The organism is Paenibacillus sp. MDMC362, assembly GCF_003269305.1.
Classification (GTDB): domain Bacteria; phylum Bacillota; class Bacilli; order Paenibacillales; family Paenibacillaceae; genus Paenibacillus_AQ.
This window is the reverse complement of the sequence record NZ_QLYT01000014.1, coordinates 57,672-173,014: the sequence shown is the minus strand read 5'-3', so window position 1 is coordinate 173,014 and position 115,343 is coordinate 57,672. Positions and strand designations below refer to the sequence as shown.

At 50.9% G+C, this 115,343-nt stretch carries 109 protein-coding genes and 2 pseudogenes (2 of these 111 cut by a window edge); 73 read left to right on the top strand and 38 right to left on the bottom strand.

The window, feature by feature from the left end; all coding sequences use genetic code 11:
• The 5 genes from DP091_RS06540 to DP091_RS06520 all read right to left on the bottom strand — a co-directional run.
• On the bottom strand, window positions 1-637 hold the 5' portion of the coding sequence (locus tag DP091_RS06540) for a GerAB/ArcD/ProY family transporter (protein ID WP_113057576.1). 485 nt of this gene lie to the left of the window's left edge; 637 of the gene's 1,122 nt are visible here — the first part of the coding sequence; the start codon lies at window positions 635-637; its stop codon lies off the left edge, out of view.
• A gap of 67 nt (window positions 638-704) precedes the next feature.
• Window positions 705-908 (bottom strand): hypothetical protein, encoded by a 204-nt coding sequence (locus tag DP091_RS06535; RefSeq protein ID WP_113057575.1) that lies wholly within the window; start codon window positions 906-908, stop codon window positions 705-707.
• Window positions 909-920: 12 nt separating this feature from the next.
• Complete coding sequence (locus tag DP091_RS06530) at window positions 921-2,096, bottom strand: Ger(x)C family spore germination protein (RefSeq protein WP_113057574.1); 1,176 nt, start codon at window positions 2,094-2,096, stop codon at window positions 921-923.
• Window positions 2,096-3,556 (bottom strand): spore germination protein, encoded by a 1,461-nt coding sequence (locus DP091_RS06525; protein WP_113057573.1) that lies wholly within the window; start codon window positions 3,554-3,556, stop codon window positions 2,096-2,098. Before DP091_RS06525 ends, DP091_RS06530 begins: the two co-directional genes overlap by 1 nt.
• A 205-nt stretch (window positions 3,557-3,761) precedes the next feature.
• On the bottom strand, window positions 3,762-4,289 hold the full coding sequence (locus tag DP091_RS06520) for a DUF2062 domain-containing protein (protein ID WP_113057572.1): 528 nt from the start codon (window positions 4,287-4,289) through the stop codon (window positions 3,762-3,764).
• A 227-nt stretch (window positions 4,290-4,516) separates the two neighbouring features.
• Between DP091_RS06520 and DP091_RS06515 the strand changes: the two genes are divergently transcribed.
• The 19 genes and pseudogenes from DP091_RS06515 to DP091_RS06425 all read left to right on the top strand — a co-directional run bounded on the left by DP091_RS06515 (window position 4,517) and on the right by DP091_RS06425 (window position 23,000).
• Window positions 4,517-4,885: a PadR family transcriptional regulator gene (locus tag DP091_RS06515; protein ID WP_113057571.1), complete on the top strand. Its 369-nt coding sequence runs from the start codon at window positions 4,517-4,519 to the stop codon at window positions 4,883-4,885.
• Window positions 4,869-5,549 (top strand): permease prefix domain 1-containing protein, encoded by a 681-nt coding sequence (locus DP091_RS06510; protein ID WP_113057570.1) that lies wholly within the window; start codon window positions 4,869-4,871, stop codon window positions 5,547-5,549. Before DP091_RS06515 ends, DP091_RS06510 begins: the two co-directional genes overlap by 17 nt.
• Window positions 5,546-6,118 carry a DUF4825 domain-containing protein gene (locus DP091_RS06505; protein WP_113057569.1) on the top strand — a complete coding sequence of 191 codons (573 nt, stop codon included), beginning with the start codon at window positions 5,546-5,548 and terminating at the stop codon, window positions 6,116-6,118. Before DP091_RS06510 ends, DP091_RS06505 begins: the two co-directional genes overlap by 4 nt.
• A gap of 43 nt (window positions 6,119-6,161) precedes the next feature.
• Window positions 6,162-7,478 carry an LLM class flavin-dependent oxidoreductase gene (locus tag DP091_RS06500; protein WP_113057568.1) on the top strand — a complete coding sequence of 439 codons (1,317 nt, stop codon included), beginning with the start codon at window positions 6,162-6,164 and terminating at the stop codon, window positions 7,476-7,478.
• 100 nt (window positions 7,479-7,578) lie between these two features.
• Window positions 7,579-7,761 (top strand): hypothetical protein, encoded by a 183-nt coding sequence (locus DP091_RS06495; RefSeq protein WP_113057567.1) that lies wholly within the window; start codon window positions 7,579-7,581, stop codon window positions 7,759-7,761.
• Complete coding sequence (locus DP091_RS06490; protein ID WP_113057566.1) at window positions 7,751-8,731, top strand: aldo/keto reductase; 981 nt, start codon at window positions 7,751-7,753, stop codon at window positions 8,729-8,731. Before DP091_RS06495 ends, DP091_RS06490 begins: the two co-directional genes overlap by 11 nt.
• Before the next feature lie 64 nt (window positions 8,732-8,795).
• Window positions 8,796-10,136 (top strand): LLM class flavin-dependent oxidoreductase, encoded by a 1,341-nt coding sequence (locus tag DP091_RS06485; RefSeq protein WP_113057565.1) that lies wholly within the window; start codon window positions 8,796-8,798, stop codon window positions 10,134-10,136.
• Window positions 10,137-10,141: 5 nt separating this feature from the next.
• Window positions 10,142-10,918 carry an ABC transporter permease gene (locus DP091_RS06480; protein ID WP_113057564.1) on the top strand — a complete coding sequence of 259 codons (777 nt, stop codon included), beginning with the start codon at window positions 10,142-10,144 and terminating at the stop codon, window positions 10,916-10,918.
• A 41-nt stretch (window positions 10,919-10,959) separates the two neighbouring features.
• Window positions 10,960-11,976 carry an ABC transporter substrate-binding protein gene (locus DP091_RS06475; protein WP_113057563.1) on the top strand — a complete coding sequence of 339 codons (1,017 nt, stop codon included), beginning with the start codon at window positions 10,960-10,962 and terminating at the stop codon, window positions 11,974-11,976.
• A 21-nt stretch (window positions 11,977-11,997) separates the two neighbouring features.
• Entirely contained in the window at window positions 11,998-12,771 is a 774-nt protein-coding gene (locus tag DP091_RS06470; protein ID WP_113057562.1) for an ABC transporter ATP-binding protein, read from the top strand.
• A 35-nt stretch (window positions 12,772-12,806) separates the two neighbouring features.
• A pseudogene (locus DP091_RS06465) lies at window positions 12,807-13,647 on the top strand (sulfurtransferase).
• Window positions 13,648-13,854: 207 nt separating this feature from the next.
• Window positions 13,855-14,703: an AraC family transcriptional regulator gene (locus DP091_RS06460; RefSeq protein ID WP_258394422.1), complete on the top strand. Its 849-nt coding sequence runs from the start codon at window positions 13,855-13,857 to the stop codon at window positions 14,701-14,703.
• 285 nt (window positions 14,704-14,988) lie between these two features.
• Window positions 14,989-15,759 (top strand): beta-glucanase, encoded by a 771-nt coding sequence (bglS, locus tag DP091_RS06455; RefSeq protein WP_113057645.1) that lies wholly within the window; start codon window positions 14,989-14,991, stop codon window positions 15,757-15,759.
• A 223-nt stretch (window positions 15,760-15,982) separates the two neighbouring features.
• Complete coding sequence (locus DP091_RS06450) at window positions 15,983-16,861, top strand: AraC family transcriptional regulator (RefSeq protein WP_113057560.1); 879 nt, start codon at window positions 15,983-15,985, stop codon at window positions 16,859-16,861.
• 128 nt (window positions 16,862-16,989) lie between these two features.
• Window positions 16,990-17,945: pseudogene (locus DP091_RS06445) on the top strand (ABC transporter permease).
• 22 nt (window positions 17,946-17,967) lie between these two features.
• Complete coding sequence (locus DP091_RS06440; RefSeq protein ID WP_113057559.1) at window positions 17,968-18,861, top strand: carbohydrate ABC transporter permease; 894 nt, start codon at window positions 17,968-17,970, stop codon at window positions 18,859-18,861.
• Window positions 18,862-18,934: 73 nt separating this feature from the next.
• Window positions 18,935-20,602 carry an extracellular solute-binding protein gene (locus DP091_RS06435; protein ID WP_113057558.1) on the top strand — a complete coding sequence of 556 codons (1,668 nt, stop codon included), beginning with the start codon at window positions 18,935-18,937 and terminating at the stop codon, window positions 20,600-20,602.
• Between the two features lie 104 nt (window positions 20,603-20,706).
• Entirely contained in the window at window positions 20,707-21,699 is a 993-nt protein-coding gene (locus DP091_RS06430; protein WP_113057557.1) for an N-acetylglucosamine kinase, read from the top strand.
• Window positions 21,684-23,000 carry a 6-phospho-beta-glucosidase gene (locus tag DP091_RS06425; protein ID WP_113057556.1) on the top strand — a complete coding sequence of 439 codons (1,317 nt, stop codon included), beginning with the start codon at window positions 21,684-21,686 and terminating at the stop codon, window positions 22,998-23,000. The genes DP091_RS06430 and DP091_RS06425 overlap by 16 nt, the downstream gene beginning before the upstream one ends.
• Before the next feature lie 134 nt (window positions 23,001-23,134).
• Here DP091_RS06425 and DP091_RS06420 read toward each other — a convergent pair whose 3' ends face one another.
• Window positions 23,135-24,163, bottom strand: coding sequence for a LacI family DNA-binding transcriptional regulator (locus DP091_RS06420; protein ID WP_113057555.1), 1,029 nt, complete (start codon window positions 24,161-24,163; stop codon window positions 23,135-23,137).
• A gap of 327 nt (window positions 24,164-24,490) precedes the next feature.
• Between DP091_RS06420 and DP091_RS06415 the strand changes: the two genes are divergently transcribed.
• Window positions 24,491-25,540: a 2,3-butanediol dehydrogenase gene (locus tag DP091_RS06415; protein ID WP_113057554.1), complete on the top strand. Its 1,050-nt coding sequence runs from the start codon at window positions 24,491-24,493 to the stop codon at window positions 25,538-25,540.
• A gap of 103 nt (window positions 25,541-25,643) precedes the next feature.
• On the opposite strand, the gene DP091_RS06410 is transcribed toward DP091_RS06415, so the two are convergent.
• On the bottom strand, window positions 25,644-26,648 hold the full coding sequence (locus DP091_RS06410; protein WP_113057553.1) for a FecCD family ABC transporter permease: 1,005 nt from the start codon (window positions 26,646-26,648) through the stop codon (window positions 25,644-25,646).
• A 2-nt stretch (window positions 26,649-26,650) separates the two neighbouring features.
• On the bottom strand, window positions 26,651-27,691 hold the full coding sequence (locus DP091_RS06405; protein ID WP_113057552.1) for a FecCD family ABC transporter permease: 1,041 nt from the start codon (window positions 27,689-27,691) through the stop codon (window positions 26,651-26,653).
• Window positions 27,692-27,842: 151 nt separating this feature from the next.
• Here DP091_RS06405 and DP091_RS06400 point away from each other — a divergent pair, with 151 nt between their 5' ends.
• The 3 genes from DP091_RS06400 to DP091_RS06395 all read left to right on the top strand — a co-directional run bounded on the left by DP091_RS06400 (window position 27,843) and on the right by DP091_RS06395 (window position 29,526).
• On the top strand, window positions 27,843-28,856 hold the full coding sequence (locus DP091_RS06400) for an iron-hydroxamate ABC transporter substrate-binding protein (RefSeq protein ID WP_113057551.1): 1,014 nt from the start codon (window positions 27,843-27,845) through the stop codon (window positions 28,854-28,856).
• A gap of 56 nt (window positions 28,857-28,912) precedes the next feature.
• A complete protein-coding gene (locus DP091_RS31265; protein ID WP_181469740.1) occupies window positions 28,913-29,056 on the top strand; it encodes a hypothetical protein in 144 nt (47 codons plus the stop codon).
• Between the two features lie 95 nt (window positions 29,057-29,151).
• Window positions 29,152-29,526 (top strand): VOC family protein, encoded by a 375-nt coding sequence (locus DP091_RS06395; RefSeq protein WP_113057550.1) that lies wholly within the window; start codon window positions 29,152-29,154, stop codon window positions 29,524-29,526.
• Between the two features lie 150 nt (window positions 29,527-29,676).
• Here the strand turns inward: DP091_RS06395 and DP091_RS31260 are convergent, their stop codons facing one another.
• Window positions 29,677-29,820: a hypothetical protein gene (locus DP091_RS31260; protein ID WP_009595787.1), complete on the bottom strand. Its 144-nt coding sequence runs from the start codon at window positions 29,818-29,820 to the stop codon at window positions 29,677-29,679.
• Window positions 29,821-30,073: 253 nt separating this feature from the next.
• On the opposite strand from DP091_RS31260, the gene DP091_RS06390 reads away from it, so the two are divergent.
• Complete coding sequence (locus tag DP091_RS06390) at window positions 30,074-30,838, top strand: exodeoxyribonuclease III (protein WP_113057549.1); 765 nt, start codon at window positions 30,074-30,076, stop codon at window positions 30,836-30,838.
• A 93-nt stretch (window positions 30,839-30,931) separates the two neighbouring features.
• On the opposite strand, the gene DP091_RS06385 is transcribed toward DP091_RS06390, so the two are convergent.
• The gene (locus DP091_RS06385; RefSeq protein ID WP_113057548.1) at window positions 30,932-31,831 is read right to left on the bottom strand and encodes a LysR family transcriptional regulator; all 900 of its coding nucleotides are present in this window, start codon (window positions 31,829-31,831) and stop codon (window positions 30,932-30,934) included.
• 144 nt (window positions 31,832-31,975) lie between these two features.
• Between DP091_RS06385 and DP091_RS06380 the strand changes: the two genes are divergently transcribed.
• Together DP091_RS06380 and fabV are read left to right on the top strand one after the other, a co-directional pair.
• Complete coding sequence (locus tag DP091_RS06380) at window positions 31,976-32,725, top strand: SDR family NAD(P)-dependent oxidoreductase (RefSeq protein WP_113057547.1); 750 nt, start codon at window positions 31,976-31,978, stop codon at window positions 32,723-32,725.
• Window positions 32,726-32,952: 227 nt separating this feature from the next.
• The gene (gene fabV, locus DP091_RS06375) at window positions 32,953-34,143 is read left to right on the top strand and encodes an enoyl-ACP reductase FabV (protein ID WP_113057546.1); all 1,191 of its coding nucleotides are present in this window, start codon (window positions 32,953-32,955) and stop codon (window positions 34,141-34,143) included.
• Between the two features lie 57 nt (window positions 34,144-34,200).
• Here the strand turns inward: fabV and DP091_RS06370 are convergent, their stop codons facing one another.
• Window positions 34,201-34,584, bottom strand: coding sequence for a hypothetical protein (locus DP091_RS06370; RefSeq protein ID WP_113057545.1), 384 nt, complete (start codon window positions 34,582-34,584; stop codon window positions 34,201-34,203).
• A 133-nt stretch (window positions 34,585-34,717) separates the two neighbouring features.
• On the opposite strand from DP091_RS06370, the gene DP091_RS06365 reads away from it, so the two are divergent.
• Window positions 34,718-35,209 (top strand): GyrI-like domain-containing protein, encoded by a 492-nt coding sequence (locus DP091_RS06365; protein WP_113057544.1) that lies wholly within the window; start codon window positions 34,718-34,720, stop codon window positions 35,207-35,209.
• Between the two features lie 139 nt (window positions 35,210-35,348).
• On the opposite strand, the gene DP091_RS06360 is transcribed toward DP091_RS06365, so the two are convergent.
• Both DP091_RS06360 and DP091_RS06355 read right to left on the bottom strand, forming a co-directional pair.
• Window positions 35,349-36,203, bottom strand: a complete 855-nt coding sequence (locus DP091_RS06360; protein WP_113057543.1) for an AraC family transcriptional regulator — start codon at window positions 36,201-36,203, stop codon at window positions 35,349-35,351.
• Between the two features lie 152 nt (window positions 36,204-36,355).
• Window positions 36,356-37,453 (bottom strand): DUF3626 domain-containing protein, encoded by a 1,098-nt coding sequence (locus DP091_RS06355; RefSeq protein ID WP_113057542.1) that lies wholly within the window; start codon window positions 37,451-37,453, stop codon window positions 36,356-36,358.
• 225 nt (window positions 37,454-37,678) lie between these two features.
• Here DP091_RS06355 and DP091_RS06350 point away from each other — a divergent pair, with 225 nt between their 5' ends.
• The gene (locus tag DP091_RS06350) at window positions 37,679-38,440 is read left to right on the top strand and encodes an SDR family NAD(P)-dependent oxidoreductase (RefSeq protein ID WP_113057541.1); all 762 of its coding nucleotides are present in this window, start codon (window positions 37,679-37,681) and stop codon (window positions 38,438-38,440) included.
• Window positions 38,441-38,671: 231 nt separating this feature from the next.
• On the opposite strand, the gene DP091_RS06345 is transcribed toward DP091_RS06350, so the two are convergent.
• On the bottom strand, window positions 38,672-39,403 hold the full coding sequence (locus DP091_RS06345) for an MORN repeat-containing protein (RefSeq protein WP_113057540.1): 732 nt from the start codon (window positions 39,401-39,403) through the stop codon (window positions 38,672-38,674).
• Between the two features lie 173 nt (window positions 39,404-39,576).
• Between DP091_RS06345 and DP091_RS06340 the strand changes: the two genes are divergently transcribed.
• Window positions 39,577-40,638, top strand: coding sequence for a suppressor of fused domain protein (locus DP091_RS06340; protein WP_113057644.1), 1,062 nt, complete (start codon window positions 39,577-39,579; stop codon window positions 40,636-40,638).
• A 150-nt stretch (window positions 40,639-40,788) separates the two neighbouring features.
• Window positions 40,789-41,772 carry a diaminopimelate dehydrogenase gene (locus tag DP091_RS06335; RefSeq protein ID WP_113057539.1) on the top strand — a complete coding sequence of 328 codons (984 nt, stop codon included), beginning with the start codon at window positions 40,789-40,791 and terminating at the stop codon, window positions 41,770-41,772.
• 50 nt (window positions 41,773-41,822) lie between these two features.
• Here the strand turns inward: DP091_RS06335 and gdhA are convergent, their stop codons facing one another.
• Together gdhA and DP091_RS06325 are read right to left on the bottom strand one after the other, a co-directional pair.
• A complete protein-coding gene (gdhA, locus tag DP091_RS06330) occupies window positions 41,823-43,202 on the bottom strand; it encodes an NADP-specific glutamate dehydrogenase (RefSeq protein WP_113057538.1) in 1,380 nt (459 codons plus the stop codon).
• Between the two features lie 513 nt (window positions 43,203-43,715).
• Complete coding sequence (locus DP091_RS06325; protein ID WP_113057537.1) at window positions 43,716-44,552, bottom strand: YitT family protein; 837 nt, start codon at window positions 44,550-44,552, stop codon at window positions 43,716-43,718.
• A 318-nt stretch (window positions 44,553-44,870) separates the two neighbouring features.
• Between DP091_RS06325 and DP091_RS06320 the strand changes: the two genes are divergently transcribed.
• The 3 genes from DP091_RS06320 (at window position 44,871) to DP091_RS06305 (ending at window position 49,919) form a co-directional block, all read left to right on the top strand.
• Entirely contained in the window at window positions 44,871-45,635 is a 765-nt protein-coding gene (locus DP091_RS06320) for an SDR family oxidoreductase (RefSeq protein ID WP_113057536.1), read from the top strand.
• 767 nt (window positions 45,636-46,402) lie between these two features.
• On the top strand, window positions 46,403-47,584 hold the full coding sequence (locus DP091_RS06310; RefSeq protein ID WP_113057535.1) for a multidrug effflux MFS transporter: 1,182 nt from the start codon (window positions 46,403-46,405) through the stop codon (window positions 47,582-47,584).
• A gap of 343 nt (window positions 47,585-47,927) precedes the next feature.
• Window positions 47,928-49,919, top strand: a complete 1,992-nt coding sequence (locus DP091_RS06305) for a serine hydrolase domain-containing protein (RefSeq protein ID WP_113057534.1) — start codon at window positions 47,928-47,930, stop codon at window positions 49,917-49,919.
• A 95-nt stretch (window positions 49,920-50,014) separates the two neighbouring features.
• Here DP091_RS06305 and DP091_RS06300 read toward each other — a convergent pair whose 3' ends face one another.
• The 5 genes from DP091_RS06300 to DP091_RS06285 form a co-directional block, all read right to left on the bottom strand.
• On the bottom strand, window positions 50,015-50,860 hold the full coding sequence (locus DP091_RS06300; protein WP_113057533.1) for a sulfurtransferase: 846 nt from the start codon (window positions 50,858-50,860) through the stop codon (window positions 50,015-50,017).
• Between the two features lie 169 nt (window positions 50,861-51,029).
• A complete protein-coding gene (locus tag DP091_RS06295) occupies window positions 51,030-53,243 on the bottom strand; it encodes an acyltransferase family protein (RefSeq protein WP_113057532.1) in 2,214 nt (737 codons plus the stop codon).
• A complete protein-coding gene (locus tag DP091_RS31255; protein ID WP_181469739.1) occupies window positions 53,227-53,364 on the bottom strand; it encodes a hypothetical protein in 138 nt (45 codons plus the stop codon). Before DP091_RS31255 ends, DP091_RS06295 begins: the two co-directional genes overlap by 17 nt.
• 336 nt (window positions 53,365-53,700) lie before the next feature.
• Window positions 53,701-54,861: a sporulation protein YhbH gene (gene yhbH, locus DP091_RS06290; protein ID WP_113057531.1), complete on the bottom strand. Its 1,161-nt coding sequence runs from the start codon at window positions 54,859-54,861 to the stop codon at window positions 53,701-53,703.
• Between the two features lie 166 nt (window positions 54,862-55,027).
• The gene (locus tag DP091_RS06285; protein ID WP_258394416.1) at window positions 55,028-55,450 is read right to left on the bottom strand and encodes a hypothetical protein; all 423 of its coding nucleotides are present in this window, start codon (window positions 55,448-55,450) and stop codon (window positions 55,028-55,030) included.
• 211 nt (window positions 55,451-55,661) lie between these two features.
• Between DP091_RS06285 and DP091_RS06280 the strand changes: the two genes are divergently transcribed.
• Complete coding sequence (locus DP091_RS06280) at window positions 55,662-56,042, top strand: DUF423 domain-containing protein (protein ID WP_113057529.1); 381 nt, start codon at window positions 55,662-55,664, stop codon at window positions 56,040-56,042.
• A 79-nt stretch (window positions 56,043-56,121) separates the two neighbouring features.
• On the opposite strand, the gene DP091_RS06275 is transcribed toward DP091_RS06280, so the two are convergent.
• Entirely contained in the window at window positions 56,122-56,661 is a 540-nt protein-coding gene (locus DP091_RS06275) for a hypothetical protein (RefSeq protein ID WP_258394415.1), read from the bottom strand.
• Window positions 56,662-56,894: 233 nt separating this feature from the next.
• Between DP091_RS06275 and DP091_RS06270 the strand changes: the two genes are divergently transcribed.
• Window positions 56,895-57,197: a YunC family protein gene (locus DP091_RS06270; RefSeq protein WP_113057527.1), complete on the top strand. Its 303-nt coding sequence runs from the start codon at window positions 56,895-56,897 to the stop codon at window positions 57,195-57,197.
• A gap of 162 nt (window positions 57,198-57,359) precedes the next feature.
• Here DP091_RS06270 and mtnA read toward each other — a convergent pair whose 3' ends face one another.
• Window positions 57,360-58,439, bottom strand: coding sequence for an S-methyl-5-thioribose-1-phosphate isomerase (gene mtnA, locus DP091_RS06265; protein ID WP_113057526.1), 1,080 nt, complete (start codon window positions 58,437-58,439; stop codon window positions 57,360-57,362).
• Window positions 58,436-59,659: an S-methyl-5-thioribose kinase gene (gene mtnK, locus DP091_RS06260; RefSeq protein WP_113057525.1), complete on the bottom strand. Its 1,224-nt coding sequence runs from the start codon at window positions 59,657-59,659 to the stop codon at window positions 58,436-58,438. The genes mtnA and mtnK overlap by 4 nt, the downstream gene beginning before the upstream one ends.
• A 308-nt stretch (window positions 59,660-59,967) precedes the next feature.
• On the opposite strand from mtnK, the gene DP091_RS06255 reads away from it, so the two are divergent.
• The 6 genes from DP091_RS06255 (at window position 59,968) to sufB (ending at window position 66,057) form a co-directional block, all read left to right on the top strand.
• Window positions 59,968-60,444, top strand: coding sequence for a Dps family protein (locus tag DP091_RS06255; RefSeq protein WP_071218026.1), 477 nt, complete (start codon window positions 59,968-59,970; stop codon window positions 60,442-60,444).
• Window positions 60,445-60,890: 446 nt separating this feature from the next.
• Window positions 60,891-61,673, top strand: a complete 783-nt coding sequence (sufC, locus tag DP091_RS06250) for a Fe-S cluster assembly ATPase SufC (RefSeq protein WP_071218027.1) — start codon at window positions 60,891-60,893, stop codon at window positions 61,671-61,673.
• Window positions 61,674-61,695: 22 nt separating this feature from the next.
• Window positions 61,696-63,000: a Fe-S cluster assembly protein SufD gene (sufD, locus tag DP091_RS06245; RefSeq protein ID WP_113057524.1), complete on the top strand. Its 1,305-nt coding sequence runs from the start codon at window positions 61,696-61,698 to the stop codon at window positions 62,998-63,000.
• Window positions 62,997-64,217 carry a cysteine desulfurase gene (locus DP091_RS06240; RefSeq protein ID WP_113057523.1) on the top strand — a complete coding sequence of 407 codons (1,221 nt, stop codon included), beginning with the start codon at window positions 62,997-62,999 and terminating at the stop codon, window positions 64,215-64,217. Before sufD ends, DP091_RS06240 begins: the two co-directional genes overlap by 4 nt.
• The gene (sufU, locus tag DP091_RS06235; protein ID WP_071218030.1) at window positions 64,207-64,626 is read left to right on the top strand and encodes a Fe-S cluster assembly sulfur transfer protein SufU; all 420 of its coding nucleotides are present in this window, start codon (window positions 64,207-64,209) and stop codon (window positions 64,624-64,626) included. The genes DP091_RS06240 and sufU overlap by 11 nt, the downstream gene beginning before the upstream one ends.
• Before the next feature lie 33 nt (window positions 64,627-64,659).
• On the top strand, window positions 64,660-66,057 hold the full coding sequence (gene sufB, locus DP091_RS06230; RefSeq protein ID WP_071218031.1) for a Fe-S cluster assembly protein SufB: 1,398 nt from the start codon (window positions 64,660-64,662) through the stop codon (window positions 66,055-66,057).
• A 256-nt stretch (window positions 66,058-66,313) separates the two neighbouring features.
• Here sufB and DP091_RS06225 read toward each other — a convergent pair whose 3' ends face one another.
• On the bottom strand, window positions 66,314-67,360 hold the full coding sequence (locus DP091_RS06225; RefSeq protein ID WP_113057522.1) for an HD-GYP domain-containing protein: 1,047 nt from the start codon (window positions 67,358-67,360) through the stop codon (window positions 66,314-66,316).
• 87 nt (window positions 67,361-67,447) lie between these two features.
• Window positions 67,448-68,185: a molybdopterin converting factor subunit 1 gene (moaD, locus tag DP091_RS06220; protein ID WP_113057521.1), complete on the bottom strand. Its 738-nt coding sequence runs from the start codon at window positions 68,183-68,185 to the stop codon at window positions 67,448-67,450.
• A 113-nt stretch (window positions 68,186-68,298) separates the two neighbouring features.
• Between moaD and DP091_RS06215 the strand changes: the two genes are divergently transcribed.
• From DP091_RS06215 to DP091_RS06170, 10 genes are all read left to right on the top strand, one after another.
• The gene (locus DP091_RS06215) at window positions 68,299-69,732 is read left to right on the top strand and encodes a bifunctional metallophosphatase/5'-nucleotidase (protein ID WP_113057520.1); all 1,434 of its coding nucleotides are present in this window, start codon (window positions 68,299-68,301) and stop codon (window positions 69,730-69,732) included.
• Between the two features lie 69 nt (window positions 69,733-69,801).
• A complete protein-coding gene (locus DP091_RS06210; protein ID WP_113057519.1) occupies window positions 69,802-70,626 on the top strand; it encodes an undecaprenyl-diphosphate phosphatase in 825 nt (274 codons plus the stop codon).
• 108 nt (window positions 70,627-70,734) lie between these two features.
• The gene (locus tag DP091_RS06205; protein WP_181469738.1) at window positions 70,735-71,820 is read left to right on the top strand and encodes an HD-GYP domain-containing protein; all 1,086 of its coding nucleotides are present in this window, start codon (window positions 70,735-70,737) and stop codon (window positions 71,818-71,820) included.
• 29 nt (window positions 71,821-71,849) lie between these two features.
• On the top strand, window positions 71,850-74,111 hold the full coding sequence (locus DP091_RS06200; RefSeq protein ID WP_113057517.1) for an MMPL family transporter: 2,262 nt from the start codon (window positions 71,850-71,852) through the stop codon (window positions 74,109-74,111).
• A 139-nt stretch (window positions 74,112-74,250) separates the two neighbouring features.
• The gene (gene yfkAB, locus DP091_RS06195; RefSeq protein WP_113057516.1) at window positions 74,251-75,390 is read left to right on the top strand and encodes a radical SAM/CxCxxxxC motif protein YfkAB; all 1,140 of its coding nucleotides are present in this window, start codon (window positions 74,251-74,253) and stop codon (window positions 75,388-75,390) included.
• A gap of 25 nt (window positions 75,391-75,415) precedes the next feature.
• A complete protein-coding gene (locus DP091_RS06190; protein ID WP_113057515.1) occupies window positions 75,416-76,741 on the top strand; it encodes a hemolysin family protein in 1,326 nt (441 codons plus the stop codon).
• A 34-nt stretch (window positions 76,742-76,775) separates the two neighbouring features.
• Entirely contained in the window at window positions 76,776-77,807 is a 1,032-nt protein-coding gene (gene ytvI, locus DP091_RS06185; RefSeq protein WP_113057514.1) for a sporulation integral membrane protein YtvI, read from the top strand.
• Between the two features lie 150 nt (window positions 77,808-77,957).
• Window positions 77,958-78,179, top strand: a complete 222-nt coding sequence (locus DP091_RS06180; protein ID WP_100538824.1) for a spore coat associated protein CotJA — start codon at window positions 77,958-77,960, stop codon at window positions 78,177-78,179.
• A gap of 6 nt (window positions 78,180-78,185) precedes the next feature.
• Entirely contained in the window at window positions 78,186-78,461 is a 276-nt protein-coding gene (locus tag DP091_RS06175; RefSeq protein WP_113057513.1) for a spore coat protein CotJB, read from the top strand.
• 96 nt (window positions 78,462-78,557) lie between these two features.
• Entirely contained in the window at window positions 78,558-79,127 is a 570-nt protein-coding gene (locus DP091_RS06170; protein WP_113057512.1) for a manganese catalase family protein, read from the top strand.
• Between the two features lie 100 nt (window positions 79,128-79,227).
• Here DP091_RS06170 and DP091_RS06165 read toward each other — a convergent pair whose 3' ends face one another.
• On the bottom strand, window positions 79,228-80,430 hold the full coding sequence (locus DP091_RS06165) for a sensor histidine kinase (protein ID WP_258394414.1): 1,203 nt from the start codon (window positions 80,428-80,430) through the stop codon (window positions 79,228-79,230).
• A 236-nt stretch (window positions 80,431-80,666) separates the two neighbouring features.
• On the opposite strand from DP091_RS06165, the gene DP091_RS06160 reads away from it, so the two are divergent.
• Together DP091_RS06160 and DP091_RS06155 are read left to right on the top strand one after the other, a co-directional pair.
• Window positions 80,667-81,059 carry a DUF6220 domain-containing protein gene (locus DP091_RS06160; protein ID WP_113057510.1) on the top strand — a complete coding sequence of 131 codons (393 nt, stop codon included), beginning with the start codon at window positions 80,667-80,669 and terminating at the stop codon, window positions 81,057-81,059.
• Between the two features lie 187 nt (window positions 81,060-81,246).
• Window positions 81,247-81,933: an HAD family hydrolase gene (locus tag DP091_RS06155; RefSeq protein ID WP_071218047.1), complete on the top strand. Its 687-nt coding sequence runs from the start codon at window positions 81,247-81,249 to the stop codon at window positions 81,931-81,933.
• Window positions 81,934-82,040: 107 nt separating this feature from the next.
• Here the strand turns inward: DP091_RS06155 and DP091_RS06150 are convergent, their stop codons facing one another.
• The 6 genes from DP091_RS06150 to DP091_RS06125 are packed head-to-tail and all read right to left on the bottom strand — an operon-like array spanning window position 82,041 to window position 88,748.
• Complete coding sequence (locus DP091_RS06150; protein ID WP_113057509.1) at window positions 82,041-83,156, bottom strand: YheC/YheD family endospore coat-associated protein; 1,116 nt, start codon at window positions 83,154-83,156, stop codon at window positions 82,041-82,043.
• Window positions 83,138-83,677 (bottom strand): GNAT family N-acetyltransferase, encoded by a 540-nt coding sequence (locus DP091_RS06145; RefSeq protein ID WP_113057508.1) that lies wholly within the window; start codon window positions 83,675-83,677, stop codon window positions 83,138-83,140. Before DP091_RS06145 ends, DP091_RS06150 begins: the two co-directional genes overlap by 19 nt.
• Before the next feature lie 53 nt (window positions 83,678-83,730).
• A complete protein-coding gene (locus tag DP091_RS06140; protein ID WP_113057507.1) occupies window positions 83,731-84,837 on the bottom strand; it encodes a YheC/YheD family endospore coat-associated protein in 1,107 nt (368 codons plus the stop codon).
• A complete protein-coding gene (locus tag DP091_RS06135; protein WP_113057506.1) occupies window positions 84,834-86,207 on the bottom strand; it encodes a YheC/YheD family endospore coat-associated protein in 1,374 nt (457 codons plus the stop codon). The genes DP091_RS06140 and DP091_RS06135 overlap by 4 nt, the downstream gene beginning before the upstream one ends.
• Window positions 86,204-87,340 (bottom strand): YheC/YheD family endospore coat-associated protein, encoded by a 1,137-nt coding sequence (locus DP091_RS06130; protein ID WP_113057505.1) that lies wholly within the window; start codon window positions 87,338-87,340, stop codon window positions 86,204-86,206. The genes DP091_RS06135 and DP091_RS06130 overlap by 4 nt, the downstream gene beginning before the upstream one ends.
• Window positions 87,341-87,353: 13 nt before the next feature.
• A complete protein-coding gene (locus DP091_RS06125; RefSeq protein ID WP_113057504.1) occupies window positions 87,354-88,748 on the bottom strand; it encodes a YheC/YheD family endospore coat-associated protein in 1,395 nt (464 codons plus the stop codon).
• Between the two features lie 137 nt (window positions 88,749-88,885).
• Between DP091_RS06125 and DP091_RS06120 the strand changes: the two genes are divergently transcribed.
• The 4 genes from DP091_RS06120 (at window position 88,886) to DP091_RS06105 (ending at window position 92,423) form a co-directional block, all read left to right on the top strand.
• Window positions 88,886-90,052: a DUF445 domain-containing protein gene (locus DP091_RS06120; RefSeq protein WP_113057503.1), complete on the top strand. Its 1,167-nt coding sequence runs from the start codon at window positions 88,886-88,888 to the stop codon at window positions 90,050-90,052.
• A gap of 82 nt (window positions 90,053-90,134) precedes the next feature.
• Window positions 90,135-90,482 carry a YlbF/YmcA family competence regulator gene (locus DP091_RS06115; protein WP_071218055.1) on the top strand — a complete coding sequence of 116 codons (348 nt, stop codon included), beginning with the start codon at window positions 90,135-90,137 and terminating at the stop codon, window positions 90,480-90,482.
• A gap of 139 nt (window positions 90,483-90,621) precedes the next feature.
• Window positions 90,622-90,909: a hypothetical protein gene (locus DP091_RS06110; protein ID WP_076324342.1), complete on the top strand. Its 288-nt coding sequence runs from the start codon at window positions 90,622-90,624 to the stop codon at window positions 90,907-90,909.
• Between the two features lie 179 nt (window positions 90,910-91,088).
• Complete coding sequence (locus DP091_RS06105) at window positions 91,089-92,423, top strand: DRTGG domain-containing protein (RefSeq protein WP_071218057.1); 1,335 nt, start codon at window positions 91,089-91,091, stop codon at window positions 92,421-92,423.
• A gap of 82 nt (window positions 92,424-92,505) precedes the next feature.
• Here the strand turns inward: DP091_RS06105 and DP091_RS06100 are convergent, their stop codons facing one another.
• The 3 genes from DP091_RS06100 to DP091_RS06090 form a co-directional block, all read right to left on the bottom strand.
• Entirely contained in the window at window positions 92,506-92,817 is a 312-nt protein-coding gene (locus tag DP091_RS06100) for a YtpI family protein (protein WP_113057502.1), read from the bottom strand.
• Window positions 92,818-92,964: 147 nt separating this feature from the next.
• Window positions 92,965-93,468, bottom strand: coding sequence for a sporulation membrane protein YtrI (locus DP091_RS06095; RefSeq protein WP_113057501.1), 504 nt, complete (start codon window positions 93,466-93,468; stop codon window positions 92,965-92,967).
• A 3-nt stretch (window positions 93,469-93,471) separates the two neighbouring features.
• Complete coding sequence (locus tag DP091_RS06090) at window positions 93,472-93,798, bottom strand: YtrH family sporulation protein (RefSeq protein WP_071218060.1); 327 nt, start codon at window positions 93,796-93,798, stop codon at window positions 93,472-93,474.
• 178 nt (window positions 93,799-93,976) lie between these two features.
• Here DP091_RS06090 and DP091_RS06085 point away from each other — a divergent pair, with 178 nt between their 5' ends.
• From DP091_RS06085 to DP091_RS06050, 8 genes are all read left to right on the top strand, one after another.
• Entirely contained in the window at window positions 93,977-97,705 is a 3,729-nt protein-coding gene (locus DP091_RS06085; protein WP_113057500.1) for a DNA polymerase III subunit alpha, read from the top strand.
• A gap of 146 nt (window positions 97,706-97,851) precedes the next feature.
• Window positions 97,852-98,346: a phosphatidylglycerophosphatase A family protein gene (locus DP091_RS06080; protein ID WP_113057499.1), complete on the top strand. Its 495-nt coding sequence runs from the start codon at window positions 97,852-97,854 to the stop codon at window positions 98,344-98,346.
• A gap of 156 nt (window positions 98,347-98,502) precedes the next feature.
• Window positions 98,503-98,691 (top strand): hypothetical protein, encoded by a 189-nt coding sequence (locus DP091_RS06075; RefSeq protein WP_006212044.1) that lies wholly within the window; start codon window positions 98,503-98,505, stop codon window positions 98,689-98,691.
• A gap of 92 nt (window positions 98,692-98,783) precedes the next feature.
• Entirely contained in the window at window positions 98,784-99,677 is an 894-nt protein-coding gene (accD, locus tag DP091_RS06070; protein ID WP_113057498.1) for an acetyl-CoA carboxylase, carboxyltransferase subunit beta, read from the top strand.
• Window positions 99,677-100,660: an acetyl-CoA carboxylase carboxyltransferase subunit alpha gene (locus tag DP091_RS06065; RefSeq protein ID WP_113057497.1), complete on the top strand. Its 984-nt coding sequence runs from the start codon at window positions 99,677-99,679 to the stop codon at window positions 100,658-100,660. Before accD ends, DP091_RS06065 begins: the two co-directional genes overlap by 1 nt.
• Before the next feature lie 120 nt (window positions 100,661-100,780).
• A complete protein-coding gene (gene pyk, locus DP091_RS06060) occupies window positions 100,781-102,208 on the top strand; it encodes a pyruvate kinase (RefSeq protein ID WP_113057496.1) in 1,428 nt (475 codons plus the stop codon).
• 103 nt (window positions 102,209-102,311) lie between these two features.
• On the top strand, window positions 102,312-102,821 hold the full coding sequence (locus DP091_RS06055) for an acyl-CoA thioesterase (RefSeq protein ID WP_113057495.1): 510 nt from the start codon (window positions 102,312-102,314) through the stop codon (window positions 102,819-102,821).
• Between the two features lie 4 nt (window positions 102,822-102,825).
• A complete protein-coding gene (locus tag DP091_RS06050; RefSeq protein WP_071218067.1) occupies window positions 102,826-103,218 on the top strand; it encodes an FxsA family protein in 393 nt (130 codons plus the stop codon).
• Between the two features lie 159 nt (window positions 103,219-103,377).
• Here the strand turns inward: DP091_RS06050 and ytvI (DP091_RS06045) are convergent, their stop codons facing one another.
• The gene (ytvI, locus tag DP091_RS06045) at window positions 103,378-104,496 is read right to left on the bottom strand and encodes a sporulation integral membrane protein YtvI (protein ID WP_113057494.1); all 1,119 of its coding nucleotides are present in this window, start codon (window positions 104,494-104,496) and stop codon (window positions 103,378-103,380) included.
• Window positions 104,497-104,873: 377 nt separating this feature from the next.
• Between ytvI (DP091_RS06045) and citZ the strand changes: the two genes are divergently transcribed.
• The 5 genes from citZ (at window position 104,874) to DP091_RS06020 (ending at window position 110,110) form a co-directional block, all read left to right on the top strand.
• On the top strand, window positions 104,874-105,986 hold the full coding sequence (gene citZ, locus DP091_RS06040) for a citrate synthase (protein ID WP_113057493.1): 1,113 nt from the start codon (window positions 104,874-104,876) through the stop codon (window positions 105,984-105,986).
• 143 nt (window positions 105,987-106,129) lie between these two features.
• Complete coding sequence (icd, locus tag DP091_RS06035) at window positions 106,130-107,422, top strand: NADP-dependent isocitrate dehydrogenase (RefSeq protein ID WP_100538798.1); 1,293 nt, start codon at window positions 106,130-106,132, stop codon at window positions 107,420-107,422.
• Between the two features lie 14 nt (window positions 107,423-107,436).
• Window positions 107,437-108,378 (top strand): malate dehydrogenase, encoded by a 942-nt coding sequence (gene mdh / locus DP091_RS06030; RefSeq protein ID WP_113057492.1) that lies wholly within the window; start codon window positions 107,437-107,439, stop codon window positions 108,376-108,378.
• Window positions 108,379-108,530: 152 nt separating this feature from the next.
• Complete coding sequence (locus tag DP091_RS06025; protein WP_009595065.1) at window positions 108,531-108,956, top strand: hypothetical protein; 426 nt, start codon at window positions 108,531-108,533, stop codon at window positions 108,954-108,956.
• A gap of 287 nt (window positions 108,957-109,243) precedes the next feature.
• Window positions 109,244-110,110, top strand: coding sequence for an SDR family oxidoreductase (locus DP091_RS06020; protein ID WP_113057491.1), 867 nt, complete (start codon window positions 109,244-109,246; stop codon window positions 110,108-110,110).
• Window positions 110,111-110,245: 135 nt separating this feature from the next.
• Here the strand turns inward: DP091_RS06020 and DP091_RS06015 are convergent, their stop codons facing one another.
• Window positions 110,246-110,617: a hypothetical protein gene (locus tag DP091_RS06015; RefSeq protein WP_373456894.1), complete on the bottom strand. Its 372-nt coding sequence runs from the start codon at window positions 110,615-110,617 to the stop codon at window positions 110,246-110,248.
• A 219-nt stretch (window positions 110,618-110,836) separates the two neighbouring features.
• On the opposite strand from DP091_RS06015, the gene DP091_RS06010 reads away from it, so the two are divergent.
• The 3 genes from DP091_RS06010 to pnpS form a co-directional block, all read left to right on the top strand.
• Window positions 110,837-112,390 carry a fumarate hydratase gene (locus tag DP091_RS06010; protein WP_113057490.1) on the top strand — a complete coding sequence of 518 codons (1,554 nt, stop codon included), beginning with the start codon at window positions 110,837-110,839 and terminating at the stop codon, window positions 112,388-112,390.
• A gap of 163 nt (window positions 112,391-112,553) precedes the next feature.
• Entirely contained in the window at window positions 112,554-113,525 is a 972-nt protein-coding gene (locus DP091_RS06005; protein WP_113057489.1) for a bile acid:sodium symporter family protein, read from the top strand.
• Between the two features lie 25 nt (window positions 113,526-113,550).
• Window positions 113,551-115,343: the 5' portion of a two-component system histidine kinase PnpS gene (gene pnpS / locus DP091_RS06000; protein WP_113057488.1), read on the top strand. Its footprint extends 22 nt past the window's final position; only the first 1,793 of its 1,815 coding nucleotides appear in the window; it begins with the start codon at window positions 113,551-113,553; its stop codon lies beyond the right edge, outside the window.

The window sequence follows — 115,343 nt, the reverse complement described above, 5'->3', positions numbered from 1 at the left end:
TTCGAAACGATTTCTTATTAAATTGGATATAGGGAGCGAGAAAGAGAAAAACGATCCATTCCGCAAAGAATGATAAACAGAACAAGGCATCCTTGATTGCCGACTCATAATTATGATGCCTGACCATCGCAATCATCATATCAAAATGGGCTTCCTTGAAGAAAAACATGTTCATGGACACGATGGCAAGGACAATGACGAGAAACAGCCCGTCCGAAATATAAATCATCGTCTCCATACCCCATCTGGCAGTGATCATAACAACCAGACCCACGATTAGGAGCACGAACCATTGAGGAGACTCACGCATGTAATTGGTGTCGAAGAATAAAGTGAAGCTTTCGATATCCATTCCTATGTAATTGATCGACCAGAAGAAAACCAAAGCGACGACAGGGATATGAATCCATTTGCTGACAAGCATACTGCCGAAGTCGATCCAGGGTTTCTGAGTATCCCACAGCGCGAGCTTTACCGTAAACCACAGGAAGATTAAACTCATCGCATAGCCTCCCAGAATCGCAGCCCATCCTAAATAAGCAGAGCTCCACAATAGGGGACTGATCAGAAATCCGGTAGGTATGGCGTTAAGGTAGACAAATCCGAAACGGAACAGCTGCCAGGGAGTATTGCGCATCTTGGGTTCGTACATCCTTTCCGTTATTGATTATGACCTCTGTAAAAGCACCCCGATAGATTTTTCATTATATGTTTTCAAGCCAGCCGAATATCAGCATAATCAGATGGTTGGGGGTCAGTCGCTCGTGAGAGTATAAGGTGAATAAATTCCAGACGGTGAACACAAGAATCAGTATGAGAACCGTCCATTTTTCACGAGGTGCTTTTGCCTTTTTCTTCGCGATATACCATTCCACCAAGGAGTACACGAGGAACAGAAGAGCGAGCATGGGCATGCCTCCTTATTTGGGATTCATTCTAAGCACGGAACCGAAGTTTCGAACTTTGATGTCGGTAACCACCTGAATCTCAACTTCGTTTTTGTAATAATCGGGCCAGTTGGCACTAACCTTCTGCCAATGATCCGGATAGTTCCAATCGACCAGCATGCCAAGCTGCAGGATATCTGATCCAACCCGTTGCGACGTACGAAGAGCCTTTCTTAAATGACCGGCGATCTGATCATTGAGCTCACGCTCGATGAGCTCTTTCACCTGAAGGGTATCCAGCTGCTTCTGCTTTGGTTTATATATGACATCACCCGTTCCGCTTAGCTTTACCGTGAACACCGGATGACCCGAAACCATGCGCACCGACTTCTTGGAGCTTGATGTGATAAGAAATACGCTTGCCTTTTTATCTTCACTCCATTGAACGGTATACAGAGGACCCTTTACCTCGTTCACTGCCCAACTGACGGCCAGCGACTCCTTCATCGGGAGTGTGGCCACAAGTTTATGATGACGGAAAAGCGCCGTGCCCTGAATCCCTGCCCAGGGCTCCAGTTTCTCTTGGTCGGCCACCATAGGCTTCAAGCCTGCTGACAGATAGTTCAAGGCATAGCCTTGATTGGCCGATTCGGCATACAGGCAATCCTTCAGGTTCGTCACAATCATGTTGTGCTGGTCTGCAAAGCGGGTGAGTACCTCCGAGGGCATCTGTTCAAAGACCGGCGTCAGCTCCGCGACTTTTTTGGCGTCTCCGGGTGCAACCATTAAATAAATATTCAGGTTGGTTGTCGGTTCTCGCTGGAGCCAGTCCGTAAGCTCTTCTAATCCCGCCTCCGCGAAGCTTTTGCCAACGATTACGACCTTGGTGTGACTGAAGTCAAAACGCCTGGAAAGATCCCGTTGAATCAGATGCAGGGCATCCTGCACGGTACTGGACGTCTTGGTTACCATGGCATACGGGTCACCGCCACCTTGGCCGCCTGCTTGGCTTCCAGACGTAAGCCGATTTGGCAGGGGGGCACTGATCGTAACTTCTACGGTGTCTTCTTGCTGACCTTTATTCACATACATGGCAAATACAAAGGTTTGCTCATTGATTTCAACCTTGGTCATCGTGAAACCGCAACCCGTCAACAGAGTCAGGGGAAGCACCAATTTCAACAAGTTAAGCAATTTGAGTATCGGCATTATGACTTTCTTCTCCTTAAATTGTTGGAAGACGCATAGGTTTTAGGCCGGTTCTTCATGAGCATGGATGGTGCCCGCAAAAAGGTATCCTTCCATTCGGATATCACAAGTGGCGCAACGGGCTGCAGATAAGGCGTATTAAATGACTTCAGGGAAGCCATGTGGCCATACACAAGGAAGGCAGCGGCAAATACGCCGATTAGGCCGAGTGTCCCTCCGAGAATGAGTATGGGGAAACGCAGCAAGCGGAACGCAAGCCCAAGCTCGAAGTGCGGAATGATGTAAGAAGCGATTCCGGTGATCGAGACCACGATGACCATCGGGTTGGATACGACCCCCGCTTCCACTGCGGCCTGTCCAATGACGATGGCGCCGATAATGGATATCGTCTGTCCGACGGGCTTTGGGATCCGGGTTCCGGCTTCCCGCAGCGCTTCAAAGGTCAGTTCCATGATCAGTGCCTCCGTTAAAGCGGAGAACGGGATATTTTCACGTGATGCCGCAATGGTGATCAGCAGATCGGTGGGTATAATGGATGGCTGAAATGTCGTAATCGCCACATATAGCGAAGGCATCAGTAATGAGATAATGGCGAACACGAACCGGACAATCCGGATCCAACTTGAGGAGAAGAAGCTGTGATAATAATCCTCGGACGACTGCAGCAGGGAAAATAGAGTGACAGGCACAATCAGTGCCGACGGCGTTCCATCCTGCATGATGCCGACCCTGCCTTCAAGCAGAGAAGCGGCTACGGAATCGGGTCGTTCCGTGTATTGAAACTGCGGAAACGGAGATTTCACGCCTTCCTTCATTTGCTCGGACAAGGTGCTGATCCCGAAGGTGCCGTCAATGGATATGCTATTCAGCTGCCGGTCCACTTGAGCGACAACTTCGGGTTTACATAAGCCGTCGACGTACACCATATATACCGCGGTCTTGGAATAGTCACCAATCTGATAACGCACGGTTTTGAGGTCCGTATGCTTGATTTTGTGCCGGAGCAGCGATAAATTCGTGCCAATGTCTTCGATAAAGGCTTCCTGCGGCCCGTTCACCACGAGCTCATTCTGAGATTCCGAAACCGCCCGTTTCTGATACAATGCGATGTCAAATAAATAAGCCTCTGCCAACTGCTCCACGACCACTACCGCTGTGCCCTCGACAATCATATTGGCAATATACTCCGCCGAGGAAGAGCGATGAAATGGAACCGACAGTATATCTCCACGATCCATACGGTCAATGAAGTCGTTGAAATTATGCTGAATCAACGAGGCTTCCTTAATCAGCGGTTTGACGATATGTTCGTGCAGGGTGCTGATATCCACAATGGATTCAATGTAGATGACGGTGCACGTTGATCCATGGACACGTAAGGATTGATAGATGACGTCCTCGCAATTCAGAAGCCGTTCTTTAACAGGGTCAAGCAGTACGTACTGCACCTTGGATTTCATTCAGTTTTCCCCTCCTTTGCCGATATGTAGTAAAGGCTCATCCTCTTTAGAATGCCGTGTTTTTAGCAACTTATACCGAATTTTCCAGAGAAACCGGCCAGGACTGAAGAGGAGTTGAGATCCGGAAAGGGACAAACATCTTAATTCTAAAAAATAAAAAGCGCCTAAGGAGAGGGTTCCAGGCGCTTTTCAATGTGAGTTTTAATTAAGACTTCGATTTACCTCTTCGAACGGACTCTTTGATTTTGTGAAGCAGGGGTCTGCGGTAAACGGAAAGCAAGATGCGCAGTAAAATATAGAGGATCAATGTAGAGAGGATGCTATTGATGAGGGCACCGACAAGAAAGTTGACGCCCATATCCCCTAATCTGCCAAAATGGTTCGTCTCAATCCTATAATCCGTCTCAGGGACAGGTACCGAGAGAGCATCTTCGATTTCAAAGGTTTTGGGAAATGTGGTGAACAGATGCACAAATACCCCGATTCTATAGTTTAAATAGAACAGGATCGGCCACAAGACGGAGCCTGCCGAAGCTGCAAGGAAGGCGGAAGGGATGTTCGCCCGAACCATACGAGCGAGCAGCGGAGCCAGCAGCAGATCAATGCCGAAGGTTGGATACCAGCAAGGAAAGAAGCCTACGGCAAAACCGAGCGCGATTCGATGATCGCTATTTTGCATGCGGAGAGTCCGGAGAATATAGTATTTCAGTCGTCGAATGTATTTATGAAGCAAAACCGTCTCCTCCTGCACGTACTAAATACAATAATGAAGGGATTGGAACCGCATCTTGTATCGTAGGGATTCCATTTATAATAGGAAGAACTTTCAAGAATTATATAGTAGTGCTTGTAAACCGTCAATCGAGGTAAGAAGAAATATATGTATGTAATATTACTTTGACATGCATAGTAATATGCGTTATATTATTCCTATTCGTTTCGTTAAGGAGGTCAGGGTATTTGATAGATTCCATACATAACAGCGATTTGATACGTGGAAATATTGATACCTTTATTTTGCGCGTGTTATTGGACGGAGATAATTATGGTTATCAGATCATTAAAGAAATCTCGCTGCGAAGCGGGAATCGATTTGAGCTGAAGGAGCCTACATTGTATTCCAGTCTGAGAAGGTTGGAGAAGCAGGGATTCATCCGTTCCTATTGGGGTGAAGAAACCCAGGGCGGAAGGCGCAAATATTACAACCTGAGCCAGGAGGGACAGAGACGCTTGCGGCAGAATCAGGACGAATGGAAGGCTGCGCGCGAGATTATTGATATTCTGATCGGAAACGGAAAGGAGCTGACAGACGATGGCCAACAGTCATGACTTAGAAATCTTTGTGGATCGTCTATTTGCGAATCAACGCAAAACCAAGGAAGTGGTAGAGCTGAAACATGAGGTTCTCAGCAATTTGGAGGCTCGGGTTACGGATTATATGGAGAATGGCATGGAATATCAATCGGCCATCAGTCTGGCCATTGATAACATCGAAGATATCGAAACCCTCATTGACGATAATCAAAAAGTTTACAGCTACCGTTTCCGCTATGAATTGGTTCAGAGCGCGCTTATTTATTCCTTGCTGGCGTGGATCGTCACGATCCCGGCCCGATTTTTGCCAAGCGGTATAGGGGTGAACACCCTTCTGCTATGTCTCGTTGTCTTAACCGGAGCGGTGTATCTTTCCATGTCGCGGCATCTGAAACGATATGAGAAGCGGACAGCTGTGGTCAACGCAGGCAAATTGGCCAAATGGAGCAAAGGGGCATGGTGGCTGTGGTCGATATTTATCGTAGTTGTATCCATGTACACCTTCCTGATTCAATACGGCAGCGATCTATGGTTTGGGCGAGAATTGCGGATCGATGGGCCCTATTCGTTCTACGTGACCGTCATGCGATATGCCATCCCGATGACGTCGGTCATCATTCCGCTGCTTGTCCAAAAAGCTAGTAAATTAACTCTTCAACTTGAGGTGAATGAACCATGAGCAAAAAAAATGGGCTGATCGTTATACTGCTGCTTATCGGTATAGCGGGTATGGCTGCACTGGAAGGATTCATCAAGCCCAAAGCAGATGAACAGGCCGTTCAATATGAAGCGGAGCAGAATGATCCGTTGACGCATGATATCCGGAATTCGTTAAGCTTTGCGAGCCCGTATATGGGGAATGCCGGGAACCTGATCAATTTGAATGCATCGCTTCCCATGCGTGACATCGAACGCACGTTTCAGTTGTATCCGGAGGAATTGACGGCCGAGATCCGATTCCAGGCCAGGGCCGACGAACTGCAAGAGGAGAAGCTGAAACAGCTGCTGGTTTATAATTCCACTGCTAATTTTGCCATGATTGATAAATTGGAGAAACTGATTCTCGCCTTTGAAGACCAAACCTTCACCATCCGGCGGGATGAGGTGGAGTCGTGGTTCGGCAATCAGGTCACACTTGCTTCATTACAGGATGCCCGGATATGGGAGAAGGAGGTTCAATCCCGTCTTGATGATATGAAGTTTGTCGGTGATTACGTAGAGAACCTGGTTGAGCGTAAGTTTCTGTAGAGGAACAGCTTATCGCAGAGATCAAGCGAAGGGGAGTATAGAGATGGGGGCGGAGCGAAGCCAATTAAGTCTGGGTGCTTTTCTAATGAATTATGGCCATCATATTGCCGCTTGGCGGCATCCCGGTTCGGCGGGGGTCGGAGCCGTGGATTACGATTTCTATAAGCGCTGCGCTCAAGCAGCCGAACGCGGAAAATTCGATATGGTATTCCTTGCGGACAACAACTCGATTCCGTTGATCGAGGATTTGCGGACGAATGTCAGCTTTCTTCAGCCTGAAGCGCTGACCATGCTCAGCAGTCTGGCAGGCGTCACGGCGTATGTTGGATTAGCCGGCACGGCATCTACCACATTCAACGAGCCCTACGCATTGGCTAGACGCCTGTCCACGCTGGATCATATCAGTGGCGGCAGAGCCGCATGGAATGTGGTGACTTCCACGAAGGATGCCGAGGCGCGCAATTTCGGCTCGGCTGAATTAATGGAGCACGGGAAGCGGTACGAACGGGCGGAGGAATTTCTGCGGGCTGTGATGGCATGTTGGGACAGCTGGGAGGACGATGCCCTTGTGTTGGATCGGCAGAGAGCTGTTTTTGCGGATACGGCCCGGATTCATCGGGTTCACCATGAAGGAGAATTTTTCAGGGTGGAAGGGCCGTTGAACATGCCCAGATCCCCGCAAGGCAGGCCCGTTATCATTGAAGCGGGAACCTCGGCAGCGGGAAGAAGGCTGGCCGCCCAAACAGCCGATGTTGTGTTTACGGCCTGTGAGAGTAAAGAAGATGCGATAAGGTATTACCGCGAGTTTAAGGAGATGCTTAAGGAGTATGGACGGGAAGGGGAGGAGGTGAAGGTTCTCCCGGGATTGCTGATCTTCCTCGGAGAGAGCGAAGCCGAAGCTTTGGCGTATCACCGGGCATTCAGCGAGCTCATCTTGCCGGAAGCAGGGGTGAAGTATTTATCTCAATTGCTGAATGCGGATTTGAGCGAATATTCGGTAGACGGTCCGCTGCCTGATCTGCGGAGGGAAGGCAACAGCAGCCGGGCGATCATGATTATGGATATGGCCGCGAAATCGGGCATGAGCATTCTGGAGCTGGGCAGACATTACGCTGTCGCCAGAGGTCATATGACGATGATCGGAACCCCGCAGCAGATTGCCGATCGGATCGAGGATTGGTTTCGAAGCGGGGCTTGCGACGGATTCAACATTATGGCCCCTTTGCTTCCGAGTGGACTTGAACAGTTTGTGGAGGGCGTAGTGCCGCTGCTCCAGCAGCGCGGACTGTTTCGCGAGGACTATACAGGCAGAACGTTACGGGACCATCTTGGTCTCAACCGGCCGGAAACCCAACATTAAAAATAATTGACGACAAAATTAGACGATGCTATAATCCTACTTAACATATCGGAAATAATAGAATTTATGCGCAATCTACCGGACAGCCGGAGATGCATCCTTGGATCAACTAGTGATCCGAGGTGTGTCTTCGGCTGTTTTTTTAGATATCAGACCCTTCGAGCAGGTCCTTCCTGATATCGAAGAAAACTTACCTTTGAATCGCTCGCTCATCCTTGAAAAAGCCTCGATAGAGGTTTTCTTATCTGAATCTTATGAGGAGGCTGCAATGTATGAAGTATAGACCACTGGGCAGAACGGGAATTCAAGTGTCGGAGGTGAGCCTCGGGACCATGGCTTTCGGGCGTTGGATCGATGAGAGGGCTTCGGCCGCCGTATTGGATCTGGCGCTTGCTTCCGGAATCAATCTGATCGACACGGCGGACGTATACGGCACGGGTATGGATAACGGGAACGTAAATCAGCTTGGGGAGTCGGAAGAAATTTTGGGCAGGCTGCTGAAGGAGCGAAGACAGGACATTCTTCTGGCTACGAAGCTGCATAACCGGATCGGACCCGGCATCAATGACCAAGGCCAAAGCCGCTATCATATTTATCGCGCGCTGGAGAACAGCCTTCTCCGGCTCCAAACGGATTATATCGATCTTTATCAAGTGCACCGGTTTGATGAGTTTACCCCGCTGGAAGAGACGCTGGAGGCGCTCACGGATGTTGTGCGACAGGGAAAAGTGCGCTATATCGGCTGCTCGAACTACGCGGCCTGGCAGCTGGCCAAAGCTCATGGCATCAGTGCGCTCCATGGTCTTCGCAGGTTCGAAAGCGTACAGCCGGAATACAGTCTCATTACAAGAGATATCGAACGTGAATTAATTCCCTTTGCCCAGTCCGAACACGTTGGGGTTATCGTGTACAGCCCCCTCGGCCGGGGCATATTGTCCGGGAAGTACCGGGCGGGAGAAGCTCCCCCATCGGCCTCGCGCTTGGCTGCAGGCGAACAGAGACTGCAATTGCTGCTGAACCAGAGGCATGCGCTCTCCATTGTAGAAGCGATCCGGCCGCTGGCTGAGTACCGGGGATGGACGCTTCCGCAGTTCGCCCTGAACTGGGTGCTTAGTCGCCCGGGCATCACGTCAGCCATTGTCGGAGCATCCAGGCCGGAGCACATTGCAGATACCTTGAAATATTCGGATGAGCGGCTGACAGAAGAAGAACTGAAGGAAATTGATCGTTTATCGGAGGAAATCCGCGGATAAAGCGGTTCTGTAGAAATTCAACGCTTGATGATCAAATATTACAGATCAGGAAGGTGACACAACCATGAGTTCAAAACGTCGTCAATTGCATCTTGGATTGTTTTTATTCGGGACAGGCTATCATCCCGCGGGCTGGAGACTGCCCGAAGGCAAAACGGACGGGGCTTACGATCCCCAGTTCCTGAAGGAGGTCGCCCAAAAGCTTGAGAAGGCCAAGTTCGATTTCTTCTTCCTGGGAGACCGATTGGCCACGAGCGCGGACATGCAGCATTTATTCCCTTCCCAAATGACGCGGCTGGAGCCGTTTACGATGCTGTCCTATCTGGCGGCGGCAACCGATAGAATCGGTTTGATCGGCACGGTGAACACCACCTATGCCGAGCCTTACAACATCGCACGCTTCACGGCATCGCTGGATCATCTTAGCCGGGGCAGGGCCTCATGGAATGTCGTGACGGGCTCTGATCCGCGGGCTGCGCTGAATTTCAGCCGGGAGAAGCATTGGGATAACGCCAAGCGGTACGACTACGCCGAGGAATTCATTGAAATCGTCAGCGGGCTGTGGGACACCTGGGAGGACGACTCCCTTCCGCGGGATAAAGCAAGCGGCGTGTTCGCCGACGGAAGCAAGGTGCACGCTCTGGACCATGTCGGCGAGTACTTCTCCGTTGCGGGTCCGCTGAACATTCTGCGCCCGATACAGGGGCAGCTTCCGTTGATCACGGCAGGAACCTCCCTGCGCAGCCAAATGCTGGCGGCCAAATATTCCGACATGGTCTTCACCGGAACGAATGTAAAGGAAGTTGCCGTCAAATTTTACAAGGATGTGAAAGGCCGACTGCCGGAGTATGGAAGGGCAGCTTCGGATTTGAAAGTTCTGCCGGGGCTGGTCCCGATCGTGGGCCGGACCGAGGAAGAAGCACGAGCCAAATATGCGCAGCTGAATGAACTGGTTGTGACCGATTACGATCTGGGTCCGTTGTCGGATAAAATCGGAATCGATCTAAGAGGATACTCCCTGGAGGATCCTCTGCCGGATGTATCGGCTTCGGAAACGGCCTTACACTGGGCCGACTTGGCGAGAGCGGCCAACGGGCGCGCGGATATTACGATCAGGGATCTGTTCTATTTCTTTACCGTCACGGTCCGCGGGCATCTGCTTGTTGTCGGCAGTGCGCAGCAGGTGGCGGATATCATCGAAGAATGGTTCCGGGATGAAGCGGCCGATGGATTCAATGTGTGCCCGCCTTATATGCCGGGTGGACTGGATCTGTTCCTGGAGCTGGTGGTACCCGAGCTTCAGCGTCGGGGCTTATTCCGCAAAGAATATGAAGGCAGCACCTTCCAGGAGCACTTGGGACTAAGCCGCCCGGGGAACCGATATGATCTGATTGCGAAGGGGTGAGCCTGATGGGAACGAGGCATGCCAAGAAATACCGCGGTATCTGGACGGGGCAGGCGGCTTTACTGCTGATCATATTGGGAATTTGCGAGCTCCTGGTTCGCGCGGAGATCGTCAGCAGCCTGTATCTGCCTGCGCCATCGCAGGTATTCCGTGAGCTGTTCAAACTGTTCGGTGACGGAGAGATTTGGAAGCACCTGTCCGTCACGCTGGCCGAATTCGTAGCGGGCTACGGCATTGCCGCCCTTGGCGGTTTGGCCGTCGGCATGGCTCTGGTGCTGATCCCTTGGGCGGAGCAGTTTTTTCGGCCGTATCTTTCGGCGCTGATGGCGATTCCGAAGGTTACGATCGTGCCGCTGCTTGCGCTCTGGCTCGGGATCGGGGTTACGCATAAAATATCGATTGTGTTCCTGTTCTGTTTCTTTACGATCACGGTCAATACGATGACCGGGATCAAGCAGACGGCGGAGAATCACCTGAAGGTTGCTCAAGTGTTCGAGGCTACGCGGAACCAGACCATCATGAAGGTGATTTTGCCATCGGCTGCGCCGACCATATTCGCAGGTCTGCGTTTATCGGCTGCAACCGGACTGGTGGGGGCTCTGTTCGGGGAGATGCTGGCATCGAAGGATGGCCTTGGCAATATACTCGTGAAGGCGACATCGCTGTATAATACCGCGCAGGCCTTTGCCATTGTAGCGCTGGTTACCGTCGTATCCGTACTCATTATTTCATTAATCGATTTGTTGGAGCGCAATGTGTTTTTGAAATGGAAGTCGTCATAAATCCATCAAAAAGAGCGTCACTTACAAGGGGAGAGATCCATATGAACAGAAGAAAAATACGTCCGTACATCATAGCGCTTGCGGCGTTATGGTTAATCGCCATCACGGCCGGCTGCGCAAGCGGCACGGATAGCGGCAAGGGAGCAGCCCCGTCCGCAGAGGCCGGAGAGAGCGCTGCGGGAACCCAGCTTGAGAAGATCCGTTACGCGCCGCTTAGCGGCGTCAGCGGATTGGCGGTGTCCTTCGGGGCGGAGAAGGGATTCTTCGAGGAAGAAGGACTTGACGTCGAGTTCATTACCACCAAGGACCCGATTGCCGGTCTGACCAGCAAGGACATTGACGTGGTCGACGTAGCCACGACGACGGCGATTGTGGCCGCGGGTAAGGGTGCTCCCGTCAAAATCGTCTCCTCCATGTTCCGAACCAAAGGCCCGTTCTACCTGATTGCCTCGCCGGAGATCAAGACGGTGGAAGACCTGAAGGGCAAGAAGGTGGGCATCGCCGTGTTTGGCAGCGGGCTGGAGGTGTATACACGAGTCATTCTGAAGGAGCATGGCTTGAAGCCGGAGGATGTAATTTTCATTGCTAACAGCACGCATCAGGCGGCTTATGCGAGCTTGGAAACCGGACAGGTTGACGCCACCATCATCCATGAGCCGTTCGCTTCTCTCGCGGAGAAGCAGGAAAAAGGCCATATCATTGCTACAGGCTGGGATTACCTGCCGACCTTCCACACCGGGGTGCTGGCGGCGCGTGACGGCATATTGAACGAGAAACCGGAATTGGTCGAGAAGCTGCTGCGGGCCTATTTCAAATCGCAAGAATATGCGAAGAGCCATCCGGACGAGTATAAGGCGTACTATCTGAACAATATCGAGATTGATCCTAAGGTGCTGGATCTGGCGCTGGAACGTGAAGAGGTGCTGTGGGAGAACAATCCGGACGTGGACATCAACGCGTTGAACGATACTCAGCAGATTCAGAAGGAGTTAGGTTTCCAGGATGAGATTTACAAGGTGGAGGACATTCTGGACCTGAGGTTTATTCCGAAAAAATAAAGTGTGGCAGGAGGCGTTCCTATGTCGGGATTTACGGTGGAAAATGTCTCGAAGGTCTATGACGGCGATCTTCCTACGATCTCGCTTCAACATATAAACTTGCAGGTCCGGGATGGCGAATTTCTGTGCATCCTCGGGCCGAGCGGCTGCGGAAAAAGCACGCTGCTCGAGCTGCTGGCGGGGTTGCAGCTTCCGACGGAAGGCGAAATTTTGCAGGATGGCGCGAAGGTTCAAGGACCCACGCGGAGCTCAGGGGTCGTATTCCAGGATGCATCCCTGTATCCGTGGCGCACCATCTCGCAGAATGTCGGCCTTGGGCTGGAGCTCGCCGGCATGAAAAAAGCGGAGCGGCAAACGCTCGTAGACAAATATTTGAACCTGGTCGGTCTGCAGGGATTCGGTTCCAAGTATCCCCATCATCTGTCGGGAGGCATGCGGCAGCGGGCAGGGATCGCTAGGGCGCTTGTAAGCAGCCCTAACATCCTCCTGATGGACGAGCCGTTCGGCGCGGTGGACCATTTGACCCGGCTCCAGCTCCAGCAGGATCTGCTCCGCATATGGCAGGAGGAGAAGAAGACGGTGGTGTTTGTGACCCACGACGTATCCGAAGCCGTCTTTCTGGCGGACAGGGTCGTCCTGCTATCCCCGCGTCCCGGGCGCATTCACCACATTTTCGACGTTCCCCATGAGCGTCCGCGCAAGCGGGAGGATGTCGGTTTGCTGAAGATTCAGAATGACATCTACTCTGCGATCTATGACGTGAAGACAGAAGAGGATTTGGAATTCACGATTTGAACAGCTGCTTGAAATCAAGAAGGGACGTGGAGCCATTGTCAAATCTCGTAAGCAAGGAATGGGTGCTGGAGCAGCTGAAGTCGAACCCGGATCAGCTGGTTATCGCGGATGTCCGATTCAGCCCGGGCAATGCGGATTACGGCTATGAGGCTTATCAGCATGAGCATGTGCCCGGTGCCGTATTCGTTGATTTGAAAAAGGAGCTGATGAATCAACCAGGTGGGCGGCGGCCGGAGCCCGCTGCCGCAACCGGATGAGCTGGCCAGGCGACTCGGCAATCTCGGAATCGATGCAAGTACGCCTGTCGTTGTCTATGACGATGACCTCCGCCCGGAAGGAGCGCGGTTATGGTGGATATTGAAATACCTGGGTCACGGTTCGGCATATATATTGAATGGAGGATTGGCAGGCTGGAAGTCAGCCGGATATCCGCTTATCTCGGGGAAAATCGAAGTGACGTCGCGTTCTTTCCAGGCAAGCGTGCAGAAGGATTGGCTGGCTGATGTGAACGAGGTGAGGGCGAAGCTTGGCGCAGCCGGCGTGACCCTGCTCGATTCAAGGGACTGGAAACAGTATGCGGGAGAAACGGCTCCACTGGACCCGGTGGCCGGGCATATTCCGGGGGCGGTGCATGCCTATTGGAAGGATGGGATTGATGAAGACGGGACGCTGAAGGGGGCTGAGCGGCAGCGTGAACGTTTTGCGGGAATAGATCCGGATCATGAAGTGATTGTGTATTGCGGCTCCGGGCTGTCCGCGTGCCCGAACGTGCTGGCTTTGCGAGAAGCGGGATACCGCAAGGTGAAGCTGTATGCAGGCAGCTGGAGCGACTGGATCAGCTATAAGAACAATCCGGCAGCCATTGGAAACGTGTAAAGCGGGAGAGCCTGCGTCTGACGCGGGGGCATATCCAAATAGATAACATATGGAGGAAGGTTTGTCGACCAGTTCACTGGAGGCACAGCCATGGGGCTGTGTCTTTTTGTTGTTTTTACTTGATGAAGGCAGGCGGAACATTACCAGGGCTCTACGGTAGCCGGAAACATTCTTTTTTTGTGACTGGAGGGATAATGCGTGAAGGAAATGGTCTTCGAAAATGCCGATATGAAGTACTCCATACCTTCGGATATGGAAAAAGGGGGAGGAATCTGGATTCTCCGTACGGGCCGGAGCCGGGGCAAGCCCCACTATTTTGTAGGCCCCAAAGTCTCCGAAAACTATGCGCTGCATTTTGTTCTGAGCGGAATGGTCTCACTGGCTTACGGGGATGAGGAGGTTACGTTGTCGGAGGGAGACGTCTTTTGCCTGTTTCCTCGTACGAGGTACAGCTACTGGGATTCGAACGGCCATCTCGAACCGGCGCTGCACATGCAGTGGGTCGTTTTGGATGGAGGATTGACTGACATGGCTTTGAGCCGGATCGGGCTGCATCCAAGCAAGCCTTATGTGCAGAACGTGATGAAGGGTGAGCTTCAGGCGGTGCTGGATCAAATAAACAGGTGCGTTGACAACGATACCGTCGGAAACGAGTTTGCACGACAGAAATGGTTATACCGGCTGTTTGAGCTGCTGGCGGGTGCCACGGTCCAAAAAGGGAGTAAATCGAACTGGCTTGAGCAAAGCGTTCATTATATGGATTCCCATTACATGGAGGGGATCACCGTTATGGATGTGGTCGAGCATGCCGGCGTACACCGGACGCATCTGTATTGTGAGTTTATTCGGGCGTATGGCATCAGTCCGAGCCATTATCTCATGAAGCTGCGGATGGAGCGGGCAGCGGTGCTGTTGACCGAAACTAATGTGTCCGTGACGGAGGCTGCTTTTTCGCTGGGATATTCTAATCTCCACACGTTCTCGCGAGCATTCGCTAAATATTACCGCACGTCGCCTACCTCGTATCGTCAGCAGCACGAGTCGGTGCCAATATAGTGAATCAGACGGGTAAGGATAAACAGACTGTAACAGGGAGAAGCGTAAAACCTGCTGCAGTCTTTTCGCTTGGAAGGGCAGCAAGTGCCGTTAAATAGTGTCGTTTTATCCTTGAAATGGCTGAGATTTCCAAAATATTTGTGTGTACGATAGAATTGATCCACCATTCCCGGTGGTCATTACAGACATTTGATGGAGGGAGGTCTTAAAGAGATCAGAGATTACGGAGGCAAGGATTTTCTTGCTTGCATTCACTCATTACATTTCAAGAAAGAGGTGTTGTTCATGAAAAAGCTAAGTGTGTTCAGAAAGAAAATGACGACTGTACTTATGGCTGGCGGCTTGTTATGCGGATTGTTGGTACCGATTCAAACGTCGGCTGCCGACATTGCATTTAATGAGCCGCTGAACGGCACGAACCCTAATCTGTTCTATACTTCCGATGGATGGGGGAACGGCCCTGATTTCGGGGTGGGCTGGAAGGCGGCAAACCAGGAGTTCTCAAACGGAATTATGGCTTTGCGACTGGACAATGCGGGATGTCCTGCGAGCTGCTCGGGCAAATCCTATGCTTCCGGTGAATATGCGACACATCAAAAGTACGGCTACGGCCGTGTTGAAGCGCGGATCAAAGCGGCTAAGGGAACGGGCTTGGTTACGAGCCTTTTTACGTATTCCGGTCAAGCCACAGGCACGTCCAATGACGAGATTGATATTGAAATCCTGGGGAAAGACACCACGAAGATGGAAACAAATTATTTCACCAATGGCGTAGGCCAGCACAGCACCATCATCAATTTAGGGTTTGATGCGTCGCTCGATTTCCATAACTATGCGTTCGAATGGTCGCCATCATCCATCAAGTGGTATGTAGACGGCCAACTGGTCCATACGGAGAATGGCTCACGAGGTGCGCTTCCGACAAGTCCGGGCCATATCATGGTTAACCTATGGTCGGGATCAGGGCCGGCTGAGATATGGACCGGGAAGTTCAATTACCCGGGTTACCCGGTTCGTGCGTACTATGACTGGATCAAATTCACGCCGGCCAACTAGTTTTTATCGAGTATTCAGGATTTCATCAGGTATGTTGAAGTTTCCTTGATCAGCCTCCGCTTATTGTTCTGGCATTATCGCACCAACAAGCTGCCCCAGGTCATGATATGACATTTGGGGCAGTTTTTTATTTACAACTATGGAATATAGATGATAGAGTCTTTCACAAGAAATGTATGGATGCAACGCTTACAAGAAAATATCGGTTATGGAGGGAGATATCATGCCATCAATCATGAGGGAAGAAGCGATACCGAAGGAAAAAGTAATATTAGCCAAGAATTATCCGGTTTTTGTCGCCGATACGATTGGCGTGACCAGCCCCTATCAAAAGCTTCATTGGCACAACGTGCTGGAGATAAATTACATCAAATCCGGTACGGGTTACTACATCATCAACGGGCAAAAATTTGAATTCCAGCAAGGGGATGTACTGCTCATCAACTCCAATGATCTTCATTGCGCTTACGAGACGAAGGATCTTGTCATGACCGTCATTTCATTCGATTCAACTTGGTTTATCCATAACCTCCGGTTCGATCCGGAGCTGTTCAGCCCGTTCCGCGAGATGGGCAAGCATTACATGAACCTGATCCCCCGCGACCACCCGGCGATGGATAGGCTGCGTTCGCTGCTGTTTGAGCTGCAGAAGGAGCATGTGGGGGAACAGCGGTCTTACGCTACGGTCGTATACTCGCTTCTGCTTCAGTTCCTGGCCACCGTTAACCGGGAGTGCCGGATCGAAGGGGAGGGCGGAAGCGAACCCAGCATCAGCGAACGGCAGCTGGAGAAAATGCGTCAAGTCATCATGGTGATGGAGCAAAATTTCGCCCACCCCTGGACGCTGGAAGAATTGGCTTCCTTGGTCTATCTCAGTCCTTCCAGGTTCAGTGAAATATTCAAGCGTGCGGTCGGCATGCCGCCGCTCTTGTACCTGATCCACATTCGGCTGGAGCAGGCGGTCACGATGCTGGAAGGAGGCCATATGAAAGTGATGGACGTCGCCCTGGAATGCGGCTTCCGTACGCTGACCAACTTTAATCGGCTGTTCAAAAAGCACATCGGCATGACGCCGAAGGCTTCACAAAAGCAACATTCCTAAAAACCAGTGAAATAGTGCTGGTTTTTGCTTGTTTTAGCAGAGAAATGAGCCTGGTCAGGCGATACAATAAAGTGGCAAGCATCTCAAGGATATGTCAATAAACCTGACACGAAATAGAAAAGGGGGAGATGCCAGTGTCGCAAACCGGGATTGACGGCAGGGCGGGGACGCATGTGAAGAAAGGCCGCTTGCGCCGCTTTCTGAAGCAATGGGATATACAGCTGATGGTGCTTCCGGCCATGATGTTCATTCTCGTTTTCAGCTACATTCCCATGTACGGAGTGCTCATGGCATTCCAGGACTACAGTTTGTTCAAGGGGTTTCTGAACAGCCCGTGGGTCTCAAGCATTTTGAAATGTTCTTTGGGGCCCCGGAGTTCTGGACCATTATGCGGAACACTCTGGTCATCAGCCTGCTGAAGCTGTGCATCGGTTTTCCTGCACCGATCCTGCTTGCGTTAATGCTGAATGAAGTAGGGAGGCATTCCTTCAAAAGAATCGTCCAGACCATCAGCTACCTGCCTCACTTCTTGTCGTGGGTCATCGTCTCGGGCTTCGCGATTTCCATTCTGTCTACGGACAACGGCAGTCTGAACATTCTGCTGCAGAAGCTGAGCCTGATCGATGAACCGATCAATTTTCTATCGGAGCCGAAGTACTTCTGGAGCATCCTGACGGTAACGAATGTGTGGAAGGAGATCGGCTTTTCCTCCATTGTGTATTTGGCGGCCATTGCGGGCATTAATCCCCAGCTGTATGAAGCGGCTTCCATTGACGGTGCGAGCCGTCTGAAGCAGATCATCTCCATCACTATTCCGTCCATCATGCCGATTATCGTCGTGTTCTCGATTTTAGCGATCGGCAATTTCCTGAATGCCGGTTTTGAGGACATTTTGCTGCTGGCCGGCAATCCGGTATTGCGGGATGTCAGCGACGTGCTGGACACGTACGTCTACCGGATTGGCATTCAGAACAGCCGATTCTCCTACGCTACGGCAGCAGGTCTATTCAAGGCAATCATCAGCGTATTGTTATTGGCCGGAGCCAATTATTGGGCCCGACGATCGGGGAACAGCCTATGGTAGGGAAGAAAGGGGAGAGATGCATATGAGGCTGGCAAACGGAGACCGGGTATTCGTTGGGTTCATCTATGGTTCTTTGACATTGCTGGCATTTATCGCGTTGTACCCATTCTGGAACGCGGCCATCATCTCGTTTAACTCGGGGACAGACACGATGAGGGGCGGCATTACGTTCTGGCCGCGCGAGATTACGCTGGAGAATTACCGCGTCGTGTTCAAGGACGAGCGCCTCATTGACGGGTTCGTCATCTCGGTGCTTCGCACGGTCATCGGTACGCTTCTATCCATTGTAGCAACCGCCATATTCGCCTACGGCATATCCAAGCGCGAGTTGATGGGCCGGAATTTTTATATGGTCACTTGCATCGTAACGATGTACTTCAGCGGCGGACTCATTCCGAATTATTTGCTCATTCGGGAACTGGGCCTGATGAATTCGTTCTGGGTTATGGTCATTCCAGGTATCATCAGCGTGTGGAATATGATCATATTCCGGACGTTCTTTAAGGGTATCCCGCCCGGCCTTGAGGAGTCGGCCCATATCGACGGTTCCTCGAACTGGGGCGTATTCTTCCGAATCGTGCTTCCGCTGTCGGGACCGGTCATCGCGACGCTGTCGTTGTTCACGGCCGTATATCATTGGAATGATTGGTTTGCGCCAAGCATTTACATATCCAACGCGGATCTGCTGCCGATACAGACGAAGCTTCAGCAGATTCTCAATGCCAATATCATGATGGAACAAATGCAGAACATGGATGCGGCGGCGCAGGGCCGGATGAGCGCGATGAAGGCCGTAACGACCAAGTCCTTGTCCATGGCGACCATGATGGTGGCAACCGTTCCGATCCTGTGCGTATATCCGTTCGTTCAGAAGTATTTTGTGAAGGGTGTATTAATCGGTTCTTTGAAGGAGTAATTCACCAGCAACCTTGCCAAGGGTTTGAAGCGGCAGCTTTGACCATAGATGAATCATGAAGGGAGCACTTGGAATGAAAAAAAGGGGAAAAAGGCTTCTATCTGCATGGTCAGTCACGCTTGTCATCGTTATGGCTTTAACGGGATGTTCGGGCTCAGGAGGTAACTCGGCAAGTCCGGAGAAGGAGAGCTCAAGCTCGCAAAACAAGGAGAAGCCAGCCGGAGAGGATACCTTTGTGCTGGGAGAAAACCCGCTGGAATTCTCGTTCTACGGCCACTATGACTGGTATACGATGCCGGAGTGGGGTGCGGATCTGGCAACCAAGTGGATCCAGGAGAATAAGAAGGTCAACGTGGTTCCGGTCAGCTCCGGCGGCGTTGCCAAGAACAAGCTCAGTACGATGATCGTGTCCGGGGAGCTGCCGGATGTCATATGGATGGATCCGGGTGCGGAGGTTGAGAAGCTTCGTGCCGAGGGCATGCTGGTGCCGTTCGACGATTATCTGGATAAATACCCGAATTTGAAAAAATGGGCCGGGGAGTCCACGCTCGATTTACTTCGCTCGCCCGACGGCAAGCTGTATCAATTCCCGAACTGGTATACAACGCAGCCGAACGGGAATGCCGGCTATCTCGTCAATAAAAAGATTTACGAGGAGCTCGGATCGCCAAAACTGGATACGCCGGATGATCTGTACGCCTATTTGAAGCAAGTGAAGGCGAAGTATCCGAATGTCGTTCCACTGGAGGTAGGCCAATCGGCAGCGGGCGTGGACATCATGGTGTCGGCTTTTGCCGAAAATCGCCCGTATACGTTCAACAGTATGATTGCCGTACCTCAAGGGGAGCAACTCGTGTCGCTGTTCACGGACCCCGTTTATCGCGAGCTGCTTCAATATATGAGCCGATTGTACCGCGAGAAACTTATTACGCAGGATGCCTTCACGCAGAAGCTGGAGCAAGTTGAACAGAAGATTCTGAGCGGCAATGTGGCAGTTTATGTGGCATCCAGCCCCACCGAGTTTGGTTCCAAGGGCAACAATCTACTGAAGGCACAAGACCCCGATGCTGGTTACATCATGATATGGCCGGTCCACAAGGAAGGATTGGATCGCGACAAAATTTTCCCGGGCGACTATAAACAGCTTGGCTGGAACGTCAGTGTCATTACGCAAGCGGCGAAAGATCCGGAAGCTATTTTCGCGTTCCTGGATTGGTTTACCGGTCCCGAGGGCCAGCGGACGATCATGTGGGGACCTGAAGGTTTGTACTGGGACGGGACGGACGAAGAGGACATGCCGCTGTTCACCGATAAATTCACCAGCGATGCGAAGGGACGCGACGAGCTGATGAACGCCACGGTCAACTTTCAGTGGACCGGCAACACGGTGTACGTCGACAATTCCAAGATGAAATTCGAATCCACGCTCCCGCCGGAGAAGCGGAACTTCGAAACGTATTGGCAATCGGAGATTACCTGGAAGACGCAGATGAACACGACGGAGTATGTTAATCTCGACCCGGCAGGCGATTCGGAGGAAGGCATTATTGCACAGCGTGTGTTCGAAATTTATGAGCAGGTTAGAGCCAAGGCGATCAGCTCGGCCTCTTCAGATCAGGAAGTGCTCTCGCTTCTGGATAAGGCAGAGGCGGATGCTCAAAAAGCCGGTTACGACAAGCTATTGAAGTACAAAACGGCAAAATGGCAGGAGAATAAGCAGAAGCTGGAAGCATCGAAATAAACGTCGCGGCGGAGCCGTCGTTCTTTCAGGAGCTTGCGGAATATTCGTTGGCATTCCTTGGGCAGGGCGGCTTCATAAGCCGGGCATCATAGGAGAGATCATACTTGAATTACTACTTGGGAGTCGATGGCGGAGGAAGCAAAACGCTGGCCGTCGTGGCGGACGAGACGGGACGAATCATAGGAAAGGGAATGGGCGGCTGCGGCAACCATCAGCTGGGGGCAGCACTTGCGGAAGCAAGCATCAGACAGGCCGTGGAAGAAGCGCTTGGGCAGGCGGGACTACATCGAGAAAATATCGCCTGTGCGTCTTTCGGGCTCGCAGGAGCCGACCGCGAGGCGGATTTCCGCATCTTGCGGCCCATGATCGGCGCCATGGGCTTCAAGAAACACCATATCGCATGCGATACCGTCATTGCCATGAGAGCCGGCACAAGACAGAGGGACGGCGTCGTCCTAATATGCGGCAGCGGAACGAACGGTTACGGCGTCAACGCGGGAGGCGAGGAGGTTCAGATCGGAGGATTCGGTTATGTGTTCGGCGACTTCGGTGGAGGCGCTGACCTTGCCGTCGAGGTGTTTCGGACGGTTGTTCGTTCCTGGGAAGGCCGCGAGAAGCCGACTTCTTTGACGCCGCTCACGCTGGATGCGCTTAGATTCGGCAGCGTGGAGGAGATGTTTCACCGATTTTTGGACGAGGGCAGAAGAGCGCCGCATACATTGGCGAAGCTGCTGTTTCAAGCTGCACCCGTGGATGAGGCTGCAAGAAAGATATTGGAGAGACAAGGCATGGAGCTGGGGAAGGTCGCCAGCGCGGTTATTCATAAGCTTAACATGGGCAATGACGCCTTCGACGTCGTGCTGGCTGGCAGCGTCCTGACCAGGGGAAAAAGGGAATATGTCGTTCCGTATATCGAGTCTCAGGTTCTTGCGGCAGCCCCGAATAGCCGGCTGCGCATTCTGGCCCTTGAGCCGGCAGCAGGTGCCGTCCTGCTCGCAATGGATGATAGCGGCGTCGTTCCGGGCACTGCCGTATATGAACAATTGCAGCAAGAGCTTGCCGTGAAGGAGAGGAATGTGGAATGGGCACTGGATTAAAGGTTGCTGTTATCGGAGGTGGCTCCTCGTATACCCCAGAGCTGATTGAAGGTTTCATCCGCCATTATGCATCGTTTCCGGTGACGGATATCGTCCTCGTGGATATCCCGGAAGGCCGCCGTAAGCTCGAAATTGTAGGCGGTCTAGCCCGGCGAATGATAGAGCGAAGCGGATTGCCGATTCGGATTACGCTAACCTTGGACCGCAAGGAAGGTCTGAAGAATGCCCATTATGTATCGACTCAGATGCGAGTCGGGCTGCTGGAGGCCAGAGGCTGGGACGAAACGATCCCCTTGAAATACGGACTGCTCGGGCAGGAGACGACCGGAGCCGGCGGCATGATGAAGGCTCTGCGTACGATACCGGTGCTTCTGGATATATGCAAGGACATGGAAGCATTATGTCCGGACGCCTGGCTGTTGAATTTCACCAATCCTGCCGGGGTGGTGACGGAAGCCATCATGAAGCATTCCGGCATCCGCTCCATCGGTTTATGCAACTCCCCTATCGCCGCTTACAAATGGTTGTCAGGGCTTTACGAGGTGCCGATGCACCGCATCTACTGCGAGTTTGCCGGATTGAATCATCTGCACTGGATCAGCCGGATTGAGGTTGACGGAGAGTCGAAGCTGGAGGAGCTTCTGGCTGCAGGCGGGAGCTATTCTGCCGGCAACGTGCCCCAGCTGGCCTGGAATGATACGCTGATTCGGGCGATGGGTGCGATTCCGTCTTATTATTTAAAATATTATTACCTCCACCGCGAGATGCTGGAAGAGCAGCAGGCTGCCGCGGTCAAGGGGGAGACAAGAGCCGAGACAGTCCAGCGTCTTGAGGATGAGCTGTTCAAGATTTACGAGCAGCCGGGGCTCGCGGAAAAGCCGAAGCAGCTTGAGCAGCGCGGCGGTGCTTATTACTCCGAGGCGGCCGTCAATCTGATGAAAGCCATTCATACGGATAGCGGTGAGATTCAGACGCTGAATGTCATGAACGGCGACACGCTGGACTTCCTGCCGGCGGATGCCAGTATCGAGGTGAACTGCGTCGTGACGAAGAACGGTGCGGTTCCGGTGCCGGTCGAGCGAGTACCGGCTGCGGCGGTGGGCCTGATCCAAGCCGTGAAAACCTACGAAAGTTTGGCTATCGAGGCGGCAGTAACGGGAAGCAGAGAGAAAGCGCTGCTCGCGCTTAGCGTTCATCCCCTCATCGATTCCGTTGGTGCCGCGGAAGCGATGCTGGATGAGATGCTGGAGCGGAACCGTTCGTACCTGCCGCGATTTTTTCAGGAGCAAGAAGTTCGGTAAGCGGTGACTGACGTTTAATACAAGCTATTACTTGTATACCCTAAGTCATTAAGCGTCTAATATTTTTCAAGAGCGGCAAGAAGAGCCTGGAACTCCGCGTTCCAGGCTCTTCTTTATGGGCTGGGTTGCTGACCCTAGTCGGTTGTTGCGTTTCGTATAACGGATACGCTGGATTCCCTGACGATGAGCCTCGGTTCGAATTGCACGCGTTCGTATTGGCCGGACTTTTGCTCGCGAAGGCGCTTGAGCAGCAATTCCGTAGCCAGCCGGGCTACTTCATCGCCCATGATGGACACCGAGCTGATCTGAGGCGTCGTGACGGTGGTCCATACATTGTTATCGATGCCGACGACGGCCACATCATCGGGAACCCGGATCTTCAGCTCTTTAAAACGGTTGACGATACCGATCGCAACCATATCGTTTACCGCATAGATGGCGTCCGGCATATGCCTCAGGCCATAGAAATAGTCCGCCGCACGAACCCCCGTTTCAAACGAGAAATCCTCCCCGAAATAGACAAGCGACGGATCGACTTGCGTCAGCGACTGCTCATAGGCCCAATACCGCTCTTCGATTTTATCTTTGGGCGCACCCGCGTAGGCAATGCGGGTCCGACCGATTTTCAGCAGATGCTCCATGACAAGCCTGCCCTCCTGGCGTGCCAGGCCGACGATATCGGCTTTATACTCATCCCCCAGCTGTTTCCCATAATTAATGATCGAGACGGGGAGGCTGGATTTGTTGATCAGGTCGCCCAGCGTTTTCGGATAAGCCAGCGGCATAATAATCAAGCCGTCTACGTGCAGCTTCTTGATATCTCTCACGATTTCAAGCTCGTTACGGGCATTCCCGGCCGTATTGATCTGAACGACCCGATATCCGTGCTGCTTGGCGGTCTGTTCCACCGACCAGGCGATTTCCGGGATGATTGCATTACGGATGTCAGGCACGGCCAAGGCGATTTGATTCGTCTGCCGAACCTTCAGGCTTTGAGCCGATGTATCCGGACTAAATCCGATTTCTTCGATCACCTGCATGATCCGTGCTTTCGTTTTCGGACTGATCCCCTTGCTGTCGTTGATGGCTCGGGACACGGTGGCAATGCCAACGCCCGCTTGTTTGGCGACATCTTCAATCGTCACTTTTTTGGGATTCACCATATTCAAAAAGTCCTCTCTCTATTTCGGAAACGTTTCCTGTTATAAATCTGATTCTAAATCCTGATGGAGTAATATCTATATTATAACATTAAGAATACCTTCAATTCATGGAACACCTCGCTAAGAAAAGAGGTGCGGCGGAAGAGGACGCATAAATAGCTGCAACTCTTTAAAAAAGTAGATGTACCCTGATCACCGGTTGTCCATGACTTTTCATACATTATAGTCCATCATGTTTGACAGATTGTCAAAACTGTGACATATTTGTTTTCGGAAACGTTTCCTGTTTTGTTTTTATTTTTTCGAACCCATAAGGAGATGAAGACAATGCAAGCATTGCGCTGGCATGGAGTAAAGGATCTGCGTTTGGAGACCATTGCGGAGCCGCAAGTTACGAGTGGAAAAGTGAAAATCAAGGTTGAATGGTGCGGGATTTGTGGCAGCGACCTCCACGAATACGTAGCCGGACCTATATTTATACCTGAGAATACGCCTCACACCCTTACCGGAGAACAGGCTCCGGTGGTTATGGGCCATGAATTTTCCGGCCAGGTGGTAGAGGTTGGCGAAGGCGTTACGAAATTCAAGGCCGGTGACCGCGTGGTTGTTGAGCCTGTATTTGCATGCGGAAAATGCGCAGCCTGCAGACAAGGAAAATACAATCTGTGCGATGAAATGGGCTTTCTCGGCCTTGCCGGCGGTGGCGGCGGGTTCTCCGAATATGTCGCCGCGGATGAGCATATGGTTCATAAAATTCCCGACAGCGTCTCCTATGAGCAAGGAGCTTTGGTAGAGCCTTCGGCAGTCGCTTTGTATGCCGTACGCCAAAGCCAGCTGAAGGCGGGAGATCGGGCGGTCGTATTCGGTGCGGGACCGATAGGTCTGCTTGTCATCGAGGCATTGAAGGCAGCAGGGGCGTCCGAGATTTACGCCGTGGAGCTGTCTGCTGAGCGTAAACAAAAGGCTGAAGAATTGGGTGCCATCGTCATTGATCCGAAGGCTTACGATGTGGTTGAGGAACTTCATCGCCGGACGGGAAGCGGAGTAGATGTCGCATTTGAAGTGACGGGTGTTCCGCCTGTACTAACTCAAGCGATCAACTCTACAAAGATCGGCGGACAGATTATGATTGTGAGCATCTTTGAAACCTCCGCTCCCATCGTGCCGAATGACATCGTGATGAAGGAGCGTAATATTACCGGAATCATTGGCTATCGCGACGTATTTCCGGCTGTCATTAGCCTGATGGAAAAAGGATTCTTCCCTGCGGATAAGCTGGTCACCCAGCGGATCAAACTGGATGAGGTTATCGACCGGGGCTTTGAGGCCCTGCTCAAAGAGAAGAACCAGGTGAAGATCCTGGTGAGCGCTCACTAAACGCAGTACGGCAATTGCACAAGCTCTAGCACATTATACAAACCAACGGCGATTACCTCCGAATGGTCGGGAGGTGATCGCCGACTTTTTTAAACTCATTCAATTAATCCTTGATCAACAAATAAATAAAGTAGGGTGCTCCGAGACATGAAACGACTAATCCAACCGGAATCTCGGAAGGGGCCATCAAGTTCTTGCCGATCATATCGGCCACAAGCAGCACCAGCGAGCCGAGCAGCGCGGAGACCGGCAGCATTCCCTGATGACGGGGACCCACAAGCTTACGCGCCAGATGCGGAGCAACCAGTCCAAGAAACGCGATGCCGCCGCCGACGGCCACGCAGGCGCCAGCCAGGGCAACGGAGATGAACAGCAGCGTTCTTCGCTCGCGTTCTACCGTGACCCCAAGTCCCGCTGCCGTGTGGTCCCCCAGGTTGAGCACATTCAAATGTTGCGATTTATACACCGCCCAGGGAATCAGCAGAAGGATCCACGGGAGGATCGCAGCGACATATTCCCAGCTTGCGCCCCAAATGCTTCCGGACAGCCAGATGGTAGCCTGCATGAAATTGTTAGGGTCCATCATGAGCTGGAACACGATAATAAGCGCGCCGAAAGCCGCATTGATGCCAATCCCTACAAGCACCAGCCGGATGGGCGTTACGCCTTGTTTCCAGGCCAGCGAATAGATGAGGAAGGCGGCAAGAAAAGCACCGAATAGGGCGCCAAAAGGCATAATATAGACGGACCATATACCGGAGCTGAACGAGCTGCCTTGGAAATAAAAGATATACAGCACGACGGCCAGTCCTGCTCCAGAATTAATGCCGAGGATGCCCGGGTCTGCCAGCGCGTTCCGCGAAACACTCTGCAGAATAGCACCGGAGACGGCGATACCCGCACCGATCAGGATGGCAATGACCATGCGGGGTAAACGAAAGTGCATCAGAACGGTATAATTTTGCTCAGATCCTGTCCCGTTGAATGCTTTGATGACCTCAGCGAGCGGGATTTTCATCGTTCCCATATTCAGGCTGACCAGAAACACGGCTAATATGGCCATCAGCAGGATCATCGCCACGGACATGATTTTTCGCGTTGTGTTCATCGTTACAGCCCCCTCCCTTCCCTGCGTGCAAGATAGAGGAAGAAAGGAACGCCGATCATGGCCGTAATTGCGCCGACAGGCGTCTCGAACGGAGGGTTGATCATCCGCGCCCCCACATCGGCAAACACCAGCAGAAGTGCTCCCATGACAGCGGAGCAAGGGATGATCAGCCGATAGTCGGGACCTACGATGAAGCGAACAATATGCGGGATGACAAGCCCCACGAATCCGATCGTTCCGCCCACAGCTACCGCTGCGCCCGTGAGGAGCAGCACAACGAGCGTGCCCAGGAACTTCACGGTTCCTGTTTTTTGGCCAAGCCCGGTAGCGACCTCTTCGCCCAGGCTCATGACGGTAATGGATCTGCTGAGTGCGAGTGCAATGAGCAGCCCAATGATGGCGACAGGGATCAGAAGCTGCACGTTCACCCACTGTACGCCTGAGACGCCTCCGGCATACCAGAAGCTGATATCCTTGGCAATGTTAAAGCGGATGGCAATGGCCGAGGAAATCGAGCTTAGAAGCGCGGTTACGGCAGATCCGGCCAGAGCCAGCTTGACGGGCGTCAGGCCCCGTTTGGATAACGAGCCGATGAGAAGCACGAGTCCGGCCCCAAGGCCCGCACCGGCAAAAGATAGCAGCATGAGCACGGTGTTGGATGGCGCCTCCATAAAGGCAAACCCGATCGACATCATGAAAGTGGCGCCTGCGGTGACTCCCATAATGGAAGGGGAAGCAAGCGCGTTTCTTGTCATGCCTTGCATGATGGCTCCGGAAACCGCCAGGGAACCGCCGATCAGTGCAGCTGCCAGGGCCCTCGGCATGCGCAGTCTCTGGATAATCTGGTGCGAGGTGGAATGGGCATCGAAGCGGACAAACGCCTCCCATATGGTGGACAACTTAATGTTCGAAGCGCCATAGATAATGGAGGATGCCATCGCGGCAGCCAGCAGACCAAGCCCCAGCAGAATGACGGCCGCGGCTGTCTTGGGACGATAAATGGATGTTGCGGTTGATTTGTTAATGGGCTGATTTGCTTGCATAGTCACCTAAACCTTTGTATTGATAAAAAAATAAAAATAACGTATTGTAATTGAGAATGAATTTCATTATCATGGTTATTATTATATCACTTCATCCCAAGATTGCTAGTGATCTAAGCAGAAAAAATATACATTAAGGGGACCTGTAACAATGAGTCGATTTAAGAAAAAAATATGGATAATCGCAGGACTATTGGCGGCTTTCACGCTGCTTGCAGCTTGTGGAAATAGCAAGGACGCCGGAAACGAGCCAACGGAGGCGCAAACGGCAAGCGAGCAGAACGGCGGCAGCGAAGCGAAGCCGGAGGAAGGAAGCGGGGAAGCCAAGACAGAACGAACACTGACAGACGCCATGGGCCATGAGGTGAAAATTCCAGCCGAGCCGAAACGGGTGATTGCTTCTTACTTGGAGGATAACCTGGTGGCGCTAGGGATTACCCCGATCGCGCAGTGGTCGGTCAAAGGCGGAAACGTCCAGGATTATCTGCAGGACTCATTGAAGGATGTGCCTACGATTGAGCATGATCTTCCCTTTGAAGCGGTAGCGAGCTTCCAGCCGGATTTATTGATCATGGACTCGGCTTCCATGGTGGAAGGCAACAAGTACAGCCAATACGAGAAGATTGCTCCAACCTACGTCATCGGCAATGAGGTCAATAACGATTGGCGCGAAGAGCTGAAGAAAGTGGGGGAAATCTTTGGCATGGAGGAGGAAGCGCAAGCGGCACTCGATCAATACGAGCAGAAGGCACAGGAGGCCAAGGAGAAAATCCAGCAATCGATCGGCGGTGAATCTGCTGCAGCGATATGGCTTGTCGGCGGTAAATTGTTCGTCGTAAGCGAGACATTGTCCAGCGGAGCCGTTATGTACGGCGACTTGGGACTTACGGTACCGGACGTGGTGAAGGAAATTTCGGCATCGGCTACGGGCAACTGGTCCTCCATTTCCCTGGAGAAATTGGCCGAGCTCGACGCGGATCATCTGTTCTTTATTAACAGCGACGGCGAAGGGGCGGATGTGCTTCAGGATCCGCTCTGGGCGAATATTCCGGCCGTTAAGAACGGCAACATCTATGAATATGGAAAAGAAACAAGCTGGCTGTATACCGGTACGATTGCCAACGGCCAGATCATTGATAACGTGCTGGAGAGTTTGGTGAAATAAACGCTGTCAGATCGAGCCAATCAGCCGTCTTGCCACATTAGTGGGGAGGCGGTTTTTTGTATGGGTACGTATATGGAACAGGGGCGGCGCAAACATTCAGCAGGAAAACGTGGGCACTCGCAGAACTAATTAGCGAGGTGGGAATGATGATGCCGAAGTATATGCCGGACTTATCCAATGTGCAGGCGAAACTGGAATAAAACATTCGATTTGGGCGCTGTTTGGTTTTAGCCCGAAATTTCGTTTCTTATGTGTCAGTAGCTACATCAAGCAAACCAAAGAGGAGGAAGGTTTTTTGAAAAAATCCCTTTTGTACGGCGTTGGCATCTTTGTACCGGTCAGTGATCTGAAGCGTTCGACGGCCTGGTATACGGATATGCTCGGGTTTGAAGTGATCCATGTGGATGAACCGAATGCGGTGGTCATGCGAATGAACGATGAGAAGGTATCCTTCTGCCTCGTGCGGTCCTATGAGGTGAAGCAGCCGATTTTTCCCAGGAATGATTATGGCGTGGGGCAATATTTCAACCTGCATACCACGAATGTAAGTGAAATTCATCAACGATTGGTTGCCAAGGGAGCCGACGTAACGGAAATTGAGGATTTTGGCGGGTTCAAAGGCTTTTCCTTGACGGATCCAGACGGCAACCGCTGTGGGGTGACGGAGTAACGACAGCGAGAAGCGGAATGGCTATAACCGACGGGCATTGTGTTTACCCAGATGATCGAATAGGAAAAACACCCATTCATTGGCTTGATATGGATGGGTGTTTTTGCTGCGGTGATTATCGAATGTGCATCGGCAGTCGTATCCAATTCGTTATTCCTGATCCCGACAGTGCTCCTCGGCCGCCGAAGTGAACTCTTCCTCATTCTCGGAAGCAAGTTTATCACCGTATTGGTCCAAACGTTCAGGGCTGCTGGAAGGACCGTCGTTCTTAGGTTTGCTGTTTCTGCCTGTCATGCTGTATTCCTCCTTATGTGGGGTTCTCATCGATTGCGACCGTACGAATGATCGTACTTTTGCGAACGTTTATGTTGTTCCTGATTTGGCGCGGGATTATGCACGCAGGCCCTGATCTACCGTTTATGAAGTTATGATGAAAGCGCTCGTAGCGGCTTGTTCGTTTCAGCCGTGACATGATACCATAATAGAATTTAGAAGATTCATAGATTTAACATGCTTTAAACGATATGGATACCACGGAGGTTGCGATATGAAGCTAGTGTCATGGAACGTCAATGGATTGCGGGCCTGCGTAACGAAGGGGTTTATGGATTATTTTCAGCAGGTGGATGCCGATATATTTTGCGTGCAGGAAACGAAACTGCAAGCGGGGCAGATCGAGCTCGATTTAGGGCCGGAATATCAACAATATTGGAACTATGCGGAGAAGAAGGGGTACTCGGGAACGGCGGTATTTACGAAAATCGCCCCATTGTCCGTTCGTTATGGTTTGGAGGAAGACAGCGAGCCCGAGGGCAGAGTGATCACGCTGGAGTTTGAGGACTTCTATCTCGTAAACGTGTATACGCCGAATGCGAAGCGCGACCTGAGCAGACTGGAGTATCGGCTGGAGTGGGAGGAGCGGTTCCGTGCCTACTTGCTTCAGCTTGATGAACGTAAACCCGTGATCGTATGCGGCGACTTGAATGTGGCGCATCAGGAAATCGATTTAAAAAATGCTAAGTCCAATCATGGCAATTCCGGCTTCACGCTGGAAGAGCGCGGCAAAATGACCGATCTGCTGGCAGCGGGCTTCGTCGATTCCTTCCGCCACTTCTACCCGGACCGTACGGACGTATACAGCTGGTGGTCGTATATGGCCAAGGTAAGGGAGCGGAATATCGGCTGGCGCATCGACTATTTTCTGGCGTCTGCCCGTTTAACCGAGAAGCTGAAGGATGCCGAGATCGACTGCCTTGTGATGGGAAGCGATCATTGCCCGGTGAGTTTGACGCTCAGCGAGTCATTACGTTAAAATTCAAATTTTAAAAAAAGCCAACCGGAGCAGGGGACTGGATAACAGCCACGCCTACGCCGGTTGGCTTTTTTATTGAAAGCAAAGCTCCGTTCACCCAATCTGATGCTTCAGCTTGTCCAGAAAGATCGAGGCCGGCTTCGACAGATGGTGGGTTCCGGGCTGTACCCATCCGAATGAAGAAGCAGCGTGGCCGGGGGGCATCTCCAACTCCAGCGTTACGATGTTCCCCGAAGGTATGGGAGTGAAGCTGGAGAAGGACAAATTCACCCCCACGGTGACCGCTACATTCTCTTCGACGACCTTCTGTATGACCCTTGTCTGATTGGTTGAGAAGAGCAGATCCATTTCCCCGTACTGCTCCTCGAATACATCCATCAGCTTGAACAGACTGTCATCCTTGTAGAGAACCAATGGATATTTTCGCAATTCTTTGGGCGTGATCGATTGCCGCATGGCAAGTGGAGATTGACGGCTGACCCCCACCACGAATTTGCTCTCCAGCAGCTTGCCGAAGTGAAGGCCGCGGTGTTGATGAATGGTGGAATCATCGACGAAAATCAAACCGATATCCGCATGATTTTGTTTGATATCCTCAATAATATCAAGAGTCGCTTTTTCCGTAATTTCGAGTTTGATCTGGGGGAAGTCCTTTTTGAACTGGATGATGGCATCGATGGACAGCGTTAGGGGGACCGGGACGGTAGCAATCCGCAAAGATCCGCTCAGCAGGTTGGAATATCCTTCGGCCTCTGATTTCAGATCCTGGAATTGTTCCAGAATAACATAGGCTTTCTGGAGGATTCGCTGGCCCTCGGCTGTGGGTACGGCACCAAGCCGCGATCGGGTGAACAAGGAGAAACCGAACTCGGCTTCCAGGCTGGACACCGCTTGGCTGACCGCGGAAAGGGTAACGTTGCAATTCTGGGCTGCTTTGGTTAACGATCCTGTCTTGGCCGTCTCCACGATATATTCCAGTTGTTCAAGATTCATATGACCCCGTCCTTAATCTATAGTTAAGTAATATTAATTAGGTTTAAATTTACTTAAATATAACGCAGCGTTACAATGAACACAAGGACATGGACACACAATGTTCAAACAATAACGCTATTATACCCTAGGAGGTCATTGATCATGTCAGAACAACGTGTAGCGGTGATTACCGGCGGAGCGAGCGGAATCGGTCGTCAGGTCTCCCTTAAATTTGCAAGAAAAGGCGATCGCGTCGTCGTTGCCGATTATAATGAGGCAGCCGGTCAAGAGACAGTCGAATTGATCAAAAAAGAAGGCGGCGAAGCCACTTTCGTTCAAGTCGATGTTTCTAAACAAGAAAGCGTCGAGGCGCTTGTGGATAAGGCAGTTGAGCTTTACGGCCGCATCGATGTCATGCACAACAATGCGGGTATTGGCGGGGCTGGACCGGTTCTCGAGCAAAATATGGATCTCTACCATCGCACCATCAACGTGAATCAGCACGGGGTGGCTTACGGTATTATAGCAGCAGGCAGAAAGATGAAGGAGCTAGGCATTAAAGGCGTGATCATCAATACAGCATCCGTATTCGGATTCCTGGCTTCACCTGGAACGTTTGCTTATCACGCTACAAAAGGCGCTGTCATCATGATGAGCAAATCCGCTGCGCTTGAACTGGCACCATATGGAATTCGCGTCGTTGCCATTGCTCCTGGAGCAGTGGATACACCGATTATCCAAGGCTATAAAGATTCCGGGATGCTGGATTCCATGAGAGCCAAAGTCATGGGCGGTGAATTAACACAGCCTGAGGTTGTGGCGGATACCGTGTATCTCGTGTCACTGGATGAAGCCGCAGCGATTACAGGCAGCGTGGTCATGGCTGACCAAGGTTACGCTTCATTTAAGTAATGTAACGGCCATACTATGGATTGCTAAGTATCGGATATACGGTAATACAAACCTCTCTTTTGAATGGATGCTGGCTTCAGCCAGCATGATTCGTAAAGAGAGGTTTTCTTGATTTTCCTGGTCAAAAGATTTCCTCTCTCCACAAAAAACAGTTAAAATAGAAAGGAAAATGAAAAGACCATACATATGGTGTCAGACGACGAGTACTGGAAGAGAGGTATATAAATATGATCATTAAACCTAGAACACGCGGATTTATTTGCACAACATCCCATCCTGTAGGCTGCGAAGCCCAGGTGCAGGAGCAGATTGATTATGTGTTACAACAGCCTGGCATCGAGGGGCCGCGCAATGTGCTGGTTATCGGCGCTTCCACCGGGTACGGCTTGTCGGCCAGAATTGCTGCCGCATTCGGCTCCCGCGCAAATACTGTAGGCGTGTATCGTCCCAGCCAGGCAACCGAGAAGCGGACCGCTTCGGCAGGCTGGTATAATTCGGTCGCATTCGAGAAGGCAGCCGAGGCCGCAGGCTTAAAATCGTTCAGCGTGACAGGAGATGCTTTCACGCAAGAGACCAAAGCCAAGACGGTTGAGCTTATCCGCAAAGAGCTGGGACAAGTTGATCTCGTGGTGTACAGTGTTGCTTCGGCGCGCCGTACGCTGCCTGACACGGGTGAGACGGTCAGCTCCGTATTGAAGCCGATCGGACCGGCCTATACCAACAAGACGGTAAACTTCCATACGGGTGAAGTGACGGAGGTAACGATTGAGCCGGCCACGGAAGAGGAAGTGAAGAACACCGTAGAAGTGATGGGCGGCGACGATTGGGAATTATGGATGAATGAGCTGGCGGAAGGCGGCATACTGGCTCCTGATGTGACCACGATTGCGTTCTCCTACATCGGCTCGGAGATTACCAAAGCCATCTACCGGGATGGATCCATTGGACAAGCCAAGGATCACCTGGAGGCAACCGCGCTGAAATTGAACGAGAAGCTTGCAGCCGGAGGCGGGCGAGCATATGTAACGGTCAGCAAAGCGTTAGTGACCCAATCCAGCTCGGCGATCCCGGTCGTTCCGCTGTACGTATCGGCGCTGTACAAAGTGATGAAGGAGAAGGGGCTCCACGAAGGCTGCATCGAGCAGATCTATCGTCTATTCTCCGACCGCCTCTATAAAGGGCAAGATACGCCGGTGGATGAGAAGGGTCGCATCCGTATCGACGATTGGGAGCTTCGCGAGGATGTACAGGCCGAGGTAGCCGAATTGTGGAGCAAGGTGACAAGCGAAAATATTGAAGATTTGACGGACCTTGCCGGTTACCGCCGCGAGTTCTTCCAGCTGTTCGGCTTTGAAACCGATGGCGTGGATTACGATGCGGATGTTAATCCAGTGGTCGACAATCCGAAGGCCATTTAAATGAAAAAAAGCGAGTCCCGAAATGATGGGGGACTCGCTTTTTTATATATGTCGGGGTTAAGGTTGAATAAACGCATCCGTAGCATACCATTTCCCAGACTTTAGGCGCAGTTTCAATCGGATAGGTTCCTTGAAGCCGAATTCTTTATTCTCATATTGTTGCGTGACAAATGTGTCTGATACAAAAAAGAAATGCAGCGGAAAGACAAAACCGGTTTGATGTATTTGTTTATCGTACACAAAATGTTTATCCGTCAATTCACGTTCGGCAGGATTTATTTTTCGATATGTTGAAGAGTTCATATAATCCGCATAGTCAGCTGCTCCACTCATGGCTTTTTTCAGTATCAATTTCGTGTCATGAGCAATCCATAAACCGAACAAAACATAGGCAATGACCAACAGCATAGTTATTGAGAGTATCCGTTTTTTTCTATTCATGTCCGTCCTCTCTTTTAGGTTGAGCATCGATACAACGGTGCACGCTGGGATTGCACACCACACCCTTTGGAATGGGTAAACCATGTTTCAAGTATACAATGAAACCAAATACAGGATAAAGGAGCATTTAACGATGACAATCGATCAACGAAACGAAGCAGCGGTTACGACTAAGGAAGCTTTTCAGGCGATAGGATTGAAGTGGGAAGGCACATTTGCCGAGGCGGGTGCAGGCGGGATACGTGCAGTGCATCGCTTGATGCAAGAGCGGCTCGCGGAGATCCCCCATGCCTTGCATACCGACACGCTGCTGGGGCTATCTTATCACGCTGTTCCCGGTGGTGACGGATTTATTCACTACGCGGTCGTGGAAGTGGAACGGATCGACGAAGTGCCGGAGGGGATGGTTACGATATCCGTTCCCGCATTAACCTATGCCACTTGCCCTCATCGGAAAGAGCAGAGCATCGATCAGTCCTATAACAATATTTATGCCTGGATCAAAGAGCAAGGTTACTCGGAATATAACCCGGATCATTTAACGCATTTCGAAAAATATCCGATGAGCCAGGATCCCTATGCGGATGACCCCGAATTTATCATCATGATTCCTGTTCAAATATGAGAACAGAAAAGTCCTCGAAGGATTGGGGACGCTGGGCTTGTTTCATATAGGCGGGGAAAAATGATGGAGTGCTCACCGCACGATCTAGATCTTCGTTGCGGTGAGCGAAAAAAATTCATAGTTTCAGTGATGGTATTCATTATGCCTTTCTAATCACGGGAATCCATAACTCGTTCTTATATTCGTCCGGAGGAAGATAGCATTCGATGGCGGGAAGCGGCGCGAGATCATAAGTTTGGGATGGTATCCACTCCGTATAAAGACGCTTCCACATTTCCGCAATGCCGCTTGGATCTCCTTCCAGCTCGAACACGGCCCAAGTGGCGGCAGGGAAATGTCGCTGTACCATCGGTTCCTGAGGCGTATCCGTGGATACGACGGACATGATGTAGTCAAAATGCTCATTCTTCCCATAGTCACCGTCTGCACAAACACCCAGTATTCCGCGGATCGGATGGTCCTGCACACGATAGTTCCATAGTTTCTCGAAAATGCCCTTCTCCTGGGCCTCCATCCAGAGGCGGGGAACGTCTTCATAAGCACGCTGCGTGTTTACCTGCTCCTTGAAACCGACAACGGAAAACCCCTTCATTTCTTCGATTCTGTAATTCATTTCGGCAGCCCCTCGCATTGTGAATTGAAAGGAGATGCGGGGATAGGCCTTCAGTTTGGTGCCGGTCTGACGTGCAGCCGTCGGCGTAGTCCCATGCATGTTCTGGAACGCACGCGCGAACGCCTCCGGGGAATCATAACCATATTTAAGCGCCAGATCAATTACTTTGATATCGCTGTTTTGCAGCTCGTAAGCGGCCAGCGTCAGCCGGCGTCTCCGTATGTATTCGGACAGCGACACATCCGTAATGAACGGAAACATGCGTTGAAAATGATAAACGGAGCAGCATGCGATCTGAGCAGCTTCAGCGTAATCGATCTCCTCGGTTATGTTCGCCTCTATATAGCCTATGGCATCATTCATCCGCTTTACCCAATCCATCCGGTCATCATCCTTTCTAAGATCAATATATAAGAAGCTGTGCTTGATAGGCCTAGCCGTTGCTGAACGGATTCCGCTAGCCCGGTTATCTAAGTCAATCCATCATTCCAACGCAGGTATTAGGCAAAAAATACGGTTTAGCGGTTTGGCGTCTACGGATACGAATGTCCATACTTTACGAGCACATGCCACAGCTGTTTGAGATGCTGGAAGGTTTCATCAAATGTTCCCCAATCGCTCCATTCGCTTGAATCATGGTGCAGTTGAGCAGCCGCTTTGCCGAGAATGGCTGCATCCAGCATGCCCAGCGAGCCTCCAAACCGTTGATCGATCCGCTTGGCGAGCGGCGGCATGGCGGGTCCCCGAAAATCATCCGGAACATCCCGTACAGCCAGGCAGAAGCCGGGATGCCAAGACAAGGTGAGGTTATACCGTTCACATAAAGCATGAAGCAAAGATCCAATTGGGGTATTCCTATAGGAAGGATCGGCTACCAGGGCCTCCACATCGCTGGACAAGTCGATGACGCCATGGATCTGCGCTTCAATATAATCATCCAAGGAACGACCGACTGGCCCGGAAGAACCGGTATACGATGAAGGGAGATGAAGAAGCCGTTCCAGCATGGATGGAATGTCCACATTCGGGGAACCCAGGGCCGAGCCAGTGGACTCAACTTGATGCAAGAGTGCGGCGAGAATGGAATCCCACCGACGGAGCGTGCCTACATACTCAGGACCTGCATGACTGTCTCCGAACGTAAAGGTACAGCGGTTCAATACGTTAGGGGACAGCACCAACAAACAGGAGCCGAAGCGGGGAGACGCACCATCGGCATAGTTCATGAGATTAAGTGCTCCGTATTTCGGCCGCTCGTCGTTACGCACACCGGGCTGCTGGTAGGCTCCGCCAAACAGGAGCCGTTCCCATTGGTCGCGGTCGCCGCCCGGATAAGCGGTCTTGCTTCCATTGGTCACGCTCGTGATGAACTGGTTATGATATATGCCTTCTGCCAAGAGGGATTCGATGACAGCGTGTCCGGCGGGCAGTATCCGATCCGGATGGAAATTCAACGTGACGCGGGCAAATTTTTCGATAGGGGTTAGCAGTGAGCCGATCGTTACGGAATCTTTTCCATGCTTCCGCAAGATGTGCTCCGTCATTTCCAAGGCGACCAATCGCTGGCCCGCCGCTGTTGATTCGACATGAAGAATCGCTTGCTGCTGCGCTTCAGATAACCGTCCGCTCATAAGTGGATTTCCTCCATACTCTCCATACTAAACAACGATCGCCTTAATCCTCATCATTTCTAGCCCACGGGTTGAGATTCCTCTATTGCTGCTGCAAATGAACGTATTATAGTACTTAACGGGATGGATTTATTGGGAAAGGGGACTGGCAAAGATTGCTGCTGACCAGCCATCATGCTTTAATGAAACTAACATAAATGTATATAAGAGATGGAGGTATTACATATGCAGCCTAATTTCAGCATACAGGATAAAATCGCAATCGTGACGGGGGCCAGCAAAGGCATCGGTTATGGACTAGCCCAAGCGCTTGCAGCGGCAGGGGCCAAGGTTGCCGTCATGGCACGAAGCAAGGACCTGCTCCATCCATTGGTCGAGGAAATCTCTCAGGCAGGAGGTCAGGCCAAGGCCTATGAGCTGGACGTCCGGAATGTGGAACAGATCCGAGGCGTATTTGGTCAGGTAGCCAAGGATTTCGGCCGGCTCGATATCGTGGTCAATAACGCGGGTCTGGGAGAGGGGATGCTTGCGGAAGATATCACGGAGGATTATTGGGATGAGATGATGGACGTGAATTTGAAGGGCGTATTTTTCTGCTGTCAGGCCGCTGGCCGTATCATGCTGGAGCAGGGGTTTGGAAAAATCATTAACGTCAGCTCCCAGGTGAGTGTCGTTGGGATTACGGAAGGGGCAGCCTATTGCGCCTCCAAAGGCGGCGTGAATCAGCTGACGAAGGTGCTGGCGCTGGAGTGGTCCAGCCGTGGCGTGAACATTAATGCCGTCGGTCCTACGTTCATCCATACGCCGGGAACAGCCGAGCGTTTGGACTCCCCAGATTTCCGCGACGGCGTCCTGGCACGGATTCCCGCAGGGCGGATCGGCACCATAGGCGATGTGGCCGGAGCCGTGATTTATCTCGCCTCCCCGGCATCCGATCTCGTTACAGGAACTTTGCTGCTGGTGGATGGCGGCTGGACAGCACAATAGGGAGGTTTATTGTTATTAAGCTTGCAAGCGATGCGAATAGATTCAGCCCTCTCAACCCATTATTTCTGAGGGGGCCAAAGCGATGGAAACCCGGCAGCGGCGAATCGATAAGACCATCACGATGCCGAACGAGGGGCGTTCACGGTAGAGATATTGTGATTAATAGCCTTCGGTAATAGAAGAACCCGGTCTTGCGATAGGCAAGTTACCGGGTTCTTTGACGAGGCCGGGTTATTTTAACGGAACCTGCTTGGATAATGCTTCAAATTGCTCCAAGTGAGGATTTACTTTGCTTTGAATGCTCTTGAAATAACGGATCGCGGCGTCATTTTGACGCTGTTCTGCCGCCGAGTTGGCAGGGAAGATCGAAGATTTTTTGTTGATGTTGCCGTTTTTGTAATGAACGCTGAACATCTTTCCGGCGGCCCAGGCTTGCTTCATGTTTTGATTGAAGCCCATGATTTCGAGCGATTCCTTGCCTTTCTTGTAGGTAAAGCTGTAGTCGGGATCCGCGACGGCATGAATGACATCGTATCCGCTTTGGAGTACGCCTGCCTGGAATGTCCCTTTCTGGATCTGAATCCATCGAACGGACCCGTCAGGCAACGTCACCTTATGCGTCAGGATGCCTTCGCCATCCATTTTGTCGTTGTTCCAGCGGCCGATATACACCACCTTATGCGTCTCACCGTCTAATTGGTATTCGTTAATGTATTTACCGTTTCCGGTGCGCTTCCCGTTAATGAATTCGCCGGAATATTGTTTGCCATTTCCCCACTTGATCGTACCGCGTCCATTGGGCTGACCGTCGGCTGCTTCACCGTAATAGGATGTCCGTTCGGAGATCTGTATCCATTCCTTGGCGGGAGCCGCATCGACGGAACCCGGCAGCGGGGCTAGCGAAGTGGCTATAAGCGAAGCTGAAAGTGTTAAGGTTACGGATAATGCCGTTATTTTTTTCATGAACATGTAGGCTCCTTTGTTGAGATGGTTCTATTATACACTTCGCTGGTTACTTCTTCATTCCTCTATACGTCCTATATAATGAAGCGGAAGAGGTTGGTGACTTGAATGATTGGGCCTACTCGGATATGGTTATATTTTTTGATGCACAGGATAACGGGAGGGAACAGGATATGACACATGAAGAAAACGCCGCAGGCTGGGACGCAATTGACGAGCAGCTGTTGAAGCTGTACGGGGAGCAGGAGCCGAAACATTACGGAGCCCTAATACCTTATGCTCTTGGAGGACCCGATCCGCTGAATGGAATCAGCGCTTATACGTCGAATGCCCCTTATCCCCATTGGCATATGGTCACTTATGGCTTTAGCGAGCTGTATGACAAGGAGTCGGACAATCCGGAGGAGAGCGGTTACGGATTTGAATTAACGTTCAGGCTGGCTAAGCCGGAGGACGAGGAAGAGCCGCCGGCGTGGGCGCTAAATCTGCTTCAGAACATGGGGAGATACGTGTTTAACAGCGGGAATGTTTTTCGTTCGGGGGACTATTTGGATGCCAATGGGCCGATCTGCCTGGGAGCCGATACGCAATTGACCGCACTCGCCTTCATCCTGGATCCCGAGCTGCCGGGGATGGATACGCCGAATGGCCGGGTAGAATTCCTGCAGATGGTTGGCATCACACGTGAAGAGCTCGAGGCGATGCAGACATGGAATACGCTAGGCGTATTACAAGCTTGTGCGGAGTATATGCCGCAGTACATAACGGATCTGGATCGGGATTCGCTGCTGAAGGTGCCTTCGATTTCGGAAGCCGTTGATCGAGGGAGGAAACAAGAGGGCTCGAACACCGGGTTTCTCTACGTGAGCCAGCTGGCTTTTGAACCGGGGAAGAAGGGCTGGTTAAGTAAAACCCCGGCCACATTACAAATAGGCGCCAAGCAGGCCGAAATTATCGGGAAGCTGCTGCAGGGCCGAATTCTGAAAGATAAGAAACTGAGCCTTGTAGGCTCGGATGTTCAGGTCGTAGTTGAGCCTGGGGAAGAGAGCCGCTGGACTGCAGAGGATGGAGATGTTACCCTTGTTTTGGACGATCCGACCGCGGGTGAACTTTCTAGCCGATTGCTGCCGCAGGTCAGCACCTTCGAGCTTTCTGGCTTGCAAGGAATTCGGATTGAAGTCCTGAAGACGGAAATCAAGGATCAAGAAGGAAATGTTGTACAAGTTATCGGATAGCACGGTGAAAAATAAGAATAACACAGATAGAAACAATTTCCTGTCCATATAAAATAGTTTACAATTTGAGTGATGTCTATATACTTATACTTTAAAGCGGTACATAAACATCATGCTACAGGAAATGGTTCTGACAAAGGGAGGATTACATTGAAAGCATCTATTAAAGTAGGGATCGTAGGTTATGGAAATTTGGGCAAAGGCGTACAGAAAGCCATCGGGCAAAATCCGGATCTGGAGCTGGTAGCCATCTTCACGCGCAGAGACCCGCAGCAAATGCCGGCCAATTCCGGTGCTCGCTTCGAGCATATATCAGCGGCAGAGCAATATATCGGCAAGATTGACGTTATGATTCTGTGCGGCGGTTCGGCTACGGATTTGCCTGAGCAAACACCACAGCTTGCCAGCATGTTCAATACGGTAGACAGCTTTGACACACACGCGAAAATCCCTGAGTTTTTCGAGGAAGTCAACAAAGCGGCGATGGGCGGAGGCCATGTCAGCGTCATTTCGACAGGCTGGGATCCGGGCTTGTTCTCCATGAATCGTCTGCTTGCCGAAGCGATTTTGCCGGAAGGTAAGGATTATACCTTCTGGGGCAAAGGCGTGAGCCAGGGCCACTCGGATGCCATCCGTCGTGTTCCCGGGGTGAAGGCGGGCGTTCAATACACGGTTCCAGTAGAAGAGGTTATCAACCAAATCCGTTCTGGTGAAACACCGGAGCTTGCCACACGCGAGAAGCACCGGAGAGATTGCTTCGTCGTAGCGGAAGAAGGCGCGGATCAAGAGCAAATCCGTCAAACGATTGTGTCGATGCCCAACTATTTTTCCGATTACGATACAACCGTGACTTTCATTACGCAAGAAGAGCTTGAAGCTGAGCATGCAGGCATGCCTCATGGCGGATTTGTCATTCGCAGCGGCGTAACCGGAAGCGGTAATAAACAGATTGTTGAATTCGGCCTCAAGCTTGACAGCAATCCGGAATTTACGGCCAGTGTGCTGGTATCTTATGCAAGAGCCGCCGATCGTTTGAGCAGAGAGGGACAGCAAGGCGCCAAGACGGTGTTTGATATCCCGCTGGGATACTTATCCCCAAAATCGGCTGAAGAGCTCCGCAGCGAGCTTCTATAAGCTGCAAGAAGCCCTGCCGCATATGCGGCAGGGCTTCTTTTTGTTCTTATTTATACGATACCTTGTGCGATCATGGCATCAGCTACTTTAATAAAACCTGCGATGTTGGCACCAGCCACAAGATTGCCGGCTACGCCATATTCTTCCGCAGCATCTACGGCACTGCTGTAGATGTTTTTCATGATCTGATGCAGCTTTGCATCCACCTCTTCAAAGGTCCATGACATTCTCATGCTGTTCTGGCTCATCTCCAGCGCGGATACGGCAACCCCGCCTGCATTGGCGGCTTTAGCCGGTCCGAAGAGCACGCCGCTGCTGATGAACTGCTCAATCGCTTCCAGCGTGGAAGGCATATTGGCTCCCTCACCGATGGCTTTTACGCCGTTCATAATGAGTGTCTTCGCGGCCTCTTCATCCAGCTCGTTCTGCGTGGCGCAAGGAAGCGCGATGTCGCATGGAATGTTCCAAATGCCCGTGCAGCCTTCGGTATACTCGGCATGCGGGTGAATCTTGACGTATTCGCTGATCCGCAGGCGATCCCGTTCCTTGAGCAGCTTGACGGTCTCGAGGTTAATTCCGTCCGGATCATACAGGTAACCGTTGGAATCACTGCAGGCGATGACGTGCGCACCGAGCTGCTGTGCTTTTTCAATCGCGTAGATGGAGACGTTGCCCGAGCCGGACACCACGACACGGCTGTCTTTGAAGCTAAGACCCTGCGAAGCCAGCATCTCCTGTACGAAGTAGACGCAGCCGTAACCGGTTGCTTCCGTACGTGCCAGGCTTCCGCCATAGATGACGCCTTTGCCTGTGAGCACGCCGGCCTCATGTCCTCCGCGGATACGCTTGTATTGCCCGAACATATAACCGATCTCGCGAGCGCCGACACCGATATCGCCGGCAGGCACGTCGGAATCAGGTCCGATATGGCGGTACAGCTCGGTCATGAAGCTCTGGGTAAAACGCATGACTTCCTGATCGGATTTGCCTTTTGGATCGAAATCGGAGCCGCCCTTGCCGCCGCCGATGGGCAGGCCTGTGAGCGCATTTTTGAAGATTTGTTCAAAGCCAAGGAATTTGACGATGCCGGCATAAACCGAAGGATGGAACCGGATGCCGCCTTTGTACGGACCCAGCGCACTGTTAAACTGGACGCGGAACCCGCGGTTTACTTGGGTTTTGCCTTGATCATCCACCCATGGTATACGGAAGGTGATCATTCGTTCAGGCTCGACAAGGCGTTCCAGAATACCGTGTTCCCGATATTTCGGATGCTGGGCTAATACAGGGACGAGGGAATCGACAAATTCCCGGACGGCTTGATGAAATTCTTTCTCGTGCGGATCTCGGGCCACCACTTGGTTATAGATGGATTCCACATAGTCTTTCGCGGCATTAAGGGGTGAAGAAACAGAAATATTCGTAGTCACTTTTGCGATGCACTCCTTCAAATCGTTAAAGTAGAATTGCGTGTTAAATCGTCGGTTTTGCTGAAAAGAAAGCCTGTCTCGGACAATTTGTACTAAAACATTAAAAGTTTGCACTCAGCATTTTTAAGTTAAAAAGAATTTTATAGAATCTTGCCTCGTATTACCAATAAAATGTTTTTTGCGAACTCATTAAATATTTCTATAAAGTTGTCATTTGGTGTAAGTTAATCAGCCATAACCCCGTGTTTCGTGTAGCGAAAATGCAAAAAATGATCCGAATTTGTCATGGAAAAATACAAATAAAAGGAACTTTGACTTCTGTTTTTTCAGCATAATCAGTGTCTATTCATATGGAAAAATTGGAATTTAATTTCAGATATTTAAGGCATTAAAAAGTTCTCGGCTGCGATGTTTATTTAGGCAATAAGTACCCTGACGGCATAATAAAATAAGATCGAAACATGCTCAAACGGCTGTTTCGATCTTTTCATTCATATAAGGATAAGTCCGGTTTTATTTTGAAATATCGATAAATCCTTCGCCAAACACGTCGCGTACGTCGTGGATGGTGACAAAAGCGTTTTTGTCTTCGGCACGGACGATTTTTTTGAGCATGGAGACTTCCTGTTTACTGATGACGATATATAGCACATCCTTGGTCTGACCGGTGTAATATCCATAGCCCCGAAGCACGGTCACCCCGCGGTCCATAATCTCCGTAACCCGAATCGCGATGCGGTCATGATGAGTCGAAATGATGGTAACGGCCTTTTTGGGGTTCAAGCCCTCGATTATGAACTCCATCGCCTTGGTGCCGATATAGAGGATGACCACGGTGAACATCACCTTCTCGATTCCGATTACAAAGACGGACAGTCCGGCCACGATCAGGTCAAAGAACAGCAGGGCATAACTGATATTCCAATCCCAATATTTATTAGCCAGACGGGCCAGTATCACCGTACCTGCCGTTGTGCCGCCCACCCGGACGATAAGTCCAATCCCGACGCCGGCAAACAGCCCGGCGAAGATGGCATTGATCACCGGCTCATCCGAAGCGATGCTCCAGTTCTCCGTCAAGTGCAGGAACAGGGAGTGAAAGGCAACCACGATAATGGTATAAACCGTCGTTTTTTTATCGAGAAGCTTGTAGCCGACAATCAGCAAAATTCCGTTAATCACCATGCCGACCAGCGCCGGGGACCATTTCAGTACATAAAACAGAATGATGGATATCCCCGTAACGCCGCCTTCGCCAAAATCGTTGGGAATGACGAATAAATTGACGGCCAGCGCAAAAATAAATGCCCCGATGAGCAGCATGATCATATCAAACGCTCTTTTTTTCATACGATATACCTCCATGACTTTCAACAAGCTCACAAAAAAAGCGACTAAAGGAAAAAAATCATCCTTTAATCGCTTTATGCAAACACAGGTTGCGCAGCTCTTTTGATATTCTCATTATAATAATCATTACATGGAATGTAAATGATTTTTAATTCACCGAGCGTAGGAAACGACGGAAATGCCTGCGTTGCAGCCCCCCTTGCCGGGGGCATTTTTTATGGGGTTTATCGAGAGGAAGGCGAGAATAGGAGCACAACATTTCGAAATGGGGTCTGTGATAAAACTAAAAGTGAAAGAAGAAGAAGGGATGATGAGAAGATGAATACATTGAATGGGAAAGTTGCTATGGTTACGGGCTCCAGCCGAGGCATCGGACGTGCCATCGCGATTCGATTGGCGAAGGAAGGAGCGTTGGTAGCCGTTCATTATGGGAAGAACCATGAAGCGGCGGAAGAGGTCGTCAGCGAAATAACTCGGGCTGGAGGAGAAGCTTTCTTGGTAGGGGCGGATCTCGCATCCTCGGATGGTGTAAGTGCCCTGTACGCGGCGCTGGATGAGTCATTGAAAGCACGAACAGGTAATACGTATTTCGATATTCTGGTTAACAACGCAGGGATCGGCTTAATGGAAACCATCGAGGAGACCACGGAGGAGAGCTTTGATGATGTGATGCGAATGAACGTGAAGTCGCCATTCTTCGTGATTCAGCAGGCTCTGCCACGTCTTCGGGACGGTGGGCGCATTATCAATTTATCTTCTGCGGTAACGCGAATCTCCTTGCCCAATATTCCGGCGTATACGATGACGAAGGGGGCCATTAATTCGCTGACCCTCTCTCTGTCGAGCCAGCTGGGTTCCCGTGGAATTACGATCAATGCGATCCAGCCCGGATTCGTTGCTACCGACATGAATGCTGCCATGCTTCAGGACCCTGCCTCGTTCCAATTCGGAGCCGGTTATTCGATCTTCGGAAGATGGGGGGAGCCAGGAGATATCGCGGACATAGCTGCGTTTCTGGCATCTTCGGACAGCCGCTGGATCACCGGTCAATGCATCGATGCCAGTGGAGGCTCCCATCTGTGACCTGTGTCTTTGCCGCAAATCCATGAACATGGAAAGAGCCCTCGTTCCGGCGGCATGATTCCTTTTTTCGGTATTTCCTCTATAATGTTTGAAGAAGTTACAAGACAGGAAGTACAGGGACGGAGGCAGGTAAAGATGTGGAATATCGATTTTGAGCAGGCGTACGACAAACGCGCCGGTGCCACCGAAGTACAATGGGCCGTTTTGTTAAGGAGTGGCACACGGGGCTGTCTGCGCAAGAAAGGGATGACATTAAGGGAAGGCAGGTGAATCCTTTTCACAAAACGTCTCCCTTTTACGACCAGTATAAGCCGCTCGATCCTGCAGGGTGGAAGCTGCCTCAGCGAAGTTTTCCCGCTAGCTATTTGGAATTGTTGAAGTACTCTAACGGTGGGGAATTTCAACAGGGAGAACGTCTTTTCCAGTTCATTTTATTGGCAGGGTTAGCATATCTTGAACAGGGAGAAGGGCCCGCGTGTAATGTGCGGCTCTTCTATTTTGCGCTCAGCAGTTGTTCACGTACCATATACGTAAAAGGTCCATCCATGGGCACTTTTTTGACGTGATGCAAGTACAAGTAAGAATAATGAAACGTATTTTGCCTCTGATTCTGCTATAATAATCGGCAGATATACCCCCTTATTCAGAATAAAAGGTGAATTTTCAATGCTTTCATTTACTAGACTAACCAAATGCAAACCCCCGATCCCGTAATTTCTTTGCCAGCCAACTAGAGATTTTTTGAAATGATAAGGGGGATGTTAGCTGTGCAAAGAAAAATCTCAAATCCATCCATATGGCTATTGATTGTCCTTGTGGGTTTTCCGCAAATTAGTGAAACGATATATACACCATCATTACCGGACATTGCCCATCAATTGGGAGCAAGCAATAATGCAATCCAACTAACGCTCAGCATTTACTTCCTGGGCTTTGCCTTCGGCGTATTTTGCTGGGGAAGGCTTTCGGATTCCATCGGACGTCGTCCTGCTATGCTGTGGGGCATCCTGGTTTATGGAATAGGCAGCTTGGGCTGCTATCTGTCCGGCTCGGCCGAATGGTTATTGGTGAGCCGATTCATTCAGGCCTTTGGTGCCAGCACCGGCTCGGTTGTCACCCAAACCATCTTGCGTGAGAGCATCGATGGAGCGAAGCGTCATGCGGTCTTTGCCCAGATTTCGGCAGCGCTTGCGTTTACGCCTGCTATTGGGCCGCTCATTGGCGGCTGGGTGGATCAATTTCTTGGCTTCAGAGCGGTGTTCTTGACGCTGGTTTTGATGAGCGCCGCCATTTTGGCGTATGCCTGGACTTCTCTGCCTGAGACGAGGGTAAAGTCTGTATCGAAGATTAACACCCTCTCCGTGGCCAAGCGCCTGGTCTCCGACCGCAGAATATGGGGTTTCGGTTTTCTCATTGGGGCCACCAACGGCATATTGTTCAGTTACTATGCGGAGGCCCCGTTTATTTTTATTGAATTTTTTCAGATGAGTCCCGGCGGGTTCGGTTTCTTCGGTATCTTTGTTGCGATGTCATCCATCCTGGGTGCGATGTTGTCGAAGAAACTGCTGACCAGGCTCCAGGCTGAGCGCATTATCGTGATCGGCACGATGATTACGGTGCTGGGTGCCCTTTGCCTTACCGTTCTTGCTGTTAGCGGAATTAACGCCACCCTAATGGATATGGTGTTGATGGTAGCGTGTATTTTTATCCTTCTGCTTGGCATCGGAATGGCGATTCCGAATTGCCTTAGTCTGGCGCTGAACCAATATGGGGATGTGCTCGGAACGGCAGGTGCGATCTTCGGATTGGGTTACTACGTTGTCGTCAGCCTGATTACCAGCGGCATGAGCATTCTTCACAATGGCTCGTTAATCACAATGCCCTTGTATTTTTTTGGGCTTGCGGTTGTCATGGTTTGCGTGAGCAAGAAGTTGCTGGATATACGCTAAGGTAGTCCGGTATCTTGTTCAAGTTCATATAGGATTGAAAAGAAGCTGTCCCCTTCCTAGCAGGAGGGGCAGCTTCTTCTTGTTCCACTGGATTAATAGAGGGCGGTGGTACGCCTATCGATAAAAGATGCCCCGCACTTGAACGACCATTTCATCCCAATTCTTGATACTTGTTGAGCATTCTTTTATGGCCATAAATCCTGGTGCCTTACTGTCATGTGACATTTTGAAGTGTCTTGGCATTGTGGGTGACAAAATGACACTTGTTGATATGACAAGCCTTTTGCCATACTCGGTTCAGCCAGTTGTTATGAGGCAAACACATTTTGAGGAGAGACCATGTATGAAAAAAAAGACTCGCATCATCGCGGTTCTGCTATTATCCGCTGTGGCAACGACCGCAATTATCCCACCTAGCAGCCGGACAGCTGCCGCAACAATGTCCACGACTAATGCAGCTGTAAATTCTAGCCTGGAGGGGCCCCGCGATGCCAAGGAGCTAGAAGCATTTGCAGATCGCGTTTTTGCGGACGTGATGAAGAAGTATAACACAGTCGGTTCTAATTTTGCGGTCGTGGGCGATGGGAAAGTGTTACTAAGCAAAGGTTACGGTTATGCCGACAAAGAAAAGAAAATTCCCGTTGATAAAGACACCGTTTTCCAGATCGGCTCTGTTACCAAGACATTCACGGCCTTGGCGGCTATGCAGTTGGTCGATAAGGGGAAAATCGATTTACGAGGCGATATTCAAAAGTACTTAGGAGGAGTGAAGATTCCGAATAAAACGGGGAAAAAGCTGACCATGTATGATCTGCTTACCTATGCAACCGGATTTGAATCACCCGATATCTCTTCGTATTATTCACCGGAATATGTTAACAAAAACTTTCCAATAAAGGATTTTGTCAATTCACATATGTCAGCGGTAGTGAGGCCTCCGGGAGAAGCATACGTTTATGACAATCTGGGGTTTTTGCTAGCGGGGTATGCGGTAGAGAACGTCTCGGGAATGCCCTATTCGAAGTATATGGAGAAAAACATTTTCACCCCGTTAGGCATGACCTCAACGAGTGTACGGTTTACGCCCGAACTATTAGGCAGAATGGCTGCTCACTATGGACCGAAGGGTGAAAGGATCCCCATGGATGGAACTATGCCTACAGAAAAGCCTGAAGGTGGTATCATTTCAACAGCAGATGACATGGCGAAGTATCTCTTAATGCATCTGAACAAAGGAAAGTATGATGGCAAAGAAATTGTGAGCCAAAAAAGCATAGAGCAAATGCACACATACCAGTTTTTTGCTGATAAAACGATTCCTCTTACAACAATCGGGTTCGAAGGCTATTTCAATGAGAAGATGAATGGTCAATATGTGATTCTAACAGGAGGAAATGTTACAGGGCATTCATCCCTGATTGTTATTCTTCCTGAGAAAAATGTAGCCTTCTATATGTCCAACAATGACGACAACCCTTATGTGAGCATTGACGTGTATGAAGCGTTTATGAATCACTATTATCCAAGAAAAACAGAAGTTTCAAAGCCAACCTATTCGGCAATCAGTGAGCAGCAAGCCAAAGCGTATGTCGGATTATATAAAAACACGCGTATGGAGGCCTCAAGGACTATGGTTTCTTATTCGAACGGGAAATTAGTTACGGAAACAGCTTCAGGCAAGCATACGCTGAAAATGATCCACCCTTTATTGTTCGAAGATGAATCAGGTACTAAAGTGACGTTTAAGAAAAACGCAGCTGGCCATATTGCATATATGTATTCTACGGGTCTACCAGACTTAGTTGCATTTTCAGAAAAAGTTAACGTGGATTCACCTTTCTCTGATGTACCTGCGAATAGTAGGTATAAATCATATATTAACAATCTCAAAGCTTTGAAAGTCATGAACGGGAAGTCTCCCCATATCTTTGATCCAAAAGGAACGATGACTCAAGGCGAATTCTCAGAAGTGCTGCTTCGCGCCCATGGGTGGCATAAACAGCCTTACATGATTGAACTCAATAAGAAGCAGATGAAAGCCGGACTGCCTAATTATGAGCCTAATTCTCCGATCACTAGACAAATGGCGGCGGTGATGATCCAAAACCTGAAGCAGGTAGAGCCTAGAACGAAGGTTAAACTGAGTGGCACAACGGATGCCTGGGCAGTTGAAGCCATCAAAGCGCTTATATCTCAAGGGATCATGGACCCGGATACCAAATTTAAATCTGATGGCTCCGTGAATTTCCGTTCAAAAGAACTTTTGAAACGCCAAGAGGCTAGTGCCTTATTGGATCAAGCATTTAATTACTATACTTTACCGATTGGTCACTAATTTACCCGACTCGACTATAAGATCTGATGTAAAAGCGAAAAGGACCAAAAATAATGAAAAGCCCGCTACGCTATAGTAGTGGGCTTTTTCCGATATCAATCTTTGGATTCCTCCATAGTCGCCACCGGATTCTCCTCATAGCTGATCCAATCGCTCCAGCTGCCTGCGTACAGCTTCACATTGCCGTAACCGGCTTCCTCCAGGGCAAGCACGTTCGGACAAGCGGTGACGCCGGAGCCGCAGTATACGATAATCTCGGCATCCTCCGGAATGTCGGTAAAATGCTCGCGGAGCGCGCCTGCATCCTTCCAATGTCCGGCGTCGTCCAGGACGCCCTTCCAGAAGCAGTTCACCGCACCCGGAATATGTCCGGCTTTGGCGTCCAACGGTTCCTCGGCTCCGGCATATCTGCGCGGTTCGCGTGAATCGATGAGAATTTTGTTACCATGCTGCGAAGCCGCGCGCACCTCATTTACGAGGACCAGTTTATCGGGCTTAAGGTTGATGTCATAGGGTACCGGAATGACGATCGGCTGTTCATCCGTTACCGGATACGAAGCGTTCTTCCAAGCCGTAAAGCCTTCATCCAACACATAGGCCTGTTCATGCCCGGTGTATTTCAGCAGCCACCATAGTCGGCTGGCCATAGCTCCGCCCTGGTCGTCGTAGATGACGACACGGCTGCTCTTCTGAATGCCGGACTGGCCGAGACGCTTTGCAAGCTGATCCAAGTCCGGTAGAGGATGGCGTCCGCCATGTTGGGTGACAGGGGAGGAGAGGTCCTTCTCCAGGTCGAGGTGAACGGCACGCGGAATATGCGATTCCTCGTAAGCGGCTCGGCCGCTTTCCGGCTTCCCGAGGGCAAAACGGCAGTCGACGATGACCAGATCCGGTTCATAGAGTCTCGCCAACAGCCATTTCATTGACACGATATTGTTCATATACCAGGACACCGCCTTCTATTAAGAAATAATGAGATTAAGTAACCGAATTATATCATATTGCTGCTTGCGATTACGTATATAACTAAAAAGTCGACCTGTCTCATAGAAGGATGAGATCAGGTCGACGATATGAGCATGAATGATGGCAAGAAACAGGATAAACGATTTATTTCTTGATCGCTTGAAGCAGCATGGAGGTGTAAGCCTCGGCGCCTTCCGGTTCCAGATGAACACCGTCAGACCGGAAGTATTCGGGATGATCCTTACTGGCCGAATACCAATCCACCAGCGTAACTTTCGGGTTCTGGGCAGCCGCTTTTGCCAACATGCCGTTCACGTTCTGTTCCCAATCACGCGGAACCCGTGTGTTGATCAGCAGAATTTGCTTAGCTGAGTCCAGAGGACGCAGAAGAGAATCCAGATCCTTTTTCGAGAAAGCGCCGTTGGTTCCCAGCCCGATGATGATAATGCCGCCATCTATCCGATTCTGGGTCTTCATGGCAGGAATCAGGTCATCGGCCTGACGCATTTGGCGGCCTATCTCCGCTTCGATGTAAATGCCGGGCAGCGATTTCTCCAGATAAGGGGATACCCCGAGCATGACCGAATCCCCAATGGCCGTGATGGTGGACTGGGATACCGGAGGAATTTGAGGCTTATTCGTTGGCTTCGTATAGCTGCTCTTTCCGTCTGTCGTTGCGCTTTCCGAGTTCTTGGATTGATCCGGATTATCGGCCTTCTCGTCACCAGGTTTACCCGCTTTATCTTCATTCGGTTGATCCGGGGTTGGTTGTTCGGAATCTGCCTTATCCCGGTCTCCGCCCCCTGTGTCGGTGTTCTTGTCTTTGTTGTCAGCGTCATTTCCAGCAGGAGGGTCCGGCTCTTCGTTTCCGCCAGTATCTTCATCGCCAGAATGCGTCGCTTCGTTCGGAAGCGGATTTTCATCCGTTGCTTTAGCAGGGTCCGGCTTCTTAATAACACGAGGCTGCTTCGAGTCGGTAGGCGGAGGGGAGATGTTCCCGTCGTCAGTGCCTGTAGGAAGCGGCGTTTGTCCTTGCGGTGGCTCCATCGCCCCGGACTCTCCGCCTTGATTCTGATCCGGTTCTTCCGGGGCAGGGTCATCAAGGTTCAGCATGGCAGCGATATCGCCTACCGTTCTCGCAGAAGATACGCTGCTCATCATCCCTGAGCAAAAAATACCGATTAGAATGAGCGAGCTTACCGACACGACCCAGCCTCTTAATGAAATCGAAGCCGGACGGCGGCGAATGGAGCGGGCTTTAAACCATACCTTCTTCAGTCCGCCATGACGTATCGGTTCTTCAACATACTTCCAGGATAGGGCGGCCAGCAGAACGCTTGCCGCGATTTGCAGTGCAACCTGAGGCAGACTCAGATTGCCTGTGCCGGATGCAGGTGAGGTCAGGATCATCACCGGGTAATGCCATAAGTAAATGCCATAGGATCGAACGCCAATCCACAACAGGGGCTTCCAGCTTAACAAGCGGCTGATCGAAGCTGCAGGATGCGCCAACACCGCAACGAGGACGGCGGCGGCCAGAGAGAAGAGGAACATGCCCCCTTGATACAGGAACGAATCGTATCGGTCCACCCGCCACATCATGAACAGTATGATGAGCATTGCCGCTGCGCCTGTTAGGTTGAGTCTGCGCCGGGCAGCCCTTGAAACATGGGTGGACAGCTTCCAGCTGGGCCATACGATAGCAAGCCCTGCTCCGATGAGCAGACCAAACGCCCGGGTATCCGTTCCGTAGTAGACCCGGCTAGGATCATCTCCCGGTTGATAGATCACAGCCATGGCGAGAGCTGAAATCGCGGCTCCGGCAGCAATGAAAGTGAACAGCTGTCCCCTGCGGGGGAATAGCTTAAGCACGGCTAACATGATTAGGGGCCACAGCAAGTAGAACTGTTCTTCTACGGCAAGCGACCAGAAATGCCCCAGCGGAGACGGCGGGCCAAATGATTCGAAATAAGATTGCTGCTGAAAAATAAACTGCCAGTTGCTTATGTATGTAACCGCACCGAGCACCTCGCTCCGAAGCGTAGCCAACCGAGATCGGTCAAATAGCGTAACCCACACCACCAGGATGAACAGCATGAGCAGCATGGCCGGCAGGAGACGTCGGAACCTTCGGATCCAGAAATCTTTCAGATCGATCCGGCGTTGATGATGCCATTGCGATGCCAGAATATCCGTTATGAGATAGCCGGACAGCACGAAGAATAAACTGACTCCGAGAAAACCACCGCCTGCAAAACCGAAATTCCAATGGTATCCCATCACTCCGATCAAGGCGAGGGCCCTCAGCCCATCAAGACCGGGCATATAGCGTGAATGTGGCTTATCTGATGCCGGCACGGGAGATCACTCCTCTCGAAGGATCTGTGCTTACGCCGCCCTGGAACAGCCGCTGCGATAATATGTAGGACATATTCTCAAACGTCTGGGTGCTGAATAGTGAATGTGTCATTTGGAACATGGTAAACCTTCCCTTTCCTTTATAGGAGGATATCTTAAATTAAGGAGACGCTTATCGAATCCTGTAATATCCTGCAACACGATGTCATAGCTAATACTACCATTCCCGGAAAAACAGTAGGTGACAAAAAAGTGAAGCTATGGCTACATTATGATGTCAATAATAAAACAGATTTTTCATTTGAAAGGAAAAGTCTAAGCACCACGTTAACCATGAATCGTTAACCGACTGTTAGCTGTATCGCAATACGCCATAAGAAAGAGGAGGTCCCTGCCTCCTCTAACATCAGGATGATTCCACATCCATGATTTTCCTTCTATAATGTAGAATTTTGGGTCAGATCGCCGCTCCCTGCCGTTTACGAAAAAAGGTTTTCAGTGCCTCGTACACTTCTCCCTTATCTTTAATGACATGATACATGAATTGGTCCAGCTTAATATTCTTATAAGCCGACATCAGCGTGCTGCTGCGATTGTATTGATTGACCTCGCCATAACCGAACATATTGCTGACCTTCAGCAGTTCGCCGATAAGTTTGACGCAGCGTTCATTGTCGGACGTCAGGTTATCGCCGTCGGAGAAGTGGAAGGGATAAATGTTGTACTTGGAAGGGGGATAACGGTGATGAATGATATCAAGCGCCTTCTGATAAGCGGATGAACATATGGTTCCGCCGCTTTCACCCCGTGTGAAGAACTCTTCCTCGGTCACTTCTTTCGCCTCGGTATGGTGGGCGATAAACACGATTTCGACCTTCTCGTACTGCTTGCGAAGGAAGCGGGTCATCCAGAAGAAAAAGCTGCGCGCGCAGTATTTCTCGAAGGAGCCCATGGAGCCGGACGTATCCATCATGGCAATAATGACCGCATTGGATTCCGGGATGACGGTGTCGTCCCAGGTCTTGTAACGCAAGTCGTCCGGACTGATCCCGTGGATGCCGGGTTTGCCGTCTCTGGCATTGCGGCGCAAATTCTCCAAGATGGTGCGTTTTTTGTCAATGTTGGACATGATGCCTTTTTTGCGGATGTCGTTGAAGACGATGGACTCAGTCTCGATCTGCTCTTTATCCTTGGGCTGCAGCAGCGGGAGCTCCAGCTCCTCAAACAGCATATTCTCCAATTCTTCTAGGCTGACCTCGGTTTCCACGATGTCCTGGCCTGCCTGATCGCCGGCCGATTCCCCCTTACCGGGCTGGGCCGACGAAGGGTCGCGCCCAAGGACGTCCCCAACCTGACTGTCACCGTCGCCCTGACCGACATGCTTTTGCTTCTGATAGTTATAGATGAAACGGTATTCGTCAAGGCTGCGGATCGGAACTTTAATGATCTGCTTTCCGTCGGACAGAATAATGTTTTCCTCCGTAATAAGGTCGGGCAGGTTGCGTTTGATGACTTCACGGATTTTATGCTGATGACGTACCTGATCCTGATAGCCCTTGCGGTGCAGCGACCAGTCTTCACGGGATACGACAAACGACAGGGCGTCTTCATTTTGCATGGACAGTCACCTCCCAAGTAGTGCCTTGACACGGTTGCCGTCTTTTTGGCTGTAGTAATTCATTATATTCGGGAGAAAGAGCGATATGTGAGTATCAATCCGGGTTTGTCATGAAAAAGACACTTAACCCGAGATGAATCAGGCAAGTGTCTTGACGTGGCACTCCTTACGCATTTAATACGAATAGAAAAAGAGCTCCGATGGTGATGATGACTACGCCGTTCACGATGGTGGCAATCACGGCGACGGCACGCTTGCGTGTTTTGGAGAAGCAGCCTACAACGCCAAGCGCCAAGCCGGTGATATTGATGAGCATCACGATAATAAACACGGCCGCCAGCGTGGTCATCGCTTCCAGCGTTTCCTGAGTCGGCTCAAGGAGCGGTCCGTTCTCCGTCATGTATGGCTCAATCATCGTGGTGCCGAGCGCGCCGAGCAGAATATACCCGAGCAGCGTCACGATCGACAAGATGAACGAGGCGATGCCGAAGCGGGAGTTTTTTCTGTCCTCGGGTGGAATAAATGTGGTTTTGGGTCGCTTAGGTGAACCTTGGTCCTCGGATGGGGAGGCAGGTGCTTGTTGATCCATGTACATAATCGCTCCTAACATAAGAATTCATTCTCTAATGGGTTCGTGTGGTCTGCAATAAAAAGACATCCTTATTAATCTTTCACAAAACGGCCCTGAAATCAAGTCCAAAGCGCCTCACATGCCGGTGGAAAAGCTTCCTTGAATCCGTTACACTTAATTTGATTACATAAGGACACGGGTGTCCACTGACAAAAGGGGTTGAAAAGGCATGAGTCGTAGATTCATCGCATGGGGTTCGATCCTGATGGCATTATCTGTCGCTATCGGGGCATTCGGCGCCCATATGCTGGAGAATAAGATTACGCCGGACGAACTTGCCATTTATGAGACCGGGGTCCATTATCATATGATTCACGGACTTGCGGTGCTAATTACGGGGATTGTGGCAAAGGTTCTGGGCGAATCCCGGAAGCTGTTCTGGGCAGGGACTTTATTCATCGCGGGAACCGTCATATTTTCCGGAAGTCTCTACGTGTTAAGTTTATCGGGCATGAAGTGGCTCGGTGCGATTACGCCGATCGGCGGTGTATCCTTTATCGTGGGCTGGCTGATGCTAATGTCTTCGGCGCTGTCCCGAAAAAATGCTTGATCTTAAAAAAAACGGCTTCACCGATCCCTTCTTATGGGGCGGCGAAGCCGTTTTTGATGAATACCGTGATAATACCGACTCAGCTGACGCTGAACTCATCAATTTCATTGAGCTTGAAGGTATACACCTGTTTCTCGTCGACATGATAGACGTTGACCAGGAAATTGCTTTCATCATAGTTGAGAATTCGGCAGGGAAGACTTGTCTGCTTACCGTGGCGGTTGGTTGTCAGGCGAACAAGGCGATTGTCCTTACTGTATACTTTTATCCATTCAAAGGGATCACTTCCGGTGAGTGGAGTTTGGACAGGAGGTACGCTTGCAGCGATCTTTGTTTCCGGCGGGGAAGCCGCAGGTGGCGCAGGTTTCTCTATCTGAGAAGCGGCAGAAGCCACCTTCTCGGAAGCTTTGCTAATAACGGAATCCTTCTTGGCTTGGACCAAGGTATTGATAATTTCTCCAAGTTCCATTCCGGACTTAATCCGGAAATCGACGACTTCAGCCTTGTCGTTCAGCATTTCTAGCAAATATTGCAAAGCCAGTGCGTTGGAGGAACTCTTGACCAGAATATCAACGTTGAATAAAAAGCCGTTATCATCGGTGACAGGAATTGTGTTCATAGCTTTTATCATTCACCAGCTTTCACATGTTTTCTACTGAATCAAATATACCATAATTTTCAGATATTAATAGTCCTAATGTCATGATGCAGTTCATCTTTATTCTATTGACTTGCGAGTCATTCGCACCATGTGTGTAGGCTGGAATGCATAATATGAAAGACATTCGCACCATGTCGGTTCCAAAAGAATAAACATAATTCTAAGCCGACTTGAGGGGAGGTTTGTTGATATTGGTGACTTTATTGCCGATCGATATCGAAGGACATACCGTTATGGGCGTCGAGGTAAAGCTTCCGAAAACAACGCTGCTGGCCGTATACACTTCCCGCGGCTATATTATGTGCGGTGCACTCGATGTGGGCCTTCTTAACGAAAAGCTTGCGGACCGCAAGATTATCGCAGGAAGAGCCGTAGGGGTTCGCACATTGGAGCAGCTGCTGGAGGCGCCGCTGGAATCGGTAACCCTGGAGGCAGAGAAGTGGGGCATTCATCCTGGCTTGGCTGGCAAGGATGCGATCCTGCGCATGTTATGAGTCATGTATACCTTCTGTTCCAAGAGTGATTCCCGTGCGGATCGCTCTTTTTTTGGAGATAGCAGGGTTTAGCTTCAGATGCACTAAAATGCAAACCGCAAAAAAACGGACAATTCGGCTGGAAGGCCGGTTGTCCGTTTTATTATTCGGCGGAAATATCGGTTATTCGAACAAGCTTTTTAAGCTCTCATGATAAGGAGCTTGCACGACGCCTTTTTCCGTAATGATGGCTGTCACATATTCACTCGGCGTAATGTCGAAGGCAGGGTTGTACACTTTTACGCCTTGCGGCGCTGTGCGCTTGCCGAAACCTTCCGTGATCTCTTCCGCAGGACGTTCCTCAATCGGAATATCGGCGCCTGTCTTCGTATTCAGATCAATCGTGGACAGCGGGCAAGCCACGTAGAATGGAATGCCGTGAGCTTTAGCAAGTACCGCTACTCCGTAGGTTCCGATCTTGTTGGCGACATCACCGTTTGCGGCAACGCGATCCGTACCGACGATAACAGCTTGAATCCACCCTTTGGACATGACCATGGCGGCCATGTTATCCGCCAGCAGTGTAACGTCAATCCCCGCCTGCTGGAGTTCAAAAGCAGTTAAACGCGCGCCTTGCAGGACAGGTCTTGTCTCATCCGCGAACACCTTGATGTTCAGGCCCTGCTCATGAGCCAGATACATCGGGGCCAGGGCGGTACCGTATTTGGCAGTTGCCAATCCGCCCGCGTTGCAGTGGGTGAGCACGCCCATGCCGTCCTGGAAGAACGGCAGCGCGTTTTCGCCGATGCGGCGGCATACATCCTCGTCTTCGGCACGAATGGCTTCGGCTTCGGCGAGGAGCGCCGCGTTCAGGCCGGCCGTATCGAGATCCGAAGCTGCCAGCTTCTCAGCTGCAAGCTTGATACGGTCCAGCGCCCAGAACAGATTGACGGCCGTCGGTCTGGACGTAGCGAGATAAGCGCAAGTTTTTGCGACTTGTTGCAGCCATCCCTTGTTATCGTCGGCTTCAACCTGCATGCCGCCAAGGACGGCGCCGAATGCTGCCGCGATGCCGATAGCCGGCGCGCCGCGGACTTTCATGGAGTGAATGCCTTCCCAGACTTCCTCCGGTGTGAAGAGCTGAAGATAGACAATTTCTTCAGGGAGCAATCGCTGGTCCAGCAGGACCAGGTGGTCTCCCCCCCAATAAACGGAGCTTAGCGGTTCATAGGTGCTGGCATTGCCGGTAGTCATACCGCTCATATCGATACCTCATTTCCTGTAGTTGCTTGCGTAATCAAGGTTACAATGTCGTCAAAGGAATTGATGCTGCGATGATGCCGCACGAGATTTTTGCCGATGGCCAGCGCTTTGCGCTGCGCAGCTTCTCTGGCTTGATCATCGGTTATGGTGTCGATGTCCGCAACATGGGACAATCCGACGATGCGCCGAATCATTTTACAGCCCGCGAATCCTGCGGTATCCTTCAAAATCTGTGATACATAGTGGTCCTGATAGCCTGGCGTGCGGGACATCTCGTCCAAGAGATCATCGTTCCACAGCGCTCGGAAGTTGTTCTCGAAATGGGTCCAGACGTCGCTTGCCATCTCCAGGAGTCTGGCTTCCCGGGCAGCCAGCGTATGCTCGTCCCGACTCCAGCCCGGCAGTGACGCATAGTTTAGCAGCAGGTTGCCGATGACCGCACCGATATCAAATCCCATCGGGCCGAAATAAGCGAATTCCGGGTCGATGACCTTGGTGGATTCCGGCGTGACGAAGATGCTGCCTGTATGCAGATCCCCGTGCAGCAGAGCTTGCGCGTGAGTCAGAAACTTCTCCCGAAGCAGCGCGACTTCAAAGTGAAGCGGCAGATCGGCGCGGAGGGCTTCCGCTTCATCGGCTATGCTCTGCGAGTAATTGTTATTGGCGGATTCGCGATATGGATCTTCGAAGATTAAATCTTCGGTGATTTTGCATAAATCCGGATTGACAAAGCGGCCGGCAAGTTCCTTCTTCTTCTGTTGGTTCATCCCGAGATCCGACGTGTAGAACAACGTTCTGGCCAGGAAGCGGCCAATATGCTCTGCGAACTTCGGATAGGCATTGCCCTCAATCAGGCCTTTGCGCATGATGGTATACTCGCTCAGGTCTTCCATTACGGTGTAGGCGAGTTCATCCGAATAACCGTATACTTCGGGCACAAGGTCGGGGCAAATGGAGTACTCCGTCTCCAGGGCCAGTCGTTCGATGCGGGCCCGGTCGAGAGACAGCGGCCAGGATTCGCCTACAACTTTTGCATAAGGAACAGCTTGCTTGATAATGATACTATCAGCCGTATTTTTGGCGGTGACATGAAACACCAGATTGAGATTGCCGTCGCCGATTTCGCGGCATTCGAGTTCGGCATGGTCCGGGAACCGGCCCGGTATACTTTTAGCTAATTGTATGGCTTCTTCCGCGTTCAGCGGATGATATGCAGACATGGATGGTCACCCCCAAATAGAATAGAAGAAAAACAAAGCCAACTTTTTTGCTTGGTATTACCTAGTATAACGTTTTTTCGCGAATTTTGTATAATTTTTTGGCAAGACGAAAGGTTTATGAACCTGATTCGCTTCGTAATCCAAAGGGTAAACTACAAATAGACGCCCAAGCACAGGATGTACTCGTATATTAATGAAGGAATAGCATTAGCAGAGGGTACCAGTTACAATGGGTATACACCGCTATGCACAATGTTTCTTTGACGCAGTACAGGGTGCATTTCATATAGAAAAGGAAGGGATTAACCATGGCAAAAACTACATCTGGCAAAGCTGCAGGAAAAACGAAAAACGCAAGTCTGGAGCAATTGTTGAATCAACAGGTTGCGAATTTCAACGTGCTCTATGTCAAACTCCACAATTATCACTGGTATGTATCCGGAGAGCAATTCTACTCCCTTCATGTTAAATTTGAAGAATTGTATGACGAAGTTACACTTAAGATGGACGAGGTGGCTGAGCGCCTGCTTTCGATTAAAGGCAAACCGGCTGCTACGATGAAAGAATATCTGGAACTTGCGACAGTCCAGGAGGCTTCGGGCAACGAGGATACCCGCGGCATGGTACAAGCCTTGATTGAGGATTTTGCGACCGTATCCGAGGAGCTGGCGGAAGGTATCGAAATGGCAGAGGAAGCCGGAGATGCGCCGACAGCGGACATGTTCACCGGATTTAAGGCTGATCTTGAGAAGCATATGTGGATGCTGCGTTCGTTTCTTGGATAAAGCGTGAGTAGAGCGGAATAATGCCTGTTCTCCCCATGAATTTGCAGGAACTGAGGACACCGGTTATCGTGCCGTGTGCCTCATAGTTCAAGATGTTGACCTGAACACCGTCTGTCAACGCGCGATAAACGCCGGTGGCGGATGCCGTAATGACTTTCGGGAGCAGCAGCAAATATAATGGGGGAACAGGGCGAACGAAACAGGCTTGGCCATTATCGGTCATGCCTGTTTTTTTAATTGTTATAGTTGTCTGAATGTTGTCTGCAAAACGCTTGTCCGGTTGAAATGCGTCATATTTTATTATAAAATGGCTTGAGAATCATTGATAATCAGTTTAGAATGATTATAAATAAATAATTATTTTTTTGTTTTATGAAATCAGGGCGTCCAATCCTGTTATCATATAGGACAACAATACACTACCTATTCAACGGAGGGAATCTAATATGTCAACCAAGTTTGTCATTGAAGGATTGAAAGCAGCAATCGAAGGCAAGGAGATCCTTAAAGGTATCAACCTTGAGATGAAGGGCGGAGAAGTTCATGCCATCATGGGACCAAACGGTACAGGCAAAAGTACTTTGGCTTCCGCGTTGATGGGGCATCCTAAATATGAAGTTACCGAAGGCAAGGTATTCCTTAACGGCGAAGACGTGCTGGAGATGGAAGTTGACGAGCGCGCACGCGCAGGTCTGTTCCTGGCCATGCAATATCCGAGCGAAATCGCCGGCGTTACGAATTCCGACTTCCTGCGCAGTTCCATCAATGCACGCCGCGGTGAAGGCAACGAGATTTCCCTGATCAAATTCATTCGTCAAATGGAAGGTAAAATGAAAGAACTCGAGATGAATCCTGAGTTCGCTCACCGTTACCTGAACGAAGGTTTCTCCGGCGGTGAGAAGAAACGTAACGAAATCCTGCAAATGATGATGCTGGATCCGAAACTTGTCGTTCTTGACGAAATCGACTCCGGTCTTGATATCGATGCATTGAGAATTGTAGCGAACGGTGTAAATGCCATGAAATCGGAAGAACGCGGTTTCTTGATTATTACCCACTACCAACGTTTGCTTAACTATATCACTCCAGATTATGTGCACGTGATGATGCAAGGACGTATTGTGAAATCCGGCGGTCCTGAGCTGGCAGAGCGCTTGGAAGCAGAAGGTTATGACTGGATTAAGGAAGAGCTGGGCATTACTGATGAAACTGTAGGTCAAGACGCGTAAATAGACGGGAGGAGGAAACGATATGACTACACAAACCATTCTTCCGGTCAACGCTGAGGCTCTGAAGGCATTGTCCGAAAGTAAACAGGAACCGGCCTGGCTGACAGACAGCCGTCTGGCTTCCCTGGAACTGGCTGGCCAGTTGGAACTGCCCAAGCTGGAGAAACAACGCATCGAGCGCTGGAACATCCAAAGCTATGGTGAGTATAAAGAGAGCAGCAAACTTGCTTCCCTTGACGAATTGCCTGAGCAGGTAGCGAAACTTGTCGAAGGTTCTAGAGAAGGCGGCCTGGTTATTCAACGCAACTCGGGAACCGTATATGTAAGTTTGGCACCGGAACTTGCCGCGAAAGGCGTCATTTTCACCGATTTGGAAACAGCGGTTAAAGAACACGCGGATTTGGTTAAGCCTTATCTGCATCAAGCGCTTAAGAATGACGAGCATGCGATGGCTGCTCTGCATGCTGCCGTATGGAACGGCGGGGTATTCCTCTATGTTCCTAAAAATGTGGAGGTCGATGTTCCGCTTCAAGCCGTTATGCTGACCGACGATGCCGAAGCGACATTTGCACCGCATGTGCTGGTGATAGCCGAAGCGAACAGTCAGATCACCTATGTAGACAACTATGTTTCGGATTCCCTGGCTGCGCCAGTGACCCATAACGGAGCTGTGGAAGTCTTCGTTAAAAATGGCGCGAAGGTGCGTTATGCTTCCGTTCACCAATTGGCTGCCGAAGCAACCGATGTTACATTCCGTCGTGCGGTGCTGGACAATGACGCTTCGATCGAGTGGATCGTGGGCGAGATGAACGATGGCGATACAGCTAGCGATACCATGAGTATTCTGAAGGGCAACGGTTCGACATCCGATGCGAAAGTCATCGCGGTCGGCTCCGGCTCCCAGAAGATCAATTACACTACCCAAGCGAAGCATTTCGGCAAGAGCTCGGCTTCCCAGATGATCACCCGTGCAGTCATGCGCGAAGAGGCACAAGCCATCATCAACGGCGTTACCAAGATTGAGAAGGGTGCAACGAAGGCGGACGGACAACAGACCGAACGCGTGCTGATGCTTAGCCCGAAAGCCCGCGGCGACGCGAACCCGATTCTGTTGATTGACGAGGATGATGTAACAGCCGGGCACGCAGCGTCCGTAGGACAAGTGAATCAGGAGCAAATTTACTATCTGATGTCCCGTGGTATCTCGCGTCCCGTAGCGGAATCCTTGATTATTTACGGCTTCTTGGCTCCGGTTGTCAGCGAAATTCCGCTTGAGGGACTTCGTGACCAACTGCAGGGGCTCGTTGAAAGGAAGCTGGGACAATGATCGCCTCTGTCCGTGAGCAATTTCCCATTCTTCATCAGGAGATCAACGGACATCCGCTGGTATATCTCGACAATGCCGCGACATCACAAAAGCCGCAGGTGGTCATAGATGCTATCAAGCGGTACTACGAGTGGGAGAACTCCAATGTGCACCGTGGGGTTCATACACTCGGCAGCCGTGCTACGGATGCTTATGAAGGAGCCAGGGAGAAGGTTGCCCGTTTCATTAATGCCGAGAGTTCGGAACAGATTATTTTCACCCGTGGTACGACGACGGCCCTAAATCTGGTAGCATCGTCCTACGCGCGCTCCGTTTGCGGTCCCGGGGATGAAATCGTCCTGACGGAAATGGAGCATCACAGTAATCTCATACCGTGGCAGCAGGCGGCGATCGCCGTTGGCGCTACGCTGAAATATATTCCTCTGCAGCCTGACGGCACGATCCGTGTCGAAGATGTCGAGGCACTCGTTACCGAACGGACCAAGGTTGTAGCCATCGCTTATGTATCCAACGTCATGGGCGTTGTGCATCCCGTGAAACAAATTGCGGAAATCGCGCACCGCCACGGCGCTGTCATTGTGGTTGACGGTGCGCAGAGCACACCGCATATGAAAGTGGACGTCCAGGACCTGGATTGCGATTTCTACGCTTTGTCCGGCCATAAGATGTGTGCTCCAACAGGTATCGGCGCATTATACGGCAAGAAGGCGCTGCTGGAATCAATGGAGCCGATCGAATTCGGCGGAGAAATGATCAATGATGTTGGATTGTACGAATCAAACTGGAAGGAGCTCCCTTGGAAGTTCGAGGGGGGCACCCCAATCATTGCAGGGGCTGTCGGTTTGGGGGCTGCCATCGATTTCCTGGAGGAAATCGGAATGGAAGCCATCGAACAGCATGAGACGCAGCTAGCGGCCTATGCCATGAACCGCATCTCCGAGATCGACGGGATTACCATTTACGGTCCTCGTGAACGCAAAGTGGGCCTTGTTACCTTTAATCTCGGCGACGTTCACCCGCATGACGTGGCAACGGTTCTGGATGCACAGGGGGTTGCGATTCGTGCAGGACATCATTGCTGTCAACCGCTTATGCGTTGGTTAAAAGTATCTTCTACGGCACGCGCGAGCTTTTATCTGTATAATACAGAAGAGGACGTTGATCGATTAGTTAGCGCCTTAATCCAGACAAAGGAGTATTTTGGCGATGCAACTTGACGATTTGTACAGACGTGTCATCATGGATCATTATAAGAACCCCCGCAATCGCGGCAAGTTTGAAGAAGATGCGGTAACCATCGATTTGAACAATCCGACTTGCGGAGATCGCATTTCCTTGCAGCTTAAGGTAGAGAACGGCGTGGTAGCCGATGCCAAATATACGGGGGAAGGCTGCTCCATCAGCATGTCTTCCGCTTCGATGATGACGGACGCCGTAAAAGGCAGAACGCTGGATGAAGCGATCAGCCTGGCGGACCGCTTCTCCTCCCTTATGAAAGGCGAGGCCGTGGATTTTGAAGAGTACGAGGATATTGAAGCCCTATCCGGTGTCAACAAGTTTCCTGCACGCATTAAATGCGCAACACTTGCGTGGAACGCACTCCGAAAAGGAATAGACGCGAAGTAAGCGAATGAATAGATCGATAGGGAGGTAAGTTAAATGGCTAAAAAAGCACCAGAAATTGAAGAGTATAAGTATGGTTTCCGGGACGAGCACAAAGCTATTTTTCAAACCGGTAAAGGTTTGACGCGTGAAGTCGTTATGGAAATTTCCAAAATCAAGAACGAGCCGGAATGGATGCTGGAATTCCGTTTGAAAGCACTGGAGCAGTTCGAGAAAATGCCAATGCCTCGCTGGGGCGGCGATCTCGACGAGCTGGACTTCAACGATATCCAGTACTATGTAAGACCTTCCGACAAGCAAGGCAAGACTTGGGAGGAAGTACCTACCGAGATCAAGGAAACCTTTGATAAATTGGGTATCCCGGAAGCAGAGCAGAAGTTCCTGGCGGGTGTATCCGCACAGTACGAATCTGAAGTTGTTTACCATAACATGCAAAAGGATCTTGAGGATCAAGGCGTTATCTTTATGGATACCGATACGGCTCTTCGAGAGCATCCGGAGATCTTGAAAGAATACTTTGCAACGGTCGTGCCTCCAACGGATAACAAATTCGCTGCGCTGAACAGTGCCGTGTGGTCTGGCGGAAGTTTCATCTATGTTCCAAAAGGCGTGAAATGTGAAATTCCGCTGCAAGCGTATTTCCGTATCAACTCCGAGAACATGGGTCAGTTCGAACGTACGCTGATCATTGCGGACGAAGACAGCTTCGTGCATTACGTAGAAGGATGTACGGCTCCGATCTACAGCACCAACTCGCTTCATAGTGCGGTAGTAGAGATCATCTGTAAGAAGAATGCGCGCGTTCGCTATACAACCATTCAGAACTGGGCGCCAAACATCTACAATCTCGTGACCAAGCGTGCCGTTGCAGAAGAGAATGCAACGATGGAATGGGTGGACGGCAACATCGGTTCCAAGCTGACAATGAAGTATCCTGCCGTTATCCTGAAGGGTCGCGGAGCAAAAGGGATGGTATTGTCCATCGCTGTAGCAGGCAAAGGCCAGCATCAGGATGCAGGAGCCAAAATGATTCACTTGGCGCCGGACACGACGTCTACGATCGTATCCAAGTCCATTAGTAAGCATGGCGGTAAAGTAACATACCGTGGACTGGCTTCCTTCGGTCGGAATGCAGAAGGCGCGAAAGCCAACATCCAGTGCGATACACTCATTCTCGATAATGAATCGACGTCTGATACGATTCCTTACAACGAGATCAAGAATGACAACATTACGCTGGAGCATGAAGCGACCGTATCCAAGGTATCTGAGGAACAATTGTTCTACCTCATGAGTCGTGGCCTTAGCGAGTCTGAAGCTACGCAAATGATCGTTATGGGCTTCATCGAGCCGTTCACTAAAGAACTTCCGATGGAGTATGCCGTTGAGATGAATAGACTGATCAAATTCGAGATGGAAGGTTCCATCGGCTAAATATTTCTTATATAACAAAGGGGCAAATCACTCAGATCGAGTGGATTGCCCCTTTTTTATGTTGGGATTGTCCATGTAATGTTGATTTCATTGTGACATGGAGGGGGTGTGAGCCTTCTCGACAGATCACGACTTTTATGGTGTGCCGGAAATCAAGAGTGAGAGGGTGAAATGTCACGCAACCGCACAAAAAAACCGTCAGGCTTGTACGCCGACGGTTATTTGTCTATTCGGGGACCTAGACGAAAAACGCCAGTTACAGAAGTATCTCCTGGATTTCGGTATTATACTCCTTGGAGAGGTCGATGAAACGATCCTCGGTCTTCACGAGCGGACGGAAGTAATCCGAAGGATTGTTCATGACGATCATGCCGGATTCGCCGGTCGTCAGCAGAACCTTCTTACCGATAAAGTTCGGCAGCATCTGCTGGATGAAGGCATGCGTCGGCTTGCCGTTCAGTTTCCCGAAACTAAGACTATACAGCTCCCGAAGTACGGTTAACAGCTGCTGCTTGGATTGGTAAACCCGGTTCGTAGTCATCGCGCTATATACATCGGCTACAGCGCAAATATGAGAATATGGATGAATCTGGTCAGCATTGAGCGCTCGCGGATAACCGGAAGCGTCATCCCGTTCATGATGCTGGAGCGCGACCGTAGCAGTGACCTTATCATCCATGGATTCAGAGATCATCTCGTAACCATAGATGGTGTGCAGCTTCACTTCTTCATATTCTTGAGGAGTCAGTTTCCCTGGCTTGTCCAATATATCTCTAGGAATCTTGCTTTTGCCGATATCATGGAGATAGCCCGCTTTGCCGATTTCATAAGCTTCCTTTTCGGAATATCCCATCCAATCCGCAATGTAGTACGATAACATACCAACTTGAATGGAGTGCCTATAGGTATAATCGTCTTTACCATTAAACAGCAATAGCAGGGAGACAACATCCGTATGCTCGTTCAGTGAGCCGACTAAAGGCATGAAAACATCGTCCACAACGGACTCATTGAATTTACCGGATTGTGACGCTTCCGTAAATAAGGTGGAGCACCCGTCAAATGCAAGATTGAAATGGGGCTTAACCTTATTGTATGATTCTGAAATTTCAGACGAAGAATCGAGGGATACAGACAGTGCGCGTGGCTTTATTTCTATGTAATCGATACCGTGCTGCAGTAGCTTGGATATATCCTCTAAACGAAGGGTTGTTCCTTTTTGTAGAACATGAACGCCGTTTGTGTTGTAAGCATCATGCTGCATTTGATCACCGGGTATCAGGTCCGTGACATGTACTCTCAAATCATTGCACCTCTTGCCCTTATATAAGTAAAAAGATCAAAACTATCTTAGCAAGAAAATTATGGTTTTACAATGTGTAATCACGACTTATTGCCTAATGGTTGGGTCCCATGGTCCGGTCTGCGGGCCTTTCCACTCTGAACCGTCGTCCCAGATCTCCTTCTTCCAGATTGGAACGGATCGCTTCAGTTGTTCGATGGCATAACGGCTGGCCTCATAACATGCATTCCGATGCGGGGAGGATACAGCGATCACAACACTGGTTTCTCCAATTCCGACCGTACCGATACGGTGGGAAATTGCACATCGCGTATCGGGCCATTGTCGAAAGATGTCCGCGCATATTTGCTGCATTTCTTTAAGCGCCATCGGGATGTATGCTTCATACTCCAGCGTAACCGTTCGCATCTGGCCGGTCATCTCTCGCGTTGTACCTACAAAGGACAGCGTTGCTCCATGATTATCATCATGAACTTTGGCAATGGTTTCCTCTACGGACAGGGGGCCGTAGGATATCGTGCATTTCCCATCAGCCGAGGACCTGGATCCGGAGTCCTGCAAGTTTGTGCCGTCACCACCGGACACAGGCGGAATTAGAGCTACCTCGTCGCCGCTCTGAATAAGCTGTTCCGAAGGCGCATACTCTTGATTGACCGCGACGAAAGCCGTGGAAATCTGAGATTGGGCATCAGGATAAGCCTCACTAAGCAGCAGCTTTAATTCCCCGGCAGTAAGGGGCAAGCCCGGTACGTTGAATGTAAGCGAAGCTGTGCCGATTCGATCAGCTAATCCTGCAAATAGCAATATGGAAACGGTTGTTGACATTCTTCATCACCTCGTAATTCTTATGGGCTACAATATACCATATTCTTCGCTAAAATGTTATGCTTGTAAGACCGGAAATTATCGAATAACGAACTTGGGGAGGGGGCCGCCAAATGGGGTTTGGAAGCAACAAACAGAAGCTGACGATATTGTATACCAACGATATACATAGCCATTTTGAAATGATGAGCAGTGTGGCGGCACTTATTTCCCGGGAAAAGGCGGCTGCCGGTGATGGGGCAATCGTACTGGATATCGGTGATCATATGGACCGGGCATCGGTGGAAACCGAAGGCACCATGGGCCAAGCCAATGTGGATGTCATTAATTTGACAGGATACGACGCCATTACGATTGGCAATAACGAAGGGCTTACCATATCGTATGATGTTCTGGAGAGCGTATACGCCGGATTGCAGTGTCCCGTTGTGTGCTGCAACATAAGTGAGACACAGAGTGGTAATTCTCCTCGATGGATGAAGCCGCATGCGATCCTGGAACGAGATGGCATTCGAATTGGGCTCATCGGCGCAACGGCTGCTTTTGCAGGTTTTTATCAATTGTTAGGCTGGGAAGCCGGAGATCCGGTGCAGGCTATTGCTGAGCAAGTGCGGGCGCTTCAGGGCCAGTGTGATATCATGATCGTTTTATCCCATTTAGGACTAACGATTGATAAAAGATTAGCAGAAAATGTTGAGGGGATTGATGTTATTCTTGGCGGTCATACCCATCATATACTCGAGGAGCCCCTGATCATCGGGAACACAGCCGTGTGCGGTGCAGGCAAGTTCGGACAATACGTAGGTCGCCTCGTCATGCAGCGCAGTCATGCTGAAGATCGCTTTACCTGTATAGAGGGAAGTCTGCTCCCCGTGGATAAAAACTTGATGGAGCCCATCGTAGAGCAGGCGATCATGAGGCACCATGAGCTGGCAAGGGAGAAATTAACGGAGGCCGTTGCCGTCATTGATCGTAGTCTGCCCATTCACTATGAGGAGGAGTCGCCGTTTGCGAACCTGCTGGCACAGGCCGTGATGCAGCACACGGATGCGGATATTGCCATCGTTAACTCGGGGCAGCTGCTCGGGCCGCTGCCGGAGGGCGAGATCAGCACCGGTATGCTGCACGGCCTGTGCCCGTCACCGATTAATCCCTGCATCGTGAAGCTGCGCGGAGAGCATATCTATCAGGCGCTTGAGGAGAGTTTGCTTCAGGAGTTCAGCGGGAAGAAGATAATGGGCTTTGGTTTCCGCGGTTATATATTAGGCGGCCTGGCAGTTGATGGATTGGAAATCCACTATGACAAGAACGGAGAACCTTACCGGAAGATTACGCATATCTCCATGAAGGGGCAGCCACTAGAGCCGCAGCGGGAATATAAGGTGGGGACACTCGACATGTTCACTTTTAAAATCGGATACGAGTCGTTGTCGCTTGGTAAGGATACGGTATATATGCTGCCGGAGTTTATTAGAGACCTGCTGCGAAGTGAGCTATCGAGGCCCGGTTCGCTTGAAGAGTCCATGAATCCACGCTGGATATCCTGACAATCCCGACTAACTTCCTTTGGCCGAGCATACATATGAGGAGGACAAAGGTAAGGGAGGGGAAGGACCATGGATTTTATCACATCCATTATACTGGGGATCGTGGAAGGACTAACCGAATTCATTCCGGTGTCTTCCACAGGTCATATGATCTTGACGGCCAAGGTGCTCGGTTACGACGATCAAACTCCGATCATGAAGACGTTTGAGGTTGTCATTCAGCTTGGCGCCATTATGGCGATCGCGATCGTTTACTGGAATCGTATTTTGAACCTGCTCGGCTGGAGTCGAAGTGAACCGCTGGTCAAGAAAACGCCTCGAAAAAGATTGAATCTGATTCATATATTTTTGGGAATAGCTCCGGCCCTGCTGGTTGCTTTTTTCGCGAGGGATTTTATCAAGAGCCTGTTCCATGCGCAGACGGTGCTGTTTGCACTTGTTGCCGGCGGTATTTTTATGATTTTTGCAGAATGGTACAATAAGCATAAAGTTCAAGTGACATCACATGATTTGGATGATTTGACATACAAGCAGGCCCTTCAGATCGGCGTCTACCAAATCATATCCGTTTTATGGCCGGGCTTTTCCCGATCGGGCTCCACCATCTCCGGGGGGATGCTTAGCGGGGTGAGCTATAGGGCATCGGCCGATTTCTCGTTCATTATCGCAATTCCCATTATGTGTGCTGCATCCGGATATGAATTGCTTGATTCTTACCGATATTTTACTTTAGATACGATCGGCGTATTTCTTGCCGGATTTATCGTTTCGTTTGTTGTTGCTTATTTTGTCGTCTTGGCCTTCATGAAGCTCATACAGAAGATAAGGCTTACTCATTTTGCGATCTACCGTTTTGTTCTCGCTGCCGTGTTTTGGCTGTTTATCATGCATTAAGCAGGAGTAGACACAAGGAGGAGATCCGGCTTCTTCGTATCGTGATCCACTGAAGACTGGACGCTATATCCCACACAAGTTTGAGAATAGCAGAGGAAGTGACGGATTTTGCGTCTTATACCTATCAACGCGTTGAGGCCGGGAATGGTTCTTGGTAAGAGAATATATAATAGTGACGGTTTAATTCTGCTTGCCGAAGGTGTGGAGCTGACAACAGGACTGATCCGCCGTCTGGGCACGTTGGAGATCGGGTATGTCTATATTGAGGAACCGATGACGGAGGATATCGTGGTTCCGGAGTTGTTGACCGAGGAGACCCGGCTGCAGGCGATCCAGTCAATTCGGACGAGCTTCAAGACCCTGGAGAGCCAGTCTGCTCTGAAGGGAAGCTTCCTTCATTTAGGCAAAACGTTCTCCGGGATGATGGAGTCGATTATGGATGAAATATCGGATCATGACGAGGGCATGGTGCTCCTGACGGATATGAATACCAACGATTACAATCTGTATCGCCATTCCCTTAACGTCTGTCTGTATTCAACGGTTCTTGGGGTGTCTTACGGCTATAATCGGGAGGATCTGAAGGTGCTGGGCTTGGGGGCATTGCTTCACGATATCGGCAAGACGAGGATATCCCAGAAGCTGCTGAATCATCCGGGACGGCTGAGCGAAGAGGATTTTCGCGAGGTCCAGAAGCATACCGAGATCGGGTTCAAAATATTGAAAGACGAACCGAACATTCCGTTGTTATCGGCGCATTGCGCCCTGTCGCATCATGAACGCCTGGATGGCAGCGGTTATCCCAGGGCCTTGAAGGGACCTGAGATTCATGAGTACGCCAAATGGATAGCGATTACGGATTCTTACGATGCGATGACAACGCAGCGTGTGTACAAGCCTGCCTTATTGCCGCATGAAGCGGTCGAGGTAATGTATGCAGGCTCGGGAACGCTGTATGAACAGTCATTCCTGGCCATGTTTCGGGATCGGGTAGCGATATATCCTCCAGGAATCACCGTGAAATTGCATACGGGTGAGAGTGGAGTAGTATCCAAAATTCACGCACATGTGCCGCATCGACCCGTTGTCCGCGTATTAACGGATGCCGAAGGCACCCCGCTAGCTGCACCTTATGAATTGGATTTGTCTGAAACACTGGCCATTATGATCGCTGGTATCGGGCGAGCACCATAGATCAAACGTACACTTAAGGAGGTAGACTCGTGAGACGTAACAGCCATACAACATTGCTGCATACATGGGGGCGACAGATCTACCGCTACCGTAAAGCCATTGTTGTGATCTGGCTTCTTTTGTTTTGCGGGCTGCTTCCGTTTGCATTCAAGCTGCCGTCCATTCTGCAGCACAACGGGTTTACGCCGAAGGATAGTCCGGCCCAGATCGGGATCGAGAAACTGGAAGAGGGATTAGGCTTGTCGGCAGCTTCGCTGGATATTGTCGTTGTGAGTCGGCACGATGAGAATTTGACGGCAGGCACGGCGCAAAGGCGAATATTGACGGAGCTTGAACCTTTGCGAGCTCGTCCCTATGTCAGGGATATTTATATGAATATGGCAGCTCATAAGGCAGGCCAGGATCATATCGTATCCGTGACGGTGCTGCTGGATCTGGATTCCACGGAAGCCTTGAAGCAGTTTGAAGAGATTCGAGACTCGGTTCCGGGCATTACGGGAGCGGATACTTACATAACAGGGAATACCGCCATCTTCGCTGATATGAACCAAGCCGTCAAAAGCGATATCATCCATGCCGAGATGATAGGCATTCCCGCAGCTCTGCTCATTCTGGCGGTTGTATTCGGAACATTGACTGCCGCGATCCTGCCATTGTTAGCCGGAGTTGCCAGTGCAGTGGTCACGATGGGAATCCTGTATTTCGTCGCTTTGGCTGACGGTTCGATCAGCAATTTCCTTCCGAATGTCGTAACGATGCTGGGCCTGGCCGTGGGTATCGATTATGCGTTGCTGGTCGTAAGCCGGTTCAAAGAGGAGATGCGGACACGGAGAGGAGATGTGGGCACTGCCCTGGCTGTCACTTGCGCAACCGCAGGCAAAGCGGTGATGTTCTCCGGGGCGGTCGTGTTGATCGGTTTTGTGGCGATGAGTTTCATAGATCTGCCGATCTTCCGTTCCTTCAGCATAGGCGGCATTACCGTGGTGCTGTTATCGGTGCTGGCCGGGAACACGCTTCTTCCCGCATTATTGGGAATGTTGGGCCCGCGTATAGATGCGCTCCCTCTATTCCCTGCCGCTTACCGGACGCTCCGGGCACGGCAGACCTCCGGTATGTGGAGAAGGCTCTCCAGATTTGTGATGGCGCATCCTGTGACCATCTCTATCATAGGGATCGGTTTATTATTGGTGGCGATGTATCCGGTTCGGGACATGAATATCGCCATCCCCGCAGCCGAAGTGCTTCCCCCCGCCTATGAATCCCGATATGGACACGACCTGCTGACACAGGCTTATGATGAACGTGAATTGAATTCAATCGTTGTAGCAGTGGAGCTTCCGGCCTCTTATGAGGACTCGCGCAGCATCGAGCTAATGAAGGCATATACGGATGAAATCAGGATGATGCCGGGTGTGAAGCAGGTCGAGAGTTATTTGAGCATCGGCAGAGGTTCGGTGGAAGAAGCCTCGAAGTATTTGTCCCGCGAAGATATCCGCCAGCAGCTGGAGCAGCATCGTTTTGTCAGGGGAAATATGGCAGCCGTCGCCGTGATCCCGGAGTATGGGGAATCCCATGCATTGACTATGCAGCTTGTTCGAACGTTACGGACGATGGACACGAATGAGCTGACGACCTATGTCACCGGAAGCCCCGCATATAAACTGGACATCATGGAAGCCATCCATCAGAATATCTCTTACGTTCTGGTCTTTGTATTTGTAGTTACCTATGTCATTCTCCTATTGGCGTTTCGATCGGTCGTGCTCCCTTTAAAAGCAAGCGTAATGAATATGCTCAGCCTCGGGGCCGGACTCGGTATCGTGGTATGGGTGTTTCAAGAGGGGGTTGGCGCGCAGTGGCTGGGTGTATCCTCCACGGGAGCCATCTTTGCCCTTTTGCCAATCCTGATATTCTGCGTGGTGTTCGGCATATCGATGGACTATGAAGTCATGATGCTTTCGCGAATCATGGAGAATTACGAACGGACGGGAGATAACGAATTCAGCACAGCCGAAGGCTTGGAGAGTACGGGCGGGCTGATTACAAGCGCTGCCCTGATTCTGGCTGTTGTCGTGGGTGCCTTTGTATTTACGGATAATGAAGTAATGAAAGCGATCGGTTTAGGCTTGACAGCAGCCATTCTGCTGGATGCCACCGTGATTCGGGTGCTGCTTGTGCCTGCGTTTATGAAGATGATGGGCAGAGCGAACTGGTGGAGTCCAAGATGGATGTTTCCGGCACATAAGCTTACCTCCAAGGAAAGCGCGGACCAACATGGGGAAAGAGGATGATTTCCCAGCCGAATCAAGCAGAAGCCTTCTGTTCGGGTATGTTATAATCATATAATGGACATTATCCAAACCGTAAAGTACACATAGCGTAAGTTGTACTGAATGAATCGGTAATTCAAAGAAATAAGGTGAGTGAACCATGAGTAATACAGCACAGCCATTTCCATCAGCCGTAAGGCCCATTTCGCCGAGTTATGATCCGTGGGATCCGATTACTTCACTGCGCGAGCATGGTCGTCATGTGCTGACCAGTGTGGAAATGACAGTGACGCATCTTTGTAATATGCGCTGTGAACATTGCGCTGTCGGTGATATGCTTGTCATGAAGGAAGCGCCGATGCTGCCCATAGAGACGATGCTGAAGCGATTGGACGAGGTAGAGCATCTGCAGACGATCAGTCTGACAGGCGGTGAACCGGCATTTCTTGGCAAGACGGTGGATAACGTGATTGTTCCCTTGCTGAAGTATGCCAAGGAAAGGGGCATCCGGACTCAAATTAACTCCAATCTGACGCTTGATATAAGTCGGTATGAGAAAATGCTGCCTTACCTGGACGTTATGCATATCTCATTCAATTATTTGAACGGGGACGACTTCTATGAAGTAGGGTTTGCGAATAGTGCACGTCCCGTCTCCAAGGAAACGGCATATAAAATGTACGATACGATGCTGGTCAACTCGGAGAAACTGAGTGCAGCAGGGATGTACATATCCGCTGAATCGATGATTAATTACCGGACGCATACGAAACTCAGCGGCATCCACAAGCTGATCAAGGATATGGGCTGCAAGCGGCACGAGGTTCACCCGATGTATGCCTCAAACTTTGCTTCCGCTCTGCCCGTCTTGTCCTTGGACGACACGAAAGCTGCCATCCACCATTTGCTGGATGCCCGGGATCGGGATATGTGGATGCTGTTCGGAACGCTGCCCTTCTATGCCTGCAGCTCCGATGATGATGACCAGGAGATCATTCGCCGCCTGCGGCAAGAACCGAACGTAACGGTCCGGAATGATCCGGATGGCCGTAACCGGGTGAATGTGAATTTATTCTCGGGCGACGTATATGTAACGGATTTTGCTGATATTCCGGCTTTTGGTAATATTAAGGAACAGAAGCTCGACGATATTTTTAACGAATGGACAACAGGACACCCGTTGAACCAAACGGTTAACTGTCACTGCGATGCAGTGAGCTGCTGTGGGCCGAACCTGTTGGTGGCCGACATGTACTACCGGGGTGTGGATTTCAAGTCAAGACAAGCAAAGACAAACTAGAACCCTAGAAAGAAGGCGTGTCATCATGGCGGAGGAATTTGAGGTCGGGAAACTGATTTTGAATTTGCTCTTGGTTTTCCTGCTCGTTTTGTTGAACGGCGTGTTTGTAGCGGCCGAATTTTCACTGGTAAAAATGCGTCAATCCCGGTTGACCCAGCTCGTTAGCGAAGGGAACCGGCTGGCAGGCATTGCCCTGAAAGTAAACCAGAAGCTGGATGCCTATTTATCCGCAACCCAGCTTGGGATCACATTAACCTCCCTGGGTCTTGGCTGGATTGGGGAGCCTGCCATTTCAGAATTGCTGGTGGCCCCCATTATGCATAGCATTGGATTTACGGATGAGCGATTGATCGGCACAATATCGGTAGCGGTAGGCTTCTGTATTATCACTTTCCTGCATATTGTGTTAGGGGAGCTTGCACCGAAATCGTTGGCTATTCAGCGGACAGAGGGCACGGCTTTGATTCTGTCGGCGCCGCTGCTTTGGTTTTATCGCATTTTTCTGCCGGTGATCTGGGTCCTGAATGCTTCCGCTAATCGGATTCTGAAGATGGTTGGCATCGAGCCGGCAAGCGAGGCCGAAGCGGCCCACTCCGAGGAAGAGATTCGGATTCTGATGAACGAGAGCGCAAAGAGCGGTGTCATTGACGAGAACGAGATGAAATTAATGGACAACCTGTTCGATTTTTCTGACTTGAGAGCCAGAGAAATTATGCTGCCAAGGACGGACATGGACGTTCTTTTCACCAATTATACCTTGGAAGAGAATCTTCGGATCGTCAATGAGACGAAGCACTCCCGTTACCCGGTCGCAACGGACAACAAGGACCGCATCATCGGATTTGTCCATATTACCGATCTCTTGCTGGCGGAGCCTGAGAAGCAGCGTGATCTGGCTTCCCTGATGAGACCGATTATGGACGTATCGGAATCAGCGGAAATCAGCGAGGTGCTGCGGAAGATGCAGGCTAGACATGAGCAGCTTGCGCTCGTGGTGGACGAATATGGGGGGACGGCAGGCATTCTCACAGCCGAGAAGATTCTGGAGGAGATTGTCGGGGACCTGTACGATGAATTTGAAGATGAGCGGCCTGAAATTGAAGTGTACGATGAGTACTTTTCAGTGGACGGGCGGATGCTCATTGAAGAAGTGAATGATTTGACCGGTTTGATGATTGAAGAGCATAACGTGGATTCCATCGGCGGTTGGTTGTTCAAAGAGCTTGAAGGGAACCCGGTGGTCGGGAAGAAAGCCATCTTTGACGGGGTGGTCTTTGAGGTAGAGGAGTCTACACGGTTGCGTGTAACTCGCGTCATGATTCATCAGAAGCTCGAGAGCAGCTTCATTTAGAACTAGCAAGACTCTATTTGTTAGGAAGTGGATTATGTCGATTAAGCAGCTGATCTTTATCGGTCTCAGTCTCCTGTTACTGTACGGAATGTTTACGGTTGGAGCACCGTTCTTGCTGGCCATCGTGATTGCTATTGCATTGGAGCCGTTAAATCGGCTCTTAATGAAAAGGCTTCGCATGAACCGCATTGCGGCCGCAACGGTGACGAGCACGCTATTCCTCCTGTTGATGCTACTCCTGGCATATTTGATCGGTCTCCAGGTGTTTAACCAGCTGGTCGAATATTGGAGCCGGGCTCCGCAATATTTTGAAGGGGCCAACGAATTCCTTCAGCACACGATTATACAAGCGCAAGACATGCTGAACGGCATTTCGCCGGGTCTTGCCGACAGTCTCACCGAATTTATGTCGAATATTTCTTCCTATATACGGTCGCTTGTCAATTCAGTATCATCAACATTTTTGTCCTTTGCCAAAACGCTGCCGAACCTGTTCGTCACGTTCATTGTATTCTGCGTAGCGGTGTACTTGTTCGCTTTCAGCCTCGATACGATGCGGGAGAAAGTGTTATCGCTGTTTGATGAGACATCACAGTCGCAGGTGAACGAAGTGTTGATCAGCCTGAAAAAATCAATTTTCGGCTTTTTACGGGCACAGTTGCTCCTCAGCCTGTTTACGTACGTGATTACGCTGCTCGGCTTGCTGGTATTAGGCGTTAACTATCCGCTGGCCATCGCTTTGCTTGTCACCATAGTCGACATTCTGCCGATTCTGGGCGTAGGTTCCGTTTTGATACCATGGTCCATCTACCTGCTCGCGGTAGGCGATATTTTTACAGGAGTCGGCTTGATCTTCATGTTCATTCTGATTACGGTGATCCGCCGCGTCCTGGAGCCGAAGGTCATAGGGGATGCCGTCGGCATCGGCGCATTGCCTGCCCTGGTCAGCATGTATATCGGATTTAAACTGGTTGGCGTGATCGGATTTTTTATTGGTCCCCTGGTTGTTATTATCTATTCCGCTATGCGTAAAGCGGGCTTGTTCCAAATCAAGATCAAATTTTGAGGACAACTCCATGAAGACCCTTTTCCCGGAAATATTCCAGGGGAGAGGGTTTTTTTGTCATTTTGGAGTTCATTTTCTGGGCGGAAGACATATGTTAAATACGAAGAGTCCTTGATAACGACGGATCGTAACGATAAGGAGGAAATCCCTTTGAAGGAAAATCCAGAGGTGCGTGTATACCCGGTATTTCATTCGCCATTTGATCCATGCCCGCCCAAGCTTTACAGATCGTATGTGGTACCTGTCAACCAGTTTGTTGTGTTTCAACCGCCGGGTCTGCCCCAGTTTAGCCCTGCTGAGGCGCTAAGACACGGAACGTTGTGGCCATCCTTGTATAGCCCGTATACTTCGCGAAAATTTAAAGGAGAGTGATATGCGGTGAATGAAGCCAGACCCCAGGTTGGAGATCTGAAATATTACGAAATGCTGGAGCAGCTTCAGGCATTGGATTTTGTCCTGGTGGAGCTGAACCTGTTCTTGGACACCCATCCGAATGATCTCAAGAGCATCGAGCAGTTCAATAAACTGACACAGGAGAGAACGGTGCTAGCGAAGCAATTTCAAGAGCTGTATGGGCCGCTGCAAAATTTTGGGCGTGCTTATTCCAAGTATCCGTTTGAATGGTCCCAGGGTCCTTGGCCTTGGCAGGTTTAACAATGACGTTATGGCAAAGGGGCTGCGGCTTTTTTTCACCTTATGCATGCAGCCCCCATCAAGAGGAAAAGCGAGAACAAGGAGGCGGAAGAGCCCATGTGGGTATATGAAAAAAAGCTTCAGTATCCGGTGCGCGTCAGTAAATGTGATCCGAGAATGGCAAGATTTCTAATGGAGCAGTATGGAGGCGCTGACGGCGAACTGGCTGCTGCGCTGCGTTATTTGAACCAGCGGTATACGATTCCAGACAAAGTGATCGGATTGCTCAACGATATCGGAACCGAGGAATTCGCACACCTCGAAATGATTGCCGCGATGGTGTACAAATTGACGAAGGATGCCAGCGTGGCGGAGCTGGAGGCTGCCGGATTGGGAGCGCACTACGCCAATCATGATCATGCGCTGTATTATGAGAATGCCGCCGGAGTCCCTTGGACAGCAACCTATATTCAAGCCAAGGGCGATCCGATTGCGGATTTGTATGAGGACATTGCGGCAGAAGAGAAAGCACGCGCTACATATCAATGGCTCATCGACATGACGGATGATGTGGACTTGCAGGACAGTCTCAAATTTTTGCGGGAACGTGAAATTATCCATTCCATCCGCTTCAGGGAAGCCGTCGAGATCATCAAGGAAGATCGGGCAACGAAAAAAATATTCTAGGCAGAGGGTATCGTTTCGACATCCGAATGGATAAACAGAGAGGTCCGGTCGATATCTGTCCGGGCCTGTCTGTTTATGTTAGATAGGAGTTAGGGGACCGTTATATCCCGTGCGGCTGCTCCGAGTCATGATCATGATAGGGCAGCCGTACCGTAAATGTAGTTCCTAGCCCTTGCTGGCTCTGTGCCTGAATCGTGCCGCCATGAGATCCGATAAATTCCTTGGCAATCGCCAGACCCAGCCCCATACCGCCTTGATGCCGCGCACGCGCTGCGTCCGTACGGTAGAATCGGTCAAAGAGATAGGGAAGATGCTCCTCCTCAACTCCCGCACCTGTATCCCGAATATCAATCCGAAGCATCCCGGAAGCGGTCTCCTCTTGGATCGTGGTGTGGACAAGCCCGTCTTGGGGTGTATACCGAACCGCATTGATGAAGAGATTGAGAAACACCTGTGTGATCCGGCTTGGATCCACAGGAACGGAAGTGTGCTCCGTAGCGCTCGTCAAACGCAGGGTCAAGTTCTTGGCATCGGCATCTGGCTCGATGCGCTCCTGTATCTGAGCCAGAAGATACAGGATGTCCGTGGGCTTCCGAACCAGCGGCAGCTGCCTCGCTTCGGCCAGAGATAGTTGATGAAGGTCGCCCACGAGACGGGTTAAGCGAATCAACTCATCCTGGATGGGGAGCAATAATTCCGGCTGGATCGGCTGCCTGCTCTGCTGAAGCAGATCCAGCTTGCCTCTTACGATCGTCAGCGGTGTTCGAAGCTCATGGGCGACATCAGCCACCAAATTGCGGCGGACCACCTCGGACTGCTCGAGCCTGGAAGACATGCCGTTGAAAGCAATCGCGACCCTCCCGTATTCATCCTCTGAGGTGACGGGAGCCTGGACACCGTACTCGCCTAGACCGAGTCGTTCGATGGCCGGGACGAGTTTGCGGAGGGGCGCAGTGAGCCTCCGCGATACCCAGTAGGCCGCCCCGAGGGAAAGCAGGACGAAGAGGACGGTGCCTCCTCCCAGCAAAATGACGATCGATGTGGGCGTGCCGATCCGAAGCTTGGTCAGGTTTGCCACATCCGTATCATAATAATACAGCTCCGCTACCGATTCGCCTTCAACATGCAACGTCCGTTTTACGCCGAGGCGTTTGATCTGCTTCTCCACAGCCGCCCCCTCATGCAAGAGGATCTTTTGTTCCCCGGATGTCAGAAGGATGCTTTCCAGGCGGTCGGCTGAATGGGGACTGTCCGCTAACCACGCCTGATCCTGAACGGCATGGAAAGAATGCCCATTCTCCACGTAGTATATTCAATGACTTTCCGTTCATCGTCCACAAGTAGCAAGGTATGTGCCATGCAAGGACCTGCCTTTCCATTCGATTCGTTAGGTTCAGCCGTAAATCCACCCCATTATATACGCTTTCCGGCCGCAATTGGAAAATTTCACAGAATCCGCAAGTCATCATCCCAAGATCGCAACATTTCGGTGATAGGATGATGTCGCAAAGATATTTGAATCAAGAGAGGGATGTCGACATGACGCAACAAGCTGTAGGAAAAACACCGCTGGTCGTATGGATATCGCTAGGACTGGCATGGATATTTGTAGGATGTATTGCCGTTCAGACGCTGTTGGCCGGCATGGCGCTGTTTCACGACGGATCGATGTGGAGAAGCCATACCCTGTTTGTCCATTTTTTTGAAATCGTGCCGCTCCTCATGCTGGTATTTGGTATTGCAGGCAAACTGCCCGCCCCGTATAAGTGGAAATCGCTGGTTCTGTTGTTATTGGTCTTCAGCCAATACCTCACCGCCAACCTGCCTGGAGCCGGGGCCTTGCATCCGGTCATCGCCATCGGATTGTTCTGGCTTGCGGTGGATACGGCACGTGGTGTCCTGCCGTCCGATCGGAGGGAACAGAAGGGGTAGGAAAGAACATGATTAGCTTGCCGCGGCGGTTATGGCTTTAATCGGAGGTTTTGCGCGTTCTGCATATGCAGCGATCGCCGTTATGTCGTACATCATATTTTGGGGTTTGCAGATGTGATATGGTTCCTATATGATGAGGAAAGACTAGACTAGAATCAGATTATATGGAGCGAAGGGAAGGACCAAATTGGAAAATACTGCAACGTTGATCAAGCCGGAAGCGATGATATTTGACATGGATGGAACGCTGTTTCAGACGGAGACCCTGCTGCTGCCCGCCTATCACAAATTGTTCGACATTTTGCGTGAAGAGGGGCACTATGAAGGTGAAACGCCGGATGAGGAGCTCATGCTTGGATGTCTGGGAATGCTGCTCGAAGACATTTGGAAGATTGTCATACCGAATGGAACGCCGGCAGCCCATCGCCGTGCAGACGAGCTGCTGCTGCAGCTTGAGCTCGAAGGCTTAAGCAATGAAGCAGCCGTATTGTATCCTGAGGTGAAGGAGACGCTGGAGGAGCTTCATCGTCGGGGCGTCCGATTGTTTGTTGCCAGCAACGGCCTGGAGCATTATGTGAAAGGCATAGCTGAAGCGAGAGGGATCATGTCGCTCTTTGAAGGAGTCTACAGTGCCGGAGAGCATGGAACGGCTTCCAAGGTGGATTTGGTTAGGCTGCTGCTGGATGAACACGATATCCGGGACGCCTGGATGGTAGGGGACCGGTCATCGGATGTGGAGGCGGGCAAAGAGAACGGACAAACCGTCATTGGCTGCCGTTATGCAGGCTTTGGCGGGGAGCAGGAGCTTAAGGGATCAGATGTCGTTATTCATTCTTTTTCACACCTGCTGAGGCTTCACGATCAAGCCGAATAGACAGATAGGAGTCACAAAGGCTGTTTCCAAGGGTAGCAAGCAACCCTCTTGGAAACAGCCTTTGCGCGTTTTTTGGATTCTTTAATTACGGTTTTCTACGAATGAACTTAAGCATTTTTCGCGGATTTTTTCTGGCTGTACACCCACAGTGCATATTCTAAAGGCCTTACCATCGATTCACGGTATGCAGCCATATCGCCGATTTGAGAGAAGACTTCCCTTGATGGCTTCGGATTCACCTCGAGAAGAAGAACTCTTCCGGTTTTATCCACGGCCAGATCCAGGGCAATCTCGCACAAGCCTCCATACTGTCCGTCAAGAAATTGGGCCACATCCACACCGAGGGAGTCGGCTTCCTCGCGGATGCTGGCGCGCTTTACCGGATCTGCGATCCATTTACTTAACAATTCTTCCATCATGGTCGCACGCCCGCCGCCATGCAGGTTGGAGGTCACGCTTTTCGGCGCTCCGACGCGTCCCACGCAGCCGGTCACCTGCCATTGACCGGATCCATTTTTCTGTACGAGCATCCGGTAATCATGCACTCTTCCATCCGGCAGCTCCAGCTGGATCCCCTCTTGAACCAGATATCGATCTCTATTGCCCCAGCCCGACAGATATTGCGCCAAATGGCCTGAAGGCATTCGCTTCGGTCTGATGATGCTCCGGTTGGAATTGCGTCCCCGGATTTCATACGTGCCCGCAACACCAGGTACCTTCGTAATCCGCAGAATTCCGCGTCCGCCCGTTCCGTTTATCGGTTTAAAATAGACGGTAGGATGAACGTTGAGCATCCGGTGGATGTCGCTTGTGCTGGTCACGATCCGAGTATCCGGCAGATGGGGACGGAAGCGTTTCTTGGTGAATAATACTTGATGAATCGTCCATTTGTTGCGTAAAGGTCTGTTCAGAAACAGTAAATGCCGATAGCGTGAACGAAAGCGCAGCAGCTGTTGAAAGCGGGGGCTCTTTTGAATGCGGCAGCGATCAAAAATCATATTGGGAAACGAGCGCCATCTGCGGCCCCATCTCCGGCGATCCGGATCGTATTCCATGGCGTTGATCAGGCCTTGGGCACTGTTAACGTCGGCGGGGGTGAAGACGTAAACGTCAAGCCCCATCGCTTTCCCCTCCCTGATCATATGCTCGTAGATATGCCGCTCCTCCAGCGTTTTCCGTTCATCCAAGTATAACGTCATAATACCTAAGACGGGTTTTGACACAGAAGTTCACCTTCTTGAACAGAGTCAGTACTAGATGCTGAAGAACTGTGGATCGGATGCAGGGGAAGGGTCCCGTTCATAACGAGCGTGGGTTTGCCCGTTGGCCCTTGCTCAAGCGCTATGGCATGAAGCCCTGCATGAAAGCACATTTGCAAACTTGCCGAATGATCGGCGGCCACTTTGCATCGCAGCCGCCCGAATTTGGATAATTGTGAGCGGATCAGGGAAGAACCGATATGCCGGTTGCGGTATAGAGGGTGTACAGCAACCATGCAGGCACCCTCCCCATAATCCGCCGCAAAGCACATCCCCACAGGTATGCGGCCGACATCGCTTCGAACCGTAGCAGCCACGATCGAGGTGCCGGGCTGCAGCAGCTCGTCATAGGATAGCAAGGCCAGGCGATGGTAACCTTCGCGGGTTAGACGTTTGTTGCTGTACCGCCGGAAGAAATCGCTGCACTGCTGTCTGGCATGCGGCCATTCTTCCGGGTTTGAGAGAGATAGACATGAGATTTCCACATGATCCCCTCCTTTCATGTCTTCCTTAACCGTTGCTTTGGCTGATGCAGGGGCTACCTTTGATTGATCAGATATTCGGAATATTGAAAAATCCGCTCCAGTGATTTTTTCCGGATTGCGGGTTCGTCAAATTTCATGGGTCTTGAATTGGCTTCGAAGAACCAGAGAACGCCTTCGCTATCAATTCCGAGGTCCATGGACATTTCGCCATGGATCTGACCAGAGCTCTTCTCAATCTGTCGTGCCATATGCACGGCTGCTTTTTTAACTTCGCTAAGGATGGCGTCGGACCGTTCCTGACCGAACACCATCGGCAGCAGCTTCTCCGGATCCTCAATCGTTCCTCCGCGAGGAACATGTGTGGTTATGCTCTTGGCGCCTGCCATTCGTGCTCCAATTCCTGTAACTGCCCAGGAGCCGTATTCGTTCTTTTGCACAAGTATGCGAAGGTCGAATGCGCGACCGTGGACCTGGGCCAGCTCGATTCCCTGCTGGATCAGGTATGAGCTTCCTTTCGTCTCCTGATAAACCCGGTTCCAAAGCCGCTCCAAGGAGGCGGCTTTGTACGTAGTGCTGTTTTTGTTGTTCTGTATTTGTATGCGGTAAGGGAGCGATTTGTTTTTCTGATACCGCACCCTCATGATTCCTTGCCCGGCCTTGCCGTCCTCGGGTTTAAGATACAGGTAGGGCTTCCGCTTGATCATTTCATATAAAGTAGGGTAACCCTTCAATCGCTTTGTCAAGGGTGCCCACTTTTTGGTTAACCGTGATTTGTTCAGCCAAGCAAAGAGACGCCACTTATTGAAGAAGTGTGGGTTATAGATATCGATATGGGGATGTTTTTGGCATTCCTTGATTTTGCGTCGGACCCAGGGAAGGGATTCATCCTCTCGGTAAGGGATCCGGTTATATATAACCTGGGGCAGAGGGCATAGCCTCTGCTCCCAGGAATGGTCGCTGTTCAGGATATAGCCTTTGACAGTACCCGTATCAAGCTTCAGATCACGTACGGTGACCACATAGACGATAAAGCCCATATCCTTTCCCGTTTTGATGATTTCCTGAAAGTTTTGCCGGTTGCCTCTGAACATCGTATGCGAGTCGTGCATGGTCAGGATGGCTACAACCGGTCTTCCATCACTCTCCACTCGGTTATTCACGAGTCATTCCCCCTGTGGAAGCCGCTGAGATACATACTGTGTTCAAAAATATGCTCCACCGATGCTTTTCCTTCCCCTTTAAGAGAAGGGTGGTTGAATATCGATCGGCCCGGCTTCGAATTCGCTTCAAACATCCATATCCTCTCGTTATCATCTATTCCTATATCGAACCCGATTTCTCCTAACAGATGCGGATGATGATTCTCGATGGCCTCCGACATTGCGATGGCGGCGTCCTTGGCACGCTCCAGCACATCCCGAGCTCTGGAGCCGAAGGCCCGGCTGAGCGCCTGCTCCGGCGTCATCAAGGAGCCCCCGTTCTTGATATGCGTTGTGACGCTGCCCCGACCGGCTTTTTTGGCGCCGATGCCAACCACGGACCACCGGTTTTTGCTGTTCTTATGCATATGGAATCTGAAGTCAATAGGGCACCCATCGATTTCAATGAGGCGGATTCCCTGCTGGATAACGTAGTTGCGAAGCTTGGAGCCGTGCTTGGCCTGAAGCATACGCATCAGACTATTAAAGCTTGGGAACTTGAGAAGGGTGTTCCCTCCGTTTCCGTGATATCGCGCAAAGTATCCTTTTTTGGGAAGATAGGTTAACCGGTAAATTCCGAGGCCTAAGCTTCCGGCTGAGGGCTTATAATATACAAAATTATGACGCTCCATCATATCCTTAATCCGCTCGGGACTAGGATTGTTATGCGTTTCAGGCAAATATTTGCCTGCCTGCACGTCGCCGTCCAGCTGGGAGTACACATCGGATTTATTGAAGAAGGCCCAGTTGAAAAATTTAATGTTGCGTTTCAGAAACCGATCCCTCAGTTGATTGGTAAAAGGGGAGAAGTCGGTTTTTCGGCTAGGCAGGCGATTATAGACGACATTAGGGAGCGGAACGGTTTTGCGGACAAAACCCCCGCCGGAACCGAGCATATAGGCATGCACCGTTTCGCGCTGCCAGTTGATATCACGGGGGGCAAAGGCATATACGAACACTTTTTTGTTGCCCTCACGAAGAAGCTGTCGAATATACGAGGTTCGGGCTCCAAAGGGGCTGGATGGATTGTGAGGTCCGTCGGAGAGAACCCCAACCACGGGCCCCAGCTCGATTTCTCCTTCACGGGGGGAATGGATATAGACAGGGCCCTGTCTGGGAACGTGGATACCGTTTCGGACACCGTTGCTTAAATAGATGTGCTTCCCCGATCGATCTATTGGTTTCACAGCAGCGGACACCGTGTTGGTACCGATGCGTAACTTAATCGATTTCTTGCTTGATAGCCCAAGGCTCTTTAGAAGCGAACCGGATAAAAAGACGACTTTTTCGGGCTGCTGCGAGAAATGAATATTTCCGAAATTCAAACTCATGTATTTACCCTCCTAAGTTGTCGAAGCAATAAATAACGGGCGTATTGAATCGGATGTTCGACGGACAGCCGGGCTGCGTGACCATCTCCCGTTAGTGTAAATGCGCGGCGGCCCGGTTTGGAGTTGACCTCTAGGATCCAGACCCGTCCCTTTATATCCACGCCAAAATCGATTCCCAGCTCGCCAAGTCGGCCGAATCCTTCTTCGAGCAGAGATGGAAGCTGAGCAGACAGATTTCGGATGGTCTGAATGATCTTCATGGCCTGTTCTTCTCCGAAATCGGTCGTTAGATAGGGAAGGGCCGGAAAAGCCGTGCCTCCCCCGTGAAGGTTCGAGGTCAGTCCTTGGCTTACGCCTTGCCGTGCGGCAATTCCTGTGATGGACCATCTGCCGCGGTCATTCTTTTGAACCAATGACCGAATATCATACGGATCCCCGTTGCGGTTATGAAGCTCCAGGTAGGGTTGAATGATAAACCGGCGTCGACCGGTAAAACGACTCACCCATTCGTTTATCTCTTGTGCGGGAATCGTCTGCTGGAACATGCAATTGCTCCGATCCCTTCCTTGCAATTTGACACGCTGTTGATCTGTCAAAGCAAGGTACAAAGTATGCCGACCCTGAGAGCCTCCGCTAGGTTTCATGAAAAGTCTGCTGTCAAAAGCCAGCAGGGCCCTGCTCAGTGATTCGGCTCCCGTATAACTTAAGGTTGCCGGCAGATATGGCCTTAAGGCGGAAGATCGCTTTAATAGTTGATGCACTTTCTGCTTGCCGGGCAGACCGCGTGCCCACAGTCTTACGCCCTGCTGCAGCATTCGGTTCAGATACTCACCGGCGGCAGCCGTTTCCTCACCGTTACGGTGCAGACACCGGTCATAGATGACGTCAGGAGGAGGAAATGTGCCGAAACTCCAGCCTTCTCCAGGATTGAATTGATATCCTTGTATTCTGTCTATGGAGCTTTCGACATCATAAGCAATTGAGGCATCATCCGGACAAAAAACAAATACCTGCATGCCGAGTCCCTTGGCCTTCGAGCTAAGTTCACGGAGAAATTCCTTTTCTGCGAAGGGAGGGAAGCCCGGTTTGCGGCATACCATGACACCCAGGGTGCCTATCTTGTTTGACGGCATAATGTTCTCCTTTTTAAAAACCCGTCAAGTATTGACAGTACTGAACGAGTCGCACGGCTGACGGTCTTACTTTGGAGTCGGCATTCAGCGGTGCATTTTCGCCTTTGGACGGCTTGGAGTTGACCTCCAGGAGCCAAATGCGTCCAGCCGTATCTATCGCCAAATCGATGCCGAGCTCCCCGAAATGATAGGGAATGGCAGCCTCCAGTCCATGAGCGATATCGAGCGCCGCTTGATTCATTCGGGCGGGGGCCGTTTGTTTGGAGGTTAACGGGATACTGCTCATGGCAAGTGCGTCCTTGACGGAAGATAGCGTACCGCCTCTGGCAAGATTGGAAACAAAGTGGTTTCCGCCGGCAATACGGGCCACGACCGAAGTCACGGCCCACTTGCCGTTTTTGTCTTTATGAACAAGCGCGCGAAAATCAACGTTTCGCCGGTTGATGCGGATCAAATCCAGCCCTTGCTGAATTTGATAACGCGTTTTTTTTATTTTCCCGGATAAGCTGCTGAACAGCTTTGGAAGTGAGGAGTAGGTATTCTTCTTGCTTCCTTCAAGAGAGGTGGTCATCGTTTGATATTTGCCGTTCTCTTGGCGGGATATCCGGATGATCCCTTTTCCCAGACTACCCCGCACCGGTTTCAGGAAGACCGTCCGATAAGTGGCGCACATTTTTTTGAGCGTCGGATAACCGCTGAGCAAATAGGATTCGGGCAAATATTTTTGCAGTTTTACATCAGGCCCGAGTGCCTCGAAGACATCCGATTTATCGAGAAATTTCTCGTTAAAGATTTGGGTGCCGAATCGCGATTTTACTTCTCTCATAAAATGCTGTACGCTAGGACTATTCTCCAGTTTGCGGGTAGACAGCCGGTTATTAATGACGTCCGGAGCTGGAACGCTGATCTTTTTCCATCCCGTGTCATAGACAATAGCTTCAAGTGTTGACGGGTTCGAACCGATCATGTCAGGGGTGAAAAAATATACATATGCGCCTTGTTTTTTGGCCGCGTTGACCATTTCCAGGCAGAAAGCTGAGATCGATCCGAAAGGTTTATCAGGCTCATCCGGTTGATAGCGGCTGACCATGATCCCGATGAGCGGACCGAGCTTCAGCGTTCTTTCCGTTGGATAATATTTGACATTCATGACGGTACGAGGAAGAAGTCCCGAATGGCTGAATACCGAAGGGCCTAAGGCCAGCGAGTTCGATTTTCCTCCTGAAATAACGCGGACTTCCTGCTTGAAGGAGCCAAAGGCAAGCTGTACCTTTGAATCTGTCGGGATACGGAGCTGTCTGATGAGCCGGTCACCAAGCTTGATATCGTTATCCGAAAGCTGGGCTGAGCGGATTAATTGAGTCGATATCTTGGATTTGGTGTTGGATTTGATCTTGGATTTGCGCATGATGGATCTCCTTCCGACAACAACTGGATACTTAAGTGAACAGACAAAAGACTACATCTGATCATTGCATGTAATGCATCATATGAGGACATATATCCCTTGGTGATTGTACTGCTCGGGAAAAAGGAGTGCTTAAAATGCAGAACTGGCTGTTTATTTTGGTGAACGTGTGCGTTGCTGCTTTTGTTGGCGGCATAACGAACCACTTTGCGATAAAAATGCTGTTTCATCCCCGTGAAGAAAAAATCATCCTGGGCCGCCGCGTACCCTTCACGCCAGGACTCATTCCAAAGCGCAAGGACGAAATAGCCGAGTCGTTGGGACGTGTGGTCTCGGATTACCTGGTGACAAGCGAGGGCTTGCAGGAGCTTATTCGAAAGCCGGTGTTTCGGGGTAAGATAGAGGACAGCCTCTATCGGAAGCTGAAGGATTGGAGCCAGTCGGAGCTGAGCTTCGGAGACTTGGCGCTAAAGGTATGGAGTTCCGAACAGTGGGAGCAATTGAAGGTCCGTGCCGAACAATCGGCCCGCCAGCTCACAGCCCGGGGTGCCGCAGCAGTATGGCACGGATACGGACTGGAGGCAAAGCCGCTGAAGGAGCTTGTTCCCGGCTGGTCCGTGGAAACGATCCAGGGCTGGAGCGGGGCTGCCGCCGATATTGTGCTGAAGGAGCTAAGGAGCACGCTGTTGTCCGCGAAGGGGCAGCTTATGCTATCGGATGTGGCTTCTTCACTCATCGATAAGGCAGGCGGATTTCTGGGGACGATGGCTTCGATCTTTGTGGATGAGGATAAATTGGTTCAGAAGCTGACGCCCATGCTGATTCAGCAGCTGGAGGGTGAGAAGATTCGCAAGACCATCACGGATATGATCTCAGGAAAGCTGTCGTATTACGGTGAGATGCCGCTCGGGAATATCATCGAACATGCCGCAGGGGAGCCGGGTCTAGCTTGGGTCTCCCGTACTTTGGATGACAAGCTTCCTTGGTCCAAGTGGATTCAGCAAATCGAGTCTCTTCGCGTAGGCGAGCTGATTGGACCGCGAATGCCAGCCATTGAAGCGGCTCTGCCTGGAGTGCTTGATAAGGGACTGGGCTTCCTTGAGCGAAGCATCCCGGCGGCCATGAAGGCTGTGAACTTACCGCAGCTCGTTCAGGAGCAGGTGGAGAAGTTTCCGATTGAGCGGCTGGAAGAGATCATCCTGAGTGTGTCCGGCCGCGAATTCAGGGCCATCACCTGGCTCGGGGTGCTGCTGGGCGGAGTGATTGGACTGTTCCAATCCATGCTGACCATGCTGTGGAGATAAGAATTTTGATGGAGTGTAAGGATGAAGGCGAGAGGCGAATTCAAATACGGCGTTTAGGCCGAATATATTGGAGGAATTACGAATGAACATTTATGACAAGGCACATGATTTGGCAAAAGCGATGAAGGAAAGCAAGGAGGTAGAGGAAATTACCTCTGCTATGAAACTCGTGGATGCAGATCCGGAGAGCAGACGCATGCTGGATGACTTCCGACAGCGCCAGATGGAGCTTCAACAGCGCATGATGTCAGGCGATATGCCGGCACAGGACGAAATGGAGAAGATGGAGAAGCAGTTTGAGGTGCTGAGCCTGAACCTGAACATCCGTCGTTTGTTCGACGCCGAGCGCCGTCTGAGTGTCATCATCGAAGATGTGAACAAGATTATATCGGATAGTCTTCAGCATCTGTATGGTCCGGCCCAACCCTAGACGTTTTCCTTTTATAAGGCTGCGGACCGATAACTTCAACAAAAATTCGTTACATTTTTAAAAACTTGTCTCATAAATTGCGCAAGCTCCTCATAGAGTAGAAATATAGATTTCAGAGAGTAGAGGAGCTGCGTTTACAATGAAAAAAAAGAAGAACAAGTTTAAACACACCGCTTATTTATTGGTTGCACTCGGCATGTTGATATACGCCCTTCCCAGCATTTCTTTCTCTGGCGGGTTCTCGTGGGTTTCGCTGTTCGGTGCAGTCTGGGCAGGCTTTGCCCTGCTTGTGATCGGTTCGCATCTCTATTACCTTATCGGTGTAGATGAAGCGAAACAGAAAGCGCTCGATGAGATCCGCAAGGAGAAATTGCGTCAGTGGGAATTGAAATGGCCTGAGGAGCAGAAGAGCCAAGAAGCCAATTAAGCGTTGGATCGCAGCGAGAGCTGTGATGAACAAAAACCTCCCTTAAAGGGATGCGGTTGGATCGCCCCAACCGTTATCCTTCAGGGGAGGTTTTTTTGTATCTCACGGGTATGGGAGCTTCTTAGGACGTGATATAATAGATACAGTATGGTACAGATAGTGTTCTGGGGGTGTAACAGTTGGACGTTCGAGATGATACGATTACCAAACACGAGCAGTTGGTTCAGCATATTGAAAGTTTGAAGGTTGGAAGCAAAATCTCGGTGCGGCGGTTAGCGAAAGAGATGGGCGTCAGCGAGGGAACCGCTTATCGGGCGGTAAAGGAAGCGGAAAGCCTGGGCATCGTGGTCACGAAGGAACGGATCGGCACGGTTCGTGTGGAACGGAAGCCGCGTAACATATCCGAGCAGCTTACGTTTGCCGATGTCGTTGAAATTGTGGAAGGGCATGTGCTTGGCGGTGCGGAAGGGCTTAATAAAAGCCTGCATAAGTACGTGATTGGCGCCATGAAGGTGGAGGCGATGATTCGATATATCGATGCCGGAAGCCTCATGATTGTCGGTAACCGTGAAGATGCCCATTCCCTGGCACTTGAGCAGGGGGCGGGCGTGTTGATTACGGGCGGTTTCGGAACCAGCCGGGAAGTGAAACAGCTGGCAGATCAGTTGCATCTGCCCATTATATCGTCTAGGCATGACACGTTTACCGTCGCCTCCATGATTAACCGCGCCATTTTTGACCGCTTAATCAAGAAGAAAATTATGCTGGTGGAGGATATCGCTCATGATAAGCCGAAGAATCACCAGCTGAAAAACTCTGTCACCGTTCAGGAATTTAAACGGATTTCACAGGCGACCGGGCAAATCCGGTATCCGGTAACAGACGAATGGAACCGGGTCATCGGCATCGTCGGGGTTCGGGATGTGGAAGGGCTCGCCGAAACGCAGCCGATCGAGAAAGCGATGACCCGCAACCCGGTAACGGCAAGCATGAAAACGTCGCTCGCATCTGCGGCGCAGATCATGATGTGGGAGGGGATCGATTTTCTTCCGATTGTGGATCGAAACCGCAAGCTGCTTGCAACGGTCACCCGTAAAGAAGTGTTAGGAGCACTGCGGGATGCGCGAAACCAGCCTCAGCTTGGCGAGACGTTTGATCAGCTGATCTGGAATGGGATTGCAGAGGATCGGGATGAGGAAGGGCGTTTGTTCTTTCACGGTTTTATCACGCCCCAAATGGCTTCCGAACTTGGAACGATTTCGCAAGGGGTGCTCACGACCGTCATGAGCCAAGCTGCGGTTAAAGCGGCCAAGGATATTAGCGGCTGGGATCATGTGCTGGACCATCTGTCGACGTATTTTATCCGGCCCGTGCAGATCGAGGATCCGATCGTCATTATGCCAAAATTGCTGGAGATCAGCCGCCGTACCTGCAAGATGGAGATCGAGATCCAGCATCAGACAAACCTGATTGCAAAAGCGGTCATGACGATGCAGGCGATCGATCACGGCTAAAGTTAACCTCCGGACAAAATAAAGGGGCATCCCGCAGGTCTTCATGGACCTTGCGGGATGCCCCTGTTCCGTTCAATTTAACTTAGCTGGCCGTCCGCGAATTCTTCAGTCTGCTGTAATAGGTGCGGCTTCTTATGCCGGCAAATATATTAAATGCGCCAAGCACCAAGAACACGGCTTCAACAATGACAGCCGGCGTCGAGCCGCTGAACAGAAACATGCAGACCAGCGAAAGGGAAACCAGCATAATGCCCATACAGAGGTTCATCATGGACATATAGATGCCGCGGTCCGCGGGATCCGTTACTCGGCGTGCGCGAATGCTATAGAGCGCGGCAGCTACGACGGACAGGACGAGGATAATGTACAGGATATAGTGGATAACGGTTATCATGGAATGGAAGGCTCCTTCATATTCGGTAACATGCTCGCAATGTGGCTAAGGGATGTGTTTATACGCTGCTTCGTGATCACAAGATGACTTTTTGAACAACCTCTAATAACATGTTAGATTCGATCATTTACAATAGTATGTATTGTATCATGATCCGGTTGACTTTGCATCCACATGATCAACGCTAACCCAGATTTGCAGCACGCCTTCCATGACGAGCATGGTCTTGATTTGGACCTTGTAATCTTTCTCGCGGACCGTATAAATTTTGTCGCTGAGGAGTGAGCGCGTCAGCTTGCTGTCTGCGTCGATATCAAACACGTTGCGGCCGCGAAGGGCAGCCAGATCTTCGCTCATAAGCCTGACGAGCTCTTTGATGATGACGGGATCCAGCGGAACCCTGTCGTTTTGTTCGCTGCGGATCTTGATTTCTTTGATGACCGTGGATTGTTTATTGTATTTTTTTAACGACTCGATATCTTCTTCGTATTGCGTTATTTTGAGCTGCTGCTCCTGATTCGTTAACCATAATTTATTGTAGGCTGCATGATAAACCGAATTGTAGACGATGCTGCCGACAACCATTCCCAGCACGAAGATGGATGCGATCTGATAGAAGGGGCGGAAGCGGTGGGCTGGAGGTACGCGCATCATTCAGCTCCGGCTGAAGCACACCCATTTGACCAGCTCGCTGCCCATATGTGCTCCAAGAAATGCAAAACCCAGATATAAAACCTGTTTGATGGCAGGGGATAAATTCCCGTCAAGCACGTTGCTTTCAATGACCCGCATCGGATCTATGGTGCCCCCGATCGCGGCCGCAAGCGCCCATATCTTAATCCGGTCGGCCACTTCAACCATAGTCAGGGTCGGGGGCTGCAGGGACAGCACGGCGCCCACGCCTCCCACCATGGCTCCCCCCAGCACGATGCCGAAGGCTATAAAAAAGTCCAGGATCGCTTTGGATAAAAAAACGCTCATGCCCTCATGTCTCCTTTCTACTCTCGGTGGATGTTATGGCAAACGCCTGTCCACGTACTCCCTAGTTTCATTCTATGGGCGGGCCTAGCGGGATTATGATAAAATGGTATAAAGACTTTTTCAGATATTTCTGGATGGATTTCAAATATACATGTACCGGCGAAAGGAAGGCGTTACGATGAGCTCTTTCGTGCATTTGCACGTGCATAGTGAATACAGTTTGCTCGATGGAGCGGCACGTATCGGTGACCTGGTGCGGGAAGCGGCGGCGCTTGGCATGAAATCGCTGGCCCTGACGGATCATGGCGTGATGTATGGTGCCATTCCGTTCTATAAAGCCTGCCTGGCGCAAGGCATCAAACCGATTATCGGCTGCGAGGCCTATATCACGGCAGGCTCCCGCAAGGAGCGGGGAAGCCGCAAGGATCAGCCGATCTATCATTTGATTCTGCTTGCCAAGAATGAGACCGGCTATCGCAATTTGATGAAGCTGTGCTCGATCGGGCATTTGGAGGGGTACCATTACAGACCCCGAATCGATATGGAGGCGCTGGCCGCCCATCATGAAGGCATCATATGTCTCAGCGCTTGCTTGGGCGGCGAGGTTCCCCAGCATCTGCTTCATGGACGCGAAGCGGAAGCGAAAGCTGCCGCGCTTCGTTATCAGGCGATTTTTGGAGAAGACTACTATCTGGAGCTGCAGGATCACGGAATTCCGGAGCAGAAGCGCGTGAATCCCCAGCTGATTCAGTTAAGCCGCGAGACCGGCATTCCGCTGGTAGCGACCAACGATGTGCATTATCTGACCGAGAGCGATGCCGAGGTTCAGGACGTCCTGATCTGCATCGGCACGGGAAAGACGGTCGAAGATGAAGACAGGCTGCAGATCCAGACGAATCAGCTCTATTTGAAGAGCGGCAGCGACATGGAGCGATTGTACCCCCATGTGCCTGAAGCTATATTGAATACGGCTAAGATTGCGGACCAATGCAACCTGGAGCTGGAATTCGGCAGGTCGATATTGCCGGAATACAGCTCGCTCCCGGAAGGGAAGAATGCAGCCGAATACCTGCGGGAGCTCTGCTTGAACGGTCTGCAAGAACGTTACGGGAATACGGAGCGGTGGCAGGATGAGGCGCAACGGAGCGATCTGGAGCAGCGACTGAACTATGAGCTCGGGGTCATCGAGAACATGGGGTTCAGCGATTATTTCCTGATCGTATGGGACTTTATCGCCTACGCCCACCGGAAAGGCATCGCGGTTGGACCGGGCCGGGGTTCATCGGCGGGCAGTCTGGTGGCCTATACCCTTCAAATTACGAATGTGGACCCGATGAAATATAAATTGTTGTTTGAACGCTTCCTGAATCCGGAGCGGATTACGATGCCGGATATTGATATCGACTTCAGTGACGAGCGCCGGGAAGAGGTTATTGATTACGTGGTGGATAAATACGGGAAAGAGCATGTCGCCCAGATTATTACGTTCGGTACGATGGCGGCAAGGGCGGCCGTCCGTGATGTTGGACGTGCGCTGAATGTGCCGTTCGGGGATGTGGACAAGGCGGCCAAGCTGATCCCTAACCATCTGGGCATCAGCATCGCGGGAGCGATGGAGCAAAGCCCGCAGCTGAAGGAGCAGTACGAGACGAAGCCGAAGGTGCGCGAGCTGATCGATATGGCGATGAAGGTTGAGGGCATGCCCCGTCATGCTTCGACGCATGCAGCAGGCATTGTCATTTCCCGCGATCCGCTGACGGATGCGGTTCCGCTGCAGGAAGGCAGTGAGAAGACGGCGCTGACGCAGTACTCCATGGAAAATCTGGAGAGCGTGGGCCTGCTTAAGATGGATTTTTTGGGTCTGCGGACGCTGTCCATCATAGAGCGCACCCTGAGATGGATTCAGGAATTGACTGGCAGAACACTCGATTTCGAACAAGTGCCGGATGACGATCATCTGACGTATGAGATGCTGGGTCGCGGCGATACCACGGGCGTATTTCAGCTCGAATCCGCGGGCATCCGGCGGGTGCTGAAGGATCTGAAACCTTCGGTGTTTGAGGATATCGTATCCGTGAATGCCTTGTACCGTCCGGGTCCCATGGAGTTTATTCCGAAGTTCATTCAAGCCAAACACGGCCGGATTGAGCCGGAGTATCCCCATTCGGACCTGATCCCGATATTAGGCGATACGTACGGCATTATCGTCTATCAGGAGCAGATCATGCAGATCGCTTCGACGATGGCCGGCTTCTCGCTCGGGGAAGCGGATCTGCTGCGCAGAGCGGTGTCGAAGAAGAAACGCGAAGTGCTGGACCGCGAGCGCAGCCACTTCGTTTCAGGAAGCCTGAAGCTGGGCTATAGCGAGGATGAGGCCAACCGCGTGTACGATATGATCGTCCGGTTTGCGAACTACGGATTCCCCCGCGCGCATGCTGCCGCATACGGCGTGCTGGCCTTCCAGACGGCTTATCTTAAGGCGCACTATCCGGTTCCGTTCATGGCTTCCATGCTGACAGCCGTTATGGGCAGCCACCGGAAGGTAGCCGAATACGTGCTGGAGGCACGGCGTCTCGACATCGAGGTCATGCCGCCGGACGTCAACGAAAGCGGAACGTATTTTACGCCGGTCATGAGCGGTTCTGCTGCCCAGGGCGATGATGATGAAGTCCAACGTCCCGCCGGAGGCGGAATCCGATTCGGGCTAGCCGCGATCAAGAACGTAGGCACGCAGGCGGTGGAAAATATCGTCGAGATTCGGCGTGAAAAGCCGTTTGAAAGCCTGCTCGATTTTTGCCGCCGGGTAGACCTCCGTGTATGCAACAAGCGCGTGATCGAGTCGCTTATCCAGGCAGGGGCTTTCGATTCCTTGCAGGGACACCGTTCCCAGCTGGTTGCCATGCTGGACGAAACGGTCGAAGCGGCCGTGAAGTGGAGAAAGGAACGGGATGATCTCCAGATTCAGCTTTTCGACTTCGTGGAAACCACGAATTGGGACATCGAATATCCGGACATCCCGCCGTATACCGCAAGTCAGCAGCTCGAATTCGAACGCGAGCTGCTGGGCATGTATTTGTCCGGCCATCCGCTGGACGGCTTCGAAGATACGTTGACAGAGTCCGGAGCTGATCGGTTAATGGATCTCCATGAAGCGGAAGATGAGTCGATGGCTACGGTTGCCGGGATGGTGGTTACACTGAAGACCATTACGACGAAACAGGGAAAGGCGATGGCCTTCATGGAGTGCGAGGATCAAATTGAGCGCTGCGAGGTCGTTCTCTTTCCTGAAGTGTGGAAGCGAAGCGCGCATCTGATTGAAAAAGGCGCGCTGCTTGCAATCCGGGCGAAGGTCCAGCTGCAGGACGAAGGCTTCAAGCTGCTGGCCGAAGAAATCGCGCCGCTTGAGCCGCAAACCTTGAGTCAACTGGTTCACCGGAGCAAGGTTCGGGGAACAGCGGGCGGCAGAGGAAGATCAGGCGGAGAGAGTAACGGCCGTAGTGGTAAATCGGGTGTTGCCGGCATCCAGCCGGTTTCGGCCGGTAATCCATCGGCAGTCCCGACTCCGGAGTCGCTTGCCGCCCGGTGTGGACAGGATTCGATCTCTATCCGAAACGAAGCGTCGGGTGGCAGCCTATCGCCCGAGAAGGAATCTCGTACCGTCGTATCGAATCATAAGGTTGAGCAGCGTGTGTTTGTGAAAATAACGGCCGATGCGGAGCAATCGGAGCTGCTGGTGAAGCTGAAAGAGCTTCTTCAGCAGCATCCGGGACATGTGCCAACGGTGCTGTTTTATGAGCGAAGCCAGAAGGTGCTTGCGCTTAGCGATGCCTATCGAATCAAGCCTTCCACAGAGCTTTTTGCCGAAATGGAGAGCATGCTGGGCAAGGACACCGTTAAAGTGAAGTAACTTGAAAATTTAAGAACGTTTCGCATCCCTCCCGCATACAATTAGGACACTACAGGTAATGTTGGCCGAGTACTCGTATGAAGATAGCTCTTTCGTGATAGAGAAGGATTGAAAGAGCGCGGCCAAAGACGCGGGGGGGATTTGTGATGTCAATGGACTTGGCAGAAAGCATGCTCAGCCGCAGAGGAGTCAGCGTAAGCTCCATCGCGGATATTGTGTTGCAGCTTCAACAGCGTTATCATCCGAAGTTAACCATCGAGCAGTGTGAAGAAAGCGTCCGGGCCGTTCTCGGCAAGCGCGAAGTGCAGTACACGCTGTATACAGGCATTGCGCTGGATGAGCTGGCCGAGAAGAAGCTGCTGCCGGAGCCGCTGCAATCGATTATGGAGCAAGACGAACCGCTTTACGGAGTGGATGAGACCATGGCGCTCGGCGTCACGAGCATTTATGGCATGATAGGACTGACCAGTTTCGGTTACCTGGACAAGGAAAAAATGGGTGTAATCGAGATATTAAATGAAAAGTCGGACGGGATCCATGTGTTTCTGGATGATCTCGTTGCAGGCATCGCCGCTGCCGCTTCCTCGCGCATCGCGCATAACAATCCTGATGCGGCGCATTATACCGCGGGTTCTGACTGATTTGCGCGAGCGGTGTCGAATCGCTGCCTGAGGGTACAGATTTGGCTTTCAGCCCCCTGCTCTCTTTGTTGAGGTAAAAACTGAAGTATGTTATCATTATCCATTATATCGGCTCAGGATATGCCTGTGGGACGAGATTAGGGGGATCTGAAAGGCATGTGGACGGTAATCTATATTGCGCCAACTGCAAAGGTGGCGGAAATGATCAAGACCAGGCTAACGGAAGAAGGTTTTTTGGTTCAAAGCCGTCCTGTGAATCTTTCCAAACAGCAGTTTGAGATTTTGGTACCCTCCGGAGAGCTTGAGGAAGTCCAGGAAGTGTTGAATTCGATATTGCACCCCTAGTTTCATCTGGGTTACATAGCGAAGCTTAGCGTACGGATCGGCGATGTGCTATTGCGGCGGCCATTCAAATTTACGGCTGGAGAGGTGTAGTTGTGTTTAAAGACTTGTTTCAGAAAAAAAGGAAATACGCAACGATCCCATCGGAACGACTTGGGACAGCAGGGCAGCCTCAGGAAGGCGAACGCCCGAAACGGGAAATTCCGGAAGGTTTGATGAATAAGTGTGCTAAGTGCGGCACCATTCAATACAGCAAAGAGCTTGAGAAGAATCTGAAGGTGTGTCAGGAATGCGGGCATCATATGCGCCTGAACGCGGTAGAACGCATTGCCATGACGCTGGATGAGACAGGCTTTGAAGAGTTTGATGCGGATATGATCTCGGTGGATCCGCTCAGTTTTCCGGGATATGCGGCCAAGCTTGAGCAGCAGAAGATGAAATCCGGTCTTCATGATGCGGTTATTACCGGTCAAGGGTCGATTCTCGGTCAGCCTGTTGTGGTAGCTGTGATGAGTTTTGATTTCTTCACGGGAAGCATGGGCTCCGTCGTCGGGGAAAAAATCACCCGAGCGATCGAGTTTGCGACGGACAAGCGTTTACCGCTCATTATTTTCTCCACCTCCGGCGGCGCCCGGATGCAGGAGAGCATTCTCAGTTTGATGCAGATGGCCAAAACAAGCGCAGCCCTGTCCAGGTTTAACGAGCTCGGCGGGCTCTATATTTCAGTGATCACGGATCCGACGACCGGCGGTGTATCCGCCAGCTTTGCGACGCTTGGCGATATCAATATTGCCGAGCCGGGAGCCGTATTCGGTTTTGCGGGCCGTATCGTTATTGAACAGACCATTCGCCAGAAGCTGCCGGATGATTTCCAGACAGCGGAGTTCAACTTGGCGCATGGTCAGCTTGACATGGTTATTCATCGGAAAGATATGCGCTCCATGCTTGGTAAACTGCTGGAGATGCATACCGTGAGAGGGGGATTCTGATGTCAGGCGAATTGCCTTTTGAAATGCCACTTGCCGAAATGCGCAAGAAGATCGATGAATTGAAACAATTCGGACAGGAAAAAGGGATCGATTTCACGGATGAAATCGCCCGCCTGGAAGAACGATATAGTCGCTTGGAGGAAGAAATCTATTCTTCGATTTCGCCTTCCCAGAAAATGCATCTGGCCCGTCATCAGCAGCGACCGACGTCGCTTGATTTGATCCAGCTGATCTTTACGGATTTTATCGAGCTGCATGGAGATCGTCTCTACGGGGACGATCTTGCCATTGTCGGCGGCTTGGCCAAGCTTGACGGTGTTCCCGTCACGGTGGTCGGTCAGCAGCGCGGTAAGGATACGAAGGACAATATCGCGCGCTTCTTCGGAAGTCCGCATCCGGAAGGCTTCCGTAAAGCCCTGCGGCTTATGCAGCAGGCGAACAAGTTCAAGCGTCCTATTATCACGTTTATTGATACAAAAGGCGCATATCCGGGTAATACAGCAGAAGAACGAGGTCAGTCCGAGGCGATTGCCCGTAATCTACGGGAAATGTCGTCCCTTGGGGTGCCTATTGTTTGTGTGGTCATCGGCGAAGGTGGAAGCGGCGGTGCTCTTGCGATGGCTGTAGGCAATCGTGTCCTGATGCTGGAGCATGCTATCTACTCTGCCATTTCACCGAACGGCGCCGCATCCATTCTGTGGAAGGACGCATCCAAAGCGGATCAGGCTGCGGAAGCGATGAAGATCACCGCAAAGGACCTGCTCGAGATGGAAGTCATTGAAGAAATTATACCGGAGCCTAAGGGCGGTGCGCACCGAAACTATGAAGAGACGGCCGCCGCGATTCAAAGCGCACTGATCAGTCAGCTGAAAGAACTATCCGTTATGGATGCCTGCGAGCTGAAGGAAGACCGGTACCGCAAATTCCGCAAGATTGGCGAATTCGATTTTGCGAAGGCGGAACCGGAAGACGTGATTTCGTAAAAGTTCTGATCAGGATGTGACGATATGACAAAGTTCCTATACAAATTAGACTTTTTGTAGTAGATTTAGTTGTTGGAAAAAGAGATATAGAGAACCCTTTAATAAACGGAGGAAACCCAAATGCGCAAAACAAAAATTGTATGTACCATCGGTCCTTCCAGTGAATCGTTGGAAAACACCAAGAAGCTCATTATGGCCGGCATGAACGTGGCTCGTCTGAACTTCTCTCACGGCGACTTCGAGGAGCATGGCAACCGGATCAAGAACATCCGCCAAGCTTGCGAAGAGTTGAACAAAACGGTAGCGATCCTGCTTGACACCAAAGGACCGGAAATCCGTACAGGTAAACTTGAAGTGGAACCGATTGAGCTTGTACAAGATGAATATATCACCCTTACTACCGAGGAAATCCTTGGTGATAAGAATCGTTTGTCCATTACTTATAAAGAGTTGCCGCAAGATGTTCAAGTCGGATCCACGATCTTGATCGATGACGGTCTGATCGGTCTGACCGTGGTGGAGATTCAAGGCACTGAAATCAGATGCCGCATCGTCAATGGCGGAACCATTAAGAGCAAAAAAGGTGTAAACGTACCGGGAGTCGCGATTTCTCTCCCAGGCATTACGGAAAAAGACGCCAACGATATCATTTTCGGGATCGAACAGGGCATCGATTTTATTGCCGCTTCCTTCGTTCGTAAAGCAAGTGACGTGCTTGAAATTCGCGAATTGCTGAAGAAGCATCATGGCGAGCACATCCAAATCATCTCCAAAATCGAGAACCAGCAGGGCGTGGACAACCTGGATGAAATCCTCGAAGTATCCGACGGCTTGATGGTAGCCCGTGGCGACCTCGGCGTAGAAATTCCGGCAGAGGAAGTTCCATTGGTTCAAAAACGCATGATCGAAAAATGTAACCTGGCTGGCAAACCGGTCATTACGGCTACGCAAATGCTGGATTCCATGCAGCGCAACCCACGCCCTACCCGTGCGGAAGCCAGTGACGTTGCCAATGCGATTTTTGACGGTACCGATGCCATCATGCTGTCCGGCGAAACGGCTGCAGGTAAATACCCTGTAGAATCTGTATTGACCATGTCCCGTATCGCGGAGAAAGCGGAATCCGCGCTGAACTACCGTGAAATGTTCTTGAAGCAGCGCATTGCTCAAGATACCAGCGTTACCGAAGCAATCAGCCAATCCGTTGCGATCTCGGCACTTGACCTGAATGCCAAAGCCATCATTTCGTCAACGGAATCCGGTCAAACGGCTCGCATGGTATCCAAATACCGTCCAGAGGCTCCTATCGTCGCCGTTACGACTCAAGACAGAACATTGAGACGATTGGCACTGACTTGGGGCGTAACGCCGGTTAAAGGCGAACAGGCTTCTTCTACGGACGAGATGTTTGATTACGCGCTGCAAGGCGGCGTGAAGTCCGGACTCGTGAAAGAAGGCGATCTTGTTGTGATTACAGCAGGCGTGCCGCTGGGCCGTTCCGGTTCGACCAACCTCCTGAAAGTGGATCAAATTCCACAGGAGAAGTAATACAACCGTCAAGAATCCGTTGGATTCTGAATATAGCAGCATACAAGCAATGGACGATAATTCTGTCGACCATTGCTTTTTGCATAGATAAGGGGTGATGTTGATGCCTAAACCATCCGTACCGACACTAAGCCGCTGGTTCTGGACGTCATTTCGGGTGCGTTACCAGGAAAGCGATCAAATGGGTGTCGTATACCATGCCAACTATTTAAACTGGTTCGAGATCGGGCGTACCCAAATGATCCGTGAAATGGGATTTACGTATCGCGGAATGGAGGAAGAAGGTGTCCTCCTCCCCGTGGTTGATCTTGATATTAAGTACCGCCAGCCTGCGCGGTATGATGATCTTGTAACGGTATTTACCAGAATGACTGCTTTCTCCCCGCTTCGAATACACTATGAATATGAGGTCCGATTGCTGAGCGAACAGGAGCAGGCAGATCTGGGGACGATGGATCTGTCTCCTGAATCCGAGCTTCCCGGTGCCTTGTTAACGGCCGGCGCGACCCGTCATGTATGGCTGAATAGAGAGTGGAAGCCGGCCCGACTGGATAAATGCGCGCCAAAGCTGTATGATGCATTGAGGGACACCCTTTGGGGGAGGAAGGAGTAGCTTCATGTTCAAATGGTTGCTGGCAGCGATGATCTTCGTGCCTGCTATTGAAATATTCGGCTTCCAGTTTGTTGCGGATCGCGTGGGCGGGATGAATACATTGCTATTGACACTGCTGACCTCCGCGGTTGGTGTGGCCATGATGAGGTTCGAAGGTCGCAAAGCGATGGAAGATGCCAAGCAGAGAATGAACTCAGGCATGGTTCCGGGTGCTTCCATGGCCGATGGCCTATGTATATTTGCGGGTGGAGTGCTACTTATTCTGCCGGGCTTTGTAACTGACATGATCGGATTTACGCTGATATTTCCGCTGACTCGCCCGCTGTATCGGATATTGCTGCTGAAATGGATGAAGAAAAATATGAAAAACGGCAAGATTACGATCTTTCGCAGATAATACAAACAGGATCACCCATAAGACCGGCCCATCATGGGCCGGTCTATTTATTTATGGAGCACGAGGAAATATAAGGAATCGCCATTATTTGAAGTACCCTATCAATCCTATGGTATCAAATCACTATGCCTCTATGACGAGTCAAACTTCGTCTGGCTGCTATCTGAACCTGCCCCCGATAATATAATTCCTTAGGTCCTTGAATACGTGGGCCCGGTGAAAAGCATCCAGGATGACAAGCGACACTGGACCTATAATCAGTCCCAGAATGCCGAACAGCTTGAGACCGACGAACATGCCCAGCAGGGCGGCGAGCGGATCCAGTCCCACACTGCTGGCGAGCACCTTGGGCTCCATGATCTGTCTGACGATCAGGATGATGCTGTACAGGACGGTGAGTCCGATGCCAAGCGTCAGGTCGCCCGACATAAAGGCATACAGCGACCAGGGGATCAGGACGATGCCGACGCCCAAGTAGGGGAGAAGATCCACCAAGCCGATCAGAAGACCGATGGAGAAGGCGGAATCGACCCCGAGCGCATGAAGCGTGATCATAACGATCAGGGCCGTGATGGAGATCAGAATCAGCTGGGCCCTTGCGAATCCGAACAACGCTTTTTTTAGATCCGTGAAAATATAGATCAGGGGTTTGCGAATAACGTCGGGCAGGATGCGGATAAGCCCGCGATTATGGCGCTCCCAGCTGTTGCTGAGAAAGAACGTGGACAGTAAAACAACAATGAGAATCGTGCCCAAGTTGGGCAGGTAATAAATAATTTGCAGGATTCCGTTAAAAATACCGGTAACGAGGTCGGTCACGGCCGTGCCGATGGTTTGCGTCGTGCGCGTAATATTCTGATTGATGGTATCGTGATAATTCGGGTTGTTCTGATAGAATCGGCTAATCTCATTGATGATATTCTGGAAGCTGTCATTCTGGGTCCAGGCGGTCAGCCATTCCATCCAGGCATCAATATGAAGATTGAAGGACTGGGACAGGATAATCAGCTCCTTGACCAGTCTCGTGACAGCCGCCGTGAGAATCAGCAGGGCCGCTCCGAAATACAGCAGTAGGGACAACATGACAGCAAGCCACCGCGGCAGTCTCAAACTCCGCTGAAGCAGGCGGACGCAAGGATTCATGGCATAAGCGATGATCCAGGCCAGAAGGAAGGGATAAAGCAGCGGCAGCAGTACATATATCAAATAGGCAATCACGAAGATGGAAGACAGCACCCACACTCCCCGGCCAAAACGCTTGAGCATCAATCGTTCCAAACAATCACACTCCTTTGCAGCAACTTCAGGGACGAGCAGAAACGCTCATTCCTATACGTATGCAGGGAGATTCAATATAAGGATAAAGAGTTGGAAAACGCTTGTCTTCATGATTCGACAATGAGAATTATCACAGGTATAATGGAATTGTAAGTGATTTCAAAAAAATGTTTATGGTGTCGATAAAACAATTTGATGCGGCGAATATCGCTGCTCATGTTCACATATCAGACAAAATCCAGTATGATATGAGAAGGTTTGCGACTAGGACCATAGCAATTTTTTTCGCGTTTTTCTTTTTTATCCGACTTCATGAAAATGTTTTCATGAATGTCAAAATAGTTCAGTTTATCCCGATCATAAAGGAGAGATGTTGCATGACAGCTACCAAGGGTTTGGAAGGCATTGTAGCTACCACCTCCGCGATTAGTTCGATCGTCGATGGCGTTCTGACTTACCGTGGATATGATATTGACGATCTCGCAGAACATGCAAGTTTTGAAGAGGTAGCCTATCTGCTCTGGTTCGGAAAGCTTCCGAATGCCGAAGAGCTTAAGGCCCTTCAACAAGATTTGAGCGACTATGCTGCCATTCCGGATGAGCTTATCCAGCAGATCAAATTGTATCCGAAGGATACCAATACGATGGCTGCGCTTCGCTCGGCTGTATCCGCGCTTGCTCTGTATGACGCCGAAGGCGACGATATGAGCCGTGAAGCGAATGAGAAGAAAGCGGTTAAACTTCAAGCTCAGCTTCCAACGATCATTGCTGCCATCGCCCGTGTTCGTCAGGGTAAAGAGCCGGTGGCTCCGAAAGCCGGCGTCTCCATCGCGGAGAATTTCCTGTATATGCTCAGAGGCGAAGATCCTGATCAGACTTCAATCAAGGCTCTGGACCAGGCACTGGTATTGCACGCGGATCACGAGCTTAACGCATCCACGTTTGCTGCTCGTGTAACCGTAGCTACGCTGTCCGACATATATTCCGGCGTTACTTCCGCTATTGGCGCGCTTAAAGGTCCTCTGCACGGCGGCGCGAATGAAGCCGTCATGAAGATGCTGAACGAAGTCGGTTCGATTGAGCGGGCCCAGGCATACATTCAGGAGAAGCTGGACAACCGTGAAAAAATCATGGGCTTTGGACACCGCGTATACAAAAACGGCGATCCGCGCGCGAAGCATCTCCAAAAAATGTCGCGCGAGCTTGGTGAAATGAAAGGCGACACCACGCTGTACGACATGTCGGTGCTGATCGACGAAACGGTTACCAACCAAAAAGGACTGAAGCCGAACGTTGATTTCTATTCCGCATCGGTCTATACGCAGCTCGGCATCGAGCATGAACTTTTTACGCCGATTTTTGCGATCAGCCGTGTATCCGGATGGACCGCGCATATTCTTGAGCAGTATGAAGGCAACCGTATCATCCGCCCTCGCGCAGAGTATACAGGAATGACTGACCAAAAATATGTGCCGATAGAACTTCGCTAAGTGGCTGGCAATCATGTACAATAGGCTAGAGAACCGCTCAAACGTGAGTGAATCGCGGGTGGCTGGTTTCTCTGTGCCTATTCACGCAAGTATTTTGGAAATGGCAGAGACAAGAACCATATTCGAAGGAGGAACTCATACTCATGAAATTGGAAAAATTCGCATTACCAACTGAAGGCGAGAAAATCACGATTGATAACGGAACCCTGCAGGTGCCTAACAACCCTGTCATTCCTTTTATTGAAGGCGACGGCACAGGCCGCGACATCTGGAAAGCTTCCAAGCGCGTCCTGGATGCAGCAGTAGAAAAAGCATATAACGGTTCCAAGAAAATTGCTTGGTATGAAGTATTTGCCGGTGAGAAGGCATACAATACATACGGTGAATGGCTCCCGAACGATACGCTTGAAGCGATTCGCGAGTACATCGTTGCTATCAAAGGACCACTTACAACGCCAATCGGCGGCGGTATCCGTTCCCTGAACGTTGCCCTTCGCCAAGAGCTGGACCTGTACACTTGCCTGCGTCCTGTTCGTTACTTCAACGGCGTACCGTCTCCGGTAAAACGCCCTGAGCTGGTTGACATGGTTATTTTCCGTGAGAATACGGAAGACATCTACGCAGGTATTGAGTATAAAGAAGGCTCCGAAGAAGTGAAGAAAATGATCAAGTTCCTTCAAGACGAAATGGGCGCGAACAAAATCCGCTTCCCTGAAACGTCCGGTATCGGGATTAAGCCTGTATCCTCCGAAGGTTCCAAGCGTCTTGTACGTGCAGCGGTTGAGTATGCGATCAAGCATGGCCGCAAATCCGTGACACTGGTTCACAAAGGCAACATCATGAAATTTACAGAAGGAGCCTTCAAAAACTGGGGCTACGAAGTGGCTGAAGCTGAATTCGGCGATAAAGTGTTCACTTGGGCTCAATACGATATCATCAAGGACAAAGACGGCGTAGATGCAGCTAATGCGGCTCAAAAAGCGGCTGAAGAAGCTGGCAAAATCATCGTTAAAGATGCGATTGCCGACATCGCGCTGCAGCAAGTTCTGACTCGTCCAACCGACTTTGATGTCATTGCGACGTTGAACCTGAACGGGGACTACCTGTCTGACGCGCTGGCTGCACAAGTTGGCGGTATCGGTATCGCTCCGGGCGCTAACATCAACTATGTAACAGGACATGCAATTTTCGAAGCGACTCACGGTACGGCTCCGAAATATGCAGACAAAGACGTAGTAAACCCTGGTTCCGTTATCCTCTCCGGCGTCATGCTGCTTGAGCATCTCGGATGGCAGGAAGCGGCTGACCTGATCTACAAAGGCATGGAAACGTCCATCAACAACAAAACCGTAACGTATGACTTCGCCCGCCTGATGGAAGGCGCTACGGAAGTGAAATGCTCCGAGTTCGCAGACGAAATCATTAAAAACCTGTAAGGAGGAGATTCATCGTGGCAATTACTCGTAAAAAGATTACGGTAGTAGGTGCTGGCTTCACAGGTGCGACTACCGCCCTGATGCTTGCTCAAAAAGAATTGGGTGATGTGGTGCTGCTGGATATCCCACAGCTCGAGAACCCGACAAAAGGTAAAGCGCTGGATATGCTCGAAGCAAGTCCCGTTCAAGGATTTGACAGCAACATAGTCGGTACATCCAACTATGAGGATGCAGCTAATTCCGATATCGTAATCATTACAGCAGGTGTAGCCCGCAAGCCGGGCATGAGCCGCGATGATCTCGTTAATACCAACGCAGGGATCGTGAAATCCGTATGCGAGAATGTGAAGAGTCACGCACCGAACGCCACGGTCATCATTCTGAGCAACCCAGTGGATGCCATGACCTATGTGGCATACAACACGCTCGGATTTCCCAAGAACCGCGTTATCGGCCAATCCGGCGTGCTGGATACGGCCCGCTATTGCACCTTCATCGCGCAAGAGCTGAACGTATCCGTTGAGGATGTCCGCGGATTCGTACTTGGCGGTCATGGCGACGACATGGTTCCGCTCGTTCGCTACTCCAGCGTGGGGGGCATTCCGATCGACACGCTGATTCCGGCTGAGCGCATTGAAGCGATTGTGCAGCGTACCCGGGTTGGCGGCGGCGAAATCGTGAACCTGCTGGGTAACGGCAGCGCATACTATGCGCCGGCTGCTTCCCTCGTACAAATGACCGAAGCGATTCTGAAGGACAAAAAACGGATCATTCCGGTTATTGCTCTGCTGGAGGGCGAGTACGGTTATGACAATCTGTTCATGGGCGTACCGGCCATTCTGGGCGGAGACGGTATTGAGCGAATTTTCGAGCTTGAGCTGACGGCCGAAGAGAAAGCGGCGCTCGATAAGTCTGCGGAATCCGTACGTAACGTAACCTCGGTCGTGACCCTGTAATTGAATCAGGATTCACAAAATCGTCTAATAATGCAATCCCGTCCCGTGATTCGGGGCGGGATTGCTTTTCTTTGGATGATCTCTCCAGTATAATAAGAGACGATGAACTTAATGTAATAAAAATCACACTAACGACTTTGGAGGAATTATTTATGTGGAACGTGACATTTTTTCTGCATATGGTCGGTACGGCGGCTCTAGGATTTTACTTGATTCTGCCGTTTGTTGTTGGCGGTATTCAGAAGCTGTCCCTCGGCGCTCAAGAAGGAGCCGTTAATACGATTCGAGTAGCGAACCGTTTTGCTCAGTACGGCTTGGTTATTCAGTTGTTGACTGGCGGATACATGATGTCCCAAGGCGAGTATTCGGTACCTTGGATGATCATTGTAACGGTATTGCTGCTGGCGATGTTTGCTATTGGAGGCATCATGAGCAAGCCATTGAAGAATGCGCTTGCAGGGATCCGCGAGAAGCGTGAAGTGAAGGAAGAAACAAGCAAGCTGGGTACGCTTAGCGCACTTCTTGCCTTGCTGCTCTTGGTTATGATCTTCTTCATGGTATTCAACCATATCATCTAAGAATAGCTACATACGAAAGAGAAGTCGTTCCGTTTATCGGGCGGCTTTTTTTTTGACATTTAGAATTGTTAAGTGACCGGGGGCTTGCCAAGGATCTGAACGGTCCTCGGAGCAAGGCCTCGTTTTTGGGACTTTTTTGTTGGGCAAAAAGAGCTTTACTTTCGTTTGATCTCGTACAATCTGGGTAAAAACAATAGCGAAGGGCTTTTTATGAGAATAAGAAGCCGCGTCGAACGCATCCTATGAGAGGTAGTTTGAGATACTGACCTGAAAGGAGAAATGTTCATATGCCACAAGATCAACCGAAACAAACCTTGCCGCCCCAGCATCAGGATCACAGACCCGGAACCGAGTCTGAGATGCACCCGAAGCCGGAGTTTGAGAGTAACGAATACAAAGCAGCCGGTAAGCTAAAAGGAAAGGTAGCGCTGATTACCGGAGGCGACAGCGGGATCGGCCGTGCGGTTGCGGTCTACTACGCCAAGGAAGGCGCGGACGTATCCATTGTGTACCTGAATGAGCATAAGGATGCGGAAGAGACCAAACGACAGGTGGAGCAGGAAGGCCGAAAATGTTTGCTGATCGCCGGTGACGTCGGCGATGATGCTTTTTGCCGCGATGCGGTTACCGAAACCGTGGAGAAGCTCGGAAAACTCGATATTCTCGTTAACAACGCAGCCGAACAGCATCCGCAGAAGAAGATTGAGGATATTACCAAAGAACAATTGGAGCGGACCTTCCGTACGAATATATTCGGCATGTTCTATCTGACGCAGGCGGCGATGCCGCATCTGTCCAAGGGCAGCTCCATTATTAATACGACCTCCATCACGGCTTACCGGGGAAGCCCGCAGCTGCTGGATTATGCATCGACGAAGGGGGCCATCGTTGCCTTTACACGCTCGTTATCAATGAATGTGGTCGGTCAAGGGATCCGGGTAAATGCCGTTGCCCCGGGACCGATCTGGACGCCGCTGATTCCTTCAACATTCCCACCGGATCAGGTGGCCGAGTTTGGGGCGACCCAGCCGATGAAACGTCCGGGTCAACCGGAAGAGCTGGCCCCAGCCTATGTATATCTGGCCTCAACGGACTCTTCCTATGTGAGTGGACAAGTCATTCACGTGAATGGCGGCGAAGTCATTAACGGCTAAGACGTTTCATTCGCTAACAACCGTTCGTTACAACATAATCCATGGAAAACAGAGCGGACATCCGGGGCTTCGGCCCGGATGTCCGCTATTTTATCATGGGTGAGAGGAGGGGTTATGGGGCTTGGCTTAGGCGAATCAGATGCTTCTGAAACCGGAAGGAAGCACGCCGGTTTCCCGGATCGCTCTGATCTGAGCGCGCGTCAAACGACGGTTGGAGCTGATAATGGATTCCGGTTCTTCGCCGCGAATAATATCATCAAGATCGGCGAGGTTAGTGTTGCCTCGGAATACCCTGAAGGCGCCCCTAAAATTCGTCTCCGAGAACAGGACCAGGGTGGCGTTGGAGCTTGTCGAGAAGAATCTCAAGCTTTCAATGTCACCGAAAGTTCTCTCGAGATTCCGGATCCCGACGTTTCCGCGAACCACAAATCGGCGTCCTCTGAAAAACTCATTTCTAAACAGGGTAAGCCTTGGAAAGACCACTTGGGAGATTGAGGCTTTCATCATAGCAATCACCTCCTTTCCTTAACCAATATATGCGAGATTCATAGATTGGCATGGTTGATGCGACGGGGAAAATCAACACATTTTCTCTACTCTTTCATTTTTTGAAGTAAACCCTTTCATGTGCGAAATGATATGATATGATAACAATATTGGCAGTTTATAATGATTCTTATTTTGCTATCATGTCTGGGTTATGAAAGAGAGGAGTTTACCAACGTTATGAAAGTATTTGAAGAGAGTATGTATCGACTGATTGTAGAAACCTCCACGAATTTGCCCGGGGATGTACGAAGAGCAGTCAACCGCGGCCGAGCGTCTGAGGATGCGGCAACGCGAGCGGGGCTGGCACTGGCAACGATCGCTCAAAATATTGAGATGGCCGAGCAGGAAGTATCGCCGATCTGCCAGGATACCGGCATGCCAACATTCATCGTACATACGCCTGTGGGTGCGAACCAAATCGAGATGAAGAAGGCGATTTACTCTGCGGTGATTCGCGCCACGAAGGAAGGCAAGCTGCGTCCAAACTCGGTGGATTCGTTGACTGGCGCTAACAGCGGGGATAATCTCGGCCCTGGTACGCCCGTCATCCATTTCGAGCAATGGGAGCAGGATAAGGTGGACGTCCGTCTCATCCTGAAAGGGGGCGGCTGCGAGAACAAAAACATTCAGTACAGTCTTCCTGCAGAGCTTGAAGGGCTCGGGAAAGCGGGCCGTGATTTGGACGGGATCCGCAAATGCATTATGCATGCCGTGTACCAAGCTCAAGGCCAAGGCTGCAGCGCCGGATTTATCGGCGTAGGCATCGGCGGCGACCGGACGACTGGTTATGAGCTTGCGAAGCATCAGCTGTTCCGTCATGTCGAAGATGTGAACCCGAATGAAGATTTGGCGAAGCTCGAAGATTACATATTGGAAAATGCAAATAAACTCGGGATCGGCACGATGGGCTTTGGCGGAGAAGTCACGCTGCTCGGCTGCAAAATCGGTGCGATGAACCGTCTGCCGGCAAGCTTTTTTGTATCGGTTGCTTATAACTGCTGGGCGTTCCGCCGTCAGGGCGTAATGGTTGAGCCGGACACGGGGGAGATCACGGAATGGCTGTATGAAGCAGGCAGTCAGGTGCAGATGAACGCCAATTCCGAAACGGCTGTTTCCCAAGCCGAAGACTCCGGTCCAAGTGATTCCAAGGGCCGCGAAGTGGTGCTGCAGACGCCAATCAGCGAGGAGCAAATTCGTTCCCTGCGTGTTGGGGATGTGGTGGTGATCCGAGGCGAGATGCATACCGGACGGGATGCGCTTCATAAATATCTGATGGATCACGATGCTCCTATCGACCTGAACGGGTCCGTCATTTATCACTGCGGTCCGGTTATGATGCAGGATGAAGAGGGATGGCATGTCAAGGCGGCAGGCCCGACAACGAGCATTCGAGAGGAACCTTACCAGGGGGATATTTTGAAAAAATTCGGCATTCGCGCGGTTATCGGAAAGGGCGGCATGGGTCCAAAGACGCTTCAAGCCCTGCAGGAGCATGGCGGCGTTTATCTGAATGCGATTGGCGGGGCCGCCCAGTATTATGCGAGATGCATCAAAAAAGTGAACGGCGTGGATTTCATGGAGTTTGGCATTCCGGAAGCGATGTGGCATTTGGAGGTTGACGGCTTTGCCGCGATCGTCACCATGGATTCGCACGGAAACAGCCTGCATGCCGACGTGAGCAAGGATTCGGCAGAGAAGCTGGCTATGTTTAAAGAGCCGGTGTTCTCCTAATCCGGAGCATCCGAAGAAGCATCGATTGGCCATCATGTGCCGGTCGATGTTTTTTTGTTAAATACGGGAATGGGGTACTTATTTCGAATTTTCGTTGCGGTTTTCGGACACTCCGGTTTATGATGAAAGTCAAATACGTCAATTCAGTCATAGGAGGAAACAGGTGAGAAGTTTTGGACTAGCCTTTGCATCTTGGTTTGAAAAGTACACCTTTCTCTTGATTCCAGGCTCGCTGGTGCTAGGCTGGCTGCTCTCGGATGTTTTGGTGGACTTTGTTCACTGGATTCCTTATCTATTCGGTTATATTACACTGGTGATGGCACTTGGCTGCGGGATCCGTCATCTGCAAGGGGTTCTGAAACGCCCCTTTGCCGTTATATTAACGCTCTTTCTTGCCCATGCGGCCGCTCCGGTGCTTGCCTATGGATTGGGCTCGGCCGTGTTTGGTGCGCACTCGGATTATACGATTGGCTTGCTGCTGTTCGCGATCATTCCGCTGGGAATATCCTCGGTGATGTGGGTCGGAAGCTCCGGCGGCAGCGTTCCGTTCATCCTGGCGGTAGTTGTGCTGGATACCATACTCAGTCCCATAGTCGTACCGGCTCTGATGGATATGTTTATCGGGGATGCACTGGTTACATGGAATGCGTCTGAGCTGATTCTCGATTTGCTGACCATGGTGGTATTGCCTACTCTGATCGGGGTGATGCTGTATGAGGGATCCAAAGGACGGATCAAGGATTGGTCGGCTCCTGTAGCCCAGCCCGTATCGAAGCTGTTTTTTATGCTCGTGGTGATGCTGAACGCGGCAGCCATCGCTCCCCATGCAGCAGGCATGAAGGAGGAGATGCTGGTGGTCATTCCGGTTGTCGTTACGCTGATTGTGATCTGCTATTTGCTTGGCTACTTTGGCTCCTATGCGATGCTTGGACCGACACGGGAAATGCAAATTACATTTACATACGCATCCGGAATGCGTAATATATCACTCGGGATGGTGTTGGCTACAACGTATTTCTCACCCCAGGCTTCCATCCCGGTGGTGCTGGGCATTATGTTCCAGCAGCCGGCGGCAACCATCATTCATGCGTTATTCCACCGAAGACGCACACGGGCGGTAAGTTATCCAAAATGATCACGCGGCAGAAAAAGGAGAGACCATGAGGCAGTATCGCAATCGTTTGACTCTGATTATGCTTACTTTAATTGGATTATCTATGCTCGCGGCAGGACTGGCTATGGTGACGGTATTCAAGCAGTCCCATATTCAGCTGCTGGAGGACAATATGGTCCGGGAGATTCGGCTTCTGCAAACCATGATGGAGTTTCCGGATACGAACAGCGCGGATGCTCTTTCGTATTACACCGATAGATCCTTGCAGCTTGAAGAACTGTCTGATGCAAGAGTGACGTTTATATTGAAGGATGGGAGGGTTATCGGGGATTCGGAGAGTGATCCGTTAACCATGGATAACCATGCTTATCGTGAAGAGATGCTTCAAGCGGTAAAAGCGGGGCGCGGGAGTACCATTCGTCGGAGCGATACGCTTGGGCAGGACATGCTGTACGTCGCTCTTCCGGTCAAGGCCGGAGAGAATTTCGACGGATTCGTCCGATTGTCCGTCAGTCTCAAGGAAGTGGACCAGGGAGTCAAACAAGGCTGGACCGTGATGGGAATCGGCCTGCTGGTGCTGTTCCTGCTTGCTGCCTTGGTGAGTTATCGCGTCGCCAAGGGTTTGACCTCGCCCCTAGAGAAAATCACGCGCGTAGCCAGACGGATATCGCGCCTTGAATATGATGCGAGGGTAAAGATTCACCGTAAAGACGAGATCGGTCAATTGGCGCAAGCCATTAACGGAATGGCCGACAGCCTGCAAACCCAGCTGCGGACGATACGGGATAATGAAGATTTGCTGCAAAGCGTTCTAAACAATATGACAGGCGGTATTGTCATGGTGAGCGGGGCAGGCCAGATCATTCTTGTGAACCGGGCTGCCGAGAGAATGCTCGGCATAAATGCCGAAGTGATAACAGGCAAATCGTACCGTGAACTTAAGCAGCATTATGAATTGACCAAACTGATGGAGGAAGGCCTTGAGAGCAAGGAGGACTTCCATGAGGAGCGCAACATTTATTATCCAGTGGAATCGATCATCCGCCTGGATGGGGTTGCGATGATGCAGGAGGAAGAGCAGGAGTCTTATCGGGGGATGCTGTTCCTGCTGCAGGATGTAAGTGATATCCGCAGACTTGAACGCATGCGGAGCGAATTCGTAGCCAACGTATCTCACGAGCTGAAGACTCCGCTTGCTGCGGTGAAAGGGTTTGCCGAAACGCTGCTTGGCGGCGGGGTGACCGATGAGAAGACATCGCGCTCCTTCCTCCAGATTATCTATGACGAATCCGAACGGCTAAACCGGCTGATCGGTGACATTCTAGAGCTGTCCAAGATCGAGTCCAAGCGGATTCAGATGGATTACTCGCCGATTCATCTGTCGGCCTTCTTTGATACGATATCCGAAATGATGCGCACGGTCGCGGAGAAGAAGCGGATCAGCCTGGAGCTCGATATTCCGGAAGAGCTGTTTATGGAGGGGGACGAGGACAAACTCCGCCAGATTTTTATGAATCTGCTCTCGAATGCAATCAATTACACACAAGAAGGCGGACGAGTAAAATTAACGGCTCGTGAAAAGCATAGTAACAGGAACGCCGAGGATATTGTGGAGTTCATTGTTAAGGATTCCGGGATAGGCATTCCGAAGAAAGATCTCCCACGTATATTTGAACGTTTCTATCGGGTGGATAAGGCGCGTTCGCGCGGATCAGGCGGAACGGGGCTTGGACTGTCGATCGTGAAGCATCTGGTGGATCTTCATCACGGAACCATCAAGGTGGAGAGCGAGCTGGGAATCGGCAGCTCCTTCATCATTGAGCTTCCGATCCTACAGGA

What these genes read in the sequence shown, in the direction of transcription:
- DP091_RS06365 (WP_113057544.1), top strand. Translation starts at nt 34,718, where the DNA reads ATGACAATCGATCAACGAAACGAAGCAGCGGTTACGACTAAGGAAGCT.
- DP091_RS06325 (WP_113057537.1), bottom strand. Translation starts at nt 44,552, where the DNA reads ATGAAAAAAAGAGCGTTTGATATGATCATGCTGCTCATCGGGGCATTT.
- DP091_RS06385 (WP_113057548.1), bottom strand. Translation starts at nt 31,831, where the DNA reads ATGAATCTTGAACAACTGGAATATATCGTGGAGACGGCCAAGACAGGA.
- DP091_RS06320 (WP_113057536.1), top strand. Translation starts at nt 44,871, where the DNA reads ATGAATACATTGAATGGGAAAGTTGCTATGGTTACGGGCTCCAGCCGA.
- DP091_RS06170 (WP_113057512.1), top strand. Translation starts at nt 78,558, where the DNA reads ATGTGGGTATATGAAAAAAAGCTTCAGTATCCGGTGCGCGTCAGTAAA.
- DP091_RS06410 (WP_113057553.1), bottom strand. Translation starts at nt 26,648, where the DNA reads ATGAACACAACGCGAAAAATCATGTCCGTGGCGATGATCCTGCTGATG.
- sufU (WP_071218030.1), top strand. Translation starts at nt 64,207, where the DNA reads ATGCAACTTGACGATTTGTACAGACGTGTCATCATGGATCATTATAAG.
- DP091_RS06405 (WP_113057552.1), bottom strand. Translation starts at nt 27,691, where the DNA reads ATGCAAGCAAATCAGCCCATTAACAAATCAACCGCAACATCCATTTAT.
- DP091_RS06525 (WP_113057573.1), bottom strand. Translation starts at nt 3,556, where the DNA reads ATGAAATCCAAGGTGCAGTACGTACTGCTTGACCCTGTTAAAGAACGG.
- DP091_RS06480 (WP_113057564.1), top strand. Translation starts at nt 10,142, where the DNA reads ATGGGAACGAGGCATGCCAAGAAATACCGCGGTATCTGGACGGGGCAG.
- DP091_RS06255 (WP_071218026.1), top strand. Translation starts at nt 59,968, where the DNA reads ATGGCAAAAACTACATCTGGCAAAGCTGCAGGAAAAACGAAAAACGCA.
- DP091_RS06095 (WP_113057501.1), bottom strand. Translation starts at nt 93,468, where the DNA reads ATGCGCGTACCTCCAGCCCACCGCTTCCGCCCCTTCTATCAGATCGCA.
- bglS (WP_113057645.1), top strand. Translation starts at nt 14,989, where the DNA reads ATGAAAAAGCTAAGTGTGTTCAGAAAGAAAATGACGACTGTACTTATG.
- DP091_RS06535 (WP_113057575.1), bottom strand. Translation starts at nt 908, where the DNA reads ATGCTCGCTCTTCTGTTCCTCGTGTACTCCTTGGTGGAATGGTATATC.
- DP091_RS06135 (WP_113057506.1), bottom strand. Translation starts at nt 86,207, where the DNA reads ATGAGTTTGAATTTCGGAAATATTCATTTCTCGCAGCAGCCCGAAAAA.
- moaD (WP_113057521.1), bottom strand. Translation starts at nt 68,185, where the DNA reads ATGTCAACAACCGTTTCCATATTGCTATTTGCAGGATTAGCTGATCGA.
- DP091_RS06420 (WP_113057555.1), bottom strand. Translation starts at nt 24,163, where the DNA reads ATGGTGAATCCCAAAAAAGTGACGATTGAAGATGTCGCCAAACAAGCG.
- DP091_RS06090 (WP_071218060.1), bottom strand. Translation starts at nt 93,798, where the DNA reads ATGAGCGTTTTTTTATCCAAAGCGATCCTGGACTTTTTTATAGCCTTC.
- DP091_RS06100 (WP_113057502.1), bottom strand. Translation starts at nt 92,817, where the DNA reads ATGATAACCGTTATCCACTATATCCTGTACATTATCCTCGTCCTGTCC.
- DP091_RS06355 (WP_113057542.1), bottom strand. Translation starts at nt 37,453, where the DNA reads ATGAGCGGACGGTTATCTGAAGCGCAGCAGCAAGCGATTCTTCATGTC.
- DP091_RS06345 (WP_113057540.1), bottom strand. Translation starts at nt 39,403, where the DNA reads ATGAAAAAAATAACGGCATTATCCGTAACCTTAACACTTTCAGCTTCG.
- DP091_RS06380 (WP_113057547.1), top strand. Translation starts at nt 31,976, where the DNA reads ATGTCAGAACAACGTGTAGCGGTGATTACCGGCGGAGCGAGCGGAATC.
- yhbH (WP_113057531.1), bottom strand. Translation starts at nt 54,861, where the DNA reads ATGCAAAATGAAGACGCCCTGTCGTTTGTCGTATCCCGTGAAGACTGG.
- DP091_RS06340 (WP_113057644.1), top strand. Translation starts at nt 39,577, where the DNA reads ATGACACATGAAGAAAACGCCGCAGGCTGGGACGCAATTGACGAGCAG.
- sufC (WP_071218027.1), top strand. Translation starts at nt 60,891, where the DNA reads ATGTCAACCAAGTTTGTCATTGAAGGATTGAAAGCAGCAATCGAAGGC.
- DP091_RS31255 (WP_181469739.1), bottom strand. Translation starts at nt 53,364, where the DNA reads ATGTTCCAAATGACACATTCACTATTCAGCACCCAGACGTTTGAGAAT.
- mtnA (WP_113057526.1), bottom strand. Translation starts at nt 58,439, where the DNA reads ATGAGCGGTATGACTACCGGCAATGCCAGCACCTATGAACCGCTAAGC.
- DP091_RS06130 (WP_113057505.1), bottom strand. Translation starts at nt 87,340, where the DNA reads ATGCCGTCAAACAAGATAGGCACCCTGGGTGTCATGGTATGCCGCAAA.
- DP091_RS06530 (WP_113057574.1), bottom strand. Translation starts at nt 2,096, where the DNA reads ATGCCGATACTCAAATTGCTTAACTTGTTGAAATTGGTGCTTCCCCTG.
- DP091_RS06440 (WP_113057559.1), top strand. Translation starts at nt 17,968, where the DNA reads ATGAGGCTGGCAAACGGAGACCGGGTATTCGTTGGGTTCATCTATGGT.
- DP091_RS06285 (WP_258394416.1), bottom strand. Translation starts at nt 55,450, where the DNA reads ATGGATCAACAAGCACCTGCCTCCCCATCCGAGGACCAAGGTTCACCT.
- DP091_RS06215 (WP_113057520.1), top strand. Translation starts at nt 68,299, where the DNA reads ATGGGGTTTGGAAGCAACAAACAGAAGCTGACGATATTGTATACCAAC.
- DP091_RS06010 (WP_113057490.1), top strand. Translation starts at nt 110,837, where the DNA reads ATGAAAGTATTTGAAGAGAGTATGTATCGACTGATTGTAGAAACCTCC.
- DP091_RS06280 (WP_113057529.1), top strand. Translation starts at nt 55,662, where the DNA reads ATGAGTCGTAGATTCATCGCATGGGGTTCGATCCTGATGGCATTATCT.
- DP091_RS06485 (WP_113057565.1), top strand. Translation starts at nt 8,796, where the DNA reads ATGAGTTCAAAACGTCGTCAATTGCATCTTGGATTGTTTTTATTCGGG.
- DP091_RS06505 (WP_113057569.1), top strand. Translation starts at nt 5,546, where the DNA reads ATGAGCAAAAAAAATGGGCTGATCGTTATACTGCTGCTTATCGGTATA.
- DP091_RS06275 (WP_258394415.1), bottom strand. Translation starts at nt 56,661, where the DNA reads ATGAACACAATTCCTGTCACCGATGATAACGGCTTTTTATTCAACGTT.
- mtnK (WP_113057525.1), bottom strand. Translation starts at nt 59,659, where the DNA reads ATGTCTGCATATCATCCGCTGAACGCGGAAGAAGCCATACAATTAGCT.
- DP091_RS31260 (WP_009595787.1), bottom strand. Translation starts at nt 29,820, where the DNA reads ATGACAGGCAGAAACAGCAAACCTAAGAACGACGGTCCTTCCAGCAGC.
- sufB (WP_071218031.1), top strand. Translation starts at nt 64,660, where the DNA reads ATGGCTAAAAAAGCACCAGAAATTGAAGAGTATAAGTATGGTTTCCGG.
- DP091_RS06190 (WP_113057515.1), top strand. Translation starts at nt 75,416, where the DNA reads ATGGCGGAGGAATTTGAGGTCGGGAAACTGATTTTGAATTTGCTCTTG.
- citZ (WP_113057493.1), top strand. Translation starts at nt 104,874, where the DNA reads ATGACAGCTACCAAGGGTTTGGAAGGCATTGTAGCTACCACCTCCGCG.
- DP091_RS06425 (WP_113057556.1), top strand. Translation starts at nt 21,684, where the DNA reads ATGGGCACTGGATTAAAGGTTGCTGTTATCGGAGGTGGCTCCTCGTAT.
- DP091_RS06400 (WP_113057551.1), top strand. Translation starts at nt 27,843, where the DNA reads ATGAGTCGATTTAAGAAAAAAATATGGATAATCGCAGGACTATTGGCG.
- DP091_RS06360 (WP_113057543.1), bottom strand. Translation starts at nt 36,203, where the DNA reads ATGGATTGGGTAAAGCGGATGAATGATGCCATAGGCTATATAGAGGCG.
- DP091_RS06085 (WP_113057500.1), top strand. Translation starts at nt 93,977, where the DNA reads ATGAGCTCTTTCGTGCATTTGCACGTGCATAGTGAATACAGTTTGCTC.
- DP091_RS06075 (WP_006212044.1), top strand. Translation starts at nt 98,503, where the DNA reads ATGTGGACGGTAATCTATATTGCGCCAACTGCAAAGGTGGCGGAAATG.
- icd (WP_100538798.1), top strand. Translation starts at nt 106,130, where the DNA reads ATGAAATTGGAAAAATTCGCATTACCAACTGAAGGCGAGAAAATCACG.
- DP091_RS06050 (WP_071218067.1), top strand. Translation starts at nt 102,826, where the DNA reads ATGTTCAAATGGTTGCTGGCAGCGATGATCTTCGTGCCTGCTATTGAA.
- DP091_RS06115 (WP_071218055.1), top strand. Translation starts at nt 90,135, where the DNA reads ATGAACATTTATGACAAGGCACATGATTTGGCAAAAGCGATGAAGGAA.
- DP091_RS06300 (WP_113057533.1), bottom strand. Translation starts at nt 50,860, where the DNA reads ATGAACAATATCGTGTCAATGAAATGGCTGTTGGCGAGACTCTATGAA.
- DP091_RS06415 (WP_113057554.1), top strand. Translation starts at nt 24,491, where the DNA reads ATGCAAGCATTGCGCTGGCATGGAGTAAAGGATCTGCGTTTGGAGACC.
- DP091_RS06510 (WP_113057570.1), top strand. Translation starts at nt 4,869, where the DNA reads ATGGCCAACAGTCATGACTTAGAAATCTTTGTGGATCGTCTATTTGCG.
- DP091_RS06120 (WP_113057503.1), top strand. Translation starts at nt 88,886, where the DNA reads ATGCAGAACTGGCTGTTTATTTTGGTGAACGTGTGCGTTGCTGCTTTT.
- sufD (WP_113057524.1), top strand. Translation starts at nt 61,696, where the DNA reads ATGACTACACAAACCATTCTTCCGGTCAACGCTGAGGCTCTGAAGGCA.
- DP091_RS06125 (WP_113057504.1), bottom strand. Translation starts at nt 88,748, where the DNA reads ATGCGCAAATCCAAGATCAAATCCAACACCAAATCCAAGATATCGACT.
- DP091_RS06160 (WP_113057510.1), top strand. Translation starts at nt 80,667, where the DNA reads ATGACGCAACAAGCTGTAGGAAAAACACCGCTGGTCGTATGGATATCG.
- DP091_RS06470 (WP_113057562.1), top strand. Translation starts at nt 11,998, where the DNA reads ATGTCGGGATTTACGGTGGAAAATGTCTCGAAGGTCTATGACGGCGAT.
- DP091_RS06305 (WP_113057534.1), top strand. Translation starts at nt 47,928, where the DNA reads ATGAAAAAAAAGACTCGCATCATCGCGGTTCTGCTATTATCCGCTGTG.
- DP091_RS06020 (WP_113057491.1), top strand. Translation starts at nt 109,244, where the DNA reads ATGCCACAAGATCAACCGAAACAAACCTTGCCGCCCCAGCATCAGGAT.
- DP091_RS06475 (WP_113057563.1), top strand. Translation starts at nt 10,960, where the DNA reads ATGAACAGAAGAAAAATACGTCCGTACATCATAGCGCTTGCGGCGTTA.
- pyk (WP_113057496.1), top strand. Translation starts at nt 100,781, where the DNA reads ATGCGCAAAACAAAAATTGTATGTACCATCGGTCCTTCCAGTGAATCG.
- fabV (WP_113057546.1), top strand. Translation starts at nt 32,953, where the DNA reads ATGATCATTAAACCTAGAACACGCGGATTTATTTGCACAACATCCCAT.
- DP091_RS06055 (WP_113057495.1), top strand. Translation starts at nt 102,312, where the DNA reads ATGCCTAAACCATCCGTACCGACACTAAGCCGCTGGTTCTGGACGTCA.
- DP091_RS06240 (WP_113057523.1), top strand. Translation starts at nt 62,997, where the DNA reads ATGATCGCCTCTGTCCGTGAGCAATTTCCCATTCTTCATCAGGAGATC.
- DP091_RS06210 (WP_113057519.1), top strand. Translation starts at nt 69,802, where the DNA reads ATGGATTTTATCACATCCATTATACTGGGGATCGTGGAAGGACTAACC.
- DP091_RS06080 (WP_113057499.1), top strand. Translation starts at nt 97,852, where the DNA reads ATGTCAATGGACTTGGCAGAAAGCATGCTCAGCCGCAGAGGAGTCAGC.
- ytvI (WP_113057514.1), top strand. Translation starts at nt 76,776, where the DNA reads ATGTCGATTAAGCAGCTGATCTTTATCGGTCTCAGTCTCCTGTTACTG.
- DP091_RS06490 (WP_113057566.1), top strand. Translation starts at nt 7,751, where the DNA reads ATGAAGTATAGACCACTGGGCAGAACGGGAATTCAAGTGTCGGAGGTG.
- DP091_RS06350 (WP_113057541.1), top strand. Translation starts at nt 37,679, where the DNA reads ATGCAGCCTAATTTCAGCATACAGGATAAAATCGCAATCGTGACGGGG.
- DP091_RS06025 (WP_009595065.1), top strand. Translation starts at nt 108,531, where the DNA reads ATGTGGAACGTGACATTTTTTCTGCATATGGTCGGTACGGCGGCTCTA.
- DP091_RS06110 (WP_076324342.1), top strand. Translation starts at nt 90,622, where the DNA reads ATGAAAAAAAAGAAGAACAAGTTTAAACACACCGCTTATTTATTGGTT.
- DP091_RS06460 (WP_258394422.1), top strand. Translation starts at nt 13,855, where the DNA reads ATGGTCTTCGAAAATGCCGATATGAAGTACTCCATACCTTCGGATATG.
- DP091_RS06500 (WP_113057568.1), top strand. Translation starts at nt 6,162, where the DNA reads ATGGGGGCGGAGCGAAGCCAATTAAGTCTGGGTGCTTTTCTAATGAAT.
- DP091_RS06390 (WP_113057549.1), top strand. Translation starts at nt 30,074, where the DNA reads ATGAAGCTAGTGTCATGGAACGTCAATGGATTGCGGGCCTGCGTAACG.
- DP091_RS06435 (WP_113057558.1), top strand. Translation starts at nt 18,935, where the DNA reads ATGAAAAAAAGGGGAAAAAGGCTTCTATCTGCATGGTCAGTCACGCTT.
- DP091_RS06065 (WP_113057497.1), top strand. Translation starts at nt 99,677, where the DNA reads ATGTCAGGCGAATTGCCTTTTGAAATGCCACTTGCCGAAATGCGCAAG.
- DP091_RS06015 (WP_373456894.1), bottom strand. Translation starts at nt 110,617, where the DNA reads ATGATGAAAGCCTCAATCTCCCAAGTGGTCTTTCCAAGGCTTACCCTG.
- DP091_RS06450 (WP_113057560.1), top strand. Translation starts at nt 15,983, where the DNA reads ATGCCATCAATCATGAGGGAAGAAGCGATACCGAAGGAAAAAGTAATA.
- yfkAB (WP_113057516.1), top strand. Translation starts at nt 74,251, where the DNA reads ATGAGTAATACAGCACAGCCATTTCCATCAGCCGTAAGGCCCATTTCG.
- DP091_RS06370 (WP_113057545.1), bottom strand. Translation starts at nt 34,584, where the DNA reads ATGAATAGAAAAAAACGGATACTCTCAATAACTATGCTGTTGGTCATT.